At 68.8% G+C, this 108,169-nt stretch carries 116 protein-coding genes, 1 tRNA gene and 2 riboswitches (1 of these 119 cut by a window edge); of the genes, 73 read left to right on the top strand and 44 right to left on the bottom strand.

What is annotated here, in order from left to right:
* From AC3A6X_RS26700 to AC3A6X_RS26690, 3 genes are all read left to right on the top strand, one after another.
* A protein-coding gene (locus AC3A6X_RS26700) for a Glu/Leu/Phe/Val family dehydrogenase (protein WP_487845074.1) crosses the window boundary here: on the top strand, positions 1-883 show its 3' portion. Its footprint begins 389 nt before the window's first position; 883 of the gene's 1,272 nt are visible here — the last part of the coding sequence; its start codon lies beyond the left edge, outside the window; it ends in the stop codon at positions 881-883.
* Complete coding sequence (locus AC3A6X_RS26695; protein ID WP_487844992.1) at positions 880-1,500, top strand: nucleoside/nucleotide kinase family protein; 621 nt, start codon at positions 880-882, stop codon at positions 1,498-1,500. The genes AC3A6X_RS26700 and AC3A6X_RS26695 overlap by 4 nt, the downstream gene beginning before the upstream one ends.
* Before the next feature lie 97 nt (positions 1,501-1,597).
* On the top strand, positions 1,598-2,221 hold the full coding sequence (locus AC3A6X_RS26690) for a DUF2242 domain-containing protein (RefSeq protein WP_487844991.1): 624 nt from the start codon (positions 1,598-1,600) through the stop codon (positions 2,219-2,221).
* A 7-nt stretch (positions 2,222-2,228) separates the two neighbouring features.
* Here AC3A6X_RS26690 and AC3A6X_RS26685 read toward each other — a convergent pair whose 3' ends face one another.
* Positions 2,229-2,459: a hypothetical protein gene (locus AC3A6X_RS26685; protein ID WP_309966931.1), complete on the bottom strand. Its 231-nt coding sequence runs from the start codon at positions 2,457-2,459 to the stop codon at positions 2,229-2,231.
* Positions 2,460-2,663: 204 nt separating this feature from the next.
* Between AC3A6X_RS26685 and AC3A6X_RS26680 the strand changes: the two genes are divergently transcribed.
* Entirely contained in the window at positions 2,664-3,041 is a 378-nt protein-coding gene (locus AC3A6X_RS26680; RefSeq protein ID WP_487844990.1) for a VOC family protein, read from the top strand.
* Between the two features lie 139 nt (positions 3,042-3,180).
* Entirely contained in the window at positions 3,181-3,378 is a 198-nt protein-coding gene (locus tag AC3A6X_RS26675) for a hypothetical protein (protein ID WP_487844989.1), read from the top strand.
* A 6-nt stretch (positions 3,379-3,384) separates the two neighbouring features.
* Here AC3A6X_RS26675 and rocF read toward each other — a convergent pair whose 3' ends face one another.
* From rocF to senA, 6 genes are read right to left on the bottom strand one after another with little or no spacing between them, the layout of a single operon-like run.
* Positions 3,385-4,302 (bottom strand): arginase, encoded by a 918-nt coding sequence (rocF, locus tag AC3A6X_RS26670; protein WP_487844988.1) that lies wholly within the window; start codon positions 4,300-4,302, stop codon positions 3,385-3,387.
* A 19-nt stretch (positions 4,303-4,321) separates the two neighbouring features.
* On the bottom strand, positions 4,322-5,140 hold the full coding sequence (gene phnE, locus AC3A6X_RS26665) for a phosphonate ABC transporter, permease protein PhnE (RefSeq protein ID WP_487844987.1): 819 nt from the start codon (positions 5,138-5,140) through the stop codon (positions 4,322-4,324).
* Positions 5,137-6,003, bottom strand: a complete 867-nt coding sequence (locus AC3A6X_RS26660; RefSeq protein WP_487844986.1) for a PhnE/PtxC family ABC transporter permease — start codon at positions 6,001-6,003, stop codon at positions 5,137-5,139. The genes phnE and AC3A6X_RS26660 overlap by 4 nt, the downstream gene beginning before the upstream one ends.
* A complete protein-coding gene (locus AC3A6X_RS26655) occupies positions 6,000-6,830 on the bottom strand; it encodes a phosphonate ABC transporter ATP-binding protein (RefSeq protein ID WP_106556425.1) in 831 nt (276 codons plus the stop codon). Before AC3A6X_RS26655 ends, AC3A6X_RS26660 begins: the two co-directional genes overlap by 4 nt.
* Positions 6,831-6,843: 13 nt before the next feature.
* Entirely contained in the window at positions 6,844-7,710 is an 867-nt protein-coding gene (locus AC3A6X_RS26650) for a putative selenate ABC transporter substrate-binding protein (RefSeq protein ID WP_487844985.1), read from the bottom strand.
* A 32-nt stretch (positions 7,711-7,742) separates the two neighbouring features.
* Complete coding sequence (gene senA / locus AC3A6X_RS26645; protein WP_487844984.1) at positions 7,743-8,924, bottom strand: selenoneine synthase SenA; 1,182 nt, start codon at positions 8,922-8,924, stop codon at positions 7,743-7,745.
* Positions 8,925-8,952: 28 nt separating this feature from the next.
* Between senA and senB the strand changes: the two genes are divergently transcribed.
* Together senB and selD are read left to right on the top strand one after the other, a co-directional pair.
* Positions 8,953-9,915 (top strand): selenoneine biosynthesis selenosugar synthase SenB, encoded by a 963-nt coding sequence (senB, locus tag AC3A6X_RS26640; RefSeq protein WP_487844983.1) that lies wholly within the window; start codon positions 8,953-8,955, stop codon positions 9,913-9,915.
* A gap of 26 nt (positions 9,916-9,941) precedes the next feature.
* Entirely contained in the window at positions 9,942-11,003 is a 1,062-nt protein-coding gene (selD, locus tag AC3A6X_RS26635; protein ID WP_487844982.1) for a selenide, water dikinase SelD, read from the top strand.
* On the opposite strand, the gene AC3A6X_RS26630 is transcribed toward selD, so the two are convergent.
* Positions 10,993-12,597: a WS/DGAT/MGAT family O-acyltransferase gene (locus AC3A6X_RS26630; protein ID WP_487844981.1), complete on the bottom strand. Its 1,605-nt coding sequence runs from the start codon at positions 12,595-12,597 to the stop codon at positions 10,993-10,995. The two genes, selD and AC3A6X_RS26630, sit on opposite strands and share 11 nt — an antisense overlap.
* Positions 12,598-12,907: 310 nt before the next feature.
* Between AC3A6X_RS26630 and AC3A6X_RS26625 the strand changes: the two genes are divergently transcribed.
* From AC3A6X_RS26625 to AC3A6X_RS26595, 7 genes are all read left to right on the top strand, one after another.
* The gene (locus AC3A6X_RS26625) at positions 12,908-13,459 is read left to right on the top strand and encodes a hypothetical protein (protein ID WP_487844980.1); all 552 of its coding nucleotides are present in this window, start codon (positions 12,908-12,910) and stop codon (positions 13,457-13,459) included.
* 51 nt (positions 13,460-13,510) lie between these two features.
* Positions 13,511-13,963: a phasin family protein gene (locus tag AC3A6X_RS26620; RefSeq protein ID WP_487844979.1), complete on the top strand. Its 453-nt coding sequence runs from the start codon at positions 13,511-13,513 to the stop codon at positions 13,961-13,963.
* Between the two features lie 25 nt (positions 13,964-13,988).
* Entirely contained in the window at positions 13,989-14,621 is a 633-nt protein-coding gene (locus AC3A6X_RS26615; protein ID WP_487844978.1) for a TetR/AcrR family transcriptional regulator, read from the top strand.
* 75 nt (positions 14,622-14,696) lie between these two features.
* Complete coding sequence (locus AC3A6X_RS26610) at positions 14,697-15,470, top strand: esterase/lipase family protein (protein WP_487844977.1); 774 nt, start codon at positions 14,697-14,699, stop codon at positions 15,468-15,470.
* A gap of 400 nt (positions 15,471-15,870) precedes the next feature.
* On the top strand, positions 15,871-16,002 hold the full coding sequence (locus tag AC3A6X_RS26605) for a hypothetical protein (protein WP_487844976.1): 132 nt from the start codon (positions 15,871-15,873) through the stop codon (positions 16,000-16,002).
* Positions 15,999-16,340, top strand: a complete 342-nt coding sequence (locus AC3A6X_RS26600) for a VOC family protein (RefSeq protein ID WP_487844975.1) — start codon at positions 15,999-16,001, stop codon at positions 16,338-16,340. Before AC3A6X_RS26605 ends, AC3A6X_RS26600 begins: the two co-directional genes overlap by 4 nt.
* 9 nt (positions 16,341-16,349) lie before the next feature.
* On the top strand, positions 16,350-16,880 hold the full coding sequence (locus tag AC3A6X_RS26595) for a hypothetical protein (RefSeq protein ID WP_487844974.1): 531 nt from the start codon (positions 16,350-16,352) through the stop codon (positions 16,878-16,880).
* 29 nt (positions 16,881-16,909) lie between these two features.
* On the opposite strand, the gene AC3A6X_RS26590 is transcribed toward AC3A6X_RS26595, so the two are convergent.
* On the bottom strand, positions 16,910-17,149 hold the full coding sequence (locus tag AC3A6X_RS26590) for a hypothetical protein (RefSeq protein WP_487845079.1): 240 nt from the start codon (positions 17,147-17,149) through the stop codon (positions 16,910-16,912).
* Between AC3A6X_RS26590 and AC3A6X_RS26585 the strand changes: the two genes are divergently transcribed.
* The gene (locus AC3A6X_RS26585) at positions 17,069-17,860 is read left to right on the top strand and encodes a GNAT family N-acetyltransferase (protein ID WP_487845073.1); all 792 of its coding nucleotides are present in this window, start codon (positions 17,069-17,071) and stop codon (positions 17,858-17,860) included. The genes AC3A6X_RS26590 and AC3A6X_RS26585 overlap by 81 nt on opposite strands.
* Positions 17,861-17,872: 12 nt before the next feature.
* Here AC3A6X_RS26585 and AC3A6X_RS26580 read toward each other — a convergent pair whose 3' ends face one another.
* From AC3A6X_RS26580 to AC3A6X_RS26570, 3 genes are all read right to left on the bottom strand, one after another.
* Positions 17,873-21,094 (bottom strand): bifunctional cytochrome P450/NADPH--P450 reductase, encoded by a 3,222-nt coding sequence (locus AC3A6X_RS26580; protein ID WP_487844973.1) that lies wholly within the window; start codon positions 21,092-21,094, stop codon positions 17,873-17,875.
* A gap of 97 nt (positions 21,095-21,191) precedes the next feature.
* Complete coding sequence (locus tag AC3A6X_RS26575; RefSeq protein ID WP_487844972.1) at positions 21,192-22,445, bottom strand: branched-chain amino acid ABC transporter substrate-binding protein; 1,254 nt, start codon at positions 22,443-22,445, stop codon at positions 21,192-21,194.
* A gap of 53 nt (positions 22,446-22,498) precedes the next feature.
* Complete coding sequence (locus tag AC3A6X_RS26570) at positions 22,499-23,170, bottom strand: TetR/AcrR family transcriptional regulator (protein WP_487844971.1); 672 nt, start codon at positions 23,168-23,170, stop codon at positions 22,499-22,501.
* A gap of 83 nt (positions 23,171-23,253) precedes the next feature.
* Here AC3A6X_RS26570 and AC3A6X_RS26565 point away from each other — a divergent pair, with 83 nt between their 5' ends.
* The 4 genes from AC3A6X_RS26565 (at position 23,254) to AC3A6X_RS26550 (ending at position 30,099) form a co-directional block, all read left to right on the top strand.
* Positions 23,254-24,867, top strand: coding sequence for an AMP-binding protein (locus tag AC3A6X_RS26565; RefSeq protein WP_487845072.1), 1,614 nt, complete (start codon positions 23,254-23,256; stop codon positions 24,865-24,867).
* A gap of 10 nt (positions 24,868-24,877) precedes the next feature.
* A complete protein-coding gene (locus AC3A6X_RS26560) occupies positions 24,878-28,213 on the top strand; it encodes a carboxyl transferase domain-containing protein (protein ID WP_487844970.1) in 3,336 nt (1,111 codons plus the stop codon).
* Positions 28,214-28,243: 30 nt separating this feature from the next.
* Positions 28,244-29,560 (top strand): SGNH/GDSL hydrolase family protein, encoded by a 1,317-nt coding sequence (locus AC3A6X_RS26555; protein ID WP_487844969.1) that lies wholly within the window; start codon positions 28,244-28,246, stop codon positions 29,558-29,560.
* Positions 29,561-29,679: 119 nt separating this feature from the next.
* Entirely contained in the window at positions 29,680-30,099 is a 420-nt protein-coding gene (locus tag AC3A6X_RS26550; RefSeq protein ID WP_487844968.1) for a YXWGXW repeat-containing protein, read from the top strand.
* Between the two features lie 48 nt (positions 30,100-30,147).
* Here AC3A6X_RS26550 and AC3A6X_RS26545 read toward each other — a convergent pair whose 3' ends face one another.
* The 4 genes from AC3A6X_RS26545 to purU are packed head-to-tail and all read right to left on the bottom strand — an operon-like array spanning position 30,148 to position 33,627.
* Complete coding sequence (locus AC3A6X_RS26545) at positions 30,148-30,876, bottom strand: LrgB family protein (protein ID WP_309966887.1); 729 nt, start codon at positions 30,874-30,876, stop codon at positions 30,148-30,150.
* A 4-nt stretch (positions 30,877-30,880) separates the two neighbouring features.
* Positions 30,881-31,240: a CidA/LrgA family protein gene (locus tag AC3A6X_RS26540; RefSeq protein ID WP_487844967.1), complete on the bottom strand. Its 360-nt coding sequence runs from the start codon at positions 31,238-31,240 to the stop codon at positions 30,881-30,883.
* A gap of 1 nt (position 31,241) precedes the next feature.
* On the bottom strand, positions 31,242-32,744 hold the full coding sequence (locus AC3A6X_RS26535) for an FAD-linked oxidase C-terminal domain-containing protein (RefSeq protein ID WP_487844966.1): 1,503 nt from the start codon (positions 32,742-32,744) through the stop codon (positions 31,242-31,244).
* A 34-nt stretch (positions 32,745-32,778) separates the two neighbouring features.
* Complete coding sequence (gene purU / locus AC3A6X_RS26530; RefSeq protein WP_309966881.1) at positions 32,779-33,627, bottom strand: formyltetrahydrofolate deformylase; 849 nt, start codon at positions 33,625-33,627, stop codon at positions 32,779-32,781.
* 89 nt (positions 33,628-33,716) lie between these two features.
* On the opposite strand from purU, the gene aptA reads away from it, so the two are divergent.
* Positions 33,717-35,051: an omega-aminotransferase AptA gene (gene aptA / locus AC3A6X_RS26525; protein ID WP_487844965.1), complete on the top strand. Its 1,335-nt coding sequence runs from the start codon at positions 33,717-33,719 to the stop codon at positions 35,049-35,051.
* Between the two features lie 15 nt (positions 35,052-35,066).
* Here aptA and AC3A6X_RS26520 read toward each other — a convergent pair whose 3' ends face one another.
* The gene (locus AC3A6X_RS26520; protein WP_487844964.1) at positions 35,067-35,906 is read right to left on the bottom strand and encodes a ChaN family lipoprotein; all 840 of its coding nucleotides are present in this window, start codon (positions 35,904-35,906) and stop codon (positions 35,067-35,069) included.
* Between the two features lie 62 nt (positions 35,907-35,968).
* On the opposite strand from AC3A6X_RS26520, the gene AC3A6X_RS26515 reads away from it, so the two are divergent.
* Entirely contained in the window at positions 35,969-37,045 is a 1,077-nt protein-coding gene (locus AC3A6X_RS26515; protein ID WP_487844963.1) for an AbrB family transcriptional regulator, read from the top strand.
* Here AC3A6X_RS26515 and AC3A6X_RS26510 read toward each other — a convergent pair.
* Together AC3A6X_RS26510 and AC3A6X_RS26505 are read right to left on the bottom strand one after the other, a co-directional pair.
* Positions 37,039-37,317, bottom strand: coding sequence for a BTH_I0359 family protein (locus AC3A6X_RS26510; protein WP_181360530.1), 279 nt, complete (start codon positions 37,315-37,317; stop codon positions 37,039-37,041). The two genes, AC3A6X_RS26515 and AC3A6X_RS26510, sit on opposite strands and share 7 nt — an antisense overlap.
* 121 nt (positions 37,318-37,438) lie before the next feature.
* Positions 37,439-38,575, bottom strand: coding sequence for a DUF3108 domain-containing protein (locus AC3A6X_RS26505; RefSeq protein WP_487844962.1), 1,137 nt, complete (start codon positions 38,573-38,575; stop codon positions 37,439-37,441).
* 107 nt (positions 38,576-38,682) lie between these two features.
* Here AC3A6X_RS26505 and AC3A6X_RS26500 point away from each other — a divergent pair, with 107 nt between their 5' ends.
* Positions 38,683-39,687 (top strand): fumarylacetoacetate hydrolase family protein, encoded by a 1,005-nt coding sequence (locus tag AC3A6X_RS26500; protein ID WP_487844961.1) that lies wholly within the window; start codon positions 38,683-38,685, stop codon positions 39,685-39,687.
* Positions 39,688-39,717: 30 nt separating this feature from the next.
* Here the strand turns inward: AC3A6X_RS26500 and AC3A6X_RS26495 are convergent, their stop codons facing one another.
* Positions 39,718-40,497, bottom strand: coding sequence for a LuxR C-terminal-related transcriptional regulator (locus tag AC3A6X_RS26495; RefSeq protein ID WP_487844960.1), 780 nt, complete (start codon positions 40,495-40,497; stop codon positions 39,718-39,720).
* A gap of 74 nt (positions 40,498-40,571) precedes the next feature.
* Here AC3A6X_RS26495 and AC3A6X_RS26490 point away from each other — a divergent pair, with 74 nt between their 5' ends.
* The 3 genes from AC3A6X_RS26490 to AC3A6X_RS26480 are packed head-to-tail and all read left to right on the top strand — an operon-like array spanning position 40,572 to position 43,568.
* Positions 40,572-42,329, top strand: coding sequence for an FAD-dependent monooxygenase (locus AC3A6X_RS26490; protein ID WP_487844959.1), 1,758 nt, complete (start codon positions 40,572-40,574; stop codon positions 42,327-42,329).
* Positions 42,326-42,556, top strand: a complete 231-nt coding sequence (locus tag AC3A6X_RS26485) for a DUF2783 domain-containing protein (protein WP_487844958.1) — start codon at positions 42,326-42,328, stop codon at positions 42,554-42,556. The genes AC3A6X_RS26490 and AC3A6X_RS26485 overlap by 4 nt, the downstream gene beginning before the upstream one ends.
* Positions 42,557-42,593: 37 nt before the next feature.
* Entirely contained in the window at positions 42,594-43,568 is a 975-nt protein-coding gene (locus AC3A6X_RS26480) for a Bug family tripartite tricarboxylate transporter substrate binding protein (RefSeq protein ID WP_487844957.1), read from the top strand.
* Between the two features lie 12 nt (positions 43,569-43,580).
* On the opposite strand, the gene AC3A6X_RS26475 is transcribed toward AC3A6X_RS26480, so the two are convergent.
* Together AC3A6X_RS26475 and AC3A6X_RS26470 are read right to left on the bottom strand one after the other, a co-directional pair.
* Positions 43,581-44,741 carry a toxin-antitoxin system YwqK family antitoxin gene (locus AC3A6X_RS26475; RefSeq protein WP_487844956.1) on the bottom strand — a complete coding sequence of 387 codons (1,161 nt, stop codon included), beginning with the start codon at positions 44,739-44,741 and terminating at the stop codon, positions 43,581-43,583.
* A 13-nt stretch (positions 44,742-44,754) separates the two neighbouring features.
* Positions 44,755-45,168 (bottom strand): VOC family protein, encoded by a 414-nt coding sequence (locus tag AC3A6X_RS26470; RefSeq protein ID WP_309966860.1) that lies wholly within the window; start codon positions 45,166-45,168, stop codon positions 44,755-44,757.
* Positions 45,169-45,221: 53 nt separating this feature from the next.
* Here AC3A6X_RS26470 and AC3A6X_RS26465 point away from each other — a divergent pair, with 53 nt between their 5' ends.
* From AC3A6X_RS26465 to AC3A6X_RS26435, 7 genes are all read left to right on the top strand, one after another.
* A complete protein-coding gene (locus AC3A6X_RS26465) occupies positions 45,222-46,469 on the top strand; it encodes a cystathionine gamma-synthase family protein (protein WP_487844955.1) in 1,248 nt (415 codons plus the stop codon).
* Complete coding sequence (locus AC3A6X_RS26460) at positions 46,470-47,585, top strand: TraB/GumN family protein (RefSeq protein WP_487844954.1); 1,116 nt, start codon at positions 46,470-46,472, stop codon at positions 47,583-47,585.
* Between the two features lie 10 nt (positions 47,586-47,595).
* Positions 47,596-47,949 carry a DUF2946 family protein gene (locus AC3A6X_RS26455; protein ID WP_487844953.1) on the top strand — a complete coding sequence of 118 codons (354 nt, stop codon included), beginning with the start codon at positions 47,596-47,598 and terminating at the stop codon, positions 47,947-47,949.
* A gap of 100 nt (positions 47,950-48,049) precedes the next feature.
* Positions 48,050-50,377, top strand: coding sequence for a TonB-dependent receptor (locus AC3A6X_RS26450; protein WP_487844952.1), 2,328 nt, complete (start codon positions 48,050-48,052; stop codon positions 50,375-50,377).
* Between the two features lie 26 nt (positions 50,378-50,403).
* Positions 50,404-50,904, top strand: a complete 501-nt coding sequence (locus AC3A6X_RS26445; protein ID WP_487844951.1) for a copper chaperone PCu(A)C — start codon at positions 50,404-50,406, stop codon at positions 50,902-50,904.
* 68 nt (positions 50,905-50,972) lie between these two features.
* Positions 50,973-51,734, top strand: a complete 762-nt coding sequence (locus AC3A6X_RS26440; RefSeq protein ID WP_487844950.1) for a PhaM family polyhydroxyalkanoate granule multifunctional regulatory protein — start codon at positions 50,973-50,975, stop codon at positions 51,732-51,734.
* A 32-nt stretch (positions 51,735-51,766) separates the two neighbouring features.
* Positions 51,767-53,035 carry an FIST signal transduction protein gene (locus AC3A6X_RS26435; protein WP_487844949.1) on the top strand — a complete coding sequence of 423 codons (1,269 nt, stop codon included), beginning with the start codon at positions 51,767-51,769 and terminating at the stop codon, positions 53,033-53,035.
* Here AC3A6X_RS26435 and AC3A6X_RS26430 read toward each other — a convergent pair.
* Positions 53,032-54,204, bottom strand: a complete 1,173-nt coding sequence (locus AC3A6X_RS26430; RefSeq protein WP_487844948.1) for a M20 aminoacylase family protein — start codon at positions 54,202-54,204, stop codon at positions 53,032-53,034. The two genes, AC3A6X_RS26435 and AC3A6X_RS26430, sit on opposite strands and share 4 nt — an antisense overlap.
* Before the next feature lie 8 nt (positions 54,205-54,212).
* Positions 54,213-55,196 (bottom strand): tripartite tricarboxylate transporter substrate binding protein, encoded by a 984-nt coding sequence (locus AC3A6X_RS26425; RefSeq protein WP_487844947.1) that lies wholly within the window; start codon positions 55,194-55,196, stop codon positions 54,213-54,215.
* Positions 55,197-55,329: 133 nt separating this feature from the next.
* On the opposite strand from AC3A6X_RS26425, the gene AC3A6X_RS26420 reads away from it, so the two are divergent.
* Positions 55,330-56,211 (top strand): LysR family transcriptional regulator, encoded by an 882-nt coding sequence (locus tag AC3A6X_RS26420; protein WP_487844946.1) that lies wholly within the window; start codon positions 55,330-55,332, stop codon positions 56,209-56,211.
* A gap of 3 nt (positions 56,212-56,214) precedes the next feature.
* On the opposite strand, the gene AC3A6X_RS26415 is transcribed toward AC3A6X_RS26420, so the two are convergent.
* Both AC3A6X_RS26415 and AC3A6X_RS26410 read right to left on the bottom strand, forming a co-directional pair.
* Positions 56,215-57,483 carry a D-amino acid dehydrogenase gene (locus AC3A6X_RS26415; protein WP_487844945.1) on the bottom strand — a complete coding sequence of 423 codons (1,269 nt, stop codon included), beginning with the start codon at positions 57,481-57,483 and terminating at the stop codon, positions 56,215-56,217.
* A gap of 92 nt (positions 57,484-57,575) precedes the next feature.
* Positions 57,576-57,681: riboswitch (glycine riboswitch) on the bottom strand.
* A 4-nt stretch (positions 57,682-57,685) separates the two neighbouring features.
* A riboswitch (glycine riboswitch) is annotated at positions 57,686-57,789 on the bottom strand.
* A 72-nt stretch (positions 57,790-57,861) separates the two neighbouring features.
* Entirely contained in the window at positions 57,862-58,596 is a 735-nt protein-coding gene (locus tag AC3A6X_RS26410; protein WP_487844944.1) for a helix-turn-helix domain-containing protein, read from the bottom strand.
* Between the two features lie 121 nt (positions 58,597-58,717).
* On the opposite strand from AC3A6X_RS26410, the gene AC3A6X_RS26405 reads away from it, so the two are divergent.
* The 8 genes from AC3A6X_RS26405 (at position 58,718) to AC3A6X_RS26370 (ending at position 66,737) form a co-directional block, all read left to right on the top strand.
* Complete coding sequence (locus AC3A6X_RS26405) at positions 58,718-59,560, top strand: hypothetical protein (RefSeq protein WP_487844943.1); 843 nt, start codon at positions 58,718-58,720, stop codon at positions 59,558-59,560.
* 23 nt (positions 59,561-59,583) lie between these two features.
* The gene (locus AC3A6X_RS26400) at positions 59,584-61,548 is read left to right on the top strand and encodes an MFS transporter (RefSeq protein ID WP_487844942.1); all 1,965 of its coding nucleotides are present in this window, start codon (positions 59,584-59,586) and stop codon (positions 61,546-61,548) included.
* A complete protein-coding gene (locus tag AC3A6X_RS26395; protein ID WP_487844941.1) occupies positions 61,548-62,198 on the top strand; it encodes a phosphatase PAP2 family protein in 651 nt (216 codons plus the stop codon). The genes AC3A6X_RS26400 and AC3A6X_RS26395 overlap by 1 nt, the downstream gene beginning before the upstream one ends.
* A 103-nt stretch (positions 62,199-62,301) precedes the next feature.
* Positions 62,302-62,787 (top strand): YiaA/YiaB family inner membrane protein, encoded by a 486-nt coding sequence (locus tag AC3A6X_RS26390; RefSeq protein WP_487844940.1) that lies wholly within the window; start codon positions 62,302-62,304, stop codon positions 62,785-62,787.
* A gap of 41 nt (positions 62,788-62,828) precedes the next feature.
* Positions 62,829-63,287: a hypothetical protein gene (locus tag AC3A6X_RS26385; RefSeq protein WP_487844939.1), complete on the top strand. Its 459-nt coding sequence runs from the start codon at positions 62,829-62,831 to the stop codon at positions 63,285-63,287.
* A gap of 83 nt (positions 63,288-63,370) precedes the next feature.
* A complete protein-coding gene (locus tag AC3A6X_RS26380; protein WP_487845071.1) occupies positions 63,371-64,168 on the top strand; it encodes a DUF2145 domain-containing protein in 798 nt (265 codons plus the stop codon).
* Positions 64,165-65,631 (top strand): FAD-binding oxidoreductase, encoded by a 1,467-nt coding sequence (locus AC3A6X_RS26375; RefSeq protein ID WP_487844938.1) that lies wholly within the window; start codon positions 64,165-64,167, stop codon positions 65,629-65,631. The genes AC3A6X_RS26380 and AC3A6X_RS26375 overlap by 4 nt, the downstream gene beginning before the upstream one ends.
* Before the next feature lie 32 nt (positions 65,632-65,663).
* Complete coding sequence (locus AC3A6X_RS26370; protein ID WP_487844937.1) at positions 65,664-66,737, top strand: serine endopeptidase; 1,074 nt, start codon at positions 65,664-65,666, stop codon at positions 66,735-66,737.
* Between the two features lie 147 nt (positions 66,738-66,884).
* On the opposite strand, the gene AC3A6X_RS26365 is transcribed toward AC3A6X_RS26370, so the two are convergent.
* The gene (locus tag AC3A6X_RS26365; RefSeq protein WP_487844936.1) at positions 66,885-67,661 is read right to left on the bottom strand and encodes an SDR family NAD(P)-dependent oxidoreductase; all 777 of its coding nucleotides are present in this window, start codon (positions 67,659-67,661) and stop codon (positions 66,885-66,887) included.
* A gap of 183 nt (positions 67,662-67,844) precedes the next feature.
* On the opposite strand from AC3A6X_RS26365, the gene AC3A6X_RS26360 reads away from it, so the two are divergent.
* Positions 67,845-68,021 (top strand): hypothetical protein, encoded by a 177-nt coding sequence (locus AC3A6X_RS26360; protein WP_487844935.1) that lies wholly within the window; start codon positions 67,845-67,847, stop codon positions 68,019-68,021.
* Position 68,022: 1 nt separating this feature from the next.
* Here AC3A6X_RS26360 and tgt read toward each other — a convergent pair whose 3' ends face one another.
* The gene (gene tgt, locus AC3A6X_RS26355; protein ID WP_487844934.1) at positions 68,023-69,195 is read right to left on the bottom strand and encodes a tRNA guanosine(34) transglycosylase Tgt; all 1,173 of its coding nucleotides are present in this window, start codon (positions 69,193-69,195) and stop codon (positions 68,023-68,025) included.
* A gap of 14 nt (positions 69,196-69,209) precedes the next feature.
* The gene (queA, locus tag AC3A6X_RS26350) at positions 69,210-70,250 is read right to left on the bottom strand and encodes a tRNA preQ1(34) S-adenosylmethionine ribosyltransferase-isomerase QueA (RefSeq protein ID WP_487844933.1); all 1,041 of its coding nucleotides are present in this window, start codon (positions 70,248-70,250) and stop codon (positions 69,210-69,212) included.
* 81 nt (positions 70,251-70,331) lie between these two features.
* Here queA and recG point away from each other — a divergent pair, with 81 nt between their 5' ends.
* The 4 genes from recG (at position 70,332) to ubiA (ending at position 75,214) form a co-directional block, all read left to right on the top strand.
* On the top strand, positions 70,332-72,434 hold the full coding sequence (gene recG / locus AC3A6X_RS26345; RefSeq protein ID WP_487844932.1) for an ATP-dependent DNA helicase RecG: 2,103 nt from the start codon (positions 70,332-70,334) through the stop codon (positions 72,432-72,434).
* A gap of 117 nt (positions 72,435-72,551) precedes the next feature.
* Positions 72,552-73,523 (top strand): LysR substrate-binding domain-containing protein, encoded by a 972-nt coding sequence (locus AC3A6X_RS26340; protein ID WP_106556367.1) that lies wholly within the window; start codon positions 72,552-72,554, stop codon positions 73,521-73,523.
* A 148-nt stretch (positions 73,524-73,671) separates the two neighbouring features.
* Positions 73,672-74,265: a Dps family protein gene (locus AC3A6X_RS26335; RefSeq protein ID WP_106556366.1), complete on the top strand. Its 594-nt coding sequence runs from the start codon at positions 73,672-73,674 to the stop codon at positions 74,263-74,265.
* Between the two features lie 67 nt (positions 74,266-74,332).
* Complete coding sequence (ubiA, locus tag AC3A6X_RS26330) at positions 74,333-75,214, top strand: 4-hydroxybenzoate octaprenyltransferase (RefSeq protein ID WP_487844931.1); 882 nt, start codon at positions 74,333-74,335, stop codon at positions 75,212-75,214.
* 18 nt (positions 75,215-75,232) lie between these two features.
* On the opposite strand, the gene proC is transcribed toward ubiA, so the two are convergent.
* Positions 75,233-76,090 carry a pyrroline-5-carboxylate reductase gene (proC, locus tag AC3A6X_RS26325; protein ID WP_487844930.1) on the bottom strand — a complete coding sequence of 286 codons (858 nt, stop codon included), beginning with the start codon at positions 76,088-76,090 and terminating at the stop codon, positions 75,233-75,235.
* Positions 76,091-76,544: 454 nt separating this feature from the next.
* On the opposite strand from proC, the gene rplN reads away from it, so the two are divergent.
* The 20 genes from rplN to AC3A6X_RS26225 all read left to right on the top strand — a co-directional run bounded on the left by rplN (position 76,545) and on the right by AC3A6X_RS26225 (position 86,381).
* The gene (gene rplN, locus AC3A6X_RS26320; RefSeq protein WP_068674584.1) at positions 76,545-76,913 is read left to right on the top strand and encodes a 50S ribosomal protein L14; all 369 of its coding nucleotides are present in this window, start codon (positions 76,545-76,547) and stop codon (positions 76,911-76,913) included.
* A gap of 12 nt (positions 76,914-76,925) precedes the next feature.
* On the top strand, positions 76,926-77,243 hold the full coding sequence (rplX, locus tag AC3A6X_RS26315; RefSeq protein ID WP_106556364.1) for a 50S ribosomal protein L24: 318 nt from the start codon (positions 76,926-76,928) through the stop codon (positions 77,241-77,243).
* Positions 77,244-77,254: 11 nt separating this feature from the next.
* Entirely contained in the window at positions 77,255-77,794 is a 540-nt protein-coding gene (rplE, locus tag AC3A6X_RS26310; RefSeq protein WP_106556363.1) for a 50S ribosomal protein L5, read from the top strand.
* Positions 77,795-77,802: 8 nt separating this feature from the next.
* Positions 77,803-78,108, top strand: coding sequence for a 30S ribosomal protein S14 (rpsN, locus tag AC3A6X_RS26305; protein ID WP_106556362.1), 306 nt, complete (start codon positions 77,803-77,805; stop codon positions 78,106-78,108).
* A 20-nt stretch (positions 78,109-78,128) separates the two neighbouring features.
* Positions 78,129-78,524 (top strand): 30S ribosomal protein S8, encoded by a 396-nt coding sequence (rpsH, locus tag AC3A6X_RS26300; RefSeq protein ID WP_068674576.1) that lies wholly within the window; start codon positions 78,129-78,131, stop codon positions 78,522-78,524.
* A gap of 25 nt (positions 78,525-78,549) precedes the next feature.
* Positions 78,550-79,083, top strand: a complete 534-nt coding sequence (gene rplF, locus AC3A6X_RS26295) for a 50S ribosomal protein L6 (protein WP_106556361.1) — start codon at positions 78,550-78,552, stop codon at positions 79,081-79,083.
* Between the two features lie 14 nt (positions 79,084-79,097).
* Positions 79,098-79,463, top strand: a complete 366-nt coding sequence (rplR, locus tag AC3A6X_RS26290; RefSeq protein WP_106556459.1) for a 50S ribosomal protein L18 — start codon at positions 79,098-79,100, stop codon at positions 79,461-79,463.
* A gap of 18 nt (positions 79,464-79,481) precedes the next feature.
* A complete protein-coding gene (gene rpsE, locus AC3A6X_RS26285) occupies positions 79,482-80,000 on the top strand; it encodes a 30S ribosomal protein S5 (protein WP_068674573.1) in 519 nt (172 codons plus the stop codon).
* A gap of 14 nt (positions 80,001-80,014) precedes the next feature.
* Positions 80,015-80,200: a 50S ribosomal protein L30 gene (rpmD, locus tag AC3A6X_RS26280; RefSeq protein WP_057593150.1), complete on the top strand. Its 186-nt coding sequence runs from the start codon at positions 80,015-80,017 to the stop codon at positions 80,198-80,200.
* 11 nt (positions 80,201-80,211) lie between these two features.
* The gene (gene rplO, locus AC3A6X_RS26275) at positions 80,212-80,643 is read left to right on the top strand and encodes a 50S ribosomal protein L15 (protein ID WP_106556359.1); all 432 of its coding nucleotides are present in this window, start codon (positions 80,212-80,214) and stop codon (positions 80,641-80,643) included.
* 22 nt (positions 80,644-80,665) lie between these two features.
* The gene (gene secY / locus AC3A6X_RS26270) at positions 80,666-81,976 is read left to right on the top strand and encodes a preprotein translocase subunit SecY (protein ID WP_487844929.1); all 1,311 of its coding nucleotides are present in this window, start codon (positions 80,666-80,668) and stop codon (positions 81,974-81,976) included.
* A gap of 13 nt (positions 81,977-81,989) precedes the next feature.
* Complete coding sequence (gene infA / locus AC3A6X_RS26265) at positions 81,990-82,208, top strand: translation initiation factor IF-1 (protein WP_086919801.1); 219 nt, start codon at positions 81,990-81,992, stop codon at positions 82,206-82,208.
* 34 nt (positions 82,209-82,242) lie between these two features.
* The gene (rpmJ, locus tag AC3A6X_RS26260; RefSeq protein WP_038201958.1) at positions 82,243-82,356 is read left to right on the top strand and encodes a 50S ribosomal protein L36; all 114 of its coding nucleotides are present in this window, start codon (positions 82,243-82,245) and stop codon (positions 82,354-82,356) included.
* Positions 82,357-82,379: 23 nt separating this feature from the next.
* Complete coding sequence (gene rpsM, locus AC3A6X_RS26255; protein ID WP_019653977.1) at positions 82,380-82,745, top strand: 30S ribosomal protein S13; 366 nt, start codon at positions 82,380-82,382, stop codon at positions 82,743-82,745.
* Between the two features lie 12 nt (positions 82,746-82,757).
* Positions 82,758-83,162 (top strand): 30S ribosomal protein S11, encoded by a 405-nt coding sequence (rpsK, locus tag AC3A6X_RS26250; RefSeq protein ID WP_009124825.1) that lies wholly within the window; start codon positions 82,758-82,760, stop codon positions 83,160-83,162.
* Between the two features lie 132 nt (positions 83,163-83,294).
* Positions 83,295-83,918: a 30S ribosomal protein S4 gene (gene rpsD / locus AC3A6X_RS26245; RefSeq protein ID WP_106556356.1), complete on the top strand. Its 624-nt coding sequence runs from the start codon at positions 83,295-83,297 to the stop codon at positions 83,916-83,918.
* A gap of 127 nt (positions 83,919-84,045) precedes the next feature.
* On the top strand, positions 84,046-85,035 hold the full coding sequence (locus AC3A6X_RS26240; protein ID WP_309966792.1) for a DNA-directed RNA polymerase subunit alpha: 990 nt from the start codon (positions 84,046-84,048) through the stop codon (positions 85,033-85,035).
* A 114-nt stretch (positions 85,036-85,149) separates the two neighbouring features.
* Positions 85,150-85,551, top strand: coding sequence for a 50S ribosomal protein L17 (gene rplQ, locus AC3A6X_RS26235; protein ID WP_162584702.1), 402 nt, complete (start codon positions 85,150-85,152; stop codon positions 85,549-85,551).
* 18 nt (positions 85,552-85,569) lie between these two features.
* A tRNA-Met gene (locus tag AC3A6X_RS26230) sits at positions 85,570-85,646 on the top strand.
* A gap of 333 nt (positions 85,647-85,979) precedes the next feature.
* Complete coding sequence (locus AC3A6X_RS26225; RefSeq protein WP_487844928.1) at positions 85,980-86,381, top strand: hypothetical protein; 402 nt, start codon at positions 85,980-85,982, stop codon at positions 86,379-86,381.
* Positions 86,382-86,397: 16 nt separating this feature from the next.
* Here the strand turns inward: AC3A6X_RS26225 and AC3A6X_RS26220 are convergent, their stop codons facing one another.
* From AC3A6X_RS26220 to AC3A6X_RS26195, 6 genes are read right to left on the bottom strand one after another with little or no spacing between them, the layout of a single operon-like run.
* Positions 86,398-86,793, bottom strand: a complete 396-nt coding sequence (locus AC3A6X_RS26220) for a RidA family protein (protein WP_487844927.1) — start codon at positions 86,791-86,793, stop codon at positions 86,398-86,400.
* Complete coding sequence (locus tag AC3A6X_RS26215; RefSeq protein ID WP_487844926.1) at positions 86,790-88,406, bottom strand: AMP-binding protein; 1,617 nt, start codon at positions 88,404-88,406, stop codon at positions 86,790-86,792. The genes AC3A6X_RS26220 and AC3A6X_RS26215 overlap by 4 nt, the downstream gene beginning before the upstream one ends.
* A complete protein-coding gene (locus tag AC3A6X_RS26210) occupies positions 88,403-89,599 on the bottom strand; it encodes an acyl-CoA dehydrogenase family protein (RefSeq protein ID WP_487844925.1) in 1,197 nt (398 codons plus the stop codon). The genes AC3A6X_RS26215 and AC3A6X_RS26210 overlap by 4 nt, the downstream gene beginning before the upstream one ends.
* A gap of 4 nt (positions 89,600-89,603) precedes the next feature.
* Positions 89,604-90,458, bottom strand: coding sequence for an enoyl-CoA hydratase family protein (locus AC3A6X_RS26205; RefSeq protein ID WP_309966783.1), 855 nt, complete (start codon positions 90,456-90,458; stop codon positions 89,604-89,606).
* A complete protein-coding gene (locus AC3A6X_RS26200) occupies positions 90,455-90,931 on the bottom strand; it encodes a MarR family winged helix-turn-helix transcriptional regulator (RefSeq protein WP_487844924.1) in 477 nt (158 codons plus the stop codon). The genes AC3A6X_RS26205 and AC3A6X_RS26200 overlap by 4 nt, the downstream gene beginning before the upstream one ends.
* A gap of 1 nt (position 90,932) precedes the next feature.
* Positions 90,933-93,296 (bottom strand): bifunctional salicylyl-CoA 5-hydroxylase/oxidoreductase, encoded by a 2,364-nt coding sequence (locus tag AC3A6X_RS26195; RefSeq protein ID WP_487844923.1) that lies wholly within the window; start codon positions 93,294-93,296, stop codon positions 90,933-90,935.
* Between the two features lie 124 nt (positions 93,297-93,420).
* Between AC3A6X_RS26195 and AC3A6X_RS26190 the strand changes: the two genes are divergently transcribed.
* Both AC3A6X_RS26190 and AC3A6X_RS26185 read left to right on the top strand, forming a co-directional pair.
* Positions 93,421-94,683, top strand: a complete 1,263-nt coding sequence (locus AC3A6X_RS26190; RefSeq protein ID WP_487844922.1) for a class I SAM-dependent methyltransferase — start codon at positions 93,421-93,423, stop codon at positions 94,681-94,683.
* Positions 94,684-94,696: 13 nt separating this feature from the next.
* Positions 94,697-95,020 (top strand): DUF1840 domain-containing protein, encoded by a 324-nt coding sequence (locus AC3A6X_RS26185; RefSeq protein ID WP_309966778.1) that lies wholly within the window; start codon positions 94,697-94,699, stop codon positions 95,018-95,020.
* Positions 95,021-95,048: 28 nt separating this feature from the next.
* On the opposite strand, the gene AC3A6X_RS26180 is transcribed toward AC3A6X_RS26185, so the two are convergent.
* Both AC3A6X_RS26180 and AC3A6X_RS26175 read right to left on the bottom strand, forming a co-directional pair.
* Complete coding sequence (locus tag AC3A6X_RS26180) at positions 95,049-96,065, bottom strand: Bug family tripartite tricarboxylate transporter substrate binding protein (RefSeq protein ID WP_487844921.1); 1,017 nt, start codon at positions 96,063-96,065, stop codon at positions 95,049-95,051.
* A gap of 76 nt (positions 96,066-96,141) precedes the next feature.
* A complete protein-coding gene (locus AC3A6X_RS26175) occupies positions 96,142-97,080 on the bottom strand; it encodes a LysR family transcriptional regulator (RefSeq protein WP_487844920.1) in 939 nt (312 codons plus the stop codon).
* Between the two features lie 109 nt (positions 97,081-97,189).
* Here AC3A6X_RS26175 and AC3A6X_RS26170 point away from each other — a divergent pair, with 109 nt between their 5' ends.
* A complete protein-coding gene (locus AC3A6X_RS26170) occupies positions 97,190-97,951 on the top strand; it encodes an SDR family oxidoreductase (protein ID WP_487844919.1) in 762 nt (253 codons plus the stop codon).
* 48 nt (positions 97,952-97,999) lie between these two features.
* Here the strand turns inward: AC3A6X_RS26170 and AC3A6X_RS26165 are convergent, their stop codons facing one another.
* From AC3A6X_RS26165 to AC3A6X_RS26155, 3 genes are all read right to left on the bottom strand, one after another.
* On the bottom strand, positions 98,000-99,004 hold the full coding sequence (locus AC3A6X_RS26165) for an alpha-ketoacid dehydrogenase subunit beta (protein ID WP_487844918.1): 1,005 nt from the start codon (positions 99,002-99,004) through the stop codon (positions 98,000-98,002).
* A complete protein-coding gene (locus AC3A6X_RS26160) occupies positions 98,995-100,014 on the bottom strand; it encodes a thiamine pyrophosphate-dependent dehydrogenase E1 component subunit alpha (protein ID WP_487844917.1) in 1,020 nt (339 codons plus the stop codon). Before AC3A6X_RS26160 ends, AC3A6X_RS26165 begins: the two co-directional genes overlap by 10 nt.
* A 98-nt stretch (positions 100,015-100,112) precedes the next feature.
* The gene (locus tag AC3A6X_RS26155) at positions 100,113-101,345 is read right to left on the bottom strand and encodes a helix-turn-helix domain-containing protein (RefSeq protein ID WP_487844916.1); all 1,233 of its coding nucleotides are present in this window, start codon (positions 101,343-101,345) and stop codon (positions 100,113-100,115) included.
* 140 nt (positions 101,346-101,485) lie between these two features.
* Here AC3A6X_RS26155 and AC3A6X_RS26150 point away from each other — a divergent pair, with 140 nt between their 5' ends.
* The gene (locus tag AC3A6X_RS26150; protein ID WP_487844915.1) at positions 101,486-103,591 is read left to right on the top strand and encodes a PQQ-dependent dehydrogenase, methanol/ethanol family; all 2,106 of its coding nucleotides are present in this window, start codon (positions 101,486-101,488) and stop codon (positions 103,589-103,591) included.
* A 151-nt stretch (positions 103,592-103,742) separates the two neighbouring features.
* On the opposite strand, the gene AC3A6X_RS26145 is transcribed toward AC3A6X_RS26150, so the two are convergent.
* The 3 genes from AC3A6X_RS26145 to AC3A6X_RS26135 form a co-directional block, all read right to left on the bottom strand.
* On the bottom strand, positions 103,743-104,030 hold the full coding sequence (locus AC3A6X_RS26145) for a type II toxin-antitoxin system TacA family antitoxin (protein ID WP_487844914.1): 288 nt from the start codon (positions 104,028-104,030) through the stop codon (positions 103,743-103,745).
* Between the two features lie 80 nt (positions 104,031-104,110).
* On the bottom strand, positions 104,111-104,713 hold the full coding sequence (locus AC3A6X_RS26140) for a hypothetical protein (protein WP_487844913.1): 603 nt from the start codon (positions 104,711-104,713) through the stop codon (positions 104,111-104,113).
* A 1,279-nt stretch (positions 104,714-105,992) separates the two neighbouring features.
* Entirely contained in the window at positions 105,993-106,319 is a 327-nt protein-coding gene (locus tag AC3A6X_RS26135) for a hypothetical protein (RefSeq protein WP_487844912.1), read from the bottom strand.
* Between the two features lie 513 nt (positions 106,320-106,832).
* Here AC3A6X_RS26135 and AC3A6X_RS26130 point away from each other — a divergent pair.
* From AC3A6X_RS26130 to AC3A6X_RS26120, 3 genes are all read left to right on the top strand, one after another.
* Positions 106,833-107,009 (top strand): hypothetical protein, encoded by a 177-nt coding sequence (locus AC3A6X_RS26130; RefSeq protein ID WP_487844911.1) that lies wholly within the window; start codon positions 106,833-106,835, stop codon positions 107,007-107,009.
* Positions 106,969-107,895 carry a DUF6502 family protein gene (locus AC3A6X_RS26125; RefSeq protein WP_487844910.1) on the top strand — a complete coding sequence of 309 codons (927 nt, stop codon included), beginning with the start codon at positions 106,969-106,971 and terminating at the stop codon, positions 107,893-107,895. Before AC3A6X_RS26130 ends, AC3A6X_RS26125 begins: the two co-directional genes overlap by 41 nt.
* Positions 107,892-108,169: hypothetical protein (locus tag AC3A6X_RS26120; RefSeq protein ID WP_487844909.1), on the top strand; the 278-nt coding region annotated here is incomplete at its 3' end. The genes AC3A6X_RS26125 and AC3A6X_RS26120, both read left to right, overlap by 4 nt.

The raw sequence follows: 108,169 nt of genomic DNA, 5'->3' as shown, positions 1-108,169 counted from the left end.
GAAAGTGACGCGCCGCTACACCAGCGAGATCGGCATCATCATCGGCCCGCAGCAGGACATCCCCGCGCCCGACGTCAACACCAACGCCCAGATCATGGCCTGGATGATGGACACCTACTCGATGAACGTCGGCGGCACCGCCACCGGCGTGGTCACGGGCAAGCCGCTGCACCTGGGCGGCTCGCTGGGCCGGGTGAAGGCGACCGGCCGCGGCGTGTTCGTCACCGGCCGCGAGGCGGCGCGCCGCCTGGGCCTGGACCTGCGCGGCGCGCGCGTCGCCGTGCAGGGCTTCGGCAACGTGGGCTCGGTGGCCGCGGAGCTGTTCGCCGAGGCCGGCGCGAAGATCGTCGCGGTGCAGGACCACACCGGCACCATCGTCAACGCCAACGGGCTCGACCTGAAAACCCTGTTGCCGCTGGCGCGCACCGAGGGCGTGGTGGGCTTCAAGGGCGGCGACGTGATCGCCAACGAGTCCTTCTGGGACGTGGCCTGCGATATCCTCATCCCCGCGGCCCTCGAAGGGCAGGTCACCGCGGAACGCGCGCAGAAGACCAAGGCCAGGCTCGTGCTCGAAGGCGCCAACGGCCCGACCGTGCCGGCAGCCGACGACATCCTGGCCGAGCGCGGCGTGCTGGTGGTGCCCGACGTGATCTGCAACGCCGGCGGCGTGACGGTCAGCTACTTCGAGTGGGTGCAGGACTTCTCGTCCTTCTTCTGGGACGAGGACGAGATCAACCAGCGGCTGGACCGCATCATGATGAACGCGCTCAACCAGATCTGGGACACGGCCGACAAGCACCGGATCACGCTGCGCACCGCGACCTTCGCGGTGGCCTGCGAGCGCATCCTGATGGCGCGGCAAGAGCGCGGCCTGTACCCGTGAACCTGGCGCCCGACCTGGCCCATCTCGAGTCGCTGCTGGCCGATCGCCGGCGCAGGCTGCTCGGCCTGGTCGGGGCGCCCGGATCGGGCAAGTCGACGCTCGCACGCGCGCTCGAGCAAGCCCTTCCGGGACGCGCGCAGGTGGTGCCGATGGACGGCTTTCATCTTGCGCAAGTGGAGCTGCAGCGCCTGGGCCGGGCCGAGCGCAAGGGCGCGCCCGACACCTTCGACAGCGCCGGCTACGTGGCGCTGCTGCGGCGGGTACGCGAGCAGCGCGCCGACGAGATCGTCTACGCGCCCGAGTTCCGGCGCGAAATCGAGGAGCCGGTCGCCGGCGCCATTGCCGTGCTGCCGCAGACGCAGCTTGTCATCACCGAGGGCAACTACCTGCTGCTGCAGGAAGATTCATGGGCCGAGGTCGCGCCGCTGCTCGACGAGGTCTGGTTCGTGGAGGTCGACGACGCGCTGCGCGTGGAGCGCCTGGTGCGGCGCCACCAGCAGTTCGGACGCAGCCCCGAGGAAGCGCTTGCCTGGGTCGCGCAGACCGACGAGCCCAACGCACGCCGCATCGCCGCCACGCGCGAGCGGGCGCAGCGTGTGATCCGCATCGGCGCTTGAGGCCGGGAACGTCGGGGGCGCGGCGACGTCCAATCGGGGCACCGCAAGCGGGCAAGCGCCGCTAGCATTCCGCATCCCCGACATTGGCTTCTTTCTCATGCGTCCTCCCCTTCCGCACGCAGCCGTCGCGCTGCTGTTCACGCTTCTTCTCGCGGGCTGCGGCATCAGTACCCCGAAGCGGGTCTCCTACGACCCCGAGGAATTCGATTCGACCACCACTCACACGCGCAGCTTTCGCGCGAGCCAGGCCGAGACCTGCGAGGCTGCGCGCCGCGCACTGCTGAGCCAGGGCTATCTGGTGACTGCCGCCAACGCTGACCTGGTGGCGGGCCGCAAGAGCTTCCAGCCGGCCAGCGAAGTGCACGTGGAGGTCGAACTGCGCGTGGTTTGTGCGCGCGACAGCGGCGGCGCGAGCACCATCGCCTTCGCCAGCGCGCTGCAAGATCGCTACAGCCTCAAGAAGACCAACAACTCGGCCAGCCTGGGCGTCGGCGCGCTGGGTTCGTTGTCGCTGCCTTTTTCTTCGAGCGACGATGCGCTGGTCAAGGTGGCCAGCGAGACGCTGACCGAGGAGCGCTTCTACGATCGCTTCTTTGCCCTGATCGACCGCTTCCTCGTGCCCGAGGCGGTGCAGAGCACGCCGGTCGCGCCGCCCGCGCTGCCGGTGCCGAGCAACGATGCACCTCTGCGCGAGGTGCCGCTGTCGCCGTCGCGGGGCTGACTCGGGTTCAGCAGATCGGGACCGAGCGCGCCGCGTAGGCGGGCAGGCCGGTCAGGCCGCAGAGGCGTTGCATGACGCCATAGCCTTGCGCCAGTGCGGCGGCATAGGTGGCGAAAGGGCGATCGGCGCGATGGAGCGCCTCGAAGTGGCCGTCGTGGCGCACGTCCTCGTGGATCACCCAGTAATAAGACCCATCGAACGGTTGTTCCACCACCAGGCCGATCTTCCTTACATCCATGTCTTGCTCCTCGCTCTGAACTCGAAATGAGTACTTAAGAATGTAAGACTATGTGTCTCATTTGAGGCGCTGAAAAGTTCACGCTTCACCGCCTTTTGCGGCGCTTGCACCTCGTCATCCCCGCCGATTGACTTCACGGTTGCGCTGTGGGACGGTGCCAACGGGTTGTGTACTGACGTCACCACCGTCGACAAGGAGCAAGCCATGCTGGGAAACAAGGAAGCCGTCGCGAACCTCGCGGTCAAGGACATCGACCGGGCAAGAAAGTTTTACGAGGAAACGCTGGGACTGACGCCGATCGAGACCGATGGCGACGACATGGTCGTCTTCCAGAGCGGCGTTTCGACACTCAACGTCTACTGCTCGCAGTACGCGGGCACCAACCAGGCGACCGCCGTCACCTGGGCCGTCGGCGACGAGATCGAAGCCTTGGTCAGCGAACTCAAGGCCAAGGGCGTGCGATTCGAGCACTACGACATGCCCGACACGCGACTCGAAGGCGACATCCATGTCGTGGGCGAGATGAAGGTCGCGTGGTTCAAGGACCCGGACGGCAACATCCTCAACCTCATCAACCAGTAAAAAGAAATCAAAGGTTCTAAGCGCATGCGGGATCGCGTTTTTGCGCTCAGTGTTTAGTTTTCTTCGGTGACTTATTCACTCCCGTTTCGAGAGGGCGGCCGATACGCTTCACTCATCTTGTTCCTCGATGGAGATCCCCTTGGTCCCCTCCCACCTGAAGCGCGCTTTCGACGACTGGGCCCGGAGCCTGGAAGAAAGCAATGCCGGCACGCTGCCCGAAACCGGCCAGCCCCTGGTGTCGTCCACCGAATGGGCGCGGCTGGAGGACGTGGCCGTGCGGCGCACCCTCGGCATCTCGGTGCGCGTGGTCCCCAGCGTGTTCGCGCGCCTGCCCTGAGGCGCCTCAGCGCACCAGGGTCGACTTGCCGAACAGGCTCTCAATCAGCTCGACCGCCACTTCCGCCGTGCGGTTGCGCACATCCAGTGCGGGATTGAGCTCGACGACGTCGAGCGAGGCCAAGCGTCCGGTGTCGGCAATCATCTCCATGCACAACTGCATCTCGCGCCAGGTCGGCCCGCCCCGCACCCCGGTGCCCACGCCCGGCGCGTAGTCGGGGTCCAGGCAGTCGAGGTCGAAGCTCACGTGCAGGTGGGTGTCCTCGCCGATGTCCTGCAGCGCCTCGGTCATGGTGGTGCGCATGCCGTGCTCGTCGATGTGGCGCATGTCGAAGACGTTCAGGCCCAGCGCGCGGATCGCCGCCTTTTCCTCCGCGTCGACGCTGCGGATGCCGAGGAAGCGGATCGCATCGTGCTCCAGCGCCGCGGCCTCGCCGCTCCAGCCGCTCAGCGCCTCCGGCCCGTGGCCCAGCAGGCAGGCGACCGGCATGCCGTGGATGTTGCCGCTGGGGCTGGTGCGCTCGGTGTTGACGTCCGAATGCGCATCCAGCCACAGCACGCGCAGCTTCTTGCCGCGCCGGCGCGCATGCCAGGCGATCGCGCTGATGGAGCCGATCGCGAGGCAGTGGTCGCCGCCCATCAGCAGCGGCAGGTGGCCGGCGCCCATCGCCTGGTCGACGGCCGCGTAGACCGCCCGGTTCCAGGTGACCACTTCGTCCAGGTGGCGCAGCCCGTTGGCCGGCTCGGTCCAGGGCGTGGCCGGGCCCGCGAGGTTGCCGCGGTCCACGATATCGAAGCCCAGGCGCGACAGGGTGCCGGCGATGTCCGCCACCCGCAGTGCGTCCGGCCCCATGCCGGCGCCGCGCACGCTGGCGCCGATGTCGGTGGGGGCGCCGATCAGCTCGACCGTGGTGAAGGTGCTCATGGGCGAATCTCCGAAAAGGTCATGCGTGGGCGGGGACGAGGCCGCGCCGAAGGCGGCCGCTTGCAGTGTCCACGATGAAGACCAGCACGAACATGGCGCCGATCACGGTCGCCGACTGCGCCTGCTGGAACAGCGAAAGATGAAAGTACAGCATCTGCCCCAGCCCGCCGGCGCCGACGAAGCCGAGCACGGCGGCCATGCGGATATTCATCTCCCAACGGTACAGCGCATAGGCCAGCCATTGGGGCCATGCCAGCGGCAGGCTGCCGTAGGCGAAGGCCGCGACCGCGCCGCTGCCGGCGTCGCGCAGCGCGCGCTCGGGCGTGGGCGGCACGTTCTCCAGCGTCTCGCCGAACAGCCGGCCGAACACGCCGCTGGTGTGCAGCGCCAGGGCGAGCACGCCGGCGAAGGGGCCGAGCCCGGCCGCCAGCACCATCAGCGCGGCCCACACCAGCTCGGGCACGCTGCGCAGCAGGTTGAGCGCCAGGCGCGAGGCCTGCCGCAGCGCCGGGCCGAAGCGGCCCGAGGCCGGCAGCGCCAGCGCGGCGCCGCCCAGCATCGCGAGCAGCGTGCCCAGCGCCGAGACCGCGAGCGTCTGCAGCGCGCCCCAGGCGGTCTTGGCCAGGAAGTCGGGCGACAGGTCGGGCGGAAAGAATTCGGCCACGAACTTCGCCATCGAGGCGAGCGACTCGCGCGCCGCGAGGGCGCGGAAGTCGATGCCGAGGTAGAGGAAGCTGGCGATCACCGCCAGCAGGATCGCGGCGCCAGCCAGCAGGCAGCCGAGGCAAGGCCCGGCGGCGCGCGCCCGTTCAGTGGCCGTGGGGCGGGTCGGGTTCATGCCAGCCACTTTCGCAACAGGGCACTCAGCGCATCGGCCATCAGCACCAGCAGCAGGAACACGATCAGGATGCTGCACGCCTCGCCGCCGTTGAGCATCTTCATCGACTGGTCCATCAGCTGGCCCAGCCCGCCGGCGCCGACGAAGCCCATCACCACCGAAGCGCGCACCGCGCACTCCCAGCGGTAGACGGTGTAGGAGGCCAGCTCCTGCGCCGCGCCCGGCAGGAGGCCGTAGCACAGCGCGGCGAGCCGCCCGCTGCCGGCCTCGAGCAGCGCCCGCGCGGGCCGCGTGTCGCCCGACTCGAGAATCTCCGAGTAGATCTTGCCGAGCATGCCGCTGTAGGTGATCGCCAGCGCCAGCACGCCGGCGCCTGGTCCCAGGCCGAAGGCCCGCACCAGCAGCAGCGCCCACACCAGCTCGGGAATGGCGCGCAGCACGGTGAGCACGCCGCGCACGGCCGTGCGCATCGCCTGCCCGCGCCATCGCCCGGGCCCAGGGCCGATGCGCGAGATCGACAGCGACCGTGCCGCCGCAAAGGCCAGCGGCACTGCGAGCACGAAGGCGAGCGCCGTGCCCGCGGTCGCCATCGCGAGGGTCTGCAAGGTCGCGTGCGCCAGCAGGCCCAGGAAATCGGCCGACAGCGCCGGTGGCAGGAAGCCGGCCAGGAAGCCACCCATCACGCGCAGGGTGCCGGGCGCCAGCAGCGCCTGGGGCTTGAACTCGGCGATGACCAGCATCGGCCACAGCACCATCAGCGCGAGCAGCAGAGCGCCCAGGCGCCGGCGGGCGAGCGGGTCGCGCAAAGCGGCCTTCGCGCCTTCGGGCGGCCGGGCGGCTTCGGGCGGCCGGGCGGCGCTCATCGGCAGGCGGTGGGCAGCGGGCGCGCGCGGGCGCCCTCGAGGTCGAAGCCGTGGGCCTGGGTCGGCAGCAGGCTTCCCTCGGTGGCGTAGAGCTCGTGGAGCATGCCGGGGCTGACCTCGGCGGCCGGCGCATCGAAGACCACGACGCCCGCGCGCAGGCCGACGATGCGGTCGAACCACTTCAGCGCCAGGTCGACCGCGTGCAGCGATGCGAGCAGCGTGGCGCCCGTGGCCTGGCTCTGCGCAATCAGCTCGCCGACCGCCAGGTCGGCCAGCGCCGGGTCCAGCGCCGACACCGGCTCGTCGGCCAGCAGCAGTTCGGGCGCCTGGTAGAGCACGCGCGCCATGCCCACGCGCTGCAGTTGGCCGCCGGAGAGCCGGTCGCAGCGGTCGAACAGCCGGTCGGCCAGGTCGAGCCGGGCCAGCACGGCCTGCGCGCCGGCGATGTCCGCCGGCACCAGCAGCGAGGCCAGGGCGCGCCCGCCTGACCAGGCGCCCAGCCGGCCCGCCAGCACCGCGGTGATGACGCGCAGCCGCGGCGGAATCGGCGGCGCCTGGTGGATCAGCCCGATGCGCGCGCGCAGCGCCTTCAGCGGCCGCGCGCGCAGCTGCCAGGGCCGCGCGCCCAGCAGCTCGACGCGGCCTTCGCTGGCGCGCAGCGCGGTGGCGGCGATGCGCAGCAGGCTGGTCTTGCCCGCGCCCGAGGGGCCGATGACGGCCACGCGCGCACCCGGCGCGACCCGCAGCGTCACCCCCTGCAGCGCGCGCTGGCCGTTGGCATGGACCAGGCCGACGTCCTCCAGCGCCAGCGCGGCTTCGGCAGTCAACGGCGCGGCCCGCCTACTTGATGAGCCCGGCCGACTTCGCCGCCGCCTCGATGCCGTCGTAGTTCGAGGCCTGGGTCGGGATGAACTTCGAGGCGCGCTGCAGCTCGAGGATTTCCTTGTGCGCCGGATTGGCCGCGTCGAGCTTCAGGAAGGCGTCGGCCAGCTTCTTCGTGGTCGCGGCATCGAGGCCGGGGCGCACGGTCCAGTTGTAGTCGTAGTAGGGCGCGGTGGTCGCGAGCACGCGCACCTTGGCGGCGTTCGGATTGGCCGACTCGACGAGCTTGTCCATCACCGAGGCGTTCAGCACGCCGGCTTCGGCCCGGCCCGAGGCCACGAAGGCCACTGTCGCGTCGTGCGCACCCGAGAAGGCGATGGTCTTGAAGTCCTTCTCGGGATTGATGCCGGCCTGCAGCAGGAAATGGCGCGGCATCAGGTGGCCCGAGGTCGATGACGGCGAGCCGAAGGCGAAGGTGGCGCCGCGCAGGTCGGCCAGCGTCTTCGCCTTGCTGTCGGTCGGCACGATGAACTTGCTGGTGAACTTCTCGTCCTCCGCGCGCTGCACGATCGGCACGGCCGCGCCGCCGGTGCGCAGCTTGGCCTGCACGAAGGTGAAGCCGCCGAGCCAGGCCAGGTCGATCTTGTTCGTGGCCAAGCCTTCAACCACGGCGGCGTAGTCGGTGACGGGCGTGAACTGCACGTCGAGGCCGGTCTCTTTCTTCAGGTACTCGCCCAGCGGCTTGAACTTGCGCTGCAGCTCGGTCGGCGCCTCGTCGGGGATGGCCGAAACGCGCAGCGTCGTGGCGCTCTGCGCCTGCACCGGCAGGCCGGCGGCCAGGCCCAGCAGGCAGAAGAGGGTGGTCTGGAGGAACTGTCGTTTCATGATGGGCGTACCGAAGGAAAGAGGGCCGCAGTTTAAGGAGACGCGGTGCGGAAGCCGGCGAAGACATCGTTGCGGGCGGGCTGGAAGAAGTTGCGGTAGTGCGGATCGTGCAGCCGCGCGTGAGTGGCGAAGGCGCCTCCGCGCAGCTCCCGGTGGTCGCCGAACCAGGGGGCCGAGTAGTCGCGGTAAGGGCCGGGCGCGAAGCCGGGGTAGGGCGTGAAGGTGCTGGCGGTCCATTCCCATACGCTGCTTCCCCAGGCGAAGGCGGATTGGGTGGCGGCCGCGTGCTCCCATTCGGCGGCTGTGGGCAGTCGGCGGCCGGCCCAGCGCGCGTAGGCCTCGGCCTCCCAGGCGCTGAGATGGATCACCGGCTGGTCGGGGTCGAGCGGCAGCCAGCGGTCGAACCAGCGGGTCTCCCATTGCTGCGAGACGCGCCGCCAGCGCGCGGGGTGGCTGCGGGGCTGTGTCGCGCGCCAGCGTCCGGCCTCGCCGGGCCAGAAGGCCGGATTGGCGTAGCCTCCGGCTTCCACGAAGCGCAGGTAGCGGCCGGCCGTGACCGGCATGGCGTCGATCTCGAAGGCGGCCAGGGCAACGGGATGCTCGCCGAGCTCGTTGTCGAAGGCGAAGCCGCCGCGGGCCGCGGGCCAGCCGATGCGGGCCTGCGCGGCAGGCAGCGCGATGACAGGCGCCTCGGCCAGGCGCGGCAGTTCTGCCAGGCCGACAGGCGCGAGGTAGCCCAGCATCGCGCGCAGCCAGGCGAAGGCCTCGTCGTGCATGTCTTCGTGGAACAACGCCAGGCGATGAAAGTACAGGGCTTCGTCGCTGTCATCGCATTGCGCGAGCGCGGCCAGGCAGGCCTCGAGCTGCGCATCGAGGCGCGCGTCGATCTCGTCCCGCGTGGGCAGGGCCACGGACCAGCGCGCGATGTGGGCCAGCCGGGCCGAGTCGAACAGGGCGTCGGGCCCGGCGATGCGCGCCGGCCCGCTCGCCTGCACATAGCCTTGCGCATCGACCGCGTGCGGGCCGCGCAGCACCCAGAACTCGCCGAACCAGGCCAGGTGCGACAGCTCCCAGGCGACCAGGTTCACGCCGGTCTGGCGCGGCACCTGCCATTGCGCATCGCTCAGGTCGAAGGTCCAGGCGCGCGTGCGTGCGCGGCATTCGCGCAGCGCGGCCGCGAGCGCTTCGCCGGCGAGGGTGCGTGCGTCAATCATGGCGATGGCGGCCTGACAGAATGCGCCGATGAGCAAGAAGCCGCACGTCCTGATCGTCTCGCCCGCGCTGGCGGATGCGAACAACGGCAACTGGCGCACCGCTTCGCGCTGGGGCCGGTTTCTCTCGGGCGTGGCCGAGGTCGAGATCGCGCGCGCCTGGAACGGCATGGCCTGCGACGCGATGATCGCCCTGCATGCCCGCCGCTCCGCCGAGGCGATAGCGCGCCTGCATGCGGCGCGCCCGGCCTGCCCGGTCGCGCTGGTCCTGACCGGCACCGACGTGTACCGCGACATCGAAGAGAACGAGGCTGCTCGGCATTCGCTGCAGTGTGCCAGCCAACTGGTGGTGCTGCAGCCCGATGCGCTCGATCGCCTCGGGCCGGCCGAGCGCGCGAAGACCCGCGTGATCCTGCAGTCGGCCGGCCGGCTGCACAAAGGCGCGGCGGTCCGCAGCTTCAACCTGGTTGCGGTCGGGCATTTGCGCGACGAGAAGGACCCGCTCACTCTCATGAACGCCGCGCGCCGCTTGCCCGCGGCAACGCGGGTCCGCATCGTCCACATCGGGGACGCGCTGGTGCCCGAGCTCGGCGAGGCGGCGCGCCGCACCATGGCCGAATGCCCGCACTACCGCTGGTTCGGCGGGCTCCCGCCCGACGCCACGCGGCGCTGGATCGCACGCGGCCGCGCGCTGGTGCACATGAGTCGGATCGAGGGCGGCGCGCAGGTGGTGATCGAGGCGGTGCGCTCGGGCGTGCCGGTGCTGGCCAGCCGCATCGGCGGCAACCTGGGACTGCTGGGCGAGGACTACGAGGGCTGCTTTCCTGCCGGCGACGACGCGGCGCTGGCGGCACTGATGGAACGCTTTGCGGCCGAGCCCGTCTTCGCGCGGCGACTGGCGGCGCAGTGCGCGCTGCGCGAGCCGCTATTCACCCCGCCGGCCGAACGTGCAAGCGTGCGTCGCCTGCTGAGCGACCTGCTCGCGCCACCATAATCGGCCAGACCTGGAAAGGGCCCACCATGAACGACCGAAGCACTGCCCCCGCCCTCCGTCTCACCAGCTTCTCCCACGGCGGCGGCTGCGGCTGCAAGATCGCGCCGGGCGTGCTGTCGGAGATCCTGCGAAACAGCGGCAGCGGCATCATCCCGCCCGAGCTGCTGGTCGGCATCGAGACCGCCGACGACGCGGCGGTCTACCAGCTCAACGACGAGCAGGCGCTGATCGCCACCACCGACTTCTTCATGCCGATCGTCGACGACCCTTTCGACTTCGGCCGCATCGCCGCGACCAATGCCATCAGCGATGTCTACGCCATGGGCGGTACGCCGATCATGGCGCTGGCGCTGGTGGCGATGCCGGTCAACCAACTGCCGCTGGAGGTGATCGGCGAGGTGGTGCGCGGCGGCCAGGCCGTGTGCCGCGAGGCCGGCATCCCGATCGCGGGCGGCCACACCATCGACTCGGTCGAGCCGATCTACGGGCTGGTCGTGATGGGGCTGGTGCATCCCAAGCGGGTCAGGCGCAACGCCGATGCGAAGGCCGGCGACGTGCTGGTGCTCGGCAAGCCGCTGGGCGTGGGCGTGCTCTCGGCGGCGCTCAAGAAGGAAAAGCTCGACGCCGAGGGGTACGCGCAGCTGATTGCCAACACCACGCGGCTCAACAAGCCCGGCATCGCGCTGGCTGCGCTCGAGGGCGTGCATGCGCTGACCGATGTGACGGGCTTCGGCCTGGCCGGCCACACGCTGGAGATGGCGCGCGGCGCCGGGCTGCAGGCCGTGATCGACTGGCCGCAGGTGCCGCTCCTGCCCCGTGTCGCCCAGATGGCGGCCGAGGGCTTCGTGACCGGTGCCTCGGGTCGCAACTGGGCTGGCTACGGCGCCGAGGTGCGGCTCGATGCCGCACTGCCGCCGGTGGCGCAGGACCTGCTGAGCGATCCGCAGACCTCGGGCGGCCTGCTCGTGAGCTGCGCGCCGGACAGCGTGCCGCAGGTGCTGGCGCTCTTCCACGAACAGGGCTTCGAGGCCGCCTGCGTGATCGGCCGCATGGAGGCCGGGCCGGCCGGCCTGCGCGTCAACGCGTAGCGGCAGCGGCCGCGGCCGCGCCGCGGCGGGCCGGGGTCTTGCGCGGGGCGGCGGCCTTGGCGGGTGCGGCCTTTCGCGCCGGTGTCTTGCGTGCCTTGGGCTTCGCAGGCGCCTCCGCTTCGACGGGCGTGGGCTGTGACACCGGCTTGGCCGCTTCCGCGGCTTGCGCTGGTTCGAGCGCCTTGACGCGGGCCAGGATCTCGCGGTGCTCGACGAGCAGGTAGTCCGCGATCACGTCCACGTCGGGTACCGCGCGACGGCAGGCGATCAGGCCGAAGTCCAGGCTGCCGTTGTAGCTTTGCACCGTCATGTTGAGCGCCATGCCGTGGGCCGGGATCGACACCGGGTAGTAGGTCAAGAGCTTCGCGCCGGCGAAGTAGAGCGCGGCCTGCGCGCCCGGCACGTTGGAGATCACCACGTTGGCCACCGGCGGCAGCCGGTCCGCCAGCCGCGAGCGACCGTACATCGAGGCCAGGCCCGACATCAGCCAGGGCGCGCCGAAGGAGGGGAAGTCGGTGGGGATCGCGGCCTTGATGTTGCCCATCAGGTTCTTGGCCGCGGTGGAGGACTCGCGGATGCGCTCGATGCGCTCGATCGGGTCGGCCACGTCGGTCGCCAGCGTCATGACCGTCATCGACACCTGGTTGTTCGACGAGGTGTCGCCCGGCGCACGCAGCGTCACCGGGATGGCCGCGGTCATCGGCTTCTTCGGCAGCTTGCCGTGGTCCGCCAGGTAGCGGCGCAGCGCGCCGGCGCAGATGCCCATCACCACGTCGTTGAGGCTGGCGCCCAGCTTCTTGCCCGCCTGCTTGACCTCGGCCAGCGGGATCGAGCGCACGGCGTAGGCGCGCTGGTTGGTGATGGCCACGTTGAGCGGCGTGCGCGGGCCCAGCAGGTTGAGGTTCTTCGGCTGCTGCCAGAGGCTCGTGCCCTCGCTGCGGGGCTGCGGCACGATCAGGCTCTGCACTGCGCGCGCCATGTCGGGGAAGGTCTTCACCAGCTTCACGTACTGCTGCAGCGTGTTGCTCAGCGCCGCGCCGGCCAGCTCGGCCACGCCCAGCTGGTAGCGGTTGTGGCGGCGCGCTTTCTGGCGCGGCGCCTTGACCGGCTCGGGATGCGGCTCCAGGCTCATGATGGCCTGCGCGAAGGCGCTTCCGGCCTGGCCATCGATGCCCGCATGGTGAACCTTCGTATACATCGCGACATGGCCGCCCTGCAGCCCGTCGATCACGTAGAACTCCCACAGCGGGCGGCTGCGGTCCATCAGCGTCGAGTGCAGGCGGCCCACGTACTGCTCGAGCTGGCGCAGCGTGCCGGGCCGCGGCAGCGTGACGCGGCGCACGTGGTAGTCGAGGTCCACGTCCTCGTCCTCCACCCACACCGGGTTCGACAGTTCGAAGGGCATCAGCGCGAGCTTGCGCGTGAAGATCTCCGACAGGTGCATGCGGCTCGCCACGTGCGCCTGCACGTCCTCGTAGTAGTCGCCCTTGTAGTCCGCAGGCAGCTCCAGCAGGTGCAGGCCGCCGACGTGCATCGGCGTCTCGGGCGTTTCGGTGTGCAGGAAGGTCGCGTCCAGGCCGCTCAGGTGTTTCATTCGGATGGGTTCCCGTGTTGTCGTGGGCGCGTGGTGCGCGATGTGGAGCGAGGGAAAATGATCCGCAATGCGCGAAGGCCCGGATAGCGGGTAAGCCCGAGGGCAGGGCGAGACGGCGCGAGGCCCGCAGGCCGTAGCATCTCGGGGCTTTGAAGAATTGGGGCAGTTGGCCTAACTATCCGACGGTTCTAGTTTTCAAGGCCTAGGGCTTTGCGAAGAAGATGAGGCCATCGCGTCGGAACCATGACGCGAGTGATGGCGGGATGGGTTCCCGGTGTCATGTGTCCCATCCCACTTCAAGGAAATCATCATGTCCACGCAAAACTTCTCCACCGCCGCCCTCCACGTGGTCGGCCAGTACAACGATGCCGGCAAGACCCTGGTCGGCGCCTACCGCGCCGGCGCCCATCGCCTGCTGAACGGCGCAGCCACGCGCACCAGCGAATTCCTCAACGCCCGCCAGCTGCCGCTGGTGAGCGAGACGCTCAAGGCCCGCCTGATCGGCGCGCAGGAGAAGGTCAATGGCTTCCTGGCCAACCGCCTCGACATCGACACCGGCCGCGTCGTCGCTGTGATGGACCGCATCGCCGGCACCACCACCAGCGGCATCGAGACGGTCGCCAACGCCGCCGCCCGCATCGAGTCGCCGCTGGGCAGCTCGGTCCTGCAGGCCCTGGGCACCCTGAACCAGCCGATCGCTACGGTCTCGGTGCAGATCGCCGACCGCATCGCCGCCGGCGCCAAGCAGATCGAAAGCCGCGTGGCGGGCAGCACGGAAGAAGCGACGCCGGTCAAGACCGTGAAGGCCAAGGCCCGCACGGCCGTGCGCCGCCCGGTACGCACTGCGCGCAAGGCCGGCTGAGCCCCATGGCGGGCCGGCCGCCTTTCGAATTGACCTGTCCTGGAGCAACGCATGGCGACTCGCCGCGATGAAACTGTCAGCGTGAAGAAGAAGGCGGCTGCGGCCGGCAAGAAAGCTGCGCCGGCCAAGAAGGCGGTGCCGCGCAAGAAGGCGGCCCCCGCGAAGAAGGCCGTGGCCCCCGATCCGAAGGCCGGCGCGCAGGGTTTGCTGCGCGCCGGCCTGAAGGCCTTGGGCAACGTGCGGGACGACGTGGTCAAGCGCCAGACCAACGTCATCGAGAGCCTGCTCGGCATGAGCCAGCCCAAGGGCGATGCGCCGCAGCGCGGCTTCGGGCTCGAGAGCTTCGGCATCCGCAAGTTCGAAGACGTCTTCGACCAGCGCGTCGCCACCGCGATGCAGCGGCTGGGCATGCCGACGGCGCAGGAGATCCAGGAGCTGCGCGAGCAGATGAAGCTGCTGCTCGAACACCTGGAGCGCATCGAATCCGGACAGCGCAAGCGCTGAGCGCCACCGGTCGAGCCCAGAGCCCGTGGCCAGCATCAACACGCGCGAACGCATCCTGCAGACCAGCCTGGCGCTGTTCAATGCGCAGGGGCTCGCGGCCGTGTCCACGCACCGCATCGCGGCCGAGCTCGAGATGAGCCCCGGCAATCTCCACTACCACTTCAAGGCCAAGCAGCTGATCGTCGATCGCCTGTTCCGGCGCTTCGAGGAGCAGCTGGAGCTGCTCAACGCTTCCTCCGACACCGTTCGCGCCATCGACGACCTGTGGCTCGCTCTGCACCTGCGCTTCGAGGCCATCGACGCCTACCGCTTCGTCTACCGCGACATGGCCTTCCTCGCGGGCGAGTACCCGGCGCTGGGCCAGCGGGCCCAGGCCCTCACGGCGCAGAACCTGCTGGCCGCGCAATCGCTGTGCGAGACGCTGCGGGTCGCCGGTGTCATCCAGGCGACAGCTGAAGACGCGCAGATGCTCGCGCTGCAGATGGTCTTCACCACCACCTGCTGGCTCTCCTTCGAGCGGCTGGTGCCGGGGCGCGATGCCCTGCAGCAGGCCGACCCGGGGCTGGCAGCCTTCTACACGCTGACGCTGGTTTCCCCCTATGTTTCCCGGGAGTCGAGGGCTTACCTTGATTACTTGCGTGGCAAATACCTCGGATAGGCGAACTCGCCATGCGGCGCACCAGGAACCGCCGCGGATGCGCGGTCACCCATAACGACGACAAAGGAGATATTCATGATGGCAGCCACCCAAGACCCCGTCGATCCGCCTTCGCGCCTGCTGCTGCTGGCCGAAGGGCGCGCACTCTGGGAGGCCGGCGCCGCGCTGGCCCTGTGGCCGTTGTTGCAACTCACGCCGCGCGGCGACGGCCATCCCGTGCTGGTGCTGCCCGGCCTGGTGGCCAGCGACATGTCGACCAAGCTGCTGCGGCGCTACCTCGAAGGCCGCGGCTACGACGCCCATGGCTGGGGCCTGGGACGCAACTTCGGCCCGCGCGATGGCATCGAGGACGGCATGATCGCCAAGCTCGAGGCCCTGCATGCCGAGAGCGGCCGCAAGGTCAGCCTGATCGGCTGGAGTCTGGGCGGCGTTTATGCGCGCCTGCTGGCCGCGCGCCATCCGCAATGGGTGCGCAGCGTGGTCACGCTGGGCAGCCCCTTCACGGGCAGCTCGCGCGCCACGAACGCATGGCGGATCTACGAGGGTGTGAGTGGCCAGAGCTCGGAAGACCCGCGGCGGATGAAGCATGTGCGCCCCACGCCGCCGGTGCCCACCACCTCCATCTTCAGCCGCAGCGACGGCGTGGTCGCCTGGCGCTGCAGCGTGGAGGAGCCCGGGCCGCAGTCGGAGAATATCGAGGTGATCGCCAGCCACCTGGGCCTGGGCGCCCACCCCGCCGTGCTCTATGCGCTGGCGGACCGGCTGGCGCAGCCGGAGGGGCTGTGGAAGCCTTTCGATCGCAAGCTGTGGGGGCCACTGGTGTATCCAGATCCGGGGCGGCCGGAATAGCTGAGAGTCTTGTGGCAAGCTACGCCATCGAGCAGTCCTGAGCGGAGATCGGTGTGCGTACAGACCTGGAAGCCCTTGAAGCCGAAGTTCTGAAGGTCGCGCTACGCTTCCTCTCAGAATTCGAGCGTGTTGCCGATCTGTTGGTAAAGCATCCAGGCTTCGGAACGCCGTCGGCGAGCGGCCGCAGAGCGTTTCCTTTGCGAGTCTTTCCGTAAACGGTCGTGTATCGACAGGGCGACGTTGGAATTCTCATACTCGTCGTCCGCCATCAGCACCGATAGCCAAGCTACGGCGGCGCGAGGCGTTAGTCCGCGAGGTGAGTTTCTTGATCGCGATGGAGGTGTGCCCATGATCTTCGACCACATCTGGAACAACGATCCGTTGCGACGAAATTGAACTCATGCGCCTCAAGGTGATCCGTTGCGACGAAACACGAAGCCGCTGGGCGCTACGCACCGAAGTGCGCAGTACTCAGCCGCTCAGCGCCAAAGCCGAACGTTTTGAACTCATGCGCCTCAAGGAACAACGGTGAGTGATCTCCAGGCCAGCAAGGCCTTCCGTCTCCAGGCGCTGGCGCCGCTCGGCATCGGCGCTGCGATGGAAGACGAAGGCTGGGTCATGCTCGGGCGACCCGGCAGGCCGCAGTTCTGGATCGGTTCCTTCGGCCCCAGTCCCGGCCCGATCCATCTCGCCTTTGCGGCAGAGAACCGCGAGCAGGTGCGGCAGTTCTATGAGGCGGCCCTGGCCGCCGGCGGCAAGGACAATGGGGCGCCGGGGCTGCGCGAGCACTATCACGCCAACTACTACGGTGCCTTCGTCATCGGGCCCGACGGACACAACGTCGAGGCCGTGTGCCACAGGCCGGAGTAGCCAGAAGCTGTGTCCTCCATCCAAGCCTGCGAACTGCCGGATCGGGCGCTGCTCGCAAGATATGCCCACGGCGGCGCTTATGCGGACTGCTACACGACCGACATGGCCGGCGTCGTGTCGCACGCGGCCTACGTAGAGGCCTTCTATACGGGCACCGTGTTCAAGCTGGAGAGATTCCTGCTCGCCCGGCTGGCATCCAGGCCCTCGACGGATGCGCAGGTGAGGCAGCTCGCTGCCGGCGAACGAGACACCTTTTCCGCCTGGAAGGTGGAGGCGCGGACAGACGATCAACTGCTGATGTGCGACCTTGCCGGCCGCACGCGCTCATGGCTGATGGTGGCGCAGGCGCCCGGCGGCAGCGGCCCGTCTTCCACACGCCTGTACTTCGGCTCCGCCGTGGTGCCCGTCGTGGACAAGGTCTCCGGCGAGGCCAGGATGGGCTTTCTCTTCAAGGCCTTGCTCGGGTTTCACAAGCTCTATTCCCGCGTGCTCCTGCACGCGGCGCGATCACGTCTGGCGCGAGCTGCCCGCGCCGCTTGAGAGAGAGCACGAGCGTGATCCGCCCCGCGCTACCCGCCGACGCTCGCGCCATCGCCGAAGTCCATGTGCAGTCGTGGCAGTGCGCCTACCGCGATCTGCTGCCGCACGCATTCCTGGATGCCCTGTCCGTCGAGAAACGGCAGGCCATGTGGGCGGAGTCGCTCGCGAAGGGAGAGCCGTCCCTGCTCGTGGCCGAAGTGGACAATCGGATCGTCGGTTTTTCGGCCTTCGGCATCTGTCGAGATAGCGGCGCGGCGTCCTGCGACCATGAGCTCTGGGCGATCTATCTCGCGCCGAGCCATTGGCACACGGGCGCGGGGCGCCAGCTATGGTTGACGTCGAGAGCGACGATGGCTGCGCGAGGCGCGGCGAGGATCAGCCTGTGGGTGCTCGCCGGCAACGAGCGCGCAATACGCTTCTATTCCGCGGCTGGTTTCCAGCCGGAGGCAGCCGCCACCCGGTCATTCGCGATGGGCGGCGCACAGGTCCAGGAGATCCGCTATGTGCTGCAAGATGCCGGCGGGCCGGCGCCTGCTTCGGCAGCACGCGTGGCGGCCGCGCGAGAATCGCATCCCCGCGACTTCGCAGGCAAGCCCATGACACGCAGACTCATCAGCTCCGGCTCCACCTTCGAGCAGGAAATCGGCTATTCCCGCGCCGTGGTGGACGGCGAGTGGGTCTTCGTCTCCGGCACCACCGGCTTCGACTACGCGACCATGACCATCCGCGACGGCGTCGTGGAGCAGGCCGAGCAATGCCTGCTGAACATCGGCGCGGCCCTGGCCGAGGCCGGCGCCTCCTTCGCCGATGTGGTGCGCGTCACCTACGTGCTGCCCAGGGCGGACGACTTCCCCGCCTGCTGGCCCGTGCTGCGCAAGTACTTCGGCGAGTCCAGGCCGGCCGCGATGATGATCTCGGCCGGCCTGGCGGACCCGCGGATGAAGATCGAGATCGAGGTCACGGCGCGCAAGCGCACCTGAGCTGCGCGGGCCTCAATTGCCGGCCCACACGTCCAGCACGTAGCGCTTGTCGGCGATCATGCGCTCCAGCCAGGCCTCGCCGTCCTGCCCATGCTCGCGCGCGATGTCCGACAGCGCGCGCCGCACGTCGGGCTCCATGCGCGAGCCGTCGCCGCACACGTAGACGATCGCGCCCTGGTCCAGCAGCCGCCAGACCTCGGCCGCCTGCTCGCGGATGCGGTCCTGCACATAGACCTTGCGCTCGCCGGCGCGCGAGAAGGCGGTGTGGAGCCGCACCACGCCGCGCTCGGCCCAGGCGTTCAGCTCCTCGGCGTAGATGAAGTCCTGCTCGGGATGGCGGCAGCCGAAGAAGAGCAGGGCCTCGCCCGGCACCGTGCCCTTGGCGATCTGCGCCTCGCGCTCCTGCAGGAAGCCGCGAAAGGGCGCGAGCCCGGTGCCCGGGCCGACCATGATGAGCGGCCGCTGCGGGTCTTCGGGCAGGCGGAAGCCCTCGGCCGTGGTCTCGCGCACCACGCCATGCACCAGCTCGCCGGCCTCGGCGCGCGCCAGGTAGTTGGAGCACACGCCCTCGAAGCGGCCGAGCCCGGAGCGCGCCGGCCCGGCCACCACGCCCACGGTCACGCTGCAGCGCCCGCCATCGACCGCCGGCGACGATGAGATGGAGTAGTAGCGCAGCGACAGCGGCGACAGCATTTCCAGGAACACTGCGAAGGGCGGCTGGCAGGCCGGGAACTCCTCCAGCAGGTCGAGCACCGACTTGCGCTTGTGCAGCACCTCGCTCTTGTAGAGCGCGGCCGAGGCCTCGTCGGCACCCGACAAGGCCTCCAGCTTGGGCCGGGTGAAGGGGCATTGCGCATGGCTTGCGAGCTGCGCGATCTGCTTGCGCGTGGCCACGTCCTGCAGCTCGACGTAGTCGCCGAGCAGGCGGTCGACCGCGATCACTTCGTCCACCGGCAGGGCGGCCTTGCGCCCCGGCGTGGCCTGCAGCCGCACATGGGCCTTGCGGTCGAAGCCGAAGCGCGCCATGGCACGCTCCACCTGCGCCGCGCCGTTGCGCGGCACCACGCTCAGGTGGTCGCCGGCGCGGTAGCTGACGCCTTCGGGAAGCTGCAGCTCCACGTGCCGGGTGGAGCGGCCGTTGTTGACAAGATCGCCACCCATCTGCAGCTCGCGGTTCTGCAGGATGCGCATGCCCACCGCGCCCAGCGCATCGACCAGCCCGTTCTTCTGCGGCGGCGGCATCTCTTCCAGCGTGTAGAGCGGCTCGCTCTGCAAGGGCGCCGAATCGACAGCCTTCAGCTCGAAGGTTTTCGCGAGCTGTGGCCACAGCGCATCGCTCCAGTCCTGGAAAGCGCCGTCCATGTCCTCGCGCGCATCGCCTTCGCCGCGCACGTGGATGCAGGTCGCGCCCAGCGCGGCCAGGCGCTCGTCGATGCGCCGCGGCACCGCCTGGTAGGTGGAGGCCCAGTCGGTGTTGCCGCAGCCGAAGACGCTGAAGCGCACGCCCTTGAGCGAATCGTCGGCGTGGTCCAGCCAGCGATAGAACTCGGCGGCGTTGTCGGGCGCCATGCCGTTGTACGAGGCGCAGACGATGGCCACCGCGCCCTCGGCGGGCAGCCGCTCGGCGTAGTCGTCCAGCGAGGCGAGCTGGGTGGAGTAGCCGCGCATCTCGGCGACTTCGGTCAGCTGGCGTGCCAGGTCCTCGGCACTGCCGAGGTTGGAGCCTTGCAGCACCAGCAGCGGGGTGCCGTGGCGTGCGACTTGCGGTCGGGGGGCAGCGGGACGCTCGGCCGCGGTTTGCACCGGTTGCGCGACGGCCGTGTCGCCGCGCGAGCGCGTGGCGGGATCGCGCGGCACCGCCCGGATCTTGAACCCCTCCGGCTTGATCGTGAGCGCCTCGCGGATCTTCAGCTTGTAGCCCGTGTGGTCGACCAGGTCGAAGCGCTGCAGGATCATGCCCAGCGTGAGCACCGCCTCCTGCAGCGCGAACTGCCGCCCGATGCAGGCGCGCTGCCCGTTGCCGAAGGGCTTGAAGGCATTGACCGGCCGCTCGCGCTCGGCCTCGCGGCTGAAGTGATCGGGGTTGAAGCGGTCCGCATCCTCGCCCCACACCGCCTTGTCGCGGTGCAGCGCGAGCGCATGCATGATCACCATGTTGCGCTTCTTGATGGTGTACTGGCCGCCGATGGTCGTGTCTTCCTTCGCGGCCATCGCGATCGCCGGTGCGGTCGGGAACATGCGCAGCGATTCCTTCAGCACCTGCAGCACGTAGACCAGCCGGTTGACCTGCGCGTAGGTGGGCTTCGCCGAAGGGTCGGGGCCGAACACATGGTCGACCTCGGCCTGGGCCTTGGCCATCGCCTCGGGGTTGTTGAGCAGGAAGTAGAGCGCGAAGGACAGCAGGCCGCTGGTGGTCTCGTGCCCCGCGATGAGGAACTCGATGCACTCGTCCCGGATCTGCCGGTCGTCCAGGCGCTCGCCGGTCTTCTTGTCCACGCCGGCGATCATGTAGCTCAGCAGGTCGGGCTTGGTCGCGATGTCGGCCCCGCTCTGGCGCCGCTCCTGGATGATGTCCTCCACCATCTTGTGCATGAAGCGGATGTCCTTGCGCTGCTGGGCCAGCTCCTTCTTGAGCATCAGCTCCTCGAGCGGGATGCCGCGCCGGTTCTGCACCGTCTCCAGCGTGCGCACCATCGCGTCGACGAAGGGATGGAAGCCCTCGCGGTAGAAGGAGTTGAAGCGGTAGCCGAAGCCGCACAGGCCGATGGTGTCGAGCGTGAGCGCGGTCATGTCGCGCACCACGTCCACCTCCTCGTCGAAGTTCAGGCGCTCCCACTTGGTCACCAGCTGCTCGCCGATGTCCAGCATCATCGGGTGGTAGGCCTGCATCGCGCGCTGGCTGAAGTTGGCCAGGAGGATGTTGTGCGGCTTCGACCAGGTCGACTCGTGGGTATCGGACGTGAACAGCCCGTGCGAAAGCGCACGCAGCCGGCGCAGCGTGCCCTTGGTGCTCTTGTCGAAGCGCTTCTCGTCGCACAGCTCGTCGACCAGCGCGGCCGAGGAGACCACGATCACCGGCATGCCCGGCATGTCGAGCCAGTAGATCTCGCCCAGGTCCTGGGCGATCTTCCACATGTCGAGCACCGGCGACTCGGAGCCGATCGACAGGATGTTGCCGACGAAGGGTTTCCGCGCGGGATGCGGGATCGGATAGAGCGGGTTCTTGCCTGCCATGGTGTTCTACAGCCTCCATCGCCCCTCTGCGGACGACATCGCAGTATCCCGATGCCACCGCGGGCGGCAGGCAGGGCAATCCCTTAGCGCGGAAGCATCACGAGGCCGGCCGCACCATCTTGCATTCCGTCCCCTGCGCCAGCTCGTTGCCCGTATAGACCGCGTCGGTGCGGAAGCCGTAGTTCGTGCCTTCCCAGCCCACCTTGACCGCCTTCCCGTCCACCGGGGCGATGGTGTTGACCACCTGCGGCAGCAGCAGCTGGTGGTCTTCCGCGCGCATGCGCACGGGGCCGACCACCGAATCGAAGCGCATGTCTTCCAGCGCGCGCGCCACCTTGGTGGTGTCGGTGCTGCCGGCCTTGTCGATCGCGGCGGCCAGCAGGCGCGGGGTGAACTCGATGCGCGGCGCCAGGAAGTCCTTGCCGGTCTTGGCCTTGTAGGCCTTGGCCAGCGCGTCGGCCTTGGGCGAGTCGGCCTGGCCCGGATGCCATTCGGCCACCCAGGTCAGCTGGCCCAGCCTGGCCTGCGACACCGCGAGCACCGTGCCCGGCACCGAGCCGGCGCTGTGGTTGAAATAGCGCAGGTTGTAGCCGGCATCGCCGGCGGCCTTGAGCAGGAGCGTCATGTCCTGGCCCCAGTTGCCGCTGATCACCGTGTCGGCGCCAGCCTGCTTCACGTTCGCGAGGTAAGGCGAGAAGTCCTTCACGCGCCCGATGGGGTGCAGCGCCTCGCCCACGAACTGGACGTCGGGCCGCGCCAGGCCTACCAGCTGGCGGCCGTAGCTGGCCCACTGCTTGCCGTGCGCATAGTCCTGGTTGAGCAGGTAGACCTTCTTGATGTCCGGCGTCTTCTTGATGTAGTTGGCCAGCGCCTTCATCTTCATCGCCGTGTTGGCCTCGGTCTGGAAGTGCCAGAAGCTGCAGCCCTTGCCGGTCATCTCGGGGTCGATCGAGGAGTGGTTGAGCACGATCAGCTCCTTGCCCGGGTTGCGCTGGTTCCAGCGGTTGACCGACTGCACCAGCGCCGTCACCACCGAGGAGCCCGAGCCGCCGGTCACGATGGCCTGCGCGCCCTGGTCGATCGCGGCCTGCAGTGCGCTCTGGCTCTCCTGCGCCGAGAGCTTGCTGTCGAACTGCAGCAGCTGCAGCTTCGTGCCGCCGAGCACGCCGCCCTTGGCGTTGATGTCCTCGATCGCGTACTGCGTGTGCGTGAGCATCAGCTCGCCCACGTTCGCGAAGGGGCCGGAGAGCGGATCGATGTAGGCGATCTTGTAGGTCTGCTGGGCCTGGGCCGTGCCGGCCGCGAGCAGCGCGGCGGCGGCCAGCGGCGCGAAGGCGAAAGAGAGGCTCATGGCTTGTCTCCGGAAGTAGGGTGGAAGAAAAGGGAAGGGCGCAGCGCCGGTGCTCAGCCGCCGCGCTCGCGCAGGCCCAGCACGCGCCATGCGAGCTGCGTCAGCTCGGCCACCACCTCGTCCGGCGGGAGCCGGCCCTCGGGCCGATACCAGCTGTAGAGGAAGCCGGGCAGGCTGAGCGCGGCCAGCGCGGTGATCTTGGTCTCGCGGAAGTCCAGGTCGCCGTCGCGCCGCGCCTCCTCGAGGAGGGGGCAGAGCCGGTCGTAGAAATGGCGGGCCAGCTTCTTCTGCGCGGCGATGTACTCGGGCCGGTACACCTGCGGCTCGCGGTAGGGGAAGAAGGCGCAGGGATGGTGGGCCACCGTGGCGCTGATCAGGCGCTCGATGCCTTCCTTGACCTTCTCGACCGCGGGCCGCCGATCGCCTTCGGCGAAGTCCAGCGAGGTGAAGCAGTCGACCGCCGGCTGCCACGAGAGCGTCTCGAAGATCTCCTGCTTGTCGCGGAAGTAGTAGTAGACGAAGGGCTTGGTGACGTCGAGGGCGCGAACGATCTGCGCCATGGTCGTGTTGGCGTAGCCCTGCGCCGCGAAGAGCTGCGCTGCCGCCTGCAGGATGCGCTCGCGCTGCACGTCGGTGCCCGCGGTGGCGGCACGCTGGCGACCAGTGCCCTGTGGCAGGTCGATGCGCGCAGAGGGTTTGTGCGGTGTCGCCGAGGTTATACCCATGGGTAGGATTGTTGAAGCACCATGCGGCCATGGCAAGCGGCCAAGCCTATCGATAACCCTGTGAGAGTGACGCCATGGAGACAATCACCGCGCTTCCCGACCGCCCCGACCAGCCCCTGCACGAGTACCTGCGCGCGCACGCGCGCGAGCGCGGCGAGCACCCGGCCTGCATCTGGTACGGCCATGCGATGAGCTACGCCGAGCTCGACGCCGCCAGCGATGCCTTCGCGGCGCGGCTGCAGGCCATCGGCGTGAAGAAGGGCGAGCCGGTGGTGCTGTTCCTCAACAACTGCCCGCAATACCTGGCGGCGCACTACGGCATCCAGAAGATCGGCGCCATCGTGTGCCCCAGCGGCCCGCTCAACAAGGAGCACGAACTGGCCTACCAGGTCGATGACCTGAAGGCGCGCGTGATCGTCGCGGCTTCTTCACTGCTTCCGGTCGTTGACAAGGTGCGTGCCCGGAGCGCGCTGGAGCACGTGTTCGTCGTGCACTACGCCGACCTGCTGCCCGAGTCGCTCACGCTCGACATGCCCGCTGACCTGGTCGCATCGCAGCGCGAGCCGCGCAACGTGCCCGCAGGCTGCGAGGACTTCCTGGCCGTGATGAAGAGCGGCGCGCGGCCCGCGCCCGTCGCGCTCTCGATGGACGACGTGGCCCTGATGACCTACACCTCCGGCACCACCGGCCTGCCCAAGGGCGCAATGCTGAGCTACGGCAACGCGCTCTTCAAGACACGCGCCGCGGCCGATTGCAACGGCGTCGCCGGCAGCGACGTGCTCCTGTCCATTGCGCCGCTCTACCACATCGCCGGCATGCTGATGGGCGTCAACGTGCCGGTGCTCACCGGCGCCACCTCGGTGCTGCTGCACCGCTTCGAGCCGCGCGCGGCGCTGCAGGCCATCGAGCGCTACCGCGTCAGCTGGTGGTACAGCATCGCACCGATGAACGTGGCCTGCATGCAGGTGGAGGGCATCGCGGGCTTCGACCTGTCCAGCCTGCGCATGAACCCGGTCACCAGCTTCGGCATCACCTTCACCGAGCCGCTGGCCGCGCAATGGCGCGGCTTCGCGAAGAACTGCACCTCCTTCGAGGCGGCCTACGGCCTTTCGGAGACCCACACCTGCGACACCTACACCCCGCACCATGCGCCGCGCTGGGGCACGCAGGGTGTGGCGGTGCCGGGCGTCACCATCCGCATCATCGACCCCGACACGGGCGCGGACCGGCTGGTGGGCGAGATCGGCGAGATCGTGCTCGCCAGCCCCGGCAGCTTCAAGGGCTACTGGAACAAGCCCGAGGCCACGGCCGCCACGCTGCGCAAGGGCTGGGTGCATACGGGCGACATGGGCAAGCTCGATGCCGACGGCTACCTGAGCTTCATCGGCCGCTTCAAGGAAATGATCAAGGTCTCGGGCTACAGCGTGTTCCCCGAGGAGGTGGAGACCATCCTCATCAAGCACCCGGCCGTGGCGCAGGCCGCGGTCATCGCCGAGCCTGACGCGGAGAAGGGCGAGGTGGTCAAGGCCTTCATCGTGCGCAAGCCGGGCGCCGCGCTCGAGGCCGAGGCGCTGGTGGCCTGGGCGCGCGAGAACATGGCGCCGTACAAGACGCCGCGCACGGTGCGCTTCATCGATGCGCTGCCCACCACCGGCGCCGGCAAGGTGCTGCGCCGGCTGTTGAAAGACCATCCCTGAAAGGCCTGCGTTGTTCAAGAAGATCCTTGTAGCCAACCGCGGCGAGATCGCGGTGCGGCTGGTGCGCGCGCTGCGCGACCTGGGCATCGCGAGCGTGGCCGTGCATGCGAAGGACGATGCCGCGGCGCTGCATGTGCAGCTGGCTGACGCGGCCGTGCCGCTGGCGGCGACCGGCCCCGCCGCCTATCTCGACGGCGCCGCGTTGATCGAGATCGCGCGCGCCCAGGGCTGCGATGCGGTGCATCCGGGCTACGGCTTCCTGAGCGAGCGAGTGGACTTCGCGCAGGCCTGCGCCGAGGCGGGGCTCTGCTTCATCGGGCCGACGCCCGAGCAACTCGCGCTCTTCGGCGACAAGGCGCGCGCCCGCGCGCTCGCGCATCAGTGCGATGTGCCGGTGATGCCGGGCAGCGCCGGCGCGGTGACGCTGGCCGAGGCGCAGGCCTTCTTCGCCGCGCAGCTGGCGCAGGACGGTGCGGGCAGCAACAGGAATGACGCCGGACCCGGCGTCATGGTCAAGGCCATCGGCGGCGGTGGCGGCCGCGGCATGCGCGCGGTCCTGCACGCGCGCGACCTGCCCGAGGCGCATGCACGCTGCATGTCCGAGGCCAAGGCCGCCTTCGGCGTGGAGGGCGTGTACGTCGAGCGCCTGATGCGCAATGCGCGCCACATCGAGATTCAAGTGCTGGGCGACGGACGCGCGGTCGCGAGCCTCGGCGAGCGCGAATGCACGCTGCAGCGGCGCTTCCAGAAGCTGGTCGAGATCGCGCCCAGCCCGTCGCTGTCGACCGCGCTGCGCGAGCGCCTCACGCAGGCCGCGCTGCGCATGGCCAAGGCCGTGGGCTACCGGGGCCTGGGCACCTTCGAGTTCCTGGTCGATGAACATTCGACGAGCCTGCCCTTCGTCTTCATCGAGGCCAATCCGCGTCTGCAGGTCGAGCACACGGTGACCGAGGCCGTCACGGGGCTCGACCTGGTGCAGCTGCAGATCGGCGTCGCGGCGGGGCAGTCGCTGGAAGCGCTCGGCATCGACGCCGACCGCAGTGCCGCGCAGCGCGGCTTTGCCGTGCAGTGGCGCCTCAATGCCGAGACGCTCGACGCGCAGGGCCAAGCGCGACCGGCCAGCGGGCGCCTGTCGCGCTTCGACCTGCCGGCAGGGCCCGGGGTGCGCGTCGATACCCACGGCTACGCGGGCCTGGCGCCTTCGCCGCACTACGACACGCTGCTCGCCAAGCTGATCGTGCATGCCTCCTCGCCGCGCTTCGACGACGTGCTGCGGCGTTCGCTGCGCGCCCTGGAGGAATGCCGCATCGAGGGCGTCGCGACCAACCTCGCGCTGTTGCGCGCGATCGGCGAGCGCCCCGAGTTCGCCACGCAGAAGCTGCACACGCGCTTCGTCGAGGCGCATCTGTCGGACCTGCTCGCGGCGGCCTCGCGCGTCGATGCGGCGGCGGCCAGGGCGGCGCATGCGCCTGCGGTCGAGCCGAAGGCGACGGCGCCGGAGGAGGATGAGAAGGGAGGCGCCCTCGTCGTCAAGGCACCCATGCCGGCCCGCCTGGTGCAGTTCGAGGTCGAGGTGGGCGATGTGCTGCCGGCCGGCGCGCAGCTCGGCGTGCTCGAGGCGATGAAGATGGAGCACCTGCTGCACGCCCCCGCGGCCGGCCGCGTGATCGCGCTGCTGGCCGCGCCCGGCGACTACCTCGTCGAGGGCCAGTCGCTGCTGCGGCTCGAGGCCGTGGATGCGCAGGCCGTCGAAGCCGAGGCACACGCCGAGCAGGACCTCGATGCGATCCGGCCCGACCTGCAGAAGGTGATCGACCGCCACGCCTTCACGCTCGATGCGAACCGCGGCGCCGCGGTCGCGAAGCGCCAGGCGCAGGGCGGCCGCACCGCGCGCGCCAACATCGCCGACCTGTGCGACCTGGCCGAGGCGCCCGGCAACTTCAGCGAGTACGGCGCCCTGGCGATCGCCGCGCAGACGCGGCGCCGCACGCTCGAGGACCTGATCGCCAACACTCCGGCCGACGGCATGGTGACCGGCATCGGCAGCGTCAACGCCGGGCAGTTCGGCCCCGAGAAGTCGCGCTGCGTGGTGATGGCCTACGACTACACCGTGCTCGCCGGCACGCAGGGCCTGCGCAACCACCACAAGACCGACCGCATGCTGGGCATCGCGCACCAGCTGAAGCTGCCGGTGGTGCTGTTCGCCGAAGGCGGCGGCGGGCGGCCGGGCGACACCGACATGCCGATCGTCGCCGGCCTCAACAACCACACCTTCAGCCAGTTCGCGGCGCTCTCGGGCCAGGTGCCGGTGGTCGGCATCGTGCATGGGCGCTGCTTCGCCGGCAACGCGGCGCTGCTGGGCTGTGCCGACGTGATCATCGCCACCGAGGCCAGCAACATCGGCATGAGCGGGCCGGCCATGATCGAAGGCGGCGGCCTCGGCACCTTCGCGCCCGAGCAGATCGGACCCAGCAGTGTGCAGTCGCGCAACGGCGTGATCGACATCCTCGTGAAGGACGAGGCCGCGGCGGTGGCGGCCGCGAAGCAGTACCTCTCGTACTTCCAGGGGGCGACGAGCGAGTGGCAGTGCGCCGACCCGCGTGCGCTGCGTCATGCGGTGCCCGAGAACCGCCTGCGCGTGTACGACGTGCGCGCCGCGATGCGCGGCGTGGCCGACACCGGCTCGCTGCTCGAGTTGCGCGCGGGCTTCGGCGCCGGCATCGTCACCGCATTGGCGCGCATCGAGGGCAAGCCGGTGGGCCTGCTGGCGAACAACCCGCATCACCTCGGCGGTGCGATCGACGTCGAGGCCGCCGACAAGGCCGCGCGCTTCATGCAGCTGTGCAATGCGCACGGGCTGCCGCTGGTCGCGCTGTGCGACACGCCGGGCTTTATGGTCGGCCCCGAGATCGAGGCGCAGGCGCAGGTGCGCCATGTGTGCCGCATGTTCATGGTGGCCTCGCACCTGCGCGTGCCCTACTTCGCGGTGGTGCTGCGCAAGGGCTACGGCCTGGGCGCGCAGGCGATGACGGCCGGCGGCTTCGATGCGCCGGTCTTCACCGTCGCCTGGCCGACCGGCGAGTTCGGCGCCATGGGGCTGGAGGGCGCGGTGCGGCTGGGCTTCCGCAAGGAGCTGGAGGCCGCGGCCGAAGGGCCCGAGCGCGATGCCCTGTTCAAGAAACTGGTCGCGCAGCAGTACGCGAACGGCGAAGCGATCCACATGGCGCAGACGCTGGAGATCGATGCGGTGATCGACCCCGCCGACACGCGCGCCTGGCTGGTGCGCGGGCTTGCGTCCGCCGCCACGGCGCAGCGGCCGGCCACGCCCTACGTCGATACCTGGTAGCGCCCCGTCCGACACCGGACGGCAAGAGGCTTGCGTAAACTGGCTCGCTTGCGCAAGGACCTGGTTTCACGACGACGCTTCGCCCAGGCCGGGCTCGCGCGCTGCGCGGGCCTGGGGCTGCTTGCCGTCATGCCGTTGCCTCTGGTCGCGCGGCCGAAGCCGGCACACGCGCCGCTGTGGGCCGCCAGCTGGGCCGCGGCGCCGCTCGACTACATGCCGGCGCCGTTGTTCCCGGGCTTGCCGGCATTGCCTGCCAAGCCCCAGCACTTCGATGGCCAGAGCTTGCGCCAGCAGATGGTGTCTGCCCTGGGCGGCGAGGGCGTGCGTGTGCGTTTCTCGAACCTGTTCGGGCGCCGGCCGCTGCGCATCGTGGATGCCAGCGTGGGGTTCGCCGCCGGCGTCGCCGCGGTGGCGCCGGCCAGCCTGCAGCGGCTGCGTTTCGGCGGCCGCACCGGCATCACGATCGCGCCGGGCCGTGAGGCCTGGAGCGATGGCGCGCAGCTCGCGGTCGAGCCCGGCCAGGCGGTAGCGGTGAGCTACCAGGTCGAGGCGGGCACGCCCTTTGCCACCATGCACCCGCTGGGCGCCACGGTCATGGTGCCCGGCGCCGCGGTGATGCGTGCGAACTGGCCCGGTGCCGCCTCCTCGCCGATCAACCACGTCGTGACCGGCCTGGACGTCGCGATGCAAGCCACGCCGCGCGTGGTGGTGGCCTTCGGCGACTCGATCACCCAGGGCACGGGCAACGGCGAGGCCTCGCCCGCGAGCTACCCGGATCGGCTGGCCGCGCGCCTGCGCGAGCAGTCGGGCGGCGCCGGGGCCTTCGCGGTGATCAATGCCGGCATCGGCGGCAACCGGCTGCTCGTGGACGGCACCGGCCCGCGCGCCATCGAGCGCTTCCGGCGCGATGCGCTGGGGCAGAGCGGCGTGACGCATGTGCTGATCCTGGTCGGCATCAACGACCTCGGCGTGAGCCTGCCGGTCGCGATGCAGGGGCTGTCGCCGGCCTTCAGGCCGGCCAGTGCCGAGCAGCTCGCGGCCGGGCTGCAGCAGTTGATCGAGGAGGCGCGCGCCCGGGGCGTGAAGGTGCTGCTGGGCACGATCACCCCCTTCAAGGGCGCCGCCTACTGGAGCGAGGAGAAGGAACTGCGCCGGCAGGCCCTGAACCGCTGGATTCGCGGCCGCCAGGACGTCGACGCGGTGGTGGACTTCGACCAGGCGCTGCGCGACCCCGCCGATCCGGCCGCGATGAAGCCGCTCTGCGACAGCGGCGACCACCTGCACCCCGGCCCAGCCGGCTACGCCGCGATGGGCGATGCGATCGACCTGCGCGAGCTGCGCGAGTAGGCCGTGGGTTGCAACAAAAGGCGACAGAGCTTTACAAAAAGCTTCGGGCTGGGCTTACACGGGCTTCACAGGGCCCAGGGAGGATGAAGGCTCCTCCAACAACTCATGAGGGCATCCCCATGAAAAAACTCGCGATCTCTTTTGCTGTGGGCGCCGCGTCGCTTTTGTCGATGGGTACGGCCGTGATGGTGGTCCCGACCACCGCGCAGGCGCAGCCGGCGGTCGTCATCCAGACGCCGCCGCCGCCGCCGCGCTCCGAACGCATGCCCCCGCCGCGCCGCGGCTACGTGTGGGCGCCGGGGCACTACGAGTGGCGCGGCGGACGACATGTGTGGATCAACGGCGGCTGGGTCCGCGCGCGGCCCGGCTATGCCTACCGTGCGCCCGAATGGCGTGAGCGCGACGGGCGCTGGGAATACAACCGCGGCCGCTGGGACCGCGACCGCGACGGTGTGCCGAACCGCTACGACCGTGACCGCGACAACGACGGCGTGCCGAATCGCTACGACAACCGGCCCAACAACCCCAATCGCAGCTGATGTGAGCTGTTGACAAAAACGCCCGCTTCCGCGGGCGTTTTTTTCTCCTTAGCGCAGCATGCTGAAGACCAGCGGCATCAGGAGCGCCGCCAGCACGACCTGCAGACCGAGTGCCAGTCCCGCGTAGGCCCCGGCATCCGCATTGACGTGCAGCGCACGCGCGGCGCCGATGCCATGGGCCGTGGTGCCGAGCGCGAAGCCGCGCGCCGCGAAGCCGGCGGGATCGGTGCCGATGCGCAGGGCATCGAAGAGGTACTTGCCCGAGAGCGCGCCGATCATGCCGGTGAGCACCGCGAACACCGCCGACAGCGCCGGGATGCCGCCGATCTTCTCGGAGATGCCCATCGCCACGGGCGCAGTGACGGACTTGGGCGCGAGGGAGAGCACCACGTCGTGCGGCAGCCCCACCGCCCAAGCCAGGGCCACGGCCGAGGCGCTCGCCGCGATGCCGCCCAGCAGGGCGGCGAGCAGCACGCGCCCGAAGCGCGCCTTGAGTTCCGCGCGCCGCTGCCACAGCGGCCAGGCCAGCGCGACCACCGCCGGCCCGAGCAGGAAGTGGATGAACTGCGCGCCCGCAAAGTAGCTGGGGTAGTCCACGCCGGTCGCGACCAGGCCACCGGCCAGCGCGATCACCGACCACAGCACCGGGTTGGCCCAGGGCGCACTGCCCAGGCGCGCATAGGCCGCGTTCGCGAGCAGGTAGGTCACCAGCGTGGCCGTGAGGCCGAAGAGCGGCGTGGCGGAGAGGTAGATCCAGAGCTCGACGAAGCGGGGCATGGGCTCAGCGCTCCGCCTCGTGCCCGCGCTGTCGGTCGGGCCAGTAGAGCACGGTCGCCGTCACCGCCAGCCCGATCCAGGTCGACAGCACGATCACGAACAGCATGCGGCCGCCGTACTGCGCGAGCAGCGCGAGGTGCGTCATCACGCCCACGCCGACCGGGATGAAGAGCAGCGACAGGTGCGAGAGCAGGAAGTTCGCGCATTCGGCCACCGGCCCGCGCACGAGCTCGAACCGCAGCGCGGCGAGCAGCAGCACCAGGCCCAGCACCGGGCCCGGCAGCGGAAGCGACAGCCCACGCGAAAGCAATTCGCCGATCGACTGCAGGACCAGAAGCCAGGCGAGACCGCGCAATCCCTTCATCCTAAAAGCGCGGCAGATCTGCGTGCGGCATCCGTCCCGCGCGGAACACCTGCTTGCCGTACTCGGCGCAGCGCTGCAGCGTCGGGATGGTCTTGCCGGGGTTGAGCAGCCCCGCCGGGTCGAAGGCGCGCTTCACGCCGAACATCTGCTCGTTCTCCTCGGCCGTGAACTGCACGCACATGCTGTTGAGCTTCTCGATGCCCACGCCATGCTCGCCCGAGACGGTGCCGCCCATCGCGACGCTGGTCTCGAGGATGTCGGCGCCGAAGAGCTCGCAGCGGTGCAGCTCGTCGGGGTCGTTGGCATCGAAGAGCACCAGCGGATGCAGGTTGCCGTCGCCGGCATGGAACACGTTGCAGCAGCGCAGGCCGTACTTCTTCTCCATCTGCTGGATCGCCAGCAGGATGTCGGCCAGGCGCTTGCGCGGGATGGTGGAGTCGAGGCACATGTAGTCGGGGCTGATGCGTCCCGAGGCGGGGAAGGCGTTCTTGCGGCCGCTCCAGAACTTCAGGCGCTCTTCCTCGCTGGTGCTCACCGAGATCGCGGTGGCGCCGGAGGCTCGCAGTACCTCGCTCATGCGCGCGATCTCTTCTTCCACCTCTTCCGGCGTGCCGTCGGATTCGCACAGCAGGATCGCCTCGGCCTCGAGGTCGTAGCCGGCGCGCACGAAGTCCTCGACGGCGGCGGTCATGGGCTTGTCCATCATCTCCAGGCCGGCCGGGATGATGCCGGCCGCGATCACCGCGGCCACCGCGTCGCCGGCTTTGCGCACGTCGTCGAAGCTGGCCATGATGCAGCGCGCGAGCTGCGGCTTGGGCACCAGCCGGACCGTGACCTCGGTGGTGACGGCCAGCATGCCCTCGCTGCCCACCACCAGCGCCAGCAGGTCCAGGCCGGCGGCGTCCAGCGCCTCGCTGCCGAACTCGATCGGCTCGCCCTCGGCGGTGAAGCCGCGCACGCGCAGCACGTTGTGCAGCGTCAGGCCGTACTTGAGGCAGTGCACCCCACCCGAGTTCTCGGCCACGTTGCCGCCGATGGTGCAGGCGATCTGGCTGGACGGATCGGGCGCGTAGTAGAGGTTGAAGGGCGCGGCCGCCTCGCTGATCGCGAGGTTGCGCACGCCGCACTGGACCACGGCGGTGCGGCTGACCGGATCGACCTTCAGGATGTTGTTGAACTTGGCCAGCGACAGCGTCACGCCCATCGCATGCGGCATCGCGCCGCCCGAGAGCCCTGTGCCCGCGCCGCGCGCCACCACCGGCACGCCCAGCGAATGGCAAGTCTGGAGCACGGCCTGCACCTGCGCCTCGGTCTCGGGCAGGGCCACCACGAGCGGGCGCTGGCGGTAGGCGGTGAGGCCGTCGCATTCGTAGGGTGTGGTGTCCTCGGGCTGCCAGATCAGGGCATGGGCGGGCAGCCGGGCCTGCAGCGCGCGGACCACCTCGGCCTGGCGTTCGGAGGCCTGCAGCCGCTCACGCTGGGTCGTCGTCGTGGGCGCGTTCATGGGTCCGACTCTACGGCAAGGGATGCCGCGTGCGCTACTTGAAGACCACCGTCCGGTGCCCGTTGAGCAGCACCCGGTGCTCGCTGTGCCACTTGACGGCGCGGGCAAGCACCTGCGTCTCGGTGTCGCGGCCGCGGGCGGTCAGGTCCTCCACCGTGTCGGTGTGGTCGGCCCGCTCCACGTCCTGCTCGATGATCGGGCCCTCGTCGAGGTCGGCCGTCACGTAGTGGGCGGTGGCGCCGATCAGCTTCACGCCGCGGTCGTGCGCCTGGTAGTAGGGCTTCGCGCCCTTGAAGCTGGGCAGGAAGGAATGGTGGATGTTGATCGCGCGTCCGGCGAGCTGCGTGCACAAGTCGTTGCTGAGGATCTGCATGTAGCGCGCCAGCACCACCAGCTCGGCGCCCTCGGCCTCGATGATCTCCAGCTGCTTCGCCTCGGCCTGCGCCTTGGTGGCCGCTGTCACCGGGATGTGGTGGAAGGGCACGTTGTAGCTGGCCGCCAGCTGGTAGAAGTCGCGATGGTTCGAGACGATGGCGCGCACGTCGATCGAGAGCAGACCGCTCTTCCAGCGGAACAGCAGGTCGTTGAGGCAGTGGCCTTCCTTGCTGACCAGGATCACCGTCTTCATCGGCTCGGCCGCCACGCGCAGCTTCCAGCGCATGCCGAAGCTCTGGGCCAGGCCGGCGATCTGCTCGCGCAGCGCGGCCTCGCCGTGCTCGCTGCAGGCGAAGCGCACGCGCATGAAGAACAGGCCGGTGCCGTGGTCGTTGTACTGCGCCGCTTCTTCGATATTGCCGCCGCGCTCGAGCAGGAAGCCGGACACGGCGTGGACGATGCCGGTGCGGTCGGGGCAGGAAAGGGTGAGGATGTACGCGGGAGTCATAAGGGGCAGGATTGTCGCAGGGCTGCCGAATGTCGCGGCCGGTGCCAAAATGCCCTTCCCCCCAGCGTCCACCCTGCAGGAGCGAATAGATGGCCTACAACGACTTCAGCATGGACAACCAGTGGTTGCCCTTCACCCCGAACCGCCATTTCCGCAAGGACCCGCGCGTCTTCGTGGCGGCCGACGGCATGGAGTTCACCACGCACGACGGCCGCAAGGTGATCGACGGTATCTCCTCGCTGTGGTGCGTGGGCGCGGGCCACAACCGCAAGCCCATCAACGAGGCGATCAAGAAGCAGCTGGACACGCTCGACTACGCCACGGCCTTCCAGGTCAGCAACGACAAGGCCTTCAAGGCGGCCGAGATGATCGCCGCGATGGCGCCCGGCGACCTCAACAAGGTGCTGTTCTGCAACTCGGGCAGCGAGGCGGCGGACACTTCGCTGAAGGTGGCGCTGGCCTACCACCGCGCGCGCGGCGAAGGGCATCGCAACGTCTTCATCGGCCGCGAGAAGGGCTACCACGGCGTCGGCTTCGGCGGCATGTCGGTGGGCGGCATTCCGGGCAATCGCAAGGTCTTCGGCTCGGCCTTCCTGCCGCGGGTCGACCACATGCGCTTCATCCACGACCCGGTGAACCATGCCTACATCCACAACCAGGACCCGGTGTGGGCCGAGGACGCGCTGGCCGACCTGGAGCAGCGCATCCTGCCGCTGCACGACCCGAGCAACGTGGCCGCGATCATCGTGGAGCCGGTGGCGGGCTCGGCCGGCTGGTACCTGCCGCCCAAGGGCTACCTGCAGAAGCTGCGCGAGATCTGCGACAAGCACGGCATCCTGCTCGTCTTCGACGAGGTCATCACCGGGTTCGGGCGCATGGGCACCAACTTCGCGTCGGACTTCTACGGCGTGGTGCCCGACATGCTGAACTTCGCCAAGTGCGTGACCAACGGCGTGATCCCGCTGGGGGGCGTGATCTGCCGCGACAAGCTCTACGACGCGATGATGAACACCTCCGCGCCCGAGCACGTGGTGGAGTTCTTCCACGGCTACACCTACTCGGGCCATCCGGTGGCCTGCGCCGCGGCGCTCGCGACGCTCGATCTCTTCGCAAAGGAAAAGCTCTTCGCGCGTGCGGGCGAGATGGGCCAGGTGCTGGGCGATGCCTTCCATGGCACCTTCAAGGGCCTGCCCAACGTGATCGGCATCCGCAGCCTGGGGCTGGCGGCGGCGGTGGAGCTCGCGCCGATCGCGGGCGCGCCGGGCAAGCGCGCCTACGACATCTTCCTGGACTGCTTCCACAAGGGCGCGCTGGTGCGCCCCGCCGGCGACGTGATCGTGATCGCGCCGCCCTACGTGGTCGAGAAGTCGCACATCGACACGCTGGTCAACACGCTGGCGGATTCGATCCGCAAGAACACCTGAGCAAGCCCAGGCAGCCTAGCCTGGGGTGCGCATCTGTGCCCGGAGCGTTGCGCAGTAATCCTTCTCGGGCAGCGCGGGCGTCTGCCACACGGCGTCGAAGGCGCCCGGCGCGCGCTGCGGGTCCGAGGCGGCGCCGACCTGAAGCTGAACCGTCTTCACCGCGAGGTCGCTGGGCAGGTGCTGCGGCACGCCCAGCGCCTTGGCGCTGTGGCCGGCACCGCTCACCAGCAACACCGTCTTGCCCGGCACGCGGGCCTTGAGGAGGGTCTGCGCCATGGCGCGGTCGCGGGCGATCTGGATGCGTGTCATGGGGCCGATCTGCGACTCGGGCAGCAAGCGGCAGTGGCCCTCACGCACCGCCTCCTGCTGGGCCTTGAGCGCCTCGGCACCGAGCTGGACGTCGAGCGACACGTCGGCCATCGCATCCTTCATGCGCGCACGCGGGAGGTTGGCGCCGAGCACGGGCACGCCGGCACGCACCGCGGCCATCACGACCGGACCGTAGGCGCTCCAGGGCCAGGCCTTCTCGTTCCAGTCCAGGGCGGTCTTCACCTGGTCGTCGGTCGCCGTGGCGCCGAGGTGGGCGGTGCTGGCGCCTTCCTCGGCCATCTCGATGGCCAGCGCCGCCAGGCGCCCGCGCGCCACCAGCGCGTCGACGGTCTCGCGTTCGATCGCCTGATGTTCGGGGGCGTCGTGCTGTTCGCCCAGGAGCAGGGCGTCGGCCGGCAGCAAGGCCATGGCGCGGCGGGCGACCGGCGCATTCGCCGGTGGCACGGAGGCTGCGCAACCCACGAGCACGGCCGTCGCCAGAAGCGAGGCCAGCCAGGCGGACGAGGAAAGAGAGGGGCGCACCATCGGGCCATACTACGCGAGGGCGGCTGCGCCGCGTCGCCATCCATTGTCCCTTCCTCCCGTCCGTGCCCCCGCTTCGACTGACGCTGCGCGTCCTCGCCACCCTGTTGCTTGCGGTCGTGGCCGCGGGCGCCTGTCTCGCGCTGCACACCCCGCTGCCTTGGATGATCGGCCCGCTGCTGGCGGTGTCGCTGGCTTCCATCGCCGGCGCGCCGACCGCGAACTTCACGCCGCTGCGCAATGCCGGGCAATGGGCGATCGGGATGGCGCTGGGGCTCTACTTCACGCCGCAGATGGTGGGGCTGGTGGCCGGACTCTGGTGGGCCATCGTGCTGGCGATCGTCTGGGCGCTCGGCCTGGGCTGGTTGTTCGCGCAGGGCTTGCAGGCGCTGCACGCGAAGCGGATGCCGCATGTGCCGGTGAGTTCAATGAGAGCCACGACTTACTTCTCGGGCGCGATCGGCGGTGCATCCGAGATGACGCTGCTGGCCGAGCGGGCGGGCGCGCGCACCGATCTGGTGGCCGCCGCCCATAGCTTGCGGCTGGTGCTGGTCACGGTGGCGATTCCCTTCGCCATGCAATGGAGCGGCCTGCACGGCCTCGAGCTTCATGCCGCGGGGCCGCGCGAGGTGCGTTGGGGCGGGCTGGTGCTGCTCGTGCTGGCGACCGGGGTGGGCGGGGTGGCGATGCGGCTCGCGGGACGCACCAATCCCTGGTTCATCGGTCCGCTGCTGGTGTCCATGGGCTTTGCCGTGGCCGGCCAGTCGTTGTCGGCGGTCCCGGCGTGGCTGTCGAACGCGGCGCAACTGGTGATCGCGGTGAGCCTGGGCGTGCGCTTCAGCCGCGAGTTCCTGCACACGGCGCCGCGCTGGCTGGCGACAGTGGCGCTGGGAACCCTGGGGATGATTGTCTTGTGCGCCGGCTTTGCCTGGCTGCTGGCCTGGGGCACCGGGCTGCATCCGGCGACGCTGATTCTCGGAACCTCGCCGGGCGGCATCGCCGAGATGGCGATCACCGCCAAGGTGCTTCAGTTGGGGGTGCCGGTGGTGACGGCGTTTCAGGTGTGCCGGCTGGTGGCGGTGCTGCTGATCGTCGGGCCGATGTATGGCCGCTTATACGGAGCGGGGAAGAAGCCTCAGTGAACCAGCACGGGCGTGTGGGCGAGCTCGGCGTAGCCTTCGAGCGTGTCTTCGACCTCTTCCTGGGTCGGCGTGTTGAGCTGCCAGGCGGCGATCTGTTGCTGGAACAGCTCGGCCCAGGAGCCATCGAGATACACCTCCTTGCCGGAGCGCTTGTCCACGATCTCGAAGCCATGGCGGGCGAGCACGGGAATGTTCGGCGCCACTGGCGTGTCGCCCTCGGTCGGCTGCACGTGTACGACGACGAAGGAGTCGGAGTCGTAAAGCATTTGCATGGCGGGTCCAGTGAGGATGTCTAAGGCCTTCATGGTCGTTAGATAGCACTTAACGCGCCAGTTTCAATAAGGGCTGTTGTTTTGTAGGCACGCACCGTTATTTTTTGTGCATTTTTCGGCTTCAAGGGCGCGCTCCTTGGGCGTCACGCAGCTGGAAATCCGCGAAATCGCCATTGGCCTGGGTCTGCTTGATCCGCACCGGCAGGTAACCGAGCTCGGGCGCGATCCAGAGTTCCACCTTGTCGTCGTAGGGCTTGCGCGGGTTGCGCGTGAGCTTCCGGGCGTTGAACTCGCCGGCCGGCAGCTTCAGATGCTCGTCGTCCTCGACCTTGAAGATCCAGAGGTCGGCATCGCGCGGCCCCACCGTCTGGATCGCGAAGGCCGCGCCGGACGGATAGCGCGCCGGATCGCCGGCCATCAGCGCGCCGAGCTGCAGCATCACGCTGAGCCGGTCCTGCGCGCCGGGCAAGAGCGGCACGCTCGGCGCGTTGTTGCTGAACACCACCTGGGCCTGCTCGCGCATGAAATGCGCGGCCACCTCGCTGCGTTTTGCGTCCGAGAAGCGCGCGGGCTCGATGCCGCTGGGGCCGATCACGCCGTTGCTGTGCTGGCTGCGGATGGTCTTGAAGAGGAAGTTGAGCGAGAGCTGGGCGTCGTACCGCTGGCCATCCTGCTGCCAGATCAGTTTGCCGAACACGCCCTGCATCGGTGCGGCGCCGATTTGGCCGGTGACGGCGAAGGCGAGCTGCACCGAGCCCGGAATCTGCATCGGAGCCGGCGCTTCCGCCTGGCCCCCAGCGGCCCCGCTGCCCGCTGCCCCCGCCGGTGCTGAGCCGGTGCCTGCAGCATCGCCCGCGGCCGCGCCTGGAGCGGCTTCGGCGGTGCCCGGCTCTGCCGGTGCCTCGGCCGCAGCGGGCGCCGTCTGATCGGGCGCCGGGCTTTCGGTGGGCGCCGGACTTGGCGCCACAGGTGCGGGCGGCCGGGCCGCCGGCCGTGGTCGCGGGGGCCTGGGTGCGGGCGGCTTCGCTGCGGCGGGCGGCGGCGGCGCTGCTGCGGGCTCGGGCGCCGGCGGCGCGATCACGATGGTGCGCGTGATGAACTTGCCGGCCAGCGGCGAGGGATGCGGCCCCCCCGCCAGGGGCGCCAGCGCCAGCAGGGCCAGGTGCGCGAGCAGCACGGCGCCCGCCAGCAGCGCCAGCGCGCGCCAGGGCGGGCGCGGGACGCTGGGTAGGGCGGGAGCGGCGGGGCGCAGGTGCATCGGGAGTGGATCGGAGGCTGCTGCCAAGGTTCAGCTCGGTACACTGCCGCCCGTCCAACCAGTTTAGTGGTAGCGGTGCCGTGCCGGCATCCGCGCCCGCCTCATCCATGAAACTCGCCACCCTCAAGGACGGCTCGCGCGACGGCCAGTTGGTCGTCGTCTCGCGCGACCTGGCCAGCGCCCACTACGCCACCGGCATCGCCAACCGCCTGCAGCAGGCGCTCGACGACTGGGGCTTCGTCAGCCCGCAGCTGCAGGATCTTTCGGGCGCCCTGAACGCCGGGCGCACCCGCCACGCCTTCCCCTTCGACCCCGCCCAATGCATGGCGCCGCTGCCGCGCGCCTACCAATGGGCCGACGGCTCGGCCTACCTCAACCACGTGGAGCTGGTGCGCAAGGCGCGCAACGCCGAGGTGCCCGAGAGCTTCTATACCGACCCGCTGATGTACCAGGGCGGCAGCGACGACTTCATCGGCCCCTGCGACCGTATCGTGGCGGCCAGCGAGGCCTTCGGCATCGACTTCGAGGCCGAGATCGCCGTGATCACCGGCGACGTGAAGATGGGGGCCACGCCCGCGCAGGCGCTCGACGGCATCCGCCTCGTGATGCTGGCCAACGACGTGAGCCTGCGCAACCTGATCCCGAACGAGCTGGCCAAGGGCTTCGGCTTCTTCCAGAGCAAGCCGGCTACCGCCTTCAGCCCGGTGGCTGTCACGCCCGACGAACTGGGCGAGGCCTGGCAGGGCGGACGGGTGCATCTCACGTTGCAGAGCAGCTGGAACGGCCGCAAGGTCGGCATGTGCGACGCCGGCGAGGAAATGACCTTTCACTTCGGCCAGCTGATCGCGCACATCGCCAAGACGCGCAACGTGCGCGCCGGCACCATCGTGGGCAGCGGCACGGTGAGCAACAAGGGTGTCGAGAAGAACGGGCGGATGGAGTGGCCCAAGGGCTACAGCTGCATCGCCGAGAAGCGATGCATCGAGACCATCCAGGACGGCCAGCCGTCCACCGAATTCATGAAGTACGGGGACACGATCCGCATCGAAATGAAGGGGCGGGACGGGCAGTCGATCTTCGGGGCGATCGATCAGGAAGTGGCGGCGCCCTGATCGCCCGGCGTCGCCAGCGTCAACGACACATCAAGCCGAGGCGCCGCGCAGCAAGTCCTTCAGGCTCCGTATCCCCAACCGCCGAAACGCCCGGTACTGATGAGTCCGCACCGTCGTGAGCTCGATCCCGATCTCGCGCGCCGTCTCCTTGGCGGTCCTGCCGGCCAGCAGGTGGCCGATCACCTCGCGCTCGCGCAGGCTCAAGGCCAGCAGGCGGGTTCCCAGGCTGGGCTCGGCCGCCTCGCGCGCCGCCATCGCGCTGCGGCCGTGCGCGAGGGTCGCGTCCGCGAGCAGGGTGGCGTGGGCCTCCAGCAGCGTGAAGTCCCTTTCGTCGAACTCCGATTGCGCGAGGCTGCGGTAGAAGCTCACGGCCGTGCGCTGCCCGGTGGGCAACAGCAGCAGCACCGAGGCGCGCTCGCGGATGCCCACGTCGCCGTAGCAGGCCGCGCGGTAGGCCGGGTCCGCCACCTCCTCGGCAACCTGGTGCCCCATCCAGAGCTGGGGCCGCTTGGGTAGCTTGCGGCCGGCGAGCCACACCATGTTGGGATCGAGCCGGTCGAAGCGCTGGGCCACGTAGCGCTCGGCCGTGCGCTCTGCCGTGCTGCCGTAGCTGCTGGCGGCCGACACGGTCTCGATGCGGCCGCTGGCGCTCACGGCGAAGACGGTGCAGAAGGTGACCGGCAGCACCCGGTGCAGGGCGCCCAGGTAGCTGGCCGCCAGGTGCGGCGTGCCGATGCCGGCGAGCACGCCGCTGACCACGGGGGCCGCGAACGTAAGCGCTTCGGCGCTGCGCAGGGGCCAGCGCCTCATGGGGGTCTCAGGGTTAACACTTCGTACGAAGTTAGGACATCGGCGCTCCGGAGGCATCGGGACAATCCCTTCGCATGAACACCGCTGTACTGCCCCCTCCGGCCGCGCGCCCCGGCGATGCCGCCACCGGCCCGCTCCCGCCGGCGGCCGGCGACCTGCCCCCGCCGGTCGGCGATTTCCGCTACACCCGCTTCGCACCCACGCTGCCGCCGCTCGAGGACGGCGTCGAGGCCGGCCGTCATCCGGTGGTGATCGCCGGCGGCGGCCCGGTCGGGATGGCGCTGGCCCTGGGCCTGGCCAACCACGGCCTGCGCAGCGTGATCCTCGAGGCCGACGACACGGTCTGCGTCGGCAGCCGCGCGGCCTGCGTGTCGCGCCGCAGCCTGGAGATCGTCGAGCGCCTGGGCGCGCTGCCGGCCTTCCTGGCCAAGGGCCTGGCCTGGACCGGCGGGCGAAGCTTCTACAAGACCGAGGAGGTGTTCCGCTTCGAGATGCCGCACGACGCGCGGCAGAAGCTGCCGCCGATGATCAACCTCGAGCAGTACTACATCGAGCAGTACCTGCTCGACGAGATCGTGCGCCGCAATGCAGCGGCGCCGGGACTGATCGACATCCGCTGGGGCACGGAACTCGCCGGCTTCACGCAGGATGCCGAGGGGGCGGTGCTGCAGGCGCGCAATGCCCTGGGCGCGTACACCTTGAATGCGCAATGGCTGGTGGGCTGCGACGGCGGCCAGAGCTTCGTGCGCAAGTCGCTGGGCCTCAACCTGGAGGGCACGGCCTACGAAGGCCGCTACGTGATCATCGACATCGAGCTCCACAGCAGCCACCCGACCGAGCGCCGCGCCTGGTTCGACCCGCCGTGGAACCCCGGCTCGACAGTGCTGATGCACCGCCAGCCCGACGACATCTGGCGCATCGACTACCAGCTGCGCGCCGGCCAGAGCACCGAGGAGGCGCTGCAGCGCGCCGCGGTGGCCGAGTTCGTGCAGCGCCATCTCGACGCCATCGGCGAGGGCCACCTGCCCTGGAAGACGGTCTGGACCTCGATCTACCGGGCCGGCGCGATGACGCTTTCGAGCTATCGTCACGGCCGCGTGCTGTTCGCCGGCAATGCCGCGCATGCCATGCCGATCTTCGGCGTGCGCGGGCTCAACTCCGGCTTCGACGATGCCGACAACCTGGCCTGGAAGCTGGCGCTGGTGGCGCGTGGCGTGTCGGACGCGTCGCTGCTCGACAGCTACTCGCAGGAGCGCATCGCCGCCTTCCACATCAATGCCGAGAGCGCCATGCGCAGCACCGAGTTCATGTCGCCGCCCTCGCGCGGCTTCGACCTGCTGCGCGAGGCGGCGCTGTCGCTCTCGGGCGCGCAGCGTGGCATCGCGAACCTGATCAACCCGCGGCAGACGCAAGCCGTGTTCTACGAAGACTCCGCGCTGTCCAGCGAGAGCGACGCGTTGCCGGCCGGCCCGCGGCCCGGCGAGACCCTGCCCGAACAGCCGCTCGCGCCCGGGCTGCATCTCACCGACTGGGTGGGGTCGCAGTTCACCGTGCTCGTGCTCAACATCGATCGCCCGGACGCCGGCTTCGAGGCCGAGCTCGCCGCCGCGCAGGCCGGCCCCTTGCAGCCGGTGCTGCGCGTGTTGCCGCCTGCTGCAGAACATGCCGCGGTGTTCGAGGCGCTGGGCGCAGAGGAAGGCGCGGTCTACCTGCTGCGGCCCGACGGCCATGTGGCCGCGCGCTGGCGCCGCGTGCCGCCAGGTGCGTTGGCCCAGGCGCTTGCACGTGCATCGGTGCTTGCACCGCAGCCGAAGGCGAAGGTATTTCAATGACTACCGCCCTCACGCTCGAAGCCCGCGACCGGCTCTACGCCGAATGCGCCAACGCCATCAGCGAAGCCGGTGCCGAGCGAGAATCGCTCTTCCTCGCGCGACTCGTCCTGCTGCTGTTCGAGCAACTCGGCGACGAAGCGCGTTGCCGGGCCGCGCTCGCCGAAGCGCTGCGCGAGCTGCCGGTGCCCTCGCTGTCCGCAGCTCCGGACGATGCCAGCCCGGCCTGACCCCTCTCACACACCAAGAAACCAGGAGACTTCATCGATGGACCGCAGAACCCTGCTCAGCACCCTCGCCGCCACCGCGGCCGCCGCCGCCGCACCCTGGGCGCGCGCGCAGAACTACCCCGAGCAGCTCATCAAGTGGGTGGTGCCCTATCCGGCCGGCGGCGGCACCGACGTCATCGCGCGCACCCTGGCCGAGGCCATGCGCCAGACGCTGGGGCAGCAGATCGTGATCGACAACCGCCCCGGCGCCTCGACCAACATCGGCGCCGACCTGGTCGCCAAGTCCAAGCCCGACGGCTACACCATCATGTCCGCCGACAACGCAGTGCTGGCCTTCAACGAGTACCTGTTCAGCAAGCTGCCCTTCAACCCCGAGAAGGACTTCAGCTACATCGGCGCCATCGGCAAGTTCCCGCTCGCCCTGGTGGTGCACCCGGACTTCCCGGCCAAGGACTTCAAGGCCTTCCTGGCCTACGTGAAGGCCAATCCCGGCAAGGTCAACTACGCCTCGCCCGGCAACGGCTCGCCGCATCACCTGGCGATGGAGATGTTCAAGAACCGCACCGGCACCTTCATCACGCACATCCCCTACCGCGGCGCGGCGCCGGCGATGGCGGACGTGATGGGCGGCCAGGTCCCCTGCATGTTCCTCGACCTCGCCTCGGGTCTGCCGATCATGCAGGGCCAGAAGGTGCGGGTGTTGGCGATCGGCTCGGGCGCGCGCTCGAAGCTGCTGCCCGATGTGCCGACGCTGGCCGAAGTGGGCGTGCCCAACACCGAGGTGTTCGCCTTCCAGGGCATCCTGGGCCCCGCCGGCCTGCCCGCGCCGGTAGTGAGCAAGCTCAACACGGAACTCAACCGCGCTTTCGGCGTGCCGGCGGTGCAGAAGCGCTTCAGCGACTTCGGCATGGAGGCGATGCCGGGCACGCCGCAGCAGTTCGCGGCGCTCTCGCGCGCCGAGTCGAAGCGCTGGGGGCCGATCATCAAGTCGGCCGGGATCAAGCTCGATTGAGAACGCGAAGGCCTACCTTGCGTAGGCCTTTCGCGAGCCGTCCTCGAAGACCTCGTCATCGCGCTCCAGCTTGCCGTCGGCGTCCCAGCTGCGTTCGCGCGTCACGCGGCCCTTGTCGTCGTAGCTCGACTCGGCGCGCAGCTTGCCGCTGTCGTTGAAGCGCTGGTGCAGGCCGATCGGGATCTGGCGGAAGCGGCTCACGACGGCGAAGCGTCCCAGCGCGGCGCGCTCGCCGTTGTCGTGGAACTCGGTGATCTCGACCGTGCGCGCCTCGTTGCCTTCGCCGTAGACTGCCTTGCTGCGCGGCTGGCCGTTGAGGTAGTAGCTCTCGTCGGAGAGGGGCTCGCCGGCGGCGCTCCAGCGCTGGTCGCGCACGAGCAGGCCCTTCTCGGAGAACTCCTGCTCGCGCCGCTTGATCGCGCCGCGCTCGAGCAGCAGGTAGACGATCTCCCGGCGCTTGATGCCCTCGGACGACCAGCGCCGCTCGATGCGCTGGGTGCCGCTGATCTCGTCCTGCATCGACGGCTTGCCATTGTCGTAGAGCTCTTCGCTGCGCACCCGCTTGCCGGCCAGGTAGGCGAGGCGCGTGCGCAGGATGCCCTTGCCATCGAACAGCTCGACCTGCGAGGGGGTGCTGCCGACGAAGCCGCACAGCCGCGCATCGTCGGCCGCCGGCGCCAAGAGGGGCTTGTCGCCGCAGCGCAGGCCGGACAGCTGGCCGCGCTCGGTGAATTCGGCGTAGGCGCGCTCGCCGGGCTCGGCGTAGAAGGTGGCGCGGCGCAGCTGCCCGTTGGGATGAAAGCTGCGCGTGACGCCGGTCTCGTGGCCATTGTCGTACACCGCCTCGCGCAGCACCCGGCCGGTGGCCGGCGAGAACTCGCGCGCCGGGCCTTCCATGTTGCCGCGGGCGTTGACGCTGTGCTCCTTCAACAGCTTGCCCTTCTCGTAGGTGCGCACCGGGCCCATGAAGACGCCATTCTGGAGCTGCTGCTCGCGCATCAGCTCGCCGCTGTCGCGGTCCTTGCAGCGCATCAGGCCGGTCTTGCCGGCCGTGGTGTTGCCGTTGGCCGGGTTCACGCTCTGACCGTTGAGCTCGCAGTCCTGCACCGCCGGCGCGCCCAGCGGCAGCAGGGCGAGCAGCGCGGCTGCGAGAGCGGCCGGACGCGGGAACATGGACAACATGGATTCAGGTGGCGTAGACGGTGTCCAGCGAGCGGAAGCCCTTGACCTCGATGGGGTTGCCGAAAGGGTCGCAGAAGAACATCGTCCATTGCTCGCCCGGCTGGCCTTCGAAGCGCACCTGCGGCTTCAGCACGAACTCGGTGCCGGCCGCTTCCAGACGCTCGGCCAGGGCCTGCCAGTCGGGCAGTTCGAGGATCAGGCCCAGGTGCGGCATCGGCACCAGGACGTCGCCCACATGGCCGGTGCGCGCGGTGGCGAAGGGCTCGCCCAGGTGCAGCGAGATCTGGTGGCCGAAGAAGTCGAAGTCGACCCAGGTGTCGGTACTGCGGCCTTCTGCGCAACCGAGGCGCTTGCCGTAGAAGCGCCGGGCCTCGTCGAGATCGCGGACGTTGAAGGCGAGGTGAAATATGCTGCGCATGCGAAGAGCATAGCGATGCTGCCGCCGTCCCGAAACCTGTGGATACAAACACCATGAGCGCGCCTCCCGACACCCCCGATCCGATCACCCGGCTGCTGCACGCCGACCGCCGCTTCGGCGCCGAGCAGGGCGGTGTCCACATGGCCGTGAATCCCTCTGTGCAGTATGGCTATGAGCGGGTGGAGGACCTGATCGGCGTGTTCCAGGGCCGCTTGAAGAACCGCTTCAACTACGCCCGCCAGGGCACGCCGACCACGGCGGCGCTGGAATCCAAGATCACGGCGCTGGAGGAGGGCGTGGGCACCGTGAGCTTCGCGACCGGCATGGCGGCGGTGTCGGCGGTGTTCCTGACCCTGCTGCGCGCAGGCGACCACCTGGTGGCGAGCCGCCACCTCTTCGGCAACACCCACAGCGTGCTCGGCACCCTGCAGGGCCTGGGCGTCGAGGTGAGCCTCGTCGACGCGGCCTCGGCCGATGCGGTGGCCGCCGTGCTGCGGCCCGGGACGCGCATGGTCTTCGTCGAGACCATCGCCAACCCCGGCACGCAGGTGCCTGACCTGCCGGGCATCGGCCGGCTCTGCGCCGAGCGCGGGCTGGTCTACGTGGTGGACAACACCATCAGCTCGCCCGCGCTGTTCCGGCCGCGGACGGTGGGCGCCAGCCTGTCGCTCAACTCCTTGACCAAGACCATCGCCGGCCACGGCAATGCGCTCGGCGGCGCGGTGACCGACACCGGTCTTTTCGACTGGCAGGCCTATCCGAACATCTTCGAGGGCTATCGCCAGGGCGACGCGAAACAGTGGGGCCTGACGCAGCTGCGCAAGAAGGGCCTGCGCGACCTGGGCGGCACCCTCAGCGCGGACCATGCGCACCGCATCGCCGTGGGCGCCGAGACCCTGGCGCTGCGGGTGGCGCAGACCAGCGCGACCGCGCTGGCGCTGGCCCGCTTCCTGGAATCCCACCCGGCCGTGGCGCGGGTGTATTACCCGATGCTCGAATCGCACCCGCAGCACGCGATGGCGCGCGCGCTGTTCGGCGCGGGCGCCTGGCTGCTGTCGTTCGAGCTGCGCGATCCGGCGGCTTGCATCCCGGTCATCAATCGGCTGCAGATCCCGGTCAAGGCCACGGGCATGGGGGATACGCGCACCCTGATCATTCCGGTCGCGCCCACGATCTTCTGGGAAGCCGGGCCTGAGAAGCGCGCCGAGATGGGCATTGCGGAGGGGCTGATCCGCGTCTCGGTCGGCCTGGAGCGCGAGAGCGAGCTGATCGCCGATTTCGCGGCGGCGCTGGACGGCTGAATGAAGCCCGGCCCGGTCCTGCCCGGCTGGCGCCGGGCGCTGCGCGCGCTGGCCCTCGCGGGCCTGTGTGCAGGCGCCGCGCCGGTGTTTGCGGCCGGCGAGGCGGGGGCGCCCGTTGCCTGTCCGCCTGCGGCGCCCGTGCCCGATCTCTCCCCGGCCGCCCTGTCGCGCGCACTGGCCTCGGGTGCCGACCGCGGCCTGCTGTGGCGCCTCGAGAAAGACGGCCGGCGCTCCTGGCTCTACGGCACCATGCACCTGGGCAAGGCCGAATGGATGATCCCGGGCCGCCGCGTGCTGCGCGCGCTGACGCAGAGCGACACCCTGGCGCTCGAGCTCGACCTGGAGGACCCCGCCACGGTGGCCGTGTTCAGCGCGCCGGCCGACCCTGATGCCAGCGCGCGTCTGCTGACGCCCGAACGCCGACGCCGGCTGGACCGGCAGGTGGCCGCGGCCTGCCTGCCCGAGGGAGCGCTTGCCAGCCTGCGGCCGATCCTGCAGGTCACGACCCTGGCCATGCTGGCGGCGCGCGCCGAGGGGCTCTACGGCGACTTCGGCAGCGAGGCCTTTCTCTCGGCCCTGGCGCGGGCCCGCGGCAAGCCGGTGGTGGCGCTCGAAAGCGCAGCGGCGCAGTTGAAGATGCTGGCCGGCGATTCCGAGGCGGAGGAGGGCGAGCAGGTCGACCAGGCGCTCGACGAGCTCGAGTCGGGCCAGGCCGGCGCGCAGGCCAACGAACTGGCGCAGGCCTGGGCGCGCAATGACTGGCCGCGACTCGACAGCTACACCGAATGGTGCGAGTGCCTCCGCACGCCCGCCGAAAGGCGCGCGCTGCAGCGCCTGCTGGACGATCGCAACCCGGGCCTGGCCGAGGGCATCGCGCGGCTGCACGACGAGGGGCAGCGCGTGTTCGGCGCGGTCGGCGCGCTGCACATGGTGGGGCCGACGGGCCTGCCCGCGCTGCTGGCGGCGCGCGGCTTCCGCGTCACGCCGGTGGTTCCTGCCGCGGCTTCCCCACCCGCTCCCGCTTCCTCATCGGTTGCCGCGGCGCCGCGGGCTGCCGCGACCCCGCCCGTTCGGGCTGAGCCTGTCGAAGCCGGCACCACACCATCTGGCCGATAATCGCCACCCCATGTCCTGCCTGCGCCACGCCCACCGCATCGGCCGCCTCGTGCTGCTGTGGTTCGCGCTGTCGCTGGGCGCAGCGATCGCCTCGCCGATCGTGCATCCGCAGACGCTGGAGCTGGTGTGTTCCAGCGCCGGCGCCATCAAGGCGGTGGTCCAGGGCGAGGACGGCGCGCAGGAACTGGGCGCCACCCACATGGATTGCCCGCTGTGCCTGCTGACCGGCGCGCCGCCGCCGGCGCTGGTGGCGGCGCTGCCGCATCCCCTCCCGCTGGCCCACGCGGTCCAGCCCATCCCGGCCGCGCGCATCGCCGCGGCCACCGCGGCCCCGCTGCCCGCGCGCGGGCCGCCCACGCTCTGAGCTTGCTGTCGATCTCGTAGCGAGCGCGCGCCCTTCCGGCGCTCGCTCGCGGATCTCCTTGCAATGCACCGGCGCTCCGAGGCGCCGAGGAGCGCTCTCCATGAACAAGAAAACCGTGCTGTCGCTCGCCGTGGGCGCAGCGTTCCCGTGCCTGGCCGGGCCTGCGCTCGCCCAGACTCCCTCCGCCCCTGTCGCCGAGCAGGCGCCCGAGCGCATCAAATCGCTCGGCGTGGTGACCGTCACCGGGGGCCAGCCGACCTCGCTTCCCACGCAGATTCCCACCACCATCGAGGGCGTGACGCGCGAGGAGATCGAAACCCGCGTCAACGCCACCGACAGCGAGGACGCGCTCAAGTACCTGCCCAGCCTGCTGGTGCGCAAGCGCTACATCGGCGACTACAACCACGCCATCCTCTCGACCCGCGCCTCGGGCACCGGCAACAGCGCGCGCTCCGCGGTCTATGCGGACGGCATCCTGTTGTCCAACTACCTGGGCAACGGCATCGCCAACGGCACCAACTACGCGCCGCGCTGGGGCCTGGTCACGCCCGAGGAGATCGAGCGCGTGGACGTGATGTACGGGCCCTTCTCCGCCGCCTACCCCGGCAACTCGGCCGGCGCGGTGGTGGACTACGTGACGCGCATGTCGACCCAGCTGGAGGCGCATGTGAAGGCCGGCTACTTTTCGCAGCCCTTCGATCTCTACAACACGCACAAGACCTTCGACGGCTGGCAGACCAGCGCCTCGCTGGGCAGCAAGAGCGGCGACTGGTCGTGGTGGATCGACATCAACCGCACCGACAGCCGCGGCCAGCCGCTGACCTTCACCACCGCCACCGTCGCCTCGGGCGCGCCGGGTCGCGGCGGCACACCGGTCTCTGGCGCCGTGCCGGGCCTGAACACCACCAACACCCCCTGGTACCTCCTGGGCACCGGCAACGCGTACCACACGGTGCAGGACCATGCCAAGCTCAAGCTGGCCTACGACTTCTCGCCCACCGTGCGCGCCACCTACACGCTGGGCTGGTGGCAGAACAGCTCGGAGGGCCGGCCCGAGAGCTATCTGGTCAACGCGGCCGGCCAGCCCGTCTACAGCGGGCCGGTCGACTTCGGCGGGCGCAGCTACACGCTGGCACCCACCGCCTTTCCCCTGACCAACGACCGCCAGACGCACTACATGCACGGCCTCTCGGTCAAGAGCAACACGCGGGGCGAGTGGGACTGGGAGGTGGCGGCCAGCCTGTACGACTACGCCAAGGACCAGCAGCGCGCGCCCACCGTCGCGCTCCCCCTGGCGGCGGTCGGTGGCGCCGGCACGCTGCAGGACCAGGATGGCACCGGCTGGAACACGCTGGCCGCCAAAGGCACCTGGCGACCGCAGGGCGTGGGCGGCGCGCACATCGTCGACTTCGGCGTCGGCCGCGATGCGTACAAGCTGGCCATCGCGAAGAACAACGTGTTGGGCAGCTGGCTGGACGGGCCGGCCGTGCCCCGGTCCGTCGTCAGCAATGTCGGCGGCCGCACGCAGACGCAGAGCGCCTGGGTGCAGGACAGCTGGGGCTTCGCGCCGCAATGGAAGGCCGTGCTCGGCCTGCGCTACGAGCACTGGCAGGCCAAGGACGGCTTCACCGCCACGGCGGTCAGCTCGCAGGTCTACCCCGCGCGCAGCGAATCGGATCTGTCGCCCAAGGCCGCGCTCGCATACCAGTTGACGAAGGACACGGTGCTCAAGGCCTCAGTGGGACGCGCAGTGCGCTACCCGACCGTGGGCGAGCTCTACGGCGCGACCTCGGGCGGGACGCTGTCCTTCATCAACGACCCGAACCTGAAGCCCGAGAAATCGTGGACCGGCGAGCTCTCGGCCGAGAAGGACCTGGGCAACGGCCTGGCGCGCGCCACGCTGTTCCACGAGACCACCAAGGACGCGCTCTACAACCAGCTCATCCCGAACTCGACCGTTTCGCGCGTGCAGAACGTCGACAAGGTGCGCACCACCGGCCTGGAGCTTTCCTACACCGGCCAGGACGTGTTCGCCGAAGGACTGGAGCTCGGCAGCAGCCTGACCTACGCCGTTTCGAAGATCGTGGCCAACGCCGCCTTCCCGGCCAGCGTGGGCAAGTGGCAGCCGCGCGTGCCGCGCTGGCGCTCCACGGTCTACGCCACGTACAAGCCCGATGCGCGCTGGGCCTTCACCGTGGCGGCGCGCTACAGCGGGCGCCAGTACTCGAACCTGGACAACAGCGACGTCAACGCCAATGCCTACTTCGGCGCCAGCAAGTACTTCACCGTCGACCTGCGCGTGGTCTTGCGCATCGACAAGCGCTGGTCGGCCGCCTTCGGCATCGACAACGCCAACAACGAGCAGTACTGGAATTTCCACCCCTACCCCCAGCGCACCTACAGCGCTGAACTCCGCTTCGACCTTTGATTCACACTTCGCCAAGGAGCCATGCCATGAATTACAAGCTACTTCTTCGCCGGCGCGTCGCCGCCGCCCTCCTGCTGGCAGCCGCCGGCAGCGTCCTGGCCCAGGCGCCCGCGCCCGGCGCCGCCGCAGTCGATGTGCGAGATGCCTGGGTCCGCGCCTCGGTGCCCGGCCAGAGCGGCACCGGCGCCTTCATGAAGCTCAACGCACCTGCGGGCGCGCGCCTGGTCGGCGCTTCCACGCCCGTGGCCGGCGTGGCCGAGGTTCACGAGATGAAGATGGAAGGCGACACCATGCGCATGCGTGCGGTGGAGGGCGGGCTCGCGCTGCCCGCCCGGCAGACCGTCGAGCTCAAGCCCGGCGGCTATCACCTGATGCTCATGGATCTGAAACAGCCCCTGGCCAAGGACAGCACCGTGCCGCTGACGCTGCGCTTCGAGGATGCCAAGGGGCAGAAGAGCACGCTCGACCTGAAGGTGCCGGTGCTGGCCGGTCCCGTCGCGCCCGCGGGCGGTGCGCACAAGCACTGAGAGGCCCCAGGGCCCTGCGCATGGAGTAAGCTGCCCGGACACAAAAACCCCCTCGCAGGAGACCGCCCATGAGCGACGCCAAGCCCTTCGCCTTCAGCCAGTTCGTTCCGGGATTCGACTTTCTCCAGAGTCTTGCGGGCGGCGCGTCGGGCGGGACCAGCGCGGTGCCCGGCATGCCCAGCCTGTCGAGCTGGGTGGCGCCGACGCTCAGCATCGAGGAGGTCGACAAGCGCATCCAGGAGCTCAAGACCGTGCAGTACTGGCTGGAGCAGAACGGCCATGCGCTCAAGGCCACCATCCAGGCGCTGGAGGTGCAGAAGATGACGCTGTCGACCCTGCGCGGCATGAACCTGCGCATGGAAGACCTGGCCAATGCCTTCACCCGGTCGGCCGCGACGCCGCCGGCCCCGGCCGCCTCGGCGGCACCCGCACCCCGCGCGCATGCCCCGGCGCCCGAGCCCGAGCCCGAATCCGAACCCGAAGAAGCCGCCGAGCCGGAGGAGGCGGCCGAAGTGCCGGCGCCCAAGCGCGCCGCCAAGGCCAAGGCATCCAACGGCGCCGCCGCGCCGGAGGCCGCCAATGGCGGCGTGGTGGACCCGCTTCAGTGGTGGGGCGCGCTCACGCAGCAGTTCCAGCAGATCGCCAGCTCGGCCCTGAAGGACGCCTCGCAGATGAAGATGCCCGCCGCGGCCCAGCCGCTGGCCGCGGCGGTCGGCCAGGCCATGGGCGCGCCCGCGCGCGCGCCGGCACGCAAGGCGGCCACTGCCGCGAAGAAGGCGCCGGCCGCGGCCAAGAAGACGACGAGCGCCAAGCGAACGCGCGAGCGCTGATTTCCAACCACGTTGCCGGGGAGTCCGAGTCCATGAAGCTGTTTCCCACGGGCCACGCCACCCATCCCCAATGGCGCATGGCAGCCGGGCTCGTGCTCGCGCAACTGCGGGCGCAGATGGCGCTGCCGGACTATGCGCACTCGCCCACGCTGGGCCTGCTCTACATCACCGACCACTACGCGACCGAGGCGCAGGAGATCCTCGACCACCTGGGCGCCGAGCTGCCCGAGATCACCGACTGGTCGGGCACGGTCGGCATCGGCGTCTCGGCCAACAACGCCGAGTACATCGACGAGCCGGCGCTGTCCGTCATGCTGTGCATGCTTCCGAGCGATCAGTACCGCGTGTTCTCGGGCGTGGCCCCGCTGGCCGGCTCGGAGATGAGCGGCTTCGCGGCCCACACGGCGCTGGTGCATGCCGACCCGGGCACGCCGGACCTCACCGAGCTGGTCGCCGAGATGGCCGGACGCACCGACACCGGCTACCTCTTCGGCGGCCTGTCCTCGGGCCGTGGCGACGCCCTGCAGTTCGCCATCGGCGGCAACGGCAACATCCGCGGCCATGGCGCCGCGGGCGGCGTGTTCTCGGGGGGCCTGTCTGGCGTGGTCTTCGGCGAGGGCGTTCGGCTGGTGTCGCGCGTCACCCAGGGCTGCCAGCCGGTGTCGCGCGAGCGCGAGATCACCGAGGCCGAGGGCAACCTGCTGCTCAGCCTCGACGGCGAGCCGGCGCTGGACGTGCTGCTGGCCGAACTGCGCGTCTCGCTGGAAGCGCCGCAGGAAGCGATCGAGGCGGTGCGCGGCACGCTGGTCGGCCTGGTCAACGCGGGCAGCGACGGCATCCGGCGCACCGGCGACCTGGGGGCCGACGTGCTGGTGCGCCACATCATCGGCCTCGACCCCACGCGCCGCGGCATCGCGATCGCCGACGTGGCCGAGGCCGGCATGCGCATGAGCTTCGTGCGCCGCAACGCGCAGGCCGCGCGCGCCGACCTGATGCGCATCTGCGCCGAGATCCGCGAGGAGCTCGAGCCCCAGGAGCAGACGCTCGCCACCGCGCGCGCCGTGGCGGCCGGCGAGGCCGAGGCTGCGCCCCATCCGGCGCGCCGCATCGCGGGCGCGGTGTACGTGAGCTGCTCGGGGCGGGGTGGCCCGCACTTCGGCGCGCCCGGCGCGGAGCTGCAGATCGTGCGCCATGCGCTGGGCGACGTGCCGCTGGTCGGCTTCTTCGCCGCGGGCGAGATCGCGCGGCACCACCTGTATGGCTATACGGGCGTGCTGACCGTGTTTGCGGCGAACGATTAGCGCAGAAATCGCTCGGCCAAGAGCACCCAGTAGGCCGCGCCGATCGCCACGTTGCCGTCGTTGAAGTCGTAGCCGGGGTTGTGCACCATGCAGGCGCCGTGGCTGTCGCCTTCGCCGTTGCCGATCAGGAGGTAGCTGCCGGGCACGCGCTCCAGCATGAAGGCGAAGTCCTCGCTGCCGGGCAGCGCCGGGCCCTGCAGCGTGACGCGCTCGGGGCCCAGCAGTTCCAGCGCCACCTCGCGCGCGAAGGCGGTTTCTTCTGGCGTGTTGACCAGCACGGCATAGCCGGGGCGCCAGTCGATCTGCGCCTTGATGCCGAAGCTCTCGGCCTGCGCCGCGATCAGGGCCTTGATGCGCTCCTCGAGCCTGATGCGTACCTCGCGGTCGAGCGCGCGCACGCTGAGCTCCAGCGTGGCGCTCTGCGGGATCACGTTGTTGGCCTTGCCGGCATGCACCGCGCCCACCGTCACCACCGCCATCTGCAGCGGATCGATGTTGCGAGACACGATGGTCTGCAGCGCCATCACGATGCTCGCCGCCGCCACGATCGAGTCGGCCGTGCGATGCGGCATCGCGCCGTGGCCGCCGACGCCGGTGAGCGTGACGGTGGCGTAGTCGGAGGAGGCCATCGCCGGCCCTTCGCGCAGCGCCAGCCGGCCCTGCGGCAGGCCGGGCATGTTGTGCATCGCGAAGATGGCGTCGCAGGGGTACTTGTCGAACAGGCCCTGCTCCATCATGCGCACGGCGCCGCCGCCGCCTTCCTCGGCCGGCTGGAAGATCAGGTTCAGCGTCCCGGAAAAGCGCCCGCGCTCGGCCAGGTGGTGCGCGGCGGCGAGCAGCATCGCGGTGTGGCCGTCATGGCCGCAGGCATGCATCACGCCGGTGTGGCTGCTGGCGTAGGCGAGGCCCGTCGCCTCGTCGATGGGCAGGGCGTCCATGTCGGCGCGCAGGCCCAGGCGGCGTTCGCCGTCGCCGCGCACCAGCCGTCCGACCACGCCGGTGCCGCCGAGGCCGCGCTCGACCTGGTAGCCCCAGGCCTCCAGCCGCTCGGCCACCAGCGCCGAGGTGCGGTGCTCGTCGAAGGCGAGCTCGGGATGGCGGTGGATGTCGCGGCGGATGTCGATGAAGGCATCGGCCTGCGCGTGCAGGTCTTCGAGGAGCGTGCTCATGATTCGGCTTATTGGGGTTGCAGGTGGATGGACTTGGCGATGTCCCGGTAGCGCGCGGTCTCGGCTTCGAAGAACTTCGCCGATTCGGCCAGCGACATGGGCGGCGAGGCGACCTGCGTCTGGGCCGCGAGTTGCGTGCGCACGCCCGGGTCCTTCAGGGTCGCGCCGATGGCCTTGTGCAGTTTCTGCACGACGTCCTCCGGCGCGTTCTTCGGCACCATGAAGCCGCTCCAGATCTTGTAGGTCAAATTCTTCAGCTCCTTGCCTTCACTCGCAGTGGGCACGTTCTTCAGCAACTCGGAGCGCTGCGCGCCCAGCTGGCCGATGACCTTGAGCCGGCCCTGCTCGGCCAGCGCGCCCATGGCCGCGCTGTAGACCAGCACGGCAAAGTCCACCTGCCCGCCGCCGAGGTCCTGCAGCAGCGGCGCATTGCCCTTGTAGGGCGCGTGCATCAGCTTGATGCCGGCATCCTGCTGCACCTTCTCCAGGATCAGGTGGTAGAGCGAGCCGACGCCCACGCTGCCGTAGGACAACGGCTGGTCGGTCGATTTGCGGGCCAGCGCGATCAGCTCGTCCACGCTGTTGGCGGGCAGGTCCTTGCGGGCGACGAAGACCATCACCGCATCGGCCACCGGATGCACCAGGCGAAAGTCCTCGGTCTTGAGCTTCACGGCCGCGTTGGCCAGCGGCGAGAGGATCACCTCGTTGGCAGAGCCCTGGAAGATGTAGTGGCCATCGGCCGGCGCCGCCAGCACCTTCTGTGCCGCCATCGCGCCGCTGACGCCGCCCAGGTTCTCGACCAGCACCTGCTGGCCCAGCTCCTTGCCCAACGGGGTGGCAAAGATGCGCGCCAAGGCGTCCGAAGGCCCGCCGGCAGGATAGGGGACCATCAGGGTGACGGGCTTGGCGGGGTAGCTCTGGGCGAAGGCCGTGCCCGCGGCCAGCAACAGGCCACAGGCGAGGAGATGTGAACGCTGGAAGAACGATGTCATCGGGGGACTCCGGGTGGGGCGCCGGCGCGATTGCCGGATGCGGATGAATGCTAGGAGCGGCCACTGCTAACGTCCAATGCATTGTTGGCTGCATTAGCATGAGTTCAATGCAGCTATCCCGCAGGCCTTCGCCATGACGCTGGTCCAACTCAGGCATCTGATCTCGCTGGCCCGCACGGGCTCCTTCAGCAAGTCCGCGCAGGCCTTGCACCTGACCCAGCCGGCCCTGAGCCGCAGCATCCGTGCGCTGGAGGACGAGCTGGGCATGCCGCTGTTCGACCGCGTGGGCCGCAGCAACGAGCTCACCGCCTTCGGCCGCGAGGTGCTGGACCGCTCGCGCCACCTGGTCTTCGAGGCTGACGAGCTGCGCGACAGCGGCCGGCGGCTGCGCGAAGGGGAGGGCGGCACGGTGCGCATCGGCATGGGCTCCGGGCCGGGGGCGATGCTGATGACGCCCTTCCTCATGCACATGGCGAAGCACCACCCGCGGATGCGCGTGGCGGTGGCGCGCGGCGGCACCGATCTGCTCGTGCAGTCGCTGCGCGAGCGCACCCTGGATGCGCTGGTGGTCGATGCGCGCTCGCTGGAGCCGGCGCCCGACCTCGAGCTCGGCCTGGTGCGCGAGATGCGCGGTACCTTCCTGTGCCGCCGCGGCCATCCGCTCGCGCGGCTGCGTGCCGTGGCTTTCGAGGCGGTGCAGCGCTACCCGATCGCTTCCACACCGCTGAGCGACGAGGTGGCGCGCACCCTGGTCGAGGCCTACGGGCCGCAGGCGCATCCCGCGCACTGCGTGACGCTGCAATGCGAGGAGGTCCCCAGCCTGGTGGAGGTGGTGCGCCAGAGCGACGCCGTGCTGCTGGCGATTCGCGCGGCGGCACCCGGCCTCGTCGAGCTGAAGATGGATCCGCCGCTCGACGGCGTGGCGCGCTTCGGCCTCGTGACCCTGCGCCGGCGCACCGAGGCGCCGGCGCTGGTCATCCTGCGCACGCTGATGCAGGCGCTGATGCGCGACTGAGGCTCAGGCGCCGGCAAAGGCGAAGTCGACCTCCGGCTTCAGCCCGCTCACGATGCGCGCGATCGAATGGCCCGAGCCGCAGGCGTGGGTCCAGCCCAGCGTGCCGTGGCCGGTGTTAAGGAACAGGTTGGGCAGGCGCGTGCGGCCGATCAGCGGCACGTTGCTCGGCGTTGCGGGGCGCAGACCGGTCCAGAACTGCGCGCGCGTCGTGTCGCCGGCACCGGGGAAGAGCTCTTCCACGCGCCGCACGATGGCTTCGCAGCGCACGCGATTGAGGTCGCGGTCGTAGCCGTTGAGCTCGGCCGTGCCCGCGATGCGCAGCCGGTCGCCGCTTTCCGAGGTGTAGCGCGAGAAGACCAGCTTGTATTCGTCGTCGGTCAGCGAGACCTGGTGCGCCTTCGAGGCGTCCTTCACCGGCAGCGTGACCGAGTAGCCCTTGGCCGGGTAGATCGGCAGCCGGATGCCCAGCGGCGCGGCGTACAGCGGCGACAGCGAGCCCATCGCCAGCACGACGGCGTCGCCGCGGATGCGCTGGAAGCGGCCCTCGCTGTCGGTGGCCTCCACGTGGTCGATGCGCCCGCCCGCCTCGCGCAGCGCGGTGACGGTGTGGCTCATGAGGAACTGCACGCCGTCCGCCACGGCCAGCGCGACCAGCTCGCGCGCGAAGCGGTTCGCATCGCCCGACTCGTCCTCGGCCGTGTAGGTGGCGCCGGCCAGCTGGGGCCGGATGTGGGCCAGCGCCGGCTCGATGCGCACCGCCTCGTCGGCCGAGACCACGCGGCGCTCGCAGCCGAGGGCCCGCATCTGCTCGGCCGGCTTGAGTGCGCCGTCGAACTCCTTCTGCGTCGTGTAGAAGTGCAGGATGCCCTGGGTGCGCTGCTCGTACTGCAGTCCCTTGTCGCGGCGCAGCTGCTGCAGCAGCTCGCGGCTGTAGGTGCCCAGGCGCACGATCTGCTCGATGTTGCGCCGGGTGCGCGCCGGCGTGCATTCGCGCAGGAAGGCCAGGCCCCAGAGCCACTGGCGCAGGTCGCCGCGCAGGCGGAAGAGCAGCGGCGCATCCTCCTTGCCCAGCCATTGCAGCAGCTTGAGCGGTGCGCCGGGATTGGCCCAGGGCTCGGCATGGCTCACCGAGATCTGGCCGCCGTTGGCGAAGCTGGTTTCGGCGGCCGCCGTGGCCTGCCGGTCGATCACGGTCACGTCGTGGCCGAGTTGGCGGAGGTAATAGGCCGAGGTGACGCCGAGCAGGCCGGCGCCAAGAACGATCACGCGCATTGCAGGAACCTTTCAGGTTGCAACGCTCGGACGCGACGAAAGCAATGGAAGCTCGTGAAGAAGAAAAAGCAACCGGCGCACGCGTCCGAGTTGCCGCTCCCCCTGTCCTCGGTACCTGAGAGATTCATCCGCTGCGCCCGCAGCGGACTTGCTCCTTCGGTGCGTCGCGTGGTGCGACGGCTCTCCAGACGGCTTTGACAGTTGGTGCAGTACAGGCCCTTGGTTGCGAGCCGACCTGAGCGTTTATGGGAGTTTGCGCCTTCGGTGGGGCCGCCTCGCAGCGGCCCGCTCTCCTGCAGTGGGGCGGATTGTAGGCGGCCCGGCCCGTGTCACCAAGCGCGGTCGCCGGGGCCCTGACCCGCCTCGATCTCGATCGCCTCAGGCCCGCCGAAGCCGCGTGAAGAGCTCGAACTCCCAGTTGCGCATACCCAGCAGCAGCGTGTAGCCCTCACGCTCCTTGGGCGAGAGCTTCTGGTCGGTCTGGTGCTGCTGCGCGAAATCCTGGGCCACGCGCTGCAGGCGGTCGAGGAAGGCCGGGGCCAAGCCCTTGCTGATCGAACCATGCACCAGCAGCAGGCCCTCGGCCGGCCCGTCGAAGCCGCCGCGGTAGTAGTCCAGCACCACGTTTTCGCGGAAGAAGTCCATCACCGGCCCATGCGGGCGCCAGCGGAAGGTCTTGGCGAGCTTGAGCCGGTAGCGGTTGAGCGGTCGCAGCTCGATGATGCCGATGCGGTCCAGCTGCGCCAGGTAGCCGATGCATTCGGCCTCGCTGATCCGGTAAGCGGCCACGATCTGCTCCAGCGTCCACTGGCTCAGCACGCAGATGGCCAGCAGCAGCAGCTTCTTGTCCTTGACCACCGCCTTTTCCTGCTCGAGCGTCAGCTCCTTGAGCAGTGGCTGGGCATCGGCGACGCGTCGCGCCAGCTCGGCGAAGTCGATTTTCAGCGCACGACAGATCGCATCGACGCGCGTGAGCGGCATGTCGCCCTTGGCGAGCATGCGCTTGACGCTGGATTCGGCCATGTCCAGCGACTTGGCGAGGTCCGCATAGGTCATGTGGGCGGTCTTCAGCTCGTTCTTGAGAGCCTGGACGAGGTCGATGGTGGTGCTCATGGATCGGGTATTGGTTTTTGATACCGGGGGGCGTGAAAAAGTACTCCGTATCGATTCTCGATGCTCCTCCGGAGGTTGACAACCTACATTCCGCCGCACCGACCTCTCACCGGGAACCGCCATGCCCCTCACGCTCCTCTCCCGCCGCGAACGTGTTCTGCTCTTCTTCTTCGCCTTGCTTCTGCTGCTGGCCGTCGCCGGGCCCTCTCTGCCGTCGCCGGGGATGGGCGGCGTTCCCTTTGCAGACGAGCGCGACTGGTTCGGCCTTCCCCACGCGATGGACGTGCTGAGCAACCTGCCCTTCGCCGCGCTGGGCGTCTGGGGCCTGCGCTGGCTCCACTGGCACGACCAGGCGCACGAGCACGTGCAGGACGCGGTGCCGCTGCACCACGCGGTGGCCCAGCCGCCGGTCAACCTGCTCGACTGCGCCTGGATGTTCTTCGCCGGCCTGGTCATCACGGCCGCCGGCTCGGCCTTCTACCACCTGCAACCCGACGCCCTGCGTCTCGCGGCGGACCGCGCCGGGATGACGGTGGCCTTCGCCGGACTGATCGGGTGCGCCGTCTGCGAGCGGGTGAGCGCGCGTGCCGGTTGGCCGGCGGCCTGGTTCGTGCTCGGCGCAGGCTTGCTGGCGGTGGCCGTCTGCCAGGAAACGGGCAACGTGATGCCCTGGGCGCTGGTCCAGTTCGGCGGCATGCTGCTGGTGCTCGTGCTGGCGCTCACCCGGCCCGCGCAGGGCGCCATCGGCCTGCGGCTGGGCTGGGTGATCTTCTTCTACGCGCTGGCCAAACTGTTCGAGCTGTCGGACCGCGCCATCTACGAGGCGACGCACCACCTGCTGGCCGGTCACAGCCTCAAGCACCTGACGGCGGCATTGGCGGCGCTGCCCGTGCTGCACGCACTGCAGGCCATGGGCCGCCAGACGCTGCGGCACAATCCGGGCGCGGCCGCGGTGACGGCCTGAAGGAGCCCGCCAGGGCGTTTCGAATGACGACATCCGCCGACGCCTCCGTTGCAGCCAGCGCGCCCGCGCCGAACGCGCACGCCAACCAGTTCGCCCTGCTCGGGCAGCGGCGCTTCGCGCCCTTCTTCTGGACGCAGTTCGCGGGGGCGGCGAACGACAACCTGTTCAAGTTCGCCTTCACGGTGATGGTGACCTACCAGCTGCAGCTGGGCTGGATGCCGCCGGCCATGGCGGGGCTGGCGATCGGCGCGCTGTTCATCCTGCCCTTCCTGCTGTTCTCGGCGACGGCTGGGCAGCTCACCGACAAGTACGACAAGACGAAGATGATCCGCTTCGTCAAGAACCTCGAGATCGCGATCATGGTGCTGGCGGCCTGGGGCTTCATGCGCGCCGACGCGGTGCTGCTGCTGGCGTGCGTGTTCCTGATGGGGCTGCACTCGACGCTCTTCGGGCCGGTCAAGTTCGCCTACCTGCCGCAGGTGCTCGATGCGCGCGAGCTCACCGGCGGCAACGGCATGGTCGAGATGGGCACCTTCATCGCCATCCTGCTGGGGCAGGTGGCGGGCGGCCTGCTGGTCGCGCTCCCGGGCATCGGTCATACGACGGTGGCGGTGGCCTGCCTGCTGCTGGCGTTGGTGGGGCGGGGCGTGGCGCAGGCGATCCCGCCGACGCCGGCGACCGATCCGGGCCTGGTGGTCAATTGGAACCCGGTCAGCGAGACCTGGCGCAACCTGCGGCTCGCGCACGGCAACCTGGTGGTGTTCCGCTCGCTGCTGGGCATCTCGTGGATGTGGTTCTTCGGCGCCGTCTTCCTGAGCCAGTTCCCGAGCTTCGCCAAGGAGGTGCTGCACGGCAACGAGCAGGTCGCCTCGCTGCTGCTAGTGGTGTTCTCGATCGGCATCGGCATCGGCTCGCTGCTGTGCGAGACGCTGAGTCGGCGCCAGGTGGAGATTGGCCTGGTGCCGCTGGGTGCGATCGGCATGAGCGTGTTCGCCGTCGACCTCTACTTCGCGTCCCGTGGTTTGCCGCCAGCGGCCGAGATGGGCCTCTACAGCTTTGTCGCCCAGCCGGCCCACTGGCGCGTGATGGCCGACCTGGGCCTGCTGTCGCTCTTCGCCGGGCTCTACAGCGTGCCGATGTACGCACTGATCCAGCTGCGCAGCCAGCCCACGCACCGCGCACGCATCATCGCCGCCAACAACATCCTCAACGCCCTCTTCATGATCGCCAGCGCGGTGATCGCGGGCGCGCTGCTCAGGGCCGGCTTCACGATTCCTCAGATCTTCCTCTTCACGGGCATCGCCAACGCCGTGGTTGCCTTCTACATCTTCATGCTGGTGCCGGAGTATTTACTGCGCTTTTTCGCCTGGCTGCTGTCGCACGTGGTCTATCGCTTCGACGTGAAGGGCGAGGAGCACATCCCGGCCGAAGGCGCCGCCGTGCTGGTCTGCAACCATGTGAGCTTCATCGACGCGGTGTTGCTGATGGCCGCCAGCCCGAGGCCGATCCGCTTCATCATGGACCACCGCATCTTCCGCGTGCCGGTCCTCGGCTGGCTGTTCCGCCTGGCCAAGGCCATTCCGATCGCGTCGCAGAAGGAAGACCCTGCGGCCTATGAGGCGGCCTTCGCCCGCGCGGTGCAGGTGCTGCGCGAGGGCGACCTGCTCGCCATCTTCCCCGAGGGCGCCATCACGCGCGACGGTACGCTGCAGCCGTTCAGGGGCGGCGTGATGAAGATCCTCGAAGACGCCCGCGCCGAGGGCATCGACGTGCCGGTGATCCCGATGGCGCTGACCAACCTGTGGGGCTCCTACTTCAGCCGCATCGAGGTGCGCGATGGTGAGCGCGTCGCGATGGTGCGCCCCTTCCGGCGCGGCTTCTTCAGTCGGGTCGGGCTCCATGTCGGCAGCGCAATGGCGCGCGCCGAGGTGCAACCCGAGGCCCTGCAGCGGCGCGTGGGCGGGCTGCTCGGCGGCCAGCCGAGCTGATGCTGTTCCTGCCCGACGGGTTCTGGCATTCGATCACCTGGTTCGGTGACAGCGGCTTCCTGCTGCCGGTCGCGGCCTGGATCGCCGTCTGGCTGGGCGTGCGGACGGTCACGCGGCCGATCGCATGGCGCTGGCTCGTGCTGTTCGGCTCCGCCGGCGCCCTGGTGGCGGCCTCCAAGATCGCCTTCATGGGCTGGGGCATCGGCAGCGCGATGCTCAACTTCACCGGCATCAGCGGCCACACCATGCTCTCGGCCAGCGTCTGGCCGGTCGCCTTCTGGCTGGTCGCCGCGCACTGGGAGCCGCGCGTGCGCGCCTCGGCCGCCACGCTCGGCTGGGTCTTCGCGGGGCTCATCGGGCTGTCGAGGCTCGCGATCTATGCCCATTCCAAGTCGGAGGTGGCGGCCGGGTTCGCGCTGGGCGCGGCGGTCAGTGCGCTCTTCCTGTGGAGGCAGCATCACCGGCCGCCGCGGCTTCACTGGGTCCTGCTGCTGATCAGCATCGTCTCGCCGCTGCTGTTCCTGCGTCCCGGAACGCCCGCGCCCACGCAAGATGCGCTCGGGCTGCTCGCCGTGCGGCTGGCCGGCACCGAGCGGCCCTTCACGCGCGAAGACCTGTTGCGGCGCCGGCAGCGCATCGGTATCGATTGAAGATACCCGTGGCGGCGAGATCCGCCACCAGTGCAGGAATTTGAACCCCGCAGCGAAGGCGCGAACCATCATCCGCGCACCTTCACTACGCCGCGAGGCATTCATGCAACCCTCTACACCCATCGTCTCCATCCAGCGCGATACCCGTGCCTGGCAGGTCCAGGTCTGGATCTCCTTCGGGCTGGCCGTGTTCCTCTGCGCGACCGGCCTCGGCTGGCTGCCGGGGCAGGCGCTGGATCGGGCCTTCATGGTGATGGGCTACGTGTTCTGCCTGTCGGCCGCCTTCGTGCTGGCGAAGTTCGTGCGCGACAACCAGCACGGTGCGGTCCCCGGTGCCGGCGACACGCCGATGTGGAAGCTGGTGGTCTGGGGCGGCTTCTTCACCGCCATGGGCCTGACCGGGTGGGGCCTGCTGCGCATGGAGATCGGCGAGACCTACAAGGCCTTCCTGGGGGTGAGCTGGCTCTTCCTGATCAGCAGCGCCTTCACGCTGGCCAAGACGCTGCGTGACCGCCACGAGGCCGACATCGCCGAAGCGCGGCTGCAGGGCCGCCGCGAAGCCCGCGCCGAAGCGGACCGCGGCGAATGACAGCGCAACCCCTTCAAACCCCTCTTTCTGGAGAGCACATCATGAAGAAGTCCTTCGCCGCGGCGTTGATCGCGGCCTGTGCCGCGCTGGCGGGCGTCGCCGCCCCGCTGCAGGTTCATGCGCAGAGCGAGGCCTCGGCTGCGCTGTCGATGCTGCCGGTGGCCTCCGTCGTCGGGACCGCCTCGCTGGCCGGCAGCGCGGCAAGCGCGGTGGTGGCCTTGCCGGCGGCGCTATCGGTGGCCGGGGCTACGCTCACGGTGGTGGCGGTCGAGGCCTCGGCAGACGGCACCGTCTATCTGCTGGAGCGTGCGTCCGACGGTGCCCGCGCCAGTGTCAAGGTGCTGGGCCGTGCCGTCCATGGCAGTGCGGTCGTGGCGGGCACCGTGGTGACGGTCAGCGTGATCGGCACCGGCGTCGTGCTGTCGGCGGCCGGCGAGGTGCTGGCCTTCGTGCCCAACGCAATCGGCCGCGCGCTGCTCTACAACGAGAGGCTGTCGTGAGGCGCATCCCCACCAACTTCGGCAGCTACGAGATCGAGTACCGAAACCGCGTCCCGCGCGCACGGCGCGGGCTGCGGGCGGTGATGCACCTGATCGCGGCCGCGCTGGCGGTGGTGCTGGCCGGGCTCTTCCTGTTCCCGCTCAACGCGCACGCCGGCCGATCCTGCGAGGAGCACCGGCCGAACGCGGCCTCGATCATCAAGGGCATGGAGCTCGCTCAGCGCACGGCGCAGCAGCTCGACGCCAGCGGCGCGCAGGTGGTGCTGCTGGCGCGGGCCGGGCAGGACCTGGGCAAGTACGGGCTGCGCTACTCGCACATGGGCCTCGCCTACAAGACCGAGGCCGGCGCCTGGCGCGTGGTGCACAAGCTCAACCAGTGCAACACGGCGACGGCGGCGGTGTATCGCCAGGGGCTGGGCGAGTTCTTCCTCGACGACCTGTGGCGCAACGAGGCCGCCTGGGTGGTGCCTACACCCGCCGTGCAGGCGCTGCTGCGGGCGGCGCTCGAAGAATCGCCCGCGCGCATCACGCGGCTGCACATCCCTGCCTACAGCATCGTGAGCTATGCCTGGGGCGACAGGTACCAGCAGTCGAACCAGTGGGCGATCGAGACGCTGGCCGCGGCGATGGAGCCCGCAACCATCCGCACGCGCGGGCAGGCGCAGGCCTGGCTGAAGTTCAAGGGCTATGAGCCCACCACGCTCAAGCTCGGGCCGTTGACGCGCTTGGGCGGCCGCGTCAGCGCGGCCAACGTGGCCTTCGACGACCATCCCAACGAAAAGCGCTTTTCCGATCGCATCGAGACCGTCACGGTCGACTCGGTCTTCACCTGGATGCCGCGCGCGGGACTCAGCGCGGCGCCGGTGACGCTGCGCCTGTGAGACCGCCGCCGCGCCTGCACGCGAACCGCAGTCTGCGGGCAGGCGAGCCCCTGCTGTCGCGCCGGACCGTGCTCGCGACGGCGCTGGCCGGTGCCGGCCTGCTGCTGGTTCCGGCCCGCGCCGTCCTGGGCGCGACGCCGTTCCTCGTCGAGAACGTCACGCGGCTTTACGCCGTGGAGGTCGCGCGTGTGCTGAGGCCGCGCTCGCGCGAAGCCGTTCGCGACGCGGTCCTTCAATGGCCTGGACGGATCGCGGTGGGCGGCGGGCGGTATTCGATGGGCGGGCAGGTGGCGGTCGCGGGCGGCCTGCATCTCGACATGCGCGAAATGAATCGTCTGGTGTGGTTGCGCCCCGAGACGAAGACGGTACGCGTGCAGGCGGGCATGCGCTGGCGCGACCTGCAGGATCGCATCGACCCGCATCAGTTGTCGGTGCGGACCATGCAGAGCTACGCCAACTTCACCATCGGCGGCTCGGTGTCGGTGAACGCCCATGGCCGCTACGTCGGCCATGGCCCTCTCGGGCATTCCGTGCTGGCGCTGCAACTCGTGCTGGCGGACGGCGAGATCGTCGAGGCCGATCGCCGGACGCGACCGGAGCTCTTTCGCGCCGCGATCGGCGGCTATGGCGCCCTCGGCGTGATCACGGAGGTGGAGCTCGCGCTGGACGACAACGTGCGGATCGAGCGCTCCGTCACGAGCTTGCCCCTGCAGGACTATCCCGCCTGGTTCGAGCGCGAGGTCAAGTCCGCCCGCGGATGTCTGCTGCACAACGCCGACCTGATGCCGCCCCACTTCGATACGGCCGTGGCCGTGAGCTGGCTTCGGTCCGACAAGCCGCTGACCGTGGCGGAGCGTCTGACTCCGCGCGATCGCAGCTATCGGCTCGAGCAGAGCCTGATCTGGGCCGTGACCGAGCTTCCGAACGGCGATGCGCTGCAGCGCAAGTACGTCCGGCCGCTGCTCTTCGAGGGGAAGGCTGTGGTCTGGCGAAATCACGAGGCGAGCCTGGACCTTCGCTCGCTGGAGCCGGCGAGCCGCCGGGCATCCACCTACGCGCTCCAGGAGTACTTTGTTCCGACGCGGTGCTTCGGGCTCTTCGCGACCGAGATGATCCGGATCATCGGGGAGCATCAGGCCAAGGTGCTGAACGTCTCGATCCGGCATTCGCCGCCCGACGAGCTGTCCCTGCTGTCTTGGGCCCGCGAGGAAGTTTTCTCGTTTGTCGTGTATTACAAGCAGCGCACCGACGCCCAAGGCCAGGAGCACACCGGCCACTGGACCCGGGCGATGATCGATGCTGCCTTGAAATGCGATGGAACCTACTACCTGCCCTACCAGCTGCACGCGACCTCGGCGCAGTTTGCCGAGGCCTATCCGAAGGCCGATGCATTCCGCGCGGTGAAGCGCGCCGTTGACCCTGCGGGACGCCTCTGCAACACGCTGTGGCAGAGATACCTTTGAATCGACGACCTTTGATGAACCGGAGATATTGAATGAGCAGCAAATCCCTGCGCCTGTCGGAGAAGTGGTTCCGCCGCGGCCTGTGGGTGGTGGCCCTGGTGTTCGCGAGCTTCCTGATCGGACTGGGCAGCACGATCGTCGGCGACCTGCCGCGGGTCGAGCGCACGCTGACGCTCGACGACTTCATCGACCGCCCGGCGGCCGAGCCGCTGCGCCAGACCATCCGGACCAGCCAGCGCACCGAGCAGGAGGCCACGCGCGAGCGCGAGCAGGCCGAGCTGGCGCTGCTGGCCGCGCAGCAGGCCAGCCGCACTTCGCGCGAGACCTTCGGCAACTGGCTGGCAACGCGGCGCGCGACCGCGCAGCCCGACCAGGACACCGAGCTCATCGCCCGCACCAAGGCGCTCGATGCGCTGAAGACCAAAGAGAACGAAGCCGAGCGTGCCGTCGGGGCGCAGCGCCAGATCGCGCTCGATGCCCGCCAGGCGCGCCAGAGCGCGCAAGAAAAGCTCGCCGTCCTCGAAGAGGCGGCGCGCAAGGCGCTCGAGGCGGAGAACCGGCGCGTCGAACTGCGCGTGTTCGCCTACCGGCTGGCGCTGACCCTGCCGCTGCTGGTGGTCGCGGGCTGGCTCTTCGCGAAGAAGCGCAAGAGCACCTGGTGGCCCTTCGTCTGGGGCTTCATCTTCTTCGCGCTGTTCGCCTTCTTCGTCGAGCTGGTGCCCTACCTGCCGAGCTATGGGGGCTATGTGCGCTACGCGGTGGGCATCGTGCTGACCGTGCTGGTGGGTCGCTACGCGATCATCGCGCTCAACCGCTACCTCGCGCGCCAGAAGGTGGCCGAGGCACAGCCCGACACCGTCCGGCGCAACGAGCTGAGCTACGACACCGCGCTGGCGCGGCTGGCCAAGAGCGTTTGTCCGGGTTGCGAGCGGCCGGTGGATCTCAAGAACACCGAGATCGACTTCTGCCCGCACTGCGGCATCGGCCTGTTCGACCACTGCCGCGCGTGCAAGGCACGCAAGAGCGCCTTCTCCCGTTTCTGCCACGCCTGCGGGACCGTCGCGGCATCGCCGCCGAGCGACGGCCTGCCGCCTCAGAAGCTGTGAATGAATCCGGCGCGCCCGAGCAGACCGTCCAGGCGGCGCCAATCAAGGCCAAAGCGCAGCCGTAGCTTGAGCTATGGCGAGCATTTGCAACGCAGAGTGGGGCCGCTGGGCGGGATGAGCAGGCGTGGTGGATCCGTTCACAGCTTCTCAGGTCCAGCCCGCATCCACCACGTAGTCCTGCGCGCTGCACATCTTCGAATCGTCGGCCGCGAGGAAGAGCGCCATGCTGGCGATGTCCTGCGCCATCACGCGGCCCGGTAGGCATTGGGCGGCGTCGATCTGGGCCTCGGACTCGGGCTTGACCCACAGCTTCAGCTGGCGCTCGGTCATCACCCAGCCCGGCACGATGGAATTGACGCGGATGTTGGCCTTGCCGAGGTCGCGTGCCAGCGAACGGGTGAGGCCGCGCGCCGCAGCCTTGCACGCCTGGTAGACCGGGTAGCCGGCGCCCTTGATCATCCAACTGATCGAGCCGAAGTTGATGATCGAGCCGCCGCCCGCCGCACGCATGTCGTCCGCCACGGCCTGCGCGGCGAAGAACTGGTGCTTGAAGTTGATCGCCACCAGCGCATCGAAGTCCTCGCTCGTGACATCGGCCATCTCATGGCGGCGGTCGTTGGCGGCGTTGTTGAGCAGCACGCGGATCGGCCCGAAGCGCGCGCGCACCGCGGCGATGGCCGCCTGCAGCGCGGCGACATCGGTGACGTCGCACGCATGGAACAGCACTGCGTTGTCGCCCTGCAGCGTGGCCGCCACTGCCTGGCCAGCCGCGACATCGATGTCGCAGAAGCCGACATGCGCGCCTTGCGCATGGAAGGCGCGCACCAGCGCTTCGCCGATGCCGGTGGCGCCGCCGGAGATGAAAACGCTGCGGCCGGCGAGCGATGGATAGCGTGCCGAATAGGAGGAGTTCGTTGCCGTCATGATCGGGGTCCGTGCGAGTGAAGGGAGCTGCCGCCGCGGGCGCGGCCGAGTGATTCTCTACGCCGCGGAGGGTGCGCGCCAGTCTGCACACGGTCCTCGCGCGTGCGGCGTATGGCTTAGGTCGTGTTCCCGCGCGCGCGGCTTCTGGCTACGCTCGATGCCTTCGATACGAGACATGCAGCCATGTTCAGCCAGCTCCTTCGCCGCCACGCCGCTGCCGGCCTTTACCTTGCATCGGTCGCCGCCGCCTTGTTGTCGGCGGCGAGCCTGGTCGCTTATGCAAAGGAGCCGGACGACATCCATCTGTTCGCGCCCAACAGCACGCCGCCGGCCTTCGAGACGACCGGCGCCGCGGAGTAGCTCAGATGCCGCGCGCGCGGTCGGCCTTGAACTGCCCGCGGAACTGCGAATAGGCGCCCGCATCGAGCGCCGCGCGGATCTCGCGCATCAGGTTCAGGTAATAGTGCAGGTTGTGGATGGTCGTGAGCATCGGCCCGAGCATCTCGCCGCAGCGGTCCAGGTGATGCAGATAGGCGCGGCTGAAGCCCCCGCGCCCACCCTCGTTCCACGGAATGCCCGAGGCGCCCGCGCAGGCATGGCAGCTGCAGCTCGGGTCGATCGGCTGCGGGTCGTTCTTGTGGCGCGCATTGCGCATCTTCAGGTCGCCGAAGCGGCTGAAGAGGGTGCCGTTGCGCGCATTGCGCGTGGGCATCACGCAGTCGAACATGTCGACGCCCTGGGCCACGCCCTCCACCAGGTCCTCGGGCGTGCCGACGCCCATCAGGTAGCGTGGCTTGTGGGCCGGCAGCCGGTGCGGCGTGTGCGCCATGATGCGCAGCATCTCCTCCTTGGGTTCGCCGACGCTGACGCCGCCGATCGCGTAGCCGGGGAAGTCGAGCTCGACCAGCTGCGCCAGCGATTCCTCGCGCAGGTTCTCGTACATGCCGCCCTGGACGATGCCGAAGAGGGCATTGGGATTCGCGAGCCGCGCGAACTCGGCCTGGCAGCGCCGGGCCCAGCGCAGGCTCAGTTCCATCGACGAGCGCGCCTCGGCCTCGGTCGTGATGTGGCCTTGGGTGTCGTAGGGGGTGCACTCGTCGAACTGCATGACGATGTCGCTGTTGAGGATGGTCTGGATCTGCATCGAGACCTCGGGCGTGAGGAAGAGCTTGTCGCCGTTGACGGGCGAGGCGAACTTCACGCCTTCCTCGCTGATCTTGCGCATTGCGCCCAGCGACCAGACCTGGAAGCCGCCCGAGTCGGTGAGGATGGGCTTGTCCCATTTCTCGAACTGGTGCAAGCCGCCGAAGCTCGCCATCACGTCCAGGCCCGGGCGCATCCAGAGGTGGAAGGTGTTGCCCAGGATGATCTGCGCGCCCATCTCCTCGAGGCTGCGCGGCATCACGCCCTTGACGGTGCCGTAGGTGCCCACGGGCATGAAGATCGGCGTCTGCACCACGCCGTGGTTCAGGATGAGCGTGCCGCGGCGGGCGTGGCTGTCGGGATCGGTGGCGAGGAGTTCGAAATTCAGCATGCGTTGTCTCTTGATCAATTCGCCCGGGCCAGCAGCATCGCATCGCCGTAGCTGAAGAAGCGGTAGCGCTCGCGAATGGCGTGGGCGTAGAGCCCCATCACGCGCTCGTAGCCCGCGAAGGCGCTCACCAGCATCATGAGCGTGCTCTTGGGCAGGTGGAAGTTGGTGACGAGCAGGTCCACGTGCGCGAAGGCGAAGCCCGGCGTGATGAAGATGCGGGTGTCGCCGCTGGCTTCACCGCTCTTCGCCCACGATTCGAGCGTGCGCACGGTGGTGGTGCCGACGGCGACGATGCGGCCGCCGCGCGCCCTGGCCTCGGCGATCGCGCGCTGCGTCGCCTCGGGCACCTCGTAGCGCTCGGCATGCATCTGGTGCTCGGCGATGTTCTCGGTCTTGACGGGCTGGAAGGTGCCGGCGCCCACGTGCAGCGTGACGCTGGCGCGCTGCACGCCTCGTGCCTCGAGCTCGGCAAGCAGGGCCTCGTCGAAGTGCAGCGCCGCCGTCGGCGCGGCAACTGCTCCCGGCACGCGGGCGAACACGGTCTGGTAGCGGTGCTCGTCCTCCTGCGAGTCGGCGTGCTCGATGTAGGGCGGCAAGGGCACATGGCCGCAGCGCGCCATCAGCGCGTAGGGGTCCTCGCCCGTGGGGCTGTTGAAGCGCAGGCGGAACAGCGCACCCTGCTCGTCGGGCCACCGGCCCAGCAGCGTCGCCTGGAAGCCGCCCGCCATGTAGAGCAGGGTGCCCACTGGCGGCTTCTTGCTGACCTTCATGTGGGCGACCACCTCGTGGTCCTGCAGCACGCGCTCGACCAGCAGCTCGAGCTTGCCGCCGGTGGGCTTCTCGCCGAACAGGCGGGCCTTGACCACGCGGGTGTCGTTGAAGACCAGCAGGTCGCCCGCGCGCAGCAGCGAGGGCAGGGCCTTGAAGATGCGGTCGGCGGGCGGCTCCACCGTGCCGTCGAGCAGGCGCGAGGCGCTGCGCTCGGCGGCGGGATGCTGCGCCACGAGCTCGGGCGGCAGAGCGAAATCGAAATCAGAAAGGGTGAAGGCGCGCATGAATCTTGAGGGCCGGACGGGCCCGTGCCAAGGAGGCGAGGGAAAGGGAAGGGAGGCCGAAGAGGCGGGCAGAATTGTCCCATGCCCGCCGCCGCCAAGTCCTTGTCCCCGGAAAAGCCCGTCGCGGCGCCAGGCACCGGCCTGAGCGCGGTGCAGCGCGCGCTGCGCAAGCTGGGCCTGGTGCGCGACATCGACTTCGCGCTCTACCTGCCGATGCGCTATGAAGACGAGACCCGCATCGTGCGCCTGGCCGATACGCGCGACGGCGACATGGCGCAGATCGAGGCGGTGGTGACCGAGAGCGAGGTCGTCTTTCGCCCCCGCCGCCAGCTCATCGTGACGGTGGACGACGGCAGCGACACATGCCAGCTGCGCTTCTTCAATTTCTATCCCTCGCAGCAGAAGCAGCTGGCCGTGGGCGCGCGGGTGCGCGTGCGCGGCGAGGTGCGGGGCGGCTTCGTCGGGCGGCAGATGATGCATCCGAACGTCAAGGCCGCGGGCACCGAGCTCCCGCAGGCGCTCACGCCGGTGTACTCGACCGTCGCCGGCCTGCCGCAGCCGCTGCTGCGGCGCGAGGTGCGCTCCGGTCTGGCGCGCGCGGTACTCGACGAGACCATTCCCGCGGGACTCGTGCCGCCGAACGCCTGGGACTTGCGCAGTGCGCTTCATTTCCTGCACTACCCGGCGCCCGACGTCGCGTTGGCCACGCTGGAAGACCACAGCCATCCGGCCTGGCAGCGGCTCAAGGCCGACGAACTGCTGGCGCAGCAGTTGTCGCAACTGCAGGCGAGGCGGGCCCGCGGCGCGCAGCGGGCGCCGGTGTTGTCGGCGGCTGCCTTGAGGGATTCGCTCAGCGAGGCGCTGCGGGCCGTCCTCCCGTTTGCGCTGACCGGCGCCCAGCAGCGCGTGGTGGAGGAGATCGTCCGCGACCTTGCGCGCGAAGTGCCGATGCACCGGCTGCTGCAGGGCGACGTGGGCTCGGGCAAGACCGTAGTGGCGGCGCTGGCGGCGGCGCGCTGCATCGACGCGGGCCACCAGTGCGCGCTGATGGCGCCCACCGAGATCCTGGCCGCGCAGCATTTCGGCAAGCTGGTCGGCTGGCTCGATCCGCTGCTGGCCGAGCGTGGCCTGCGGGTGGCCTGGCTCACCGGCAGCCAGAAGAAGAGGGAGCGCGACGCGATGTCGGCCGCGGTCGAGAACGGCGAGGCCGCGCTGGTGATCGGCACGCATGCGGTGATCTCGGAGAAGGTGCGCTTCCGCCAGCTGGCGCTCGCGATCATCGACGAGCAACACCGCTTCGGCGTCGCCCAGCGGCTGGCGCTGCGCGGCAAGGCCGGGGGACAGCTGGAGCCGCACCTGCTGATGATGAGCGCCACCCCGATCCCGCGCACGCTGGCGATGAGCTACTACGCCGACCTCGACGTCTCCACCCTCGACGAGCTGCCGCCCGGGCGCACGCCCATCGTCACCAAGCTGGTGGCCGAGCACCGGCGCGACGAGGTCATCGACCGGATCCGCGTCCAGCTGGAACAGGGCCGGCAGGTCTACTGGGTCTGCCCCCTGATCGAGGAGAGCGAGGCGGTCGATCTGCGGAACGCGACCGAGACGCGCGACGAATTGGCCGACGCGCTCGGCGAGGAAGTGAGCGTCGGGCTCCTGCATTCGCGCATGCCGACGGCCGAGAAGCAGGCGGTGATGGAGGCCTTCACCGCCAACCGGCTGCAGGTGCTGGTCAGCACCACCGTGATCGAGGTCGGCGTCGACGTGCCCAATGCCTCGCTGATGGTGATCGAGCATGCCGAGCGCTTCGGGCTCTCGCAGCTGCACCAGCTGCGCGGCCGGGTCGGGCGCGGCGCGGCGGCCTCGGCCTGCGTGCTGCTCTACGCGCCGAACGAGGGCGGCCGCGTCGGCGAGGCGGCGCGGGCCCGGCTCAAGGCCATGGCCGAGACCAGCGACGGCTTCGAGATCGCGCGGCGCGACCTCGACATCCGCGGCCCCGGCGAATTCCTCGGTGCGCGCCAGTCGGGTGCCCCGCTGCTGCGCTTTGCCGACCTCAGCACCGATGTCCTGCTGCTCGACTGGGCGCGCGAGCTCGCCCCCCGCATGCTCGACCGCCACCGCGCGCTGGCCGAGAAGCATGTGGACCGCTGGCTGGGCAGCAAGGCCGAATACCTCAAGGCATGACCGGGCAAGCCGGCCAGCGAAGCGAGGCCCATTGACGGACCGCGAAGCCGGCTTGCAGGGGTTGGCGGTTACACGAGGTGAACAAGCCTTGGGGGCGAGCAATAATTGACGAAAGCTATGACCCTCACGGAACTCAAATACATCGTTGCGGTCGCGCGCGAGCGGCATTTCGGCAAGGCGGCCGAGGCCTGCTATGTCTCGCAGCCGACGCTGTCGGTCGCAATCAAGAAGCTGGAAGATGAACTCGAGGTCAAGCTCTTCGAGCGCAGCGCGGGCGAGGTCACGGTCACGCCGCTGGGCGAGCAGATCGTGCAGCAGGCCCAGAGCGTGCTCGACCAGGCCGCCAGCATCAAGGAGATCGCCAAGCGCGGGAAGGACCCGCTGTCGGGGCCGCTGAACCTGGGCGTGATCTACACCATCGGGCCCTACCTGCTGCCCGACCTGGTGCGCCAGAACATCGCGCGCACACCGCAGATGCCGCTGGTGCTGCAGGAGAACTTCACCGTCAAGCTGCTGGAGATGCTGCGTTCCGGCGAGATCGACTGCGCAATCATGGCCGAGCCCTTCCCGGATACCGGGCTCGCCGTGGCGCAACTGTACGACGAGCCCTTCATGGCGGCCGTTCCCGTCCACCATCCGCTGGCGGAGCGCGAGTCCGTGAGCTCCGACGAGCTCAAGAAGGAGACCATGCTGCTGCTCGGCACAGGCCACTGCTTCCGCGACCACGTGCTCGAGGTCTGCCCGGAATTCGCCCGCTTCTCGAGCGATGCCGAGGGCATCCGCAAGAGCTTCGAGGGCTCTTCGCTGGAGACCATCAAACACATGGTGGCCGCCGGCATGGGCGTGACGCTGGTCCCGCGCCTGTCGGTGCCGGCCGATGCGCTCAAGCCACGGGCCGCGAAGGGGCGCGGCAGGGAGCTTGAGCAGATCGTGCGCTACCTGCCGGTGCGCGACCTCCAGGGCGGCGAGCCGCCGACGCGCCGCGTCGTGCTGGCCTGGCGTCGCAGCTTCACGCGCTACGAGGCTATCGCGGCACTGCGCAATGCCATCTATGCCTGCGAACTGCCGGGCGTCAAGCGGCTCTCGTAGCAGCGTCGATAGCCGAGGTCGCGCTATCGGCCTACGCTTTCGAACAGGTCCGGCACAATCGCTGCGATAGAGTGCGGCTGTTGCGAAGCCAGTCCCCGGCTCCTAGAGTCTTGAACAGTTCAACAACCTCGAAGAAAGAACTTTTGCCATGGCCAAAGTCGACAAGAAATCCAAGTCCGCCGTCGCCAACGCACCGGCCGCTTCCGCCGGCAAGGTGCCCAAGAAAGGCGGCGCACTGGTGGCCCAGGAATCGGGCAGCCGCAATGCGCCGATCATCAACATCGGCATCGACCGCGAGGACCGCGCCGCTATCGCCGAAGGTCTGAGCCGCGTGCTGGCGGACACCTACACGCTCTACCTCACGACCCACAACTTCCACTGGAACGTCACCGGCCCGCACTTCAACTCGCTGCATGCGATGTTCATGGCGCAGTACACCGAGCTGTGGGGCTCGACCGACGTTATCGCCGAGCGCATCCGTGCGCTGGGCCACTACGCTCCGGGCTCCTATGCCGAGTTCAGCAAGATCGCGACCGTGCCCGACGTGCCCAAGGACCCGCCCAAGGCGATGGAAATGGTGCGCATCCTGGTCAAGGGCCACGAGACCGTCTCGCGCATCGCGCGCGAGTTCATCCCCGTGGCCGAGGAGGCCGGCGACGACCCGACCGCCGACATGCTGACCGCGCGCTGCACGGTGCACGACCAGACGGCCTGGATGCTGCGCTCGCTGCTGGAGGACTGAGCCACTTCGCTCGGCACGAGCCTCGATCCGGGCGGGCTTCCTCCTTGCGGTGGCGCAAAATTGCGGCATGTCCGCCTCCACCGCCCTCGCTCCTCGCGGCCGCCTCTCGCTTTACCTGGACCTGATCCGCTGGAACCGGCCGGCCGGCTGGCTGCTGCTGCTGTGGCCCTCGCTGGCTGCGCTGTGGTTCGCGGCCGACGGCTTCCCCGGCTGGCACCTGATCACGGTCTTCGTGCTCGGCACCATCCTCATGCGCAGTGCCGGCTGTTGCGTCAACGACGTGGCCGATCGCGATTTCGATCGGCACGTCAAGCGCACTGCCCAGCGCCCCGTCACCAGCGGAGCGGTGTCGGTCAAAGAGGCGCTGGTTGTAGGGGCAGTGCTCGCGCTGGCGGCCTTTGCGCTGGTGCTCACGACCAACCGTGCGACGGTGCTATGGTCCTTCGCGGCATTGGCTGTCACGCTGGTCTACCCCTTCGCCAAGCGCTTCGTCTCGATCCCCCAGGCGGTGCTGGGTATCGCCTTCAGCTTCGGCATTCCGATGGCGTTCGCGGCCGTGCAGGCTTCGGTGCCGGCCTTCGCCTGGTGGCTGCTGGCGGGCAACCTGTTCTGGGTGCTGGCCTACGATACCGAATACGCCATGGTCGATCGCGACGACGACCTCAGGATCGGCATGAAGACCTCGGCCATCACCTTCGGGCGCTTCGATGTGGCCGCGGTCATGGCGAGCTATGCGATCTTCCTCGCGGTGTGGGCCGCCGCCGGCGCGAGCCGGGAGTTGAGTCCCGTGTTCTACGCCGGCATCGCCCTCGCGGCGGTGCAGGCGCTGTGGCACTGGCGGCTGATCCGCGAGCGCACACGCGAGGGCTGCTTCAAGGCCTTCCGGCTCAACCACTGGTTGGGCTTCACCGTGTTCGCCGGCGTCTTGGCCGGCTATCTGCTGCGCTGAACCCGCAGGGCCGCTGCCTCAGCCGCGGCCGAACTCCTCGCCCAGTTCCGCCGCTCGCTGGTGGGCGGCGCGGATCGCTGCCTTGAATTTCGCCTTGACATCGGCGTTTTCGAGCGAGGTGATGGCGGCGTGGGTTGTCCCGCCCTTGGAGGTCACGCGCTCGCGCAGCACGGCGGGCGGCTCGGTTGCATCGTTCGCCAAGGTCGAGGCGCCAGTGAAGGTGCCGACGGCCAGCCGGTGCGCCTGCTCGGGCGTGAGACCCAGCTCGATGCCGGCCTCGGTCATGGCCTCAATGAAATAGAACACGTAGGCGGGCCCCGAGCCGGAGACCGCGGTGACCGCGTCCAGCGCGCTCTCGGCGTCCACCCAGAGCAGCTCGCCGGTGGCTTCCAGCACCTGCTCCACCTGCTTGCGCCCAGCCGGGTCGACGGCCGGCCGCGCAAACAGGCCGGTCATGCCCTTGCCGACCAGCGCCGGCGTGTTCGGCATGGCGCGGACCACCTGGTCGGTGCCGAGCCAGCGCGCGATGCTGTCGGAGGGGATGCCGGCGGCGACGCTGAGATGCAGCGCGTCCTTGGCCAGGCCCCGGACGGCCCGCGCGGCCTGCGCAAAACTCTGCGGCTTGACGGCCCAGACCAACACCCCGCAGCGCTCGAGCGCCGCGCCGGCCTCGGCCTGGGCCGTGATGCCGAAGTCGTGCCGCAGCCGTTCGCGGGCTTCGGCCTGGGGTTCGACGACCTCGAAGGTGGCGGCCGGCACCTGTCGTTTGATCAGCCCGCCGATGATGGCGCTGGCCATGTTGCCGCCGCCGATAAAGCCGATCGGCGGCAGGGGAGCCCGCTCCTGGCGGGGCAGGAAAGTGACGGCGATGTTCATGATCTGTCCAGTAAATTCGAAGGCTGCGAGCTGCGGGCCTGCCGCGGATTGAAATTGTCGCCGCTTGCTGCCATCGCGCGGCGGCTGCCGTGCGGGCGCTGGGGAAGAGCCCAATTTGGGGACCTGACGATTTGGCAATAACCAGGCCCCGTCGGTAATTCTTGCGAAGCAGGTACTCACCTTGCAGGTTTCCTGGCTGGTGCCCGATGGCGCGCAGTCTATCGACGGCGCGGCAGTCCGGGACGCCGCGCAACAGGTGCGTTTGACAGTCAAGCGCTGCTTATGCAACAATCGCGGGCTTCGCTTTTCCAAAGGCGAAAAAACAGCGATAGAGCTTCTGCCCAACGGAGACGCATCGAAGTGGTTTCGATGCGAGGACGACGGGCCCAAGACTGACCGCAAGCTGCTTCCGGCATTTCGGGGTGGCGATCGGTACAAGTTGGGAATACACGAAATGATCCAAACTGAATCCCGGCTCGATGTGGCCGACAACACGGGCGCGAAATCCGTCCTGTGTATCAAGGTGCTCGGCGGCTCCAAGCGGCGTTATGCCAGCGTGGGCGACGTCATCAAGGTCAGCATCAAGGAAGCCGCTCCGCGTGGTCGCGTCAAGAAGGGCGAGATCTACAGCGCGGTGGTGGTTCGTACCGCCAAGGGCATCCGTCGCGCCGACGGCTCGCTCGTCAAGTTCGACGGCAATGCCGCCGTTCTGCTCAACGCCAAGCTGGAGCCCATCGGCACCCGCATCTTCGGACCGGTCACGCGCGAGCTGCGCACCGAGAAGTTCATGAAGATCGTGTCGCTGGCCCCCGAAGTTCTCTAAGGACAACTCGCCATGAACAAGATTCGCAAGGGCGACCAGGTCATCGTGCTGGCCGGGCGCGACAAGGGCAAGCGCGGCACGGTGTCGCTGCGCAAGGATGACTCGCATGTGGTCGTCGACGGCATCAACCTGGTCAAGAAGCACACCAAGCCGAACCCGCTCAAGGGTACGACCGGTGGCATCGTCGAGAAGGCCATGCCGATTCACCAATCCAACGTGGCGATCTTCAATGCCGCGACCGGCAAGGCCGATCGCGTGGGCATCAAGGTCACGGACGGCAAGCGCGTGCGCGTCTTCAAGTCCAGCGGCGAAGAAATCAAGGCCGCCTAAGGGGTACTCACATGGCACGTCTCCAACAACACTACCGCGAAAAGATCGCGAAGGACCTGACCGAGAAGTTCGGCTACAAGTCCCCCATGCAGGTCCCGCGCCTGACCAAGATCACGCTCAACATGGGCGTGGGCGAAGCGGTCGCCGACAAGAAGGTGCTCGACAACGCCGTGGCTGATCTGACCAAGATCGCCGGCCAGAAGCCCGTCGTGACCAAGTCGAAGAAGGCCATCGCCGGCTTCAAGATCCGCGAGAACCAGCCGATCGGCTGCATGGTCACGCTGCGCGGCATCCAGATGTACGAATTCCTGGACCGCTTCGTGACCGTGGCGCTGCCGCGCGTGCGCGACTTCCGCGGCATCTCCGGCCGTGCCTTCGACGGCCGTGGCAACTACAACATCGGCGTGAAAGAGCAGATCATTTTCCCCGAGATCGAGTACGACAAGGTCGACGCGCTGCGCGGTCTCAATATCAGCATCACGACCACGGCCAAGACCGACGAAGAAGCCAAGGCGCTGCTCGCGGGCTTCCGTTTCCCGTTCAAGAACTGAGGTGACTTGTGGCTAAAGTAGCTTTGATCGAGCGCGAGCTCAAGCGAGAAAAACTGGTCGCAAAGTACGCCGCCAAGCACGCGGAACTGAAGGCGATCGCCAACGACGCGAAGAAGAGCGACGAAGAGCGCGCGGCTGCCCGTCTGGCCCTGCAGAAGCTCCCGCGCAATGCCAACCCGACGCGCCAGCGCAACCGCTGCGAAATCACCGGCCGTCCCCGTGGCACTTTCCGCCAGTTCGGTCTGGCCCGCGCCAAGATCCGTGAACTGGCCTTCAACGGCGACATCCCCGGTGTCACCAAGGCCAGCTGGTAAGCCAGGCAGGAGCAAACAACATGAGCATGAGTGATCCCATTGCCGACCTGCTGACGCGTATCCGCAACGCGCAGATGGTGGCGAAGCCCACCGTGTCGGTCCCGTCTTCCAAGGTGAAGGTCGCGATCGCACAGGTGCTGAAGGACGAGGGCTACATCGACGGTTTCCAGGTCAAGACCGAAGCTGGCAAGAGCGAGCTTGAAATTGCGCTGAAGTATTACGCCGGCCGTCCGGTCATCGAACGCATCGAGCGCGTGAGCCGTCCCGGCCTGCGCGTCTACAAGGCCAGCGCTGCGATCCCGCAGGTGCAGAACGGCCTGGGCGTCGCCATCGTCACCACCCCCAAGGGCGTGATGACCGACCGCAAGGCTCGCGCCAGCGGCGTCGGCGGCGAAGTGCTGTGCTACGTCGCCTGACCGAGACATCGAGGAGAACACTGAAATGTCCCGAGTAGGAAAAATGCCGGTCGCCATCCCCGAAGGCGTGGATGTGGCGATCAAGGAAGACCAGATCAGCGTCAAGGGCAAAGGCGGCGCGCTCAGCCTGCCGCTGAATGCGTTGGTGAATATCGTCAACAAGGACGGCAAGCTGAGCTTCGAGCCCGCCAACGAGTCGCGCAACGCGAATGCGATGAGCGGCACGGTGCGCCAGCTGGTGAACAACATGGTGGTCGGTGTGACCAAGGGCTTCGAGAAGAAGCTGAACCTGGTCGGCGTGGGCTACAAGGCCCAGGCGCAAGGCGCCAAGCTGAACTTGCAGGTCGGCTACTCGCACCCGGTCGACAAGCTGATGCCCGAAGGCATCACGGTGGCGACCCCCACCCCGACCGAAATCGTGATCAAGGGTGCCGACCGCCAGCGCGTCGGCCAACTGGCCGCCGAGATCCGAGCTGTTCGTCCGCCCGAGCCCTACAAGGGCAAGGGCATCCGCTATGCGGACGAGAAGATCGTGATCAAAGAGACCAAGAAGAAATAAGGGGCAGCAAAATGATGTTGACCAAGAAAGCACAGCGTCTTCGCCGCTCGCGCCAGACCCGCATCCGCATTGCGACGCAAGGCGTGGCGCGCCTGACGGTGAACCGCACCAACCTGCACATCTATGCTGCCGTCATCTCCGACGACGGCACCAAGGTGATCGCCTCCGCCTCGACCGCGGAAGCCGAAGTGCGCAACTCGCTGGGTGGTTCCGGCAAGGGCGGCAACGCCGCCGCGGCCACGCTCATCGGCAAGCGCATCGCCGAGAAGGCGAAGGCCGCCGGGGTCGAGAAGGTTGCCTTCGACCGCGCGGGCTTCGCCTACCACGGCCGCGTCAAGGCGCTGGCCGATGCGGCCCGCGAAGCCGGCCTGCAGTTCTAACCGGACACGAGATTCAACATGGCAAAGATTCAGGCAAGAACGCAAAGCGAAGGCCCCGAAGACGGTCTGCGCGAGAAGATGATCGCGATCAACCGCGTCACCAAGGTGGTGAAGGGTGGTCGTATCCTCGGTTTCGCAGCACTCACCGTGGTCGGTGATGGCGATGGCCGCGTCGGCATGGGCAAGGGCAAGTCGAAGGAAGTGCCGGCCGCAGTGCAGAAGGCGATGGAAGAAGCGCGTCGCAATCTCGCGAAGATCTCGATCAAGAACGGCACGCTGCACCATCGCGTGACGGGCCATTGGGGCGCCGCCTCGGTGGTCATGATCCCGGCGCCGAAGGGTACCGGCATCATCGCCGGCGGCCCGATGCGCGCGGTGTTCGAAGTGATGGGCATCACCGACATCGTGGCCAAGAGCCACGGTTCGTCGAACCCCTACAACATGGTCCGCGCCACGCTGGACGGCCTGCGCAACTCGACGACGGCTTCCGAAGTCGCAGCCAAGCGCGGCCTGACCGTCGAGCAACTCTTCGCTTGAACGGGAGCAAAGACATGACGACGCAACAACAAACGCTCAAGGTGCAACTGGTCAAGAGCCCGATCGGCACCAAGCAATCGCATCGCGACACCGTGCGCGGCCTGGGCCTGCGCAAGCTCAACAGCGTGAGCGAGCTGCAGGACACGCCCGCGGTGCGCGGCATGATTAACAAGATCAGTTATCTGGTCAAAGTGCTGTAAGAGAGACGGATATGGAACTCAATGGCATCAAGCCGGCAGCGGGCGCCAAGCACGCCAAGCGCCGCGTCGGCCGCGGCATCGGCTCCGGCCTGGGCAAGACCGCGGGCCGCGGTCACAAGGGTCAGAAGTCCCGCGCGGGCGGCTTCCACAAGGTCGGCTTCGAAGGCGGCCAGATGCCGCTGCAGCGCCGCCTGCCCAAGCGTGGCTTCAAGTCGCAGTCGCTCAAGTACAACGCCGAAGTGACCCTGGCTGCGCTCGAGAAGCTCGGGTTGGCCGAGGTGGACCTGCTCGCGCTCAAGCAAGCCGGCCTGGTGGGCCAGATCGCCAAGGTGGTCAAGGTCATCAAGTCGGGCGAGTTGACCAAGGCCATCAAGCTGACGGGCATCGGCGCGACCGCCGGCGCCAAGGCCGCGATCGAAGCGGCCGGCGGCAGCGTGGCCTGATCGCAAGCGAAAGAAGGTCATAGTGGCAACGAACGCGGCGACGCTCGCAAAGACAGGCAAGTTCGGCGACCTGCGTCGCCGGCTCGTCTTCTTGCTGCTCGCCCTCGTGGTCTACCGCATCGGAGCGCACATTCCGGTGCCGGGCATCAACCCGGACCAACTGGCGCAGCTGTTCCAGGGCCAGCAAGGCGGCATCCTGAGCCTGTTCAACATGTTCTCGGGCGGCGCGCTGTCGCGCTTCACCGTGTTCGCGTTGGGGATCATGCCGTACATCTCCGCGTCGATCATCATGCAGTTGATGACCTACGTGGTGCCGACCTTCGAGCAGCTGAAGAAGGAAGGCGAGGGCGGCCGGCGCAAGATCACCCAGTACACCCGCTACGGGACGTTGGGCCTGGCGCTGTTCCAGTCCTTCAGCATCGCGGTGGCGCTGGAATCCTCCGCAGGTCTGGTGATCTCGCCTGGCTTCGGCTTCCGCCTCACGGCCATGGTCAGCCTGACGGCAGGCTCGATGTTCCTGATGTGGCTCGGCGAGCAGATCACCGAGCGCGGTCTGGGCAACGGCATCTCGATCCTGATCTTCGCGGGCATCGCGGCCGGCCTGCCGAGCGCGATCGGCGGTCTGCTGGAACTGGTGCGCACCGGTGCCATGAATGTGCTCGTCGCGCTGTTCATCGTCGCCGTGGTGATCCTGGTCACCTACTTCGTGGTGTTCGTGGAGCGCGGTCAGCGCAAGATCCTGGTCAACTACGCGCGCCGGCAGGTCGGGAACAAGGTCTACGGCGGCCAGTCCTCGCACTTGCCGCTGAAGCTGAACATGGCCGGCGTGATTCCTCCGATCTTCGCCTCCTCGATCATCCTGCTGCCGACCACGGTGGTGAGCTGGTTCAGCACGGGCGACAGCATGCGCTGGATCAAGGACATCGCGAGCGCGCTGACGCCGGGACAACCGATCTACGTGCTGCTCTACGCCGCCGCGATCGTGTTCTTCTGCTTTTTCTACACGGCCCTCGTGTTCAACAGCCGCGAGACCGCCGACAACCTGAAGAAGAGCGGTGCGTTCAGCCCGGGCATTCGTCCGGGCGACCAGACCGCGCGCTACATCGACAAGATCCTGGTTCGCCTGACGCTGGCGGGCGCGGTGTACATCACCTTCGTCTGCCTGCTGCCGGAGTTCCTGATCTTGAAATACAACGTGCCGTTCTATTTCGGCGGCACCTCTCTGCTGATCATCGTGGTGGTCACGATGGACTTCATGGCCCAGGTGCAGAACTACATGATGTCGCAGCAGTACGAATCCCTGCTAAAGAAGGCCAATTTCAAGACTTCCTAGCGGGCGAAGTGAGATGTCGAAGGACGATGTCATCCAGATGCAGGGTGAGGTTCTGGAGAACCTTCCGAATGCGACCTTTCGGGTCAAGCTGGAAAATGGACACATCGTGCTGGGACATATTTCCGGAAAGATGCGGATGCACTACATCCGCATCCTTCCAGGTGACAAGGTCACCGTCGAGTTGACGCCCTATGACTTGAGCCGGGCGCGCATTGTGTTTAGGGCGAAGTGAGTCGCCGGGTTGAACAGAGTTTTAGGAGAGTGAAATGAGAGTTTCGGCTTCGGTCAAGACCATTTGCCGCAATTGCAAGATCATCCGCCGCAAAGGTGTCGTGCGCGTGATCTGCACCGACCCGCGCCACAAGCAGCGCCAGGGTTGAGCTAGAGATTTAAGAGGACGCACATGGCACGTATTGCTGGCATCAACATTCCGCCGCACAAGCACGCTGAGATCGGCCTGACCGCCATCTTCGGCATCGGTCGCACCCGCGCCCGCAAGATCTGCGAAGCGAGCGGCATCGAATACTCGAAGAAGATCAAGGATCTGACCGACGCCGATCTCGAGAAGATCCGCGACCAGATCGCGCTCTTCACCATCGAAGGCGACCTGCGCCGCGAGACGACGATGAACATCAAGCGCTTGATGGACATCGGCTGCTACCGCGGCTTCCGTCACCGTCGCGGCCTGCCCATGCGCGGCCAGCGCACGCGCACCAACGCCCGTACCCGCAAGGGTCCGCGCAAGGCCGCGCAGTCCCTGAAGAAGTAAGGATAGACAAGCATGGCTAAAGCTCCTGCCAACAACGCCGCACAGCGCGTTCGCAAGAAGGTCCGCAAGAACGTGGCGGACGGCATCGCGCACGTGCACGCCTCGTTCAACAACACGATCATCACGATCACCGATCGCCAGGGCAACGCCCTGTCGTGGGCGTCGTCGGGTGGCCAGGGTTTCAAGGGCTCGCGCAAGTCGACACCCTTCGCTGCGCAGGTCGCTTCCGAAGTCGCCGGCCGCGCTGCGGTGGAACAAGGCATCAAGAACCTCGACGTCGAGATCAAGGGCCCCGGCCCGGGTCGCGAGTCGTCGGTGCGCGCGCTGGCCGCGCTCGGCATCCGCATCAACTCGATCGCCGATGTGACGCCGGTTCCGCACAACGGCTGCCGCCCGCAGAAGCGCCGTCGCATCTGAGGCGAAGGCGTTCGGCGCAGCCAGCTTCCGGGCCGGCTGCGCGTTTTGTTTTTTTCAACAAGCCCACCGCCATCGGCACGCCGCTGATGGCTCCCGCAGACCCCTGCGGTAGATGACACAAAGGAAGATCAAGTGGCACGTTACCTCGGCCCCAAGGCCAAACTCTCCCGCCGCGAAGGCACCGACCTGTTCCTCAAGAGCGCCCGCCGCTCCATCCAGGACAAGGCCAAGTTCGACTCCAAGCCCGGCCAGCATGGCCGCACCTCGGGCCAGCGCACTTCCGACTTCGGCCTGCAGCTGCGCGAGAAACAGAAGGTCAAGCGCATGTACGGCGTGCTCGAGAAGCAGTTCCGCCGCTACTTCGAGGAAGCCGATCGCCGCCGCGGCAACACCGGCGCCAACCTGCTGTTCCTGCTCGAATCGCGCCTGGACAACGTGGTCTACCGCATGGGCTTCGGCTCCACGCGCGCCGAAGCGCGCCAGCTGGTTTCGCACAAGGCGATCACGGTGAATGGCCAGTCGGTCAACATCCCGTCGTACCTCGTCAAGACCGGCGACGTGATCGCCGTGCGCGACAAGTCGAAGAAGCAGAACCGCATCGCCGAGGCGCTGCAGCTGGCCCAGCAGGTCGGCATCCCGGCCTGGGTCGAAGTGAATGCCGACAAGGCCGAAGGCACCTTCAAGAAGGTGCCCGATCGCGACGAGTTCGGTGCCGACATCAACGAATCGCTGATCGTCGAACTGTATTCGCGATAACAGGCGATGACGTGCCGCCCATCGGCGGCCCGAACTTTTGATTTTTGTTCCCTGTCGCGGCGCCGCGACCGGGCACTTCACCAGCCTTACCGGTGTAACGAGCCGAGGGTATTGAGAGGAAGTCTGCATGCAAACCACCTTGTTGAAACCCAAGACCATCCAGGTCGAGCAACTGGCCCCCAACAAGGCCAAGGTCACGCTCGAGCCTTTCGAGCGCGGCTACGGCCACACGCTCGGCAACGCGCTGCGCCGCGTGCTGCTGTCTTCGATGGTGGGTTACTCCGCCACCGAAGTGACGATTGCCGGCGTGCTGCACGAGTACTCGTCCATCGATGGCGTGCAGGAAGACGTCGTCAACATCCTGCTGAACCTCAAGGGCGTGGTGTTCAAGCTCCACAACCGCGACGAAGTCACGCTGAGCCTGCGCAAGGACGGCGAAGGCGCCGTCACCGCTTCGGACATCCAGACGCCGCACGACGTCGAGATCATCAACCCCGACCACGTGATCGCGCACCTGTCACAAGGTGGCAAGCTGGACATGCAGATCAAGGTCGAGAAGGGCCGCGGCTACGTGCCCGGCACCATGCGCCGCTATGCGGACGAGCCGACCAAGTCGATCGGCCGCATCGTGCTCGACGCCTCCTTCTCGCCGGTCAAGCGCGTGAGCTACACCGTCGAGAGCGCCCGCGTCGAGCAGCGCACCGACCTGGACAAGCTGCTGGTCGAGATCGAGACCAACGGCGCCATCACCGCGGAAGACGCGGTCCGCGCCTCGGCCAAGATCCTGGTCGAGCAGCTGGCCGTGTTCGCGCAGCTGGAGGGTGGCGAGCTCGCCGCCTTCGACCAGCCGGCGCCGCGCAGCGCCCAGCAGTTCGACCCGATCCTGCTGCGCCCGGTCGACGAGCTCGAGCTCACGGTCCGCTCGGCCAACTGCCTGAAGGCAGAGAACATCTACTACATCGGTGACCTGATCCAGCGCACCGAGAACGAGCTGCTCAAGACCCCGAACCTGGGTCGCAAGTCGCTCAACGAAATCAAGGAAGTGCTCGCCTCCCGCGGTCTGACCTTGGGTATGAAGCTCGAAAGCTGGCCGCCCGCCGGCCTCGACAAAAGGTAACTGGACGAGAACAAGGCTTGCCGCACGCGGCAGCCTTGGACTTCTGACTTCGTAATAGGTGAACGCGGCGTACCTGACACGGCCCCGCGCAATTGATAAGGAAAGGAACTCACCATGCGTCACGGACACGGACTCCGCAAACTCAACCGCACCAGCTCGCACCGCCTCGCGATGCTGCAGAACATGATGAATTCGCTCATCGAGCATGAGGTCATCAAGACCACGGTCCCCAAGGCCAAGGAACTGCGCCGCGTCATCGAGCCGATGATCACCCTGGCCAAGAAGCCGACGGTCGCCAACAAGCGCCTGGCCTTCAACCGCCTGCGCGACCGCGACAGCGTGGTCAAGCTGTTCGGCGAGCTGGGCCCGCGCTACCAGGCGCGCCCGGGTGGCTACACGCGTATCCTGAAGATGGGCTTCCGCGTGGGCGATAACGCGCCCATGGCGCTGGTCGAGTTGGTCGATCGCCCTGAAATCGCCGATACCCCTGCTGATGAGCAAACCGGCGAAGAATAAGCTATAATATCTGTCTGCCGCGCGATGGAGCAGCCTGGTAGCTCGTTGGGCTCATAACCCAAAGGTCGCAAGTTCAAATCTTGCTCGCGCAACCAAATTTTTTGCGAATTCGAGTTTCTCGCAAATAACAAAACGCCCACTTTCGAGTGGGCGTTTTTGTTTTTGCAGCACGCGTAATGAAAACCGCGCTTGCCTCAGGCCCGAAACCTGCGCGAAACAGGCAGTGGCAAGGTCCGCCAATTTTGGCAAGCACTGGATCCGTTCTTTTGTTAAGAACAAACTACTCTTTTGTCCCGCTGTATGGCCTTAAACGAGTAGCGGACGTGACAAAAGTCATGGATTCGTGCCCCTGCCGTGTGTAACATTTGGTCAGCAAAATTCTCAGCAATGAAGGAAAAAGTCCATGAATGCCGGAGACAAAGAATTTCATGACTGACCCTTCGATTTCGCGCGATCTGGTTGAAAACGCGATGGATGCCGTCCAGCAGGCCGTTCATTACATTTTCGACAACCAGCCCGCTGTCCCTTTCCATCGGACGACCGATCTTCTTTCGCTCGACGAAAATGAACAGGAACAGATTCGTCGCGGGGAGGAGGCCAATTACCGAGGCCGGCCGACGATGTCGGCGCTCAGTTTCTGCCTGACTTCGGCTATTTCGCTGCTGGCCATTGCGCATTCATTGATCGACCAGCCGGACGTGCTGTCCCCGGTCGAGCGCGACCAGCTGTGGAAGAAGTTGGCCACGGAGACGAAGGTGGCGGGCCGGGCCGCCTATCGCGCGGCGCTGATTCTTTCCGACCCCGGCGCCGAGGACGGCGCCTACCTGTAGCTTTGGTGCCCGCTGATCAGTCAGGCACGACGGCCGTAACCTCGATCTCCACCTTCGCGCGCTCTTCCACCAGCGCCGCGACCTGAACACAGGTCATCGCGGGGAAGTTGCGCCCCATCGCGTCGCGGTAGACCGGCCCCAGTTCGCCCAGGCGCCGGTTGTACTCGTCGCGATCGGTCACGTACCAGGTCATCCGCACCATATGCTCCGGACCGGCGCCGGCCTCGCGCAGGATCTCGGCGATGTTGCGCAGCGCCTGGCCGGCCTGCTCGATGAAGTCGTCCGAGACGAATTGCTGCTGTGCGTTCCAGCCGACCTGCCCGCCGACGAAGACCATCGTGCCGCGCGCGGCGACCCCGTTCGCGTAGCCTTTGGGAGGCGCCCAGCCGGGCGGTTGCAAGAGTTTGTTCATGGTGTCATTTGCCTCAGTTTGAATCGTTGGAGCTTGCCGGTTTCGGTGCGCGGCAAGCCGGCGACGAACTCGATCTCCCGTGGGTACTTGAAGGGTGCGATGGTGGCCTTGACGTGGTCCTGCAGCGCCTTGATCAGGGCTGCATCGCCGGTGTAGCCGGGCTTGAGTACGCAGAAGGCCTTGACGATCATTCCGCGCTCCTCGTCCGGCTTGCCGATCACGCCGCACTCGGCGACGGCGGGGTGCTTGAGCAGCGCATCCTCGACCTCCGGCCCGCCCACGTTGTAGCCGGCCGTGATGATCATGTCGTCGGCGCGAGACTGGTAGAAGAAGTAACCGTCCTCGTCCTGCACGAAGGCGTCGCCGGGGTAGTTCCAGCCCTTCTTCACATAGTCCTTCTGGCGCGGGTCGTCGAGGTAGCGGCAGCCGACCGGGCCGATCAGCGCCAGCTTGCCGACGGTGCCGCGCGGCACCTCATTGCCTTCGTCGTCGACCACCTTGGCGGTGAAGCCGGGCACGGCCTTGCCGACCGCGCCGCGCCGCACTTCATCGGGGGCCGCCGAGATGTAGATGTGGAACACCTCGGTGCCGCCGATGCCGTCCAGCATCTCGATGCCGGTGGCCTCCTTCCACAGCTGGCGCGTCGCATCCGGGAGGGCCTCGCCGGCGCTCACGCTGATGCGCAACGTGGGCACGCCCAGCGCCTTCGCGAAGGGCGCCATCTGCCGATAGAAGGTCGGTGCGGTGTAGCAGATCGTTGCGCCGACATCGCGAATGGTCTTGACCATGCTTTCCGGCGTGTAGGGCCCGTCGCTGAAGTAGACCGAGGCGCCGGCCCACATCGGGAAGACCAGCAAGCCGCCCAGCCCAAAAGTGAAGGCCAGCGGTGGCGAGCCGAGCACGATGTCCTCGCTGCGCGCGCGCAGCACGTGGCGCGGCCAGGTCTGGCACATCGCAAGCACGTCGCGGTGCGTGCTCACCGGCGCTTTCGGCTTGCCGGTGGTGCCGGACGTGAAGGCCAGGAGGGCGATATCGTCGGCGGCCGTTGGGCAGGCCTTGAACACGCCGCTCTTGCCGGCGGCGCGCGCCTCCAGCGAGTCGGGCGTCTCCGGCTGGTTGAAGGCGATCAGGGTCTTGAGCACCGGGTGGGCCTGCTGCGCACTCCGAAGCTCCTCGAGCAGGCGGCCATCGCACAGCGCGACCACGGGCTGCGCCTTCTCGATGATGTCGCCCAATTCCTTGGCGCGCAGCAGCGGCATGGTGGCGACTGCGATCAGCCCCGCCTTCACCACCGCGAGCCAGCCCAGCGCCATCGCGATTGAATTGCCGCCACGCATCAGCACGCGGTTGCCGGGCACTAGGCCCAAGTCCTCCACCAGCACCTGCGCGATGCGGTTGACCTCCGTGGCGGCCTCGGCATAGCTCAGCGTGCGCGCCGGCGAGCGCAGCATCGGCCTGTCGGCCCAGGGCTTGGAGGCGGCCTTGTCCAGCAATTCCTCCACCAGGTTCAACTGGTCCGGCAGCTGGAGCTCAGGCAGGTCGTAGCGGAAGGTCGGCAGCTGGTCTGCCGGCGGCAGGCGGTCGTGGACGAATCGGTCGACCTGTGCGCTCATGACGCGCTCCGCAGCACCGACTTGCCGATGATCAGCTGTTGCACTTCCGTCGCGCCCTCGTAGATGCGCAGCGAGCGGATGTCGCGGTACAGGCTCTCGACCTTCGTGCCCACCTTCACGCCCAGCCCGCCATGCATCTGCAGCGCCATGTCGATCACGCGGCTCGCGTTCTCGGTGGCGCACATCTTGGCCATCGCGGCGGCGGCCGTGATGTCGCCGGCCGGCGGCGTGCCGCGGCTTTCGCTGTCGTCGCGCATCCAAGCCGCGCGGTAGGTCAGGAGCGCCGCGCTGTCGATCAGCGCGGCCATCTCGCCCAGCTTGGCCTGCGTGAGCTGGAAGTCGGCCAGAGTCTGCCCGAACATGCGGCGGTTGCTCGCATGCCGCACGGCCTCGACCAGGGCCCGTCGTGCCATCCCAAGCGCGGCTCCGGCGACCGAGGCACGGAAGATGTCCAGCGTGCGCATCGCGAGCTTGAAGCCGCCGTTCACCTCGCCGAGCTGGGCTTCGCGCGGCACCGTGCAATTCTCGAAGCGCAGCGTGGCGAGCGGATGCGGCGCCATCACTTCGATATGCGCCGAGCTGTCGAGCCCCGCTGTGTCCGCATCGACGACGAAGGCGCTGATGCCGCGCGATCCGGCTGCCGGGTCGGTCTTGGCGAACACGCAGTAGAAGTCGGCGATGCCGCCGTTGCTGATCCAGGTTTTCTGGCCATCGAGGCGCCAGCCCTGCGGCGTGGCGACGGCCTGCATCGCCATCGCGCCCACGTCCGAGCCGGCCTCCGGCTCGCTGAGCGCAAAGGCCGCGATCTTGTCGCCGCGCGCCACGGCCCCGAGGTAGTCGCGCTGCTGCGCCACGCTGCCTGCCAGCGTGATCGCGCCGCTGCCCAGGCCCTGCATCGCAAAGGCGAAATCGGCCAGCGGCGAATGGAAGGCCAGGGTTTCACGCAGCAGCACCAGTGCGCGCGAGTCCAGGCGCTCCAGCGCGCCGCCCGAGGCCGCCGGAACGCAATAGCGCAGCCAGCCACCCTGGCCGAGGCGTCTCACCCAGTCGCGGCAGGCGGCGCGATCGTCGCGCTCGTCCACCGATTGCGCCGCCGCCCAGGGCAGCAGGTCGCGCGCCAGCGCGCGGTGCGCGTCGTCGAAGAAGGGAAGCGCCAGATGCGCCGTGGAGGGGGGCGTTGCGGATGCAGCCATCGTGTCAGTCCCCGCCGAACACCGGCTTGCGCTTGGCCGCGAAGGCCTCGAAGGCGCGCTTGAAGTCCTCGGTCTGCATGCAGATTGCCTGCGCCTGGGCTTCGGCCTCGATCGCCTGGTCGATGGTCATCGCCCATTCCTGCGAAAGCATGGTCTTGGTCATGCCGTGCGCGAAGCTCGGGCCTTCGGCCAGCTTGCGCGCCATGGTTGCGGCGGCAGACAAGAGCGCATCGCTGTCGTGCAGGGCGTTGAAGAAGCCCCAGGCCTGGCCCTCCTGCGCCGTCATCGCACGGCCGGTGAACAGCAGCTCCGAGGCGCGGCCCTGGCCGATCACCCGCGGCAACAGCGCACAGGCCCCCATGTCGGCACCGGCCAGCCCCACGCGCGTGAAGAGGAAGGCGGTATTCGTGGCCGGCGTGCCGTAGCGCAGGTCGCAGGCCAGCGCGATCATCGCGCCGGCGCCCGCGCACACGCCGTCGATCGCGCCCACGATCGGCTGGGGGCAGTGGCGCATGGCCTTTACGAGGTCGCCCGTCATCCGGGTGAACTCCAGCAGCTCCGGCATCCGCATCTTCGTCAGCGGGCCGATGATCTCGTGCACGTCGCCGCCCGAGCAGAAGTTGCCGCCCGCGCCCGTCACCACGATCGCCTTGACGTCGGTCGCGTAATTCAGCGCGCGGAACAGGTCGCGCAGTTCGGCATAGGAGTCGAAGGTCAGCGGGTTCTTGCGCTCCGGCCGGTTCAGGGTGATGGTGCCGACACCGGCCTCGAAGGCCCAGCTGAAGTGCTCGGCCCGGTAGGCGGATTTCGGTTCGAATTGCGCATGCATGGGATTGCCTGCGCCGATGTAGTGCTTCATAGGGCCTCCGCCAGTTGCTGATGGGAATGCTGCTTGACCTTGCCGAGCAGCTTGTGCAGTTGCGCGATCTCCTTGGCATTGAGCGCCGCGAAGGCGTCGACGATCCATGCCTCGTGCTGCTGCGCCATGTCGTTGAAGAGCCGGCGCCCGCGCGCCGTGAGCCGGACGCGCCAGGCGCGGCGGTCGCCCTCGACGTCGACGCGCTCGACCAGGCCCTCGGCCACCAGCTGGTCGGTGATGCCGGTGACGTTGCCGCCGGTGACCATCATGCGGCGCGACAGCTCGTTCATCTTCAGCCCGTCCGGTGCGCGCTCCAGCTGCGACATCAGGTCGAAGCGGGGCAGGGTGGTGCCGAACTGCTCGCGCAGCCCGTTGCGCACCTGCTTCTCGATCAGCAGGGTGCAGGTCAGGAGGCGCAGCCAGAGCCGCAGTTCCTCCGGGTGCTCGCTGTGGCCGCGTGCTTCGAGGTCCATGCTATTGCTCCTCTTCGGAATTGCGCGGCGCGGCGCTCGCGGCCATGGCGGCGGCGAGCTGCTGCTGCTTGGCGATCTCGCGGTACATCTGGTCGCGGCCGCTCAGGTACTGCTTGGGCCAATCGATCTCGCGGGCCTGCAGCTTGGCAGTCTCGTGCAGGGTCCAGGCCGGGTCGGCCAGATGCGGGCGCGCGATCGCGCACAGGTCGGCGCGGCCCGCGGCGATGATGCTGTTGGCCTGGTCGGCGTCGGTGATGGCGCCCACCGCGATGGTCGAGATGCCCACCTCGTTGCGGATGCGGTCGGCAAAAGGCGTCTGGTACATGCGGCCGTACACCGGCTTGGCAGCGCGGGTGGTCTGGCCCGAGGAGACGTCGATGAAGTCGCAGCCGGCCTCCTTGAAGAGGCGCGCTACCACCACCGCATCGGCATCGGTGTTGCCGCCGGGCACCCAGTCGTGCGCCGAGATGCGCACGCTCATCGGCTTGTCCGCAGGCCACGCTGCGCGCATGGCACGGAACACCTCGAGCGGATAGCGGCAGCGGTTCTCGAGGCTGCCGCCGTACTCGTCGGTGCGCAGATTGGTCAGCGGGCTGATGAAGGACGCCAGCAGGTACCCGTGCGCGCAGTGGAGCTCGAGCCAGTCGAAGCCGGCCTCGGCCGCGCGCCGCGTCGAGGCCACGAACTGGTCGCGCATCGTCTCCATCTGTTCGTGCGTCATCGCGGCCGGCTGCTGGTTCTGCTCGCCGTAGGCCAGCGCGCTGGCGGCCAGCAGCGGCCAGTTGCCTTGCGGCAGCGGCTCGTCCATCTCTTCCCAGCCCAGCTGGGTCGAGCCCTTCGGTCCGCTGTGCCCCAGCTGCATGCCGATCTTGGCGGTGCTTTGCGTATGCACGAAGTCGACGATGCGCTTGAAGGCGGCCGACTGCGCATCGTTGTAGAGCCCGGTGCAGCCGGGGGTGATGCGGCCCTCGGGCGTGGGGCTGGTCATCTCCACGAAGACGATCGCTGCGCCGCCGAGCGCGCGTGCGCCGAGGTGCACGAGCAGGAAGTCCTGAGGCACACCGTCTACTGCGCTGTAGGTCGCCATCGGCGAGACCATGATGCGGTTCTTGAGCGTGAGCCCGCGCACCTTCAGCGGCATCAGCATCGGGGGGATCGCCTTGCCGCCCGACAGCCACTGCTCGTAGCCGCCCAGCCATTGCGTGTCGCGCAGGCGCAGGTTCTCGTGGCTGATGCGCTGCGAGCGCGTCAGCAGTGAGTAGGCGAACTGCTCGATCTCCATGCCCGTGTAGCGCTTGACGTTCTCGAACCACTCGGTCGAGTTGCGCGCCGCGTTCTGGATCTTCAGCACCTCGACGCTGCGCCGCGCCTCGTAGGCCTCGAGCACGGCATCGACATCGCCGCCGCCCGAGAACTCGTTGCACAGGTCGATCGCGTCCTCGAGCGCGAGCTTGGTGCCCGAGCCGATGGAGAAGTGCGCGGTATGCGCCGCATCGCCCATCAGCACCACCGGCACGCTCTTGCCGCCGACGTCGATTCGGTGCGTCCAGCGCTTGCAGATCACGCGCGGGAAGCGAATCCAGTTGGCCGAGCCGCGCAGGTGGGTGGCGTTGCTGATCAGCTCGTGGCCGCCCAGGTACTTCGCGAACATCTTCTCGCAGAAGGCGATCGCCTCGGGCTGTTCCATCTGGTCCAGCCCGTGCGCCTTCCAGACTTCTTCGGGCGTCTCGACGATGAAGGTCGAGGTCTTGTCGTCGAACTGGTAGGCATGGGCCTGGAACCAGCCATGCTCCGTCTCTTCGAAGGCGAAGGTGAAGGCGTCGAAAGTCTGGTGCGTGCCGAGCCAGACGAAGCGGCACTGGCGCAGGTCGACGTCGGGCTCGAAGACCTCGGCATAGCGCTGGCGGATACGGCTGTTGAGGCCGTCGCTGGCGATCACCAGGTCGGCGTTGTACCGGGCGGCCAGCGCTTGGTCGTCCGTCACGTCGGTCTCGAACACCAGCTTGACGCCGAGCGCCAGGCAGCGCTCCTGCAGGATGTTGAGCAGCCGCTTGCGCCCGATGCCGCAGAAGCCGTGGCCGCCCGAGCGCACCTGGCGGCCCTTGAAGAAGACCTGGATGTCGTCCCAATGGTGGAACTCGTTGCCGATCAGCGCCGCGGTCGGGGGGTCGGCGGCGCGGAGGTTGTCCAGCGTCTGGTCGCTCAGCACCACGCCCCAGCCGAAGGTGTCGAAGGGGCGGTTGCGCTCGACCACCGTGACCTCGAGGCCCGGCTGCCTGGCTTTCATCAGGAGCGCGAAGTAGAGGCCGGCCGGACCGCCGCCGATACACAGGATGCGCTGGAGGTTGGGTGCGAAGCTATTCATGGATCAATAGTTTAGACCTAAACAATTTGATGTCAACACCGAGAAGGGCTTTCCCTGAGGGTCGGTTGACGATTCTGTGCGTGCTGGCAAGAATGGCTCCATGCGGACTCTGATGCCAAGCTCCATGCCAAGCCTGATGCCGAAGATCGAATCGCAGCTCTCCGACTTGCCGGTTCCCGTGACCCTCCAGTTGCCGGACGGCCGGAAGGTCAGCCGGCCCGGATCGCGCATCACGCTGGCCTTCTCCGACTGGTCGGCCCTCGCCAAGCTCGGCGCGCGGCAGCTGGGCGCCATCGGGGAGGCCTACGTCGAGGGCAAGGTCCAGATCCAGGGCGCCATGCGCGACCTGGTCGACGTGACGGTAGGACTGCTCCCACGCAATCCGGCGGAAATCACGCACGGCTGGTGGAGCAGGCTGCAGCGGCAGGCCCGCTCGCGCGGTTCGCATTCGCTGGGCAAGGACGCGGAGCAGATCGAGTTCCATTACGACGTGTCCGACGACTTCTACGCGCTGTGGCTGGACCCGCGCCGCGTCTATTCATGCGCCTATTTCCGTGATGCCGGCATGACGCTGGCGCAGGCGCAGGAGGCCAAGCTCGACCACATCTGCCGCAAGCTCATGCTGCAGCCCGGCGATCGCTTCCTGGACATCGGCTCCGGCTGGGGCGCGCTGCTGCTGTGGGCGGCCGAGCATTACGGCGTCGACGCGACCGGCATCACGCTGTCGAAGAATCAGCACGCCTACGTGACGCGGCTGATTGAGGAGAAGGGCCTTGCCGGAAGGGTGCGCGTGGAGCGGCGCGACTACCGCCTGCTCGAGGAGGACAAGCCTTTCGACAAGATCGCTTCGGTGGGCATGTTCGAGCATGTGGGCAGCGCCAACATGGGCACCTACTTCCGCAAGATCCACGCCCTGCTCAGGCCCGGCGGCCTGGCCCTGAACCACGGCATCACCTCGGGCCAGCTCGGCTATACCCAGCTGGGCGCCGGCCTGGGCGACTTCATCGAGAAGTACATCTTCCCGGGCGGCGAGCTGCTGCACGTCACCCGGATCCTGCGCGAGACCTCCGCCGCCGGGCTCGAGATGGTCGACACCGAGAACCTGCGGCCGCACTACGCGCGCACGCTGTGGCACTGGTCCGACGCGCTCGAGGCCCGCTTCGACGAAGCGCGCGAGGTGCTCGTGCGCACCGGCGGCGCGGAGAAGGCCGAGCGCGTCCTGCGCGCCTATCGCCTGTATCTGGCGGGCTCGGCGATGAGCTTCGAGCAAGGCTGGATCGCGCTGCACCAGATGCTGTCCACCAAGCCGGACGGCAACGTGAAAGAACGGCCCCTGCGCGGCGCACAGTCGGTGTACCCTTTTGTTCGCGACTACATCTACAAGTAAGCGAGGCACCCCCATGCTGTACCGATTCAAATCCCGCGCCAGCCCTCCCTTCGTGATGCTCGAGACGCACGCGCGGCAGTTGTTCGACATCATCGGCAAGGCGCCGGCGCCCAAGGGCGTCATCACGGGCGAGCAGATGCCGGCGGCCATCTCCGCGCTCGAGTCCGCCATTGCGCGCGAGGGGCGCAACACCCACAACCACGACGACTATGCCGTCGAGGGCCACGACAACGAGGCCGAGAAGCAGCACGTCGGGCTGCACCAGCGTGCCGTGCCCTTGCTGCATATGCTCAAGGAGTCACTGGCGGACGGCAAGGACGTCACCTGGGAGGTTTAGCTCGCCGCAAGGCGAGCCAGCCTCGGGCTTAGTCCACCTTGGCGCCCGAGGCCTTCACCACCTTCGCCCACTTGGTGTGTTCGCTGTCGATCAGCTTGGCGAACGCGGCCGGCGTATTGCCGCTCGGGATCGCCCCCTGGGCCTCCAACTTCTCCTTGATCGCTGGCGTGCCCAGCGACTTGGCCACTTCCTGCTGGATGCGGTTGACGATCTCGGGCGACGTGCCGGCGGGCGCCAGCAGGCCGAACCACGAGCTCGCCTCATAGCCCTTGAGCGAGGGGCCGCCGGCCTCCTCGACCGTCGGCACGTCGGGCAGGGCGGGCGAGCGCTGCGAGCTGGTCACGGCCAGGGCCTTGAGCTTGCCGCCCTTGATCTGCTGCATCGACGAAGGCAGGTTGTCGAACATCACGTCTGAATTGCCGCCCACAAGGTCGAGCAGCGCCGGGCCCGAGCCGCGGTAGGGGATGTGGGTCATGAAGCTGCCCGTCATCGTCTTGAAGAGCTCGCCGGCCAGGTGGATCGAGGTGCCGCTGCCGCTCGAGGCCATGTTGAGCTTGCCCGGGTTGGCCTTGGCGTACTTGATGAAGTCCGCCACGTTGTTGATGTTGAGCGCCTTCGCCTTGTCGGCGTTCATTTCCATCACGTTCGGCACCGCGGCCACCAGCGTGATCGGCGCGAAGTCCTTGATCGGGTCGTAGGGCAGCTTGGGGTAGAGCGCGCGGTTGATGCCGTGCGTGCCCACGGTACCCATCAGCAGCGTGTAGCCGTCGTTGGGAGCCTTGGCGACGATCTCGGCGCCCACGTTGCCGCCGGCGCCCGCGCGGTTGTCGACAATGAACTGCTGGCCGAAGGCCTTCGAGAGCTCCGGCGCCACGGCGCGCGCCAGGATGTCGGTGGTGCCGCCCGCCGCGAAGGGCACGACGATGCGCACCGGCTTGTTCGGCCAGGCGCCCTGCGCGCCGGCGGTGCCTGCGGCCAGCAGCAGCGTGGCAGCGGCAGCCGCCGCGAGCGCGCTGCGGCGGGAAACGAAAGAAGAAAGTCTCATGTTGTGATCCTCTGAATGCATGGCGCCGTGTTGTACATGCCGCGGATGACATCCACCGCAGGGAATAACCCCGTGTTCATGCAGGCGCGACGCAGGCGCCCTGCATGCGTTCGGCGAAGCCCTGCTCGCGGAAGCGTTCCACCACGAAGTCGACGAACGCGCGCGTCTTCGCCGGCAGCAGCTTGCGGCTCGGATAGTAGATGGAGATCGGCCCCGCATCGGCCCACCAGCCCGGCAGCACGCGCCGCAGCGCACCGTTCTGCAGCCAGGACAGCGCGAAGGGCATGGGCAGCAGGGCGATGCCCAGGCCCATCGTGGCGGCGCGGCACATCGCCTCGGGGTCGTCGAAGACGAGGCGGGGCTTCGCCTCCACGGCCACCTCCTCCCCGGATTCGTTGCGCAGGCTCCAGGCACCCACGCGCCCGGTGGCGGAGGAGCGCCGCAGGATGCCGTCGAAGCCCGCCAGGTCCGCCGGATGCCCGGGTACCGGCCGCCCGGCCAGGTACTGCGGCGCGGCCACCGCCACCACCCGGATGCGTCCCAGTTCGCGCGCCACCACGCCGGGCGTGAGCGGAATGCCGCCGCCGATCGCGGCATCGAAGCCCTGGCCGATCAAGTCCACCGGACGGTTGTCGAAATGCCAGTCCGGCAGCACCGCCGGATAGCGCGCGAGGAACTCGCCCAGAAGCGGCACCAGGTACTCGCGCCCGAAGGCCTGGCCCATGCTCACCTTGAGCGTGCCGGCCGCCTGGCCGTCGGTCCCGGCCGCACCCGCCATGGCGTCGGCCAGCGTGCCGAGCGCGCCGGAGATCTGCCCCAGCAGCCGCTCCCCGCCCTCGGTCAGCGCGAGCTTGCGCGTGCTGCGCTGAAACAGGCGCAGGCCCAGGCTCTTTTCCAGGCGCGCGACGTTCTTGCTCACTGCCGCCGGCGTCAGGCCCAACTGCCGCGCGGCGGCGGAGAAGCTGCCGGTCTCGGCGCTGCGGACGAAGGACTCGAGATGGCTCAGGGGCTGCATGGGCGGATTCTCAACCCAAAGTTGAAATTGATAGGGCTTGTGGACGGCTACCGAAAGCGCAATCGAATCGCGACACTGAAGCCATCGCAACACACTTCGGAAGCCAACCATGACCCAAGCCACTTCTCCCAAGCCCGTCCTCGGCGGCAAGGCCGCCTTCGTCACCGGCGGTTCGCGCGGCATCGGCGCCGCCATCGTGCGGCGCCTTGCCCAGGACGGCGCCGCCGTCGCCTTCAGCTACGCCAGCAACGATGCCGCGGCCAAGGACCTGGCCGCAAGCATCGAAGCCGCGGGCGGGCGCGCGCTCGCGCTGCGCGTCGACAGTGCCGATGCGAATGCACTGCGCGCCGCTGTCGACCAGGCTGCGCAGGCCTTCGGCCGGCTCGACATCCTGGTCAACAACGCAGGCGTTCTCAAGCTCGGTGCCGCCGACGAGATCTCGCTGGAAGACTTCGATCTCACGCTGAACGTCAACGTGCGTGCCGTCTTCGTCGCCATCCAGGCGGCGCTGCGCCACCTGGGCGAGGGCGGCCGCATTATCAACATCGGCAGCACCAACGCCGAGCGCATGCCCTTTGCGGGCGGCGGTGTCTATGCCATGAGCAAGTCCGCGCTCACCGGCCTCGTGCAAGGCTTCGCGCGCGACCTCGGACCGCGCGGGATCACGATCAACAACGTGCAGCCCGGCCCCGTCGACACCGACATGAACCCGGCCGACGGCCCGATGGCTTCCACGATGCATGGGTTCATGGCCATTCCCAGACACGGCCGCGGCGCCGAGATCGCCGGCATGGTGGCCTACCTCGCGGGGCCGGAGGCCGGCTTCGTGACGGGCGCGAGTCTCAACATCGACGGCGGCTTCGCGGCTTAGGCAAGGAGCGCTGCCGGTCGTTGAATGGCGCATTGGGCGACATAGCGCTCATCGACAAAGCGCCCGGGCCGCCTCGGCAATCCGCTCGACGCCCACGCGCGACTGCGCTTCGAGCACCGGCGCGTAGCCCACCGGAATGCGCGGCGCGCCGAGGCGGGCGATGCGGCAGCCGGTGGCCTCGGCCGCGGTGGCCGCGATCTCGCCGCCGAAGCCGGCCGCTTGCACCGCCTCATGCACCACCAGCAGCCGCCGCGTGCGCGCGCAGGAGTCCAGCACCATGGCGCGATCCCACGGCCACAGGGTGCGCAGGTCGATCAGATCGACCGCGATGCCTTCGGCTGCGAGCGCGTCGCAGGCGGCCTTGCAGGCCTGCAGCTGGCGGCTCCAGCTGACCATCGTCAGAGCATCGCCCCGGCGCAAGCGCGCGGCCTTGCCGAGCGGAACGGCGAGCGACTCGTCCACCGCGCCGCGCAACGCCCACAGGTTCTTGTGCTCGATGTAGACCACCGGGTCTCCGCACTGCAGCGCCGAGCGCAGCAGCGAATGGTTGTCCTGCGGCGTCGAGGGACACGCCACCACCACGCCCGGCAGATGCGCGAACCAGGCTTCCAGCGACTGCGAATGTTGCGCCGCGGACGCATCCCAGATGCCGCCCGGCATGCGCGCCACCAGCGGCACCCGGCCCTGGCCGCCGAACATGAAGCGGTTCTTCGCGGCTTGGTTCACCAGCTCGTCCATGCCGCACAACGCGAAGTCCACCACGCGCATCTCGACCACCGGGCGAAGGCCTGCCAGCGCCATGCCCACGCCGGCGCCCATGATCGCGGCCTCCGAGATCGGTGTGTCGATCACGCGCTCCGCGCCGAAGCGCTGCTGCAGGCCCTTGTACTGGCCGAAGATGCCGCCGCGGCCCACGTCCTCGCCGAGCACCACCACGCGGGCGTCGGCTTCCATCTCGCGCTGCACGGCCAGCGCCGCGGCCTCGGCGTAGCTGAGCTCCTTCACCGTGCCTGCGGCCGCGCGGCCGGGTGCCATGTCGCTGCTCATGTCCATTGGCCGGCTCCGGTGCTCTGCACGTCGGTGAAGGCGGCCGCGGCCTTGGGCCAGGGCGCGGCCTCGGCCGCGGCGAGGGCCGCCTCGACTTCCGCCAGCGCCTCGCGCTCGATCGCATCGAGCAGGGCGGCTTCCGTGCCCTCGGCCAGCAGGCGCGCACGTGCGCGCGCGAGTGGGTCGGTCTCGAGCGCGGCGGCCAGCTCAGCCGGATCGCGGTAGCCCGCCGGGTCGACCGACACGTGGCCCTTCACGCGGTAGGTGAGGGCGTGCAGCAGCCGCGGCCCGCGACCGGCGCGCACCTCGGCCACCAGCGTGCCCGCGGCGGCATGCACCGCGAAGACATCGTTGCCGTCCACCCGTGTCGCGGGGATGTCCAGCGCCTCGGCGCGGGCCGAGGCGCCGTCGCCGGCCGTCATCGGCCCGCTGGCCGTGGTTGCGCTCCACTGGTTGTCCTCGCAGACGAAGAGCACCGGCAGGCCATAGACGCGCGCCCAGTTCAGCGATTCCAGAAAGGGACCGCGGTTGATCGCGCCGTCGCCGAAGAAGCACACGGTGATCGCGTCCTTCCCCTGGAGCTTCTGCGCATGCGCCGCCCCCACCGCGATCGGCAGCCCGGCCGCGACCACGCCGTTGGCGCCCAGCATCCCGACCGAGAAGTCGGCGATGTGCATCGAGCCGCCCTTGCCGCCGTTGAAGCCGCTGGCCTTGCCGAAGAGCTCGCACATCATGCGAGCCAGGTCGGCGCCCTTGGCCAGCGTGTGGCCGTGGCCGCGGTGCGTGGAAGTCAGGTAGTCGGTATTCGCCAGGTGGGCGCAGACGCCCGCGGCCACCGCCTCCTGGCCGGTGGACAGGTGCAGCGGGCCGCGCACCCGGGCAGCGCCCGCCGCTTCCTGCCCGTAGGCGCTCACGCCGCCCTGGCTGGCCGCCTCGGCGGCGTTCTCGAAGGCGCGGATGCGCTGCATCGTTCGGTAGAGCGCCAGGCGCTCGGGCTCGGAAATCTGGGGGTTCATCTCGACTCCAGCGCAGGGCAGGGCTGCGCCTGGCGGGCCATCGTATCGAGCGTGACCAACAGGGCTGAGCGGGCTAACCCGGGCGCGCGCCGTGAGCCTCAGTCGCCCTTTCCTTCCTGTTCCCAGCTGCGCAGCCGCCGATAGAGCGTGCCGCGCGACACCCGCAGCTGGCGCGCCGCGTGCGAGATGTTGCCGCCGTACGCGGCCAGCGTGTCCTCGATCAGCTTGCGGCTGTGGCTGCGCAGCGTGCCGTCGCCGCCGGAGGGCGCTTCAGGGGCAGCGGGCGGCTGGGCGGTCTCGATGGCGGGCGGCCTCGCGTCCGCGATCCCCGCCATGCCGACCGCGTGCCTGAAGTCCACCCCGTTGCGCGCCTGCAGCCGCGCCTGCAGCCACACGCCCAGCCCGCTCGCCAGCCGCACCGGCTGCGCCGCCTCCCGCCGGCCCAGGCGCAGCAGCGTGGCGAGGTCCAGCCCGAACAGGCGCTCCACGTCGCGCGGGCCCGATGGGGGCAGCCGTCCGACGAGCCGCGCCGCGGCCGTGTTGAGCCAGGCCACGCTCCCGTCCGGCGCCACGCCGGCCAGCGCCTCCAGCGGCGTGCCCAGCAGCGCCGGGCTGGCCTGAAAGCGCAGCACCAGCCGGTCGGCCGATTGCGCCAGCAGCAGCCGGTTCTCGATGGTGGTGGCGTAGAGCGCGACCATCGAGGCCGCATCGAAGCCGAAGGGCCGCGACTCCACCGTGACGTCGAGCACCGCGGCCAGCCGGCCGTGCACGTCGCGAATGGGCGCCGCCGCGCATTGCATCTCGCGCAGGTAGTCGAAGTAGTGCTCGGCACCGTCGACCGTGCAGGCCAGGCCGGTGCATGTGACGATGCCTGGCGCCGTGGTGCCGACCACGCTCTCGGCGATGTTGACGCCCAGGCGGGCGGTCTTGTGCAGGATCGGCTGCAGCGCCGCCGACGGGTCGTGCGTGACGTGCACGATCACGCCCTGCGCATCGGTCAGCAGCACGCGCGAGCCGGTGCCGGCGAGCGAGCTCTCCATGCTCGCCAGCTCGGCGCGCGCCGCGTCGAGCAGTTCGCGGTTGCGGTTCAGCGTGGCATGCAGGCGGCTGGGCGTGACGGCGTCGAAAGCGACGAGGCGCCGCCGGTCGGCGTGCGCGCGGGTGCAGCGCATCCACGACTGGATCACCGCCTCGCCGACCAGCCCCGAGGGGCGCACCCCTTCCTCGAAGAACTGCTGCCGCGCGAGCGCCACGCGCTCGGCGCGCGTGCTCGAGAACAGCTGTCGCGGCGCGCCTGGGGCGCTGCGGCTCGGGGACTGGGGCATGGCCATCTTCTCCTCGTGTGGGCGCCTCGGGAAGCGCACCGAATTTGTTCCGCAATGGAACAGTCGCGCGCTAGGGAAATCCCGAGGGTGAACAAAGTGCCTGCGCGAACGATCCTTCGCCTGATAACGACACTGGAGACGACACGATGAACAAGCTCCACACCGCGCTGGCGCTCGGCGCGCTGCTGTGCCTGGCTGCCATGCCCGCCGCGGCCCAGGGCAAGGGCTCGCCCGATCACATCAAGGCAGCCACCGGCCGCGTCGACGGCGCCTTCATCCGCGGCAACGCCGCGAAAACGCCCGACTGGCCCAGCTACGGCCTCGACTACGCCGAGACCCGCTTCAGCAAGCTCGACCAGATCAACGCCGGCAACGTCAAGGACCTCGGCCTCGCCTGGTCCTACAACCTCGAGTCCACGCGCGGCGTGGAGGCCACCCCGCTGGTGGTGGACGGCATCATGTACGTCACTGCTTCGTGGAGCGTGGTGCATGCCGTCGACGTGCGCACCGGCAAGAAGATCTGGAGCTTCGATCCCAAGGTCGACAAGTCCAAGGGCTTCAAGGGCTGCTGCGACGTGGTCAACCGCGGGGTCGCGCTCTACCAGGGCAAGGTCTTCGTCGGGGCCTACGACGGGCGCCTGATCGCGCTCGACGCCGCCACCGGACAGACGGTCTGGGAGAAGGACACCATCGCCGACCATTCGAAGTCCTACACCATCACCGGCGCACCGCGCGTCTTCAAGGGCAAGGTCATCATCGGCAACGGCGGCGCCGAGTACGGCGTGCGCGGCTACGTCACCGCCTACGACGCCGCGACCGGCGAGCAGAAGTGGCGCTGGTTCACCGTGCCCGGCGATCCGTCCAAGCCCTTCGAGGACGCTTCGATGGCCAAGGCCGCCAAGACCTGGGACCCGAGCGGCAAGTATTGGGAAGCGGGTGGCGGCGGCACCGCCTGGGACACGCTGGCCTTCGACCCCGAGCTCAACCTCATGTACGTGGGCACCGGCAACGGCTCGCCGTGGGCGCGCAGCAAGCGCAGTCCGAAGGGCGGCGACAACCTCTACCTGGCCTCGATCGTCGCGCTCGACCCGGACACCGGCAAGTACGTCTGGCACTACCAGGAGACCCCGGGCGACAACTGGGACTACACCTCGACCCAGCCGATGATCCTGGCCGACCTCAAGATCGGCGGCAAGCCGCGCAAGGTGATCCTGCATGCGCCGAAGAACGGCTTCTTCTTCGTCATCGACCGCACCAACGGCAAGTTCATCTCGGCGAAGAACTTCGTCGACGTCAACTGGGCCACCGGCTACGACAAGAATGGCCGCCCCATCGAGGTCGCCGCTGCACGCCAGAACGAGAAGCCCGGCGACAGCGTTCCCGGCCCCTTCGGCGCGCACAACTGGCACTCGATGTCCTTCAATCCGCAGACCGGGCTGGCCTACCTGCCGGCGCAGAACATCCCCCTGAGCCTGATGGACGACAAGGCCTGGAAGTTCAACGAGAACATGCCGGCCCGTCCCCATGCCGCGCTGGGCTGGAACACCGCCATGTTCATCAACGCCGAGCCGCCCAAGAGCAAGCCCTTCGGCCGCCTGATCGCTTGGGACCCGGTGGCGCAGAAGCAGGCCTGGGCCGTCGAGCACGTGTCGCCCTGGAACGGCGGCACGCTGACGACGGCCGGCAACCTGGTGTTCCAGGGCACGGCCGACGGCCGCCTGGTCGCCTACAACGCCAAAACCGGCGAGAAGCTCTGGGAGACCGCCACCGGCACCGGCGTGGTCGCCGCTCCTTCCACCTACATGGTGGACGGCAAGCAGTACGTCTCGATCGCGGTGGGCTGGGGCGGCGTCTATGGCCTGGCCATGCGCGCCACCGAGCGGCAGGGCCCGGGCACGGTCTACACCTTCGTGGTCGGCGGCAATGCGCCGAAGCCGGAGTTCGTGCAGTACCGCATGGACAAGCTGCTGCAGGGCGTGAAGTACGACCCGGCCAAGGTGCCCGACGGCACGCTGCTCTACGTGAGCAACTGCGTCTTCTGCCACGGCGTGCCGGGCGTGGACCGGGGCGGCAACATCCCGAACCTGGGCTACATGAATGCGAGCTACATCGAGAACCTCGACAAGTTCATCTTCAAGGGCCAGGCCATGGAGCGCGGCATGCCCGACTTCACCGGCAAGCTGAGCGCCGAGGACGTGGAGAAGATCAAGGCCTTCATCCAGGGGACGGCCGATGCGATCCGGCCGAAGTAGGCGACGACGACGGCGGTTCCATGCGCAACGAGATCGTGCTGAGCAATGGGTGCAAAGAGATCCATTCTGCAGGCCCGGCGTCTATTCGATGGGGCCAAGTGGCGCGTCGACCGCGGGACGCCGCGTTCTTCGGGGACGCGCAACAATAGGCTCAGGCCGTCGGCCAGGGCGCCGTTGCTTGCATGGTGCGCCGCAGTCGCTCACTCGGCTGGGCAGTGCGGTCGAGCCGTTTCAAGAACTTCACGCAGGCTTCCGGACTGACAACCATCGGCGCGCGATCCAGCAGTGCTTCTTCGGCGGCGCGCCGCGCTGCTTCCAGGATGAAGTCCGTGCGCGTTTTGCCTGCCGACTCCGCCGCACGGTCGAGGAGATCGCGCTCTACCGCTGTCATTCGCATGTGCGGCGTTTCTCTGCGCGGTTGGGTGATGGCTGTCGTCATGGCCGCTGTCCTTCGTGCTGATGCATTGGCATAGGCTAACGACAATGCCATTACAAGCAGGGCATTGGTGAGAAGGCTTCTCACCCATTGAGGCCGATCGCATCACATCGGCCATGCGCGCCGAGGAAGAGAGCGCGGGTCGGCAGGTTGATTCCTGGATTACCTGCCGGGCCCGCCGCCGCCGCCACCACCGCCGGGGCCTCCGCCACCGCCGCCAGGCCCGCCGCCGCCGCCGCCTCCACCGGGTCCTCCGCCACCCGGCCCGCCTCCACCACCGCCGCCACCAGGTCCGCCGCCGCCGGGGCCCCCGCCGCCAGCGCCGCCACCGCCAGCGCCACCACCGGCACCACCGCCGCCAGCACCAGCACCACCGCCGCCAGCACCAGCGCCACCGCCGCCAGCACCAGCGCCAGCGCCACCGCCACCGCCGGCACCGCCGCCAGCGCCACCACCGCCAGCGCCACCGCCGCCAGCGCCACCGCCGCCAGCACCACCACCGCCAGCACCACCACCGCCAGCACCACCACCGGCGCCACCGCCAGCACCGCCGCCAGCACCGGCACCGGCACCGGCACCGCCGCCAGCACCGGCACCGGCACCGGCACCGCCGCCAGCACCAGCACTACCACCGGCGCCGCCGTCGCCACCCGCGGAAGCCCCACCCCCACCGGCGGCGAAGACAAATCGGTCGTTGTAGCCGGGGCTCGACCCCTTGGAATTCCCACTGCCCGCAGTGCCGGAAGCCGTCCGGGATGACTGCGCCGCCGACCCGGCCGGCCGGGCGTTCATGCAGGCAGCTTCCCCGAACGGGTTGTAGCGGCCGCATTGGCTGGGAGACGGGCCTCGGGGCAGGGCAGCCTGAATCTGCGGAGCCGGGACCGGCCGGAGCCGAGCCTCGACAGTCACCGGCCGCGGCGGGGCAATAGGCTGTTGAACCGACGGCTGCTGAACCGACGCCGAAACCGCGCTGCCGCTCGTGTCATCCTGAACCTTGGGCTCGGCAGTCCTCACCGGCTCGGCGGGCTTCGCGGGCTCGGCGGCCCGGGCAGGCTCGACCGGCCTGCGGAACTCAGTCGCCCTCGCAGGCGCGGGAGCCCTGGCTGTCTCGACGGGCGCCGGCCTCGGCAACGGTGCTGGCATCGCTTCAGGCGGCGCCGCTTCCGGCTCGGCAATTGGCGCAGCCGCTGCAGTCTCGACCGGGGACGACGAAGGAGCAGGAGCGGGGTCTTCCGGCAGACGCGGCGCAGGCATTGCCGGCTCGGCAACGCGTGCCTCCGATGCCTGCGGCGGCTCGGGCTCGCGTCTCGCTTCGGTCACCGGCGCGGCAGGCTGAGGTGGCGTCGTCGCTGCCGCCCGGCTCTCCGGCTCGGGCGAGGACGGCTGCCACACGCTCGGCGCCGGAAGGGACGGCGGCGGGCCTTGCATCGCCGAGCGGCCGAGATACCAGAGCACGAAGGCGCCATGCGACACCGCCAGCACCAGCAGCAACCACACGATGGACGCATCGACGCCCGGGGGCACAGGGATGCCCAGCACGCGCCGAGCCGTCCTGCTCCCGCGCTGCTTGCGCACCGGAGGCCACTCGTCCAGTGCCGGCTGCGGCGCCGGCCGCCCGCGCAGCTCGCTGTTCGCCGTCCCCGCGGGCTCCACGAGGTCGGGCGGCAACAGCTTGCGCGCGCAATGCCGGCAGTATTGGGCGGTATCCCTGTTGAGCGTCTGACACGCATCGCAGACGCGCGTCAACTGGTGCGGCGGAATCGCCGGCCCGGGCGGCTGCCAGTCCGTCCAGTTGGGCTGCGCTGGTGACGTCCGCGACATCGGCGGGGCATCCGGCGGCAAGGGCTCGTTGGCGGCGAGGTCGGCGCGATCGAAAGCCGGCGAGCGCATCGCTGTCTCGCGCATGCCGGTGATCGGTCGGATGGCTTTATCTCGCATGGCAGCGGGCCGCTGGTGTTGGCGCTGCTACCAGCCGATGCCGAACGCCGTCGCGCCCGCCAGCGAATTGATGACGAGCCAGAAGGCCGCCAGATCCCATGTCCAACCCCGCCTGTGCGCGGCGCGCAACCCGCCGGGCGGCACCGTCATCTCGCTCGCGGGCTGTTCGCGATAGAACGCCGGCAGCTTGTGCGAGCAGCCCTTGCAGAATCGCGCGGAGCCGAGGTTGATGGTGCTGCACGCTTCGCAGACCTCCACCGAGACCGCGCCCGTTCGCACCATCGCCAGATCGATCAGGCTGCCGAAGGCGACGTCCGAAGGGCCCGGCGGGCGGGCGAGGGCGGTCGAGGTCATGGCTGCTCTCCTCGCGAAGGAAGGTTGGGGGACGGCCACCGCAGCCGGCGCTCGAGCCGTTGCTCCGCGATCGCCAGTCTTGCGAAGTTCAGAAGCTGCTCGTCCGTGGGGCCTGGCCCGGACCCCTCGAGGTATCTCCCGAAGGCCTCGGCGATGCGCGCCTGCACGGCCTTCCTCGCGTCCATCGCGGCGATCCAGGCGCTGCGCGCCATCTTTTCGCGGGGCTCCATCGAAATCCGCGCCGAGGCCCTGAAGTAGCGCGGGGCGCCGTTCGAGCGATGGCCGCGCGGGGCGGCCGAGCTCATCTTGTGTGTGACAGGCTTTGACATTTTTTCCTCGAAGCATCGGCCGTTTGGCATGTGAAAACTTCACATCGATAATGCGCTTGTCTTATAGTCAGCTCGAGTTTTTTGTAAGACGGTTACGCATGTCACTGTCCACGTGGTAACTGGGCGTCAATGCCTGTCATCTTCTGCATTGGGGAACATCGTGTCGCATAGGACCTTGCGGGCCTTGTTCGAGATCAGGCTGCGCTGGTCCGACGAGATCTTTCAGGAGGAAGCTGCCCCGAGCGGCAGCCTGTGGCTTCCCGACATTCCCCGCAACCGACACCATCTCAACGAGGCCATGGCCTTGGGCAACCGGCTTTATGGCGACAAGACGCACTGGATCGAGCAGCGCCAGGCCTGACGAAGGCGGCGGCGCCGCGCACGTCGAGCCTGCGGGCGCGGGAGGCGAGGGCCCCACGGGCTGGGCGCTCCAGGCCTGCGCACGCGTCATGCGCCCCATGATCCGCCTCGCGGTGGCGCTGGGCCTCAAGCACGCAAACCTCGAACTGATGCTGCGCGAACTCCTCATCGACGAGGCGCGCCGGGCATGGCTGGCCAAAGGCGTCGAGCCGAACCTCAGCCAGATTTCGGTGACCACCGGGTTGAACCGAAAGGCCGTGACGGCCAAGGTGCGGGAGTCAGAAGAACCCCTGCCGCACACCGAGATGTCGGCCGCGGCCAAGACGCTCACCCTCTGGCTCCAACTGTCCACCGACGACCCTGCCTTGCTGACTTTGCCGATCGCGGCAGAGGGCGAGGCGGCCTCCTTCGAGACCGTGGCCCGGCATGCCAGCCGCGGGAACGTGCATCACCGCACCATCCTCGATGAGCTGGTGCGCCTGAACATGGCGACCGAGCGGGCAGGCCGCGTCGAGCTGAACGCCGCCGGATTCGTGCCGGCGACGGACCTGAAGGGCATGCTCGCCTTCCTCGGCGACAACGCGCGCGACCATCTGCTGGCCGGCGTGGCCAACACCCTGGGCGCGTCTGCGCCCTTGCTCGAGCGCTCGGTGTTCGCCACCGGCATCTCGGTCGAGGACTGCGAGCGGATCCACCAGCTGGCGCGGCAGCGCTGGAGCGCGCTGCACCATGAACTGACGCGTGAGATGACCCGTGCCTTCGAGGCGGCGGATAGCACGGCCTCGGGTCGCATCCGGGTCGGCATTTACACCTACTACGAAGACGCCGCGGAAGTGGCAAAAGCTTCCATGGCGACCCCCTCGAAAAAATCGGACAGAAAAGCATGAAGTACGCATTCCTGCGCGCCGGCCTGCTGGCGCTGTCGACCGCGTTGCTGCTCTCGTGCGGCGGCGGTGGCGGTGGCGGCGGCGGGGGTGTTGCCGTCGGGGGCGCCGGCATCGTGGGGTCGGGCACGGGATTGAGCTCGGGCGACGGGAGCAATCCGGCCGGCGGTGGGGGAGATGGCCAGGGTGGCGGTACGTCCGGCTCGGACGGGACGGCCTCCGCCCCCGGCGGAACCGGTACGGGCTCGGGCGGCACCGGGACCTCGACCGCATCGGG

It is taken from the genome of Variovorax sp. Soil_C_12, from assembly GCF_057657375.1.
The sequence above is the reverse complement of the archived record's forward strand: the minus strand, read 5'-3'. Positions and strand labels throughout refer to the sequence as shown.

What these genes read in the sequence shown, in the direction of transcription:
- AC3A6X_RS26420 (WP_487844946.1), top strand. Translation starts at nt 55,330, where the DNA reads ATGACGCTGGTCCAACTCAGGCATCTGATCTCGCTGGCCCGCACGGGC.
- AC3A6X_RS26135 (WP_487844912.1), bottom strand. Translation starts at nt 106,319, where the DNA reads ATGACCTCGACCGCCCTCGCCCGCCCGCCGGGCCCTTCGGACGTCGCC.
- AC3A6X_RS26500 (WP_487844961.1), top strand. Translation starts at nt 38,683, where the DNA reads ATGAAACTCGCCACCCTCAAGGACGGCTCGCGCGACGGCCAGTTGGTC.
- AC3A6X_RS26685 (WP_309966931.1), bottom strand. Translation starts at nt 2,459, where the DNA reads ATGGATGTAAGGAAGATCGGCCTGGTGGTGGAACAACCGTTCGATGGG.
- purU (WP_309966881.1), bottom strand. Translation starts at nt 33,627, where the DNA reads ATGACTCCCGCGTACATCCTCACCCTTTCCTGCCCCGACCGCACCGGC.
- rpsK (WP_009124825.1), top strand. Translation starts at nt 82,758, where the DNA reads ATGGCTAAAGCTCCTGCCAACAACGCCGCACAGCGCGTTCGCAAGAAG.
- AC3A6X_RS26535 (WP_487844966.1), bottom strand. Translation starts at nt 32,744, where the DNA reads ATGAACGCGCCCACGACGACGACCCAGCGTGAGCGGCTGCAGGCCTCC.
- AC3A6X_RS26540 (WP_487844967.1), bottom strand. Translation starts at nt 31,240, where the DNA reads ATGAAGGGATTGCGCGGTCTCGCCTGGCTTCTGGTCCTGCAGTCGATC.
- senB (WP_487844983.1), top strand. Translation starts at nt 8,953, where the DNA reads ATGAGCAAGAAGCCGCACGTCCTGATCGTCTCGCCCGCGCTGGCGGAT.
- AC3A6X_RS26575 (WP_487844972.1), bottom strand. Translation starts at nt 22,445, where the DNA reads ATGAGCCTCTCTTTCGCCTTCGCGCCGCTGGCCGCCGCCGCGCTGCTC.
- AC3A6X_RS26385 (WP_487844939.1), top strand. Translation starts at nt 62,829, where the DNA reads ATGAAGAAGTCCTTCGCCGCGGCGTTGATCGCGGCCTGTGCCGCGCTG.
- AC3A6X_RS26160 (WP_487844917.1), bottom strand. Translation starts at nt 100,014, where the DNA reads ATGAACCCCCAGATTTCCGAGCCCGAGCGCCTGGCGCTCTACCGAACG.
- AC3A6X_RS26150 (WP_487844915.1), top strand. Translation starts at nt 101,486, where the DNA reads ATGAACAAGCTCCACACCGCGCTGGCGCTCGGCGCGCTGCTGTGCCTG.
- infA (WP_086919801.1), top strand. Translation starts at nt 81,990, where the DNA reads ATGTCGAAGGACGATGTCATCCAGATGCAGGGTGAGGTTCTGGAGAAC.
- AC3A6X_RS26210 (WP_487844925.1), bottom strand. Translation starts at nt 89,599, where the DNA reads ATGGCTGCATCCGCAACGCCCCCCTCCACGGCGCATCTGGCGCTTCCC.
- AC3A6X_RS26580 (WP_487844973.1), bottom strand. Translation starts at nt 21,094, where the DNA reads ATGGCAGGCAAGAACCCGCTCTATCCGATCCCGCATCCCGCGCGGAAA.
- senA (WP_487844984.1), bottom strand. Translation starts at nt 8,924, where the DNA reads ATGATTGACGCACGCACCCTCGCCGGCGAAGCGCTCGCGGCCGCGCTG.
- AC3A6X_RS26590 (WP_487845079.1), bottom strand. Translation starts at nt 17,149, where the DNA reads ATGGTCGCAGGACGCCGCGCCGCTATCTCGACAGATGCCGAAGGCCGA.
- AC3A6X_RS26630 (WP_487844981.1), bottom strand. Translation starts at nt 12,597, where the DNA reads ATGAAACACCTGAGCGGCCTGGACGCGACCTTCCTGCACACCGAAACG.
- AC3A6X_RS26220 (WP_487844927.1), bottom strand. Translation starts at nt 86,793, where the DNA reads ATGAACAAACTCTTGCAACCGCCCGGCTGGGCGCCTCCCAAAGGCTAC.
- AC3A6X_RS26400 (WP_487844942.1), top strand. Translation starts at nt 59,584, where the DNA reads ATGACGACATCCGCCGACGCCTCCGTTGCAGCCAGCGCGCCCGCGCCG.
- AC3A6X_RS26550 (WP_487844968.1), top strand. Translation starts at nt 29,680, where the DNA reads ATGAAAAAACTCGCGATCTCTTTTGCTGTGGGCGCCGCGTCGCTTTTG.
- AC3A6X_RS26460 (WP_487844954.1), top strand. Translation starts at nt 46,470, where the DNA reads ATGAAGCCCGGCCCGGTCCTGCCCGGCTGGCGCCGGGCGCTGCGCGCG.
- AC3A6X_RS26430 (WP_487844948.1), bottom strand. Translation starts at nt 54,204, where the DNA reads ATGAGCACGCTCCTCGAAGACCTGCACGCGCAGGCCGATGCCTTCATC.
- AC3A6X_RS26215 (WP_487844926.1), bottom strand. Translation starts at nt 88,406, where the DNA reads ATGAGCGCACAGGTCGACCGATTCGTCCACGACCGCCTGCCGCCGGCA.
- AC3A6X_RS26465 (WP_487844955.1), top strand. Translation starts at nt 45,222, where the DNA reads ATGAGCGCGCCTCCCGACACCCCCGATCCGATCACCCGGCTGCTGCAC.
- recG (WP_487844932.1), top strand. Translation starts at nt 70,332, where the DNA reads ATGCCCGCCGCCGCCAAGTCCTTGTCCCCGGAAAAGCCCGTCGCGGCG.
- AC3A6X_RS26470 (WP_309966860.1), bottom strand. Translation starts at nt 45,168, where the DNA reads ATGCGCAGCATATTTCACCTCGCCTTCAACGTCCGCGATCTCGACGAG.
- AC3A6X_RS26490 (WP_487844959.1), top strand. Translation starts at nt 40,572, where the DNA reads ATGAACACCGCTGTACTGCCCCCTCCGGCCGCGCGCCCCGGCGATGCC.
- AC3A6X_RS26240 (WP_309966792.1), top strand. Translation starts at nt 84,046, where the DNA reads ATGCAAACCACCTTGTTGAAACCCAAGACCATCCAGGTCGAGCAACTG.
- AC3A6X_RS26480 (WP_487844957.1), top strand. Translation starts at nt 42,594, where the DNA reads ATGGACCGCAGAACCCTGCTCAGCACCCTCGCCGCCACCGCGGCCGCC.
- AC3A6X_RS26605 (WP_487844976.1), top strand. Translation starts at nt 15,871, where the DNA reads ATGCGCCTCAAGGTGATCCGTTGCGACGAAACACGAAGCCGCTGGGCG.
- AC3A6X_RS26510 (WP_181360530.1), bottom strand. Translation starts at nt 37,317, where the DNA reads ATGCAAATGCTTTACGACTCCGACTCCTTCGTCGTCGTACACGTGCAG.
- rpmJ (WP_038201958.1), top strand. Translation starts at nt 82,243, where the DNA reads ATGAGAGTTTCGGCTTCGGTCAAGACCATTTGCCGCAATTGCAAGATC.
- AC3A6X_RS26125 (WP_487844910.1), top strand. Translation starts at nt 106,969, where the DNA reads ATGGCGACAAGACGCACTGGATCGAGCAGCGCCAGGCCTGACGAAGGC.
- AC3A6X_RS26225 (WP_487844928.1), top strand. Translation starts at nt 85,980, where the DNA reads ATGACTGACCCTTCGATTTCGCGCGATCTGGTTGAAAACGCGATGGAT.
- AC3A6X_RS26405 (WP_487844943.1), top strand. Translation starts at nt 58,718, where the DNA reads ATGCCCCTCACGCTCCTCTCCCGCCGCGAACGTGTTCTGCTCTTCTTC.
- AC3A6X_RS26650 (WP_487844985.1), bottom strand. Translation starts at nt 7,710, where the DNA reads ATGAAACGACAGTTCCTCCAGACCACCCTCTTCTGCCTGCTGGGCCTG.
- AC3A6X_RS26195 (WP_487844923.1), bottom strand. Translation starts at nt 93,296, where the DNA reads ATGAATAGCTTCGCACCCAACCTCCAGCGCATCCTGTGTATCGGCGGC.
- rpmD (WP_057593150.1), top strand. Translation starts at nt 80,015, where the DNA reads ATGACGACGCAACAACAAACGCTCAAGGTGCAACTGGTCAAGAGCCCG.
- aptA (WP_487844965.1), top strand. Translation starts at nt 33,717, where the DNA reads ATGGCCTACAACGACTTCAGCATGGACAACCAGTGGTTGCCCTTCACC.
- AC3A6X_RS26505 (WP_487844962.1), bottom strand. Translation starts at nt 38,575, where the DNA reads ATGCACCTGCGCCCCGCCGCTCCCGCCCTACCCAGCGTCCCGCGCCCG.
- AC3A6X_RS26625 (WP_487844980.1), top strand. Translation starts at nt 12,908, where the DNA reads ATGTCCACGCAAAACTTCTCCACCGCCGCCCTCCACGTGGTCGGCCAG.
- AC3A6X_RS26545 (WP_309966887.1), bottom strand. Translation starts at nt 30,876, where the DNA reads ATGCCCCGCTTCGTCGAGCTCTGGATCTACCTCTCCGCCACGCCGCTC.
- rplE (WP_106556363.1), top strand. Translation starts at nt 77,255, where the DNA reads ATGGCACGTCTCCAACAACACTACCGCGAAAAGATCGCGAAGGACCTG.
- AC3A6X_RS26200 (WP_487844924.1), bottom strand. Translation starts at nt 90,931, where the DNA reads ATGGACCTCGAAGCACGCGGCCACAGCGAGCACCCGGAGGAACTGCGG.
- tgt (WP_487844934.1), bottom strand. Translation starts at nt 69,195, where the DNA reads ATGCTGAATTTCGAACTCCTCGCCACCGATCCCGACAGCCACGCCCGC.
- AC3A6X_RS26205 (WP_309966783.1), bottom strand. Translation starts at nt 90,458, where the DNA reads ATGAAGCACTACATCGGCGCAGGCAATCCCATGCATGCGCAATTCGAA.
- AC3A6X_RS26190 (WP_487844922.1), top strand. Translation starts at nt 93,421, where the DNA reads ATGCCAAGCCTGATGCCGAAGATCGAATCGCAGCTCTCCGACTTGCCG.
- AC3A6X_RS26690 (WP_487844991.1), top strand. Translation starts at nt 1,598, where the DNA reads ATGCGTCCTCCCCTTCCGCACGCAGCCGTCGCGCTGCTGTTCACGCTT.
- rplR (WP_106556459.1), top strand. Translation starts at nt 79,098, where the DNA reads ATGTTGACCAAGAAAGCACAGCGTCTTCGCCGCTCGCGCCAGACCCGC.
- AC3A6X_RS26380 (WP_487845071.1), top strand. Translation starts at nt 63,371, where the DNA reads ATGCACCTGATCGCGGCCGCGCTGGCGGTGGTGCTGGCCGGGCTCTTC.
- AC3A6X_RS26610 (WP_487844977.1), top strand. Translation starts at nt 14,697, where the DNA reads ATGATGGCAGCCACCCAAGACCCCGTCGATCCGCCTTCGCGCCTGCTG.
- AC3A6X_RS26475 (WP_487844956.1), bottom strand. Translation starts at nt 44,741, where the DNA reads ATGTTCCCGCGTCCGGCCGCTCTCGCAGCCGCGCTGCTCGCCCTGCTG.
- AC3A6X_RS26395 (WP_487844941.1), top strand. Translation starts at nt 61,548, where the DNA reads ATGCTGTTCCTGCCCGACGGGTTCTGGCATTCGATCACCTGGTTCGGT.
- rpsM (WP_019653977.1), top strand. Translation starts at nt 82,380, where the DNA reads ATGGCACGTATTGCTGGCATCAACATTCCGCCGCACAAGCACGCTGAG.
- rplX (WP_106556364.1), top strand. Translation starts at nt 76,926, where the DNA reads ATGAACAAGATTCGCAAGGGCGACCAGGTCATCGTGCTGGCCGGGCGC.
- rplN (WP_068674584.1), top strand. Translation starts at nt 76,545, where the DNA reads ATGATCCAAACTGAATCCCGGCTCGATGTGGCCGACAACACGGGCGCG.
- AC3A6X_RS26440 (WP_487844950.1), top strand. Translation starts at nt 50,973, where the DNA reads ATGAGCGACGCCAAGCCCTTCGCCTTCAGCCAGTTCGTTCCGGGATTC.
- AC3A6X_RS26185 (WP_309966778.1), top strand. Translation starts at nt 94,697, where the DNA reads ATGCTGTACCGATTCAAATCCCGCGCCAGCCCTCCCTTCGTGATGCTC.
- AC3A6X_RS26145 (WP_487844914.1), bottom strand. Translation starts at nt 104,030, where the DNA reads ATGACGACAGCCATCACCCAACCGCGCAGAGAAACGCCGCACATGCGA.
- AC3A6X_RS26370 (WP_487844937.1), top strand. Translation starts at nt 65,664, where the DNA reads ATGAGCAGCAAATCCCTGCGCCTGTCGGAGAAGTGGTTCCGCCGCGGC.
- AC3A6X_RS26360 (WP_487844935.1), top strand. Translation starts at nt 67,845, where the DNA reads ATGTTCAGCCAGCTCCTTCGCCGCCACGCCGCTGCCGGCCTTTACCTT.
- ubiA (WP_487844931.1), top strand. Translation starts at nt 74,333, where the DNA reads ATGTCCGCCTCCACCGCCCTCGCTCCTCGCGGCCGCCTCTCGCTTTAC.
- AC3A6X_RS26165 (WP_487844918.1), bottom strand. Translation starts at nt 99,004, where the DNA reads ATGGACATGAGCAGCGACATGGCACCCGGCCGCGCGGCCGCAGGCACG.
- AC3A6X_RS26335 (WP_106556366.1), top strand. Translation starts at nt 73,672, where the DNA reads ATGGCCAAAGTCGACAAGAAATCCAAGTCCGCCGTCGCCAACGCACCG.
- rplQ (WP_162584702.1), top strand. Translation starts at nt 85,150, where the DNA reads ATGCGTCACGGACACGGACTCCGCAAACTCAACCGCACCAGCTCGCAC.
- AC3A6X_RS26445 (WP_487844951.1), top strand. Translation starts at nt 50,404, where the DNA reads ATGAATTACAAGCTACTTCTTCGCCGGCGCGTCGCCGCCGCCCTCCTG.
- AC3A6X_RS26660 (WP_487844986.1), bottom strand. Translation starts at nt 6,003, where the DNA reads ATGAGCGCCGCCCGGCCGCCCGAAGCCGCCCGGCCGCCCGAAGGCGCG.
- AC3A6X_RS26390 (WP_487844940.1), top strand. Translation starts at nt 62,302, where the DNA reads ATGCAACCCTCTACACCCATCGTCTCCATCCAGCGCGATACCCGTGCC.
- rocF (WP_487844988.1), bottom strand. Translation starts at nt 4,302, where the DNA reads ATGAGCACCTTCACCACGGTCGAGCTGATCGGCGCCCCCACCGACATC.
- rpsH (WP_068674576.1), top strand. Translation starts at nt 78,129, where the DNA reads ATGAGCATGAGTGATCCCATTGCCGACCTGCTGACGCGTATCCGCAAC.
- AC3A6X_RS26485 (WP_487844958.1), top strand. Translation starts at nt 42,326, where the DNA reads ATGACTACCGCCCTCACGCTCGAAGCCCGCGACCGGCTCTACGCCGAA.
- AC3A6X_RS26520 (WP_487844964.1), bottom strand. Translation starts at nt 35,906, where the DNA reads ATGGTGCGCCCCTCTCTTTCCTCGTCCGCCTGGCTGGCCTCGCTTCTG.
- rpsE (WP_068674573.1), top strand. Translation starts at nt 79,482, where the DNA reads ATGGCAAAGATTCAGGCAAGAACGCAAAGCGAAGGCCCCGAAGACGGT.
- AC3A6X_RS26495 (WP_487844960.1), bottom strand. Translation starts at nt 40,497, where the DNA reads ATGAGGCGCTGGCCCCTGCGCAGCGCCGAAGCGCTTACGTTCGCGGCC.
- AC3A6X_RS26170 (WP_487844919.1), top strand. Translation starts at nt 97,190, where the DNA reads ATGACCCAAGCCACTTCTCCCAAGCCCGTCCTCGGCGGCAAGGCCGCC.
- AC3A6X_RS26365 (WP_487844936.1), bottom strand. Translation starts at nt 67,661, where the DNA reads ATGACGGCAACGAACTCCTCCTATTCGGCACGCTATCCATCGCTCGCC.
- rplF (WP_106556361.1), top strand. Translation starts at nt 78,550, where the DNA reads ATGTCCCGAGTAGGAAAAATGCCGGTCGCCATCCCCGAAGGCGTGGAT.
- AC3A6X_RS26570 (WP_487844971.1), bottom strand. Translation starts at nt 23,170, where the DNA reads ATGGGTATAACCTCGGCGACACCGCACAAACCCTCTGCGCGCATCGAC.
- AC3A6X_RS26415 (WP_487844945.1), bottom strand. Translation starts at nt 57,483, where the DNA reads ATGCGCGTGATCGTTCTTGGCGCCGGCCTGCTCGGCGTCACCTCGGCC.
- queA (WP_487844933.1), bottom strand. Translation starts at nt 70,250, where the DNA reads ATGCGCGCCTTCACCCTTTCTGATTTCGATTTCGCTCTGCCGCCCGAG.
- AC3A6X_RS26455 (WP_487844953.1), top strand. Translation starts at nt 47,596, where the DNA reads ATGTCCTGCCTGCGCCACGCCCACCGCATCGGCCGCCTCGTGCTGCTG.
- rplO (WP_106556359.1), top strand. Translation starts at nt 80,212, where the DNA reads ATGGAACTCAATGGCATCAAGCCGGCAGCGGGCGCCAAGCACGCCAAG.
- proC (WP_487844930.1), bottom strand. Translation starts at nt 76,090, where the DNA reads ATGAACATCGCCGTCACTTTCCTGCCCCGCCAGGAGCGGGCTCCCCTG.
- AC3A6X_RS26450 (WP_487844952.1), top strand. Translation starts at nt 48,050, where the DNA reads ATGAACAAGAAAACCGTGCTGTCGCTCGCCGTGGGCGCAGCGTTCCCG.
- AC3A6X_RS26340 (WP_106556367.1), top strand. Translation starts at nt 72,552, where the DNA reads ATGACCCTCACGGAACTCAAATACATCGTTGCGGTCGCGCGCGAGCGG.
- AC3A6X_RS26425 (WP_487844947.1), bottom strand. Translation starts at nt 55,196, where the DNA reads ATGACATCGTTCTTCCAGCGTTCACATCTCCTCGCCTGTGGCCTGTTG.
- AC3A6X_RS26410 (WP_487844944.1), bottom strand. Translation starts at nt 58,596, where the DNA reads ATGAGCACCACCATCGACCTCGTCCAGGCTCTCAAGAACGAGCTGAAG.
- AC3A6X_RS26155 (WP_487844916.1), bottom strand. Translation starts at nt 101,345, where the DNA reads ATGGCCATGCCCCAGTCCCCGAGCCGCAGCGCCCCAGGCGCGCCGCGA.
- AC3A6X_RS26435 (WP_487844949.1), top strand. Translation starts at nt 51,767, where the DNA reads ATGAAGCTGTTTCCCACGGGCCACGCCACCCATCCCCAATGGCGCATG.
- selD (WP_487844982.1), top strand. Translation starts at nt 9,942, where the DNA reads ATGAACGACCGAAGCACTGCCCCCGCCCTCCGTCTCACCAGCTTCTCC.
- AC3A6X_RS26180 (WP_487844921.1), bottom strand. Translation starts at nt 96,065, where the DNA reads ATGAGACTTTCTTCTTTCGTTTCCCGCCGCAGCGCGCTCGCGGCGGCT.
- AC3A6X_RS26175 (WP_487844920.1), bottom strand. Translation starts at nt 97,080, where the DNA reads ATGCAGCCCCTGAGCCATCTCGAGTCCTTCGTCCGCAGCGCCGAGACC.
- phnE (WP_487844987.1), bottom strand. Translation starts at nt 5,140, where the DNA reads ATGAACCCGACCCGCCCCACGGCCACTGAACGGGCGCGCGCCGCCGGG.
- AC3A6X_RS26680 (WP_487844990.1), top strand. Translation starts at nt 2,664, where the DNA reads ATGCTGGGAAACAAGGAAGCCGTCGCGAACCTCGCGGTCAAGGACATC.
- AC3A6X_RS26620 (WP_487844979.1), top strand. Translation starts at nt 13,511, where the DNA reads ATGGCGACTCGCCGCGATGAAACTGTCAGCGTGAAGAAGAAGGCGGCT.